Raw genomic sequence first — 111611 nt, forward strand, 5'->3', positions numbered from 1 at the left:
GAAAACCGCGGCATCCTTCCTCTCCGTCATCCTCATCGCGGCTACAGCAGAATATATCAAGGCCTAACAGGCCCTAGAGGGTGTTATGTACTTTCGTGCGTGATTGGTGCTGTAATGAGGGATGACACCTGCACGTAAACCATATCTCTCTGATATATCAGACGAAGAATGGTCTCTGCGTATCCCGTGATGCGTGAAGATGCGGAACAACGGCCTCCTGCATTGCGCGAACGGTTCAATGGGTTGCGCTCCATGATTTTCTACGGAATTATCTGGCGCGCCATGCCGAATGACCTTCCACCGTGGTCGGCGGTCTACCAGCAATTCCGTTGCCGAATGGAGGCAGGCTGTTTTGACGCGCTGGGGCACCTGCTGGCCCTGCATGTCACACCAGCCAGTCGGGATAATCGCGCCGAGATGGGACGTCTTGTGGCCGCTGTTCAGGATGCGACGGACGAGAGCGTTGAACTGGCTTATGTCAATCAGGGATATACCAGCGAGAAGCCTGCCAGAACCGATCGACATTCAGGATTTTCTTTTTGTGGAGATGTTCAATTCAACCATTGTTTGCGCCCATCAGGAGGCTGCTATATCAAGCCTGCCCTGTGATCTGCATAGAAAACCCGTTCGGCTTCGGCGGGAGGCCTGTAGCCGATTGGTGCTAGCAGGCGTCAATTATTATACCAGTCCACCCATCTGAGGGTTTCCCATTCGACCTGCGCCATAGATTTCCATGGCCCCAGATGATGGATAACCTCGGCCTTGTATAAACCGTTGATCGTCTCCGCCAGTGCATTGTCGTAGCTGTCACTGACCGAGGCGTCGATGTCAGCCAGCGCCAGGCGTTCGGTGTATCGGATCGACAGGTCTTGTGGTCCACGGTCCGAATGATGGATCAGCGCCTTGTTTCCTGCGGGCTTTCATTGCCAGATGGCCTGTTCAAGGGAGTCGGGCACGAACGGGGTGGTCATGGAAGTCGAGACTTTCCAGCCCACGATCCTGCGAGCAAACCCGTCAGTGACGAACGCCATATAGACCATGTCATTCCCGGTCTGGACATAGGTGAAGTCCGAGACCCATAGCTGGTTGGGACCTCGGCCCGGAACTGCCGGTTGACCCTGTCATCGGGACAGGAGCGCGCCACCTGCCGCCCTTCACGCCGCAGGTTGCGCCAAACCTCGCGCGCACCGTAAACAGCACGGTTCTCCTGCCAGATCCGACGGATATGCGCCATCAGTTCCCTATCGCGCCGGGCACGTGTGCTAGCCTTGGCTGGGTCTCTCGCCACGGCCCCCTGATGATAAAACGTGGACGGGGCAATCGGTAGAACGCGACAGATTGGCGCGACCCCGTAATCGGCACGGTAGGCTTCAATAAACGCGATCATTTGCGAAACGGGCGGTCGAGCGCTACCTGAGAAAAATAAGCCGAGGCCTTCTTGAGGATCTCATTGGCCTGACGCAGTTCACGGACCTCACGCTCCAACGCCCTGATCCGTGCCGTCTCGGCCGTGGTCGGTCCCGGTTGCGCACCCGCATCCCGACGGGCCTGCTTCCACCAGTCGTGCAGGCTGTCGCCAAGGTTGCCACAAATCTCGCGACAGGTCGCCGAAAGGCTCGGGTAATCCGATCGATATTATTCCAGAAAGCGCACGGCGCGCTCACGGAACTCAGGCGAATAACGCGATATCTTCTGCTTTCTACCATAGGGTCCATCCTCCGAGAGTTTTACTCTTCGGTAAACCCGGGCTGTTCACCCTGAATGTCGAGCGGTTCTTGCCCTTCATTCAGGGCAAGGGAGGAATATCACTCAGTTGGTGGCCATGACAATCTATCGTGTTAGATACATCGTAATCAGGTATGTTCAACCGATAGGCGATAAAACCTTGTTCCAGATAACCGTTGGGATAACGAGCGATTTCTGTTGACTGAGCTTTCAACTCCCGCTTTTGCTCTTCTGAAAAAGTAAATACAGCATACCCGTATGAATATTTTCTATAGTTAACATCTTGAACATTATCCATTATATTAGAAATTATTTTTTCGTTTGGACTATAGTCATTTATAATGAGAACTATAGAAGGAGTATGCGTGCAAATTGAATTCCTTTTTGATTCTTCAATAATATCTTCCATAGAATAATTTAGACGTCCGTTACTGCTATACGGAACAACACGATCAAATTTTCTTTGCATCATGCTGTAAAGGCCATTATTTATATAATAAGGCATGCTTTCAATTATAGCGTCATCTGACGCTATAATTGTAGCATCTGACAAGTCAGGCGTATTTATAACCAATTTGGCAAATTCTCTAGCCCTAGAATTTGGCGTCTGGATTTCATGAAACTCCAAACTTACAGACGGTAAAATTTGCACAAAAAGCATAAATAAAAGAGAAAATACCCCAAATTTATTCAAATAATTTATTGTATTCTTGTTGTTTTTTCGATAAATCCAAAAAATAGAAAAAATAAAGACGATCCATAATGATTGATGACGATATCCCCCAAAATAAACTATTGTGAAAAAAGAAACAAACGCAATATGAGTTACGAACGCAACAGAAAATAGCAATACATCTCCCCAAAGCGAAAAAATACATGAAAAAACAGAAATTATAGAAATATAATTTAATAATATAAAAATTTTATGCGAAATGTAGCCATTTCCAAATATATTATAAAAACATCCCTCAAAAGGAGAAAGTGTTATTCCATCCAGAAAATTTATTTTTGAATAATACTTTATATTGCTTATTGATGGTTGTGCAGCGAGATCATCATACCGGGGAGGATAGATGGTTAACACACAAGCAATAAATCCAGCACAACCCATAGAGGCTGCGGGTAAAATTTTACGAACATTTTCATTAAAGGACCATCTATTTTCCCTCCATACACACAAAGGCCACATGAAAGAAAATAAAATTGAAATAATTGCAGAATGCACATTTGTATTTGCTAGCAAAAAAAGTGTAGGTCCAGTTAATTTATAGCGATAATTTTCTGAGGAAAATACCATTGCTAAAACAATCATTAGCAACATACTTATTCCATAATTTCTTGCCATGACTGTATATTCATACAAAGAAAAGTAACCAAAAATAAACGCTATATTTGTAATAATTCCAAATGGTGAAAAAAACAAAACGAGAAAAACTGCCAAAAAAGATATAATAAACGATGATACTGGAAGCACTTTATAAGTGTGAAAAATTAAATATCCTAACTTTTGAATCAAATATGATACGGCAGGGTGAGCATTACCAATAATATGTATGCTATTTGTTGCATTAATGGCAATCATGAAATTTCTAACTTCATCTCGCCACATAGAATGGTAATTAATCGCACAACATGTAATAATTATCCATATTATCAACACAGTTAATTTAAATAACTTTTTGTTTTTGAAATATTTATCTATAAATTCCATCTGCACCATATCCTAATCTGTAATTTTTTAATGATACCATCATGTTGTAATTCACCAGCTTTCAAAAAAAAGATGGAGTGAATATTGACATGGATTGGCCTTACATGATGCGAACATAGCCGAAAAACACTGCAACATCCATAAGATATGCCAAGTTAGCATTTGAATGACCCCAGAGCGTCAGCTCATAAACACCGGCACCAGCTTCTCGCTGCGACGCTTTACAACGGCGAGATGGTTTTCGGGACGCTTGTCGTATCGGGTAGCGATGCCTCGGGGACTGTCTGATCCTGTTGAAGAAGCGTTCCACGAGGCTCCTTGCGGACAGACCCAGCGTGAGAAGGCAAAGCTTCCCTAGCGATTGGTCTTTGACGGGATGTTGGCCCAAGCCTTTGGGGCCGCTGCCTTGGTGCGACTGGCATTGCTGTCATATTCCCTGTCGGCCAGCAGGATGCCTCCCTATCTTAGGCTATCGGTCAGCGCATCAGCCTCGATGCAACCGGCGACTTGGCTACCTATCAGGAGAAGACTACCGGGACGGTTTCCTGCGTTGACGAGAACATGGATCTTGCTGGTGAGGCCGCCGAGGAAACATCCCATGCCGCGATCATTTCCATCCCTTTTTTCTCATAGCCGCGTGCTGATGAACGCGAACACAGGTTGAATCGATCATGATGATGTCACCATCATAAGCGTCTAAAACGGCTTCACGAAGCCGATCGATCCCAGACGCGTGCTTTTCGCCAACGGACGAAACGGTTGTAGCTGGTGGTCGGCGGCCCACAACATTCGGGGATTTCCGCCCAGGTCAAACCTGCCCGAAAGCACCAAAGAATGCCATTCAGCACACGGCGCTCATCGACGCGGGGAACGAACGCTACGCGGCTTGTTGGGCAGCGATGGCGGCAAGATCGACTATTCGCGGTCAGCGAGTTCGTAGCGGCAGCGCGTCATCAAGGCTCTCTCAGTCCGAAGCCTTCAATCGCGCGAGCCGCTAAACACCAACAATTTTTATGAGTTCGCGACCTAAGATCCGGTTAGGCCATAGCTGTTTATGATAAACCGGCATATGGTCGAAACCCTGTCGACACGGCTCAAGGAATGGTGGACTGTCATACCCGATATGAGAAAACAGCTGCATCCTTCCTCCCCATCATCCTTATCGCTGCTACAGCAGCAGACTACATCAAGGTTTAACAGATCCTAGCGGGATGTCAGATAAGATTGTGGCGTAGTGATATTGATGGAAGCAAAGGGTGCAGTCCACAAGCCACCTGAGCGGTGCCCATGGTTCTGGGCAGATGCTTACCTTGCTACGCGGTATTACGATTTGTATCTCTTCAATAAAAATAAGAAGGAGGAATTTGACTTACGACCGGCATCTTTGTGAGCAGCGACACGGGGCCGAGAACCTCTTCAAGAACATCAGAGACTGGCATCGTATCACAGCATATTATGATCGCAGCACCCACATACTTTTCTCAGCCGCCTGGCTCGCAGCGATTGTTATCTTCTGGAAGATATAAAAAGTCCTGTATCCAGAATATATTAATTATTTTTAAAATAAACTCCTTTTAAACCCTGAATGCCCAAAATTTTGTACCAATGAAATTGATTATAGTTGTCACAATTATAGAAATACAATTTGCTATTCGTGCGTCTATACCTATGTTTTTTACTAAAAATTTTAGCACATACAAATTAACAAGTAAAGATATAAAGTAAATAATTCCATACCTACAAAAATAACATGATTTATTATTAAAATTAACTTTATATGTCCATTTTTTGTTTAATGGAAACCCAACTGCAACCCCAGTCAAAAAACCGCATACTGAAGCCACTTGATATTGCTGCCCACATTTCTCGAACAAAATAAGGAAAACTACATAATTAACTATTGTTGAAATGCCACCCACTAATAAAAAACGAAATAAATGATCTACACTATTTCCAAAATTTTTCATTTAATTCATCTTTCAAAAAAAATTAATAATTTCTACATTATATATTAAATTAGAGAATTAAAAAATACTCTAGGGATTACATAGATAAGAAGGTCAAAGCGAATTTCAATCGAGATGTTTGGGCTGAATAACCTCCAGATTTCTAGACGCCCAGACTCCTGAAAATGAGAACAGAAAACGTTGATGGGGAAGTCCAATTTCAGTCATGCGTTCAAGCGAAACGCAATGGCGCAGATTACCAAACGGGAACCTTCGGTAGCGGAAGTTTCGCAGCGGCTTGGGTCAGCACACACGCGCTGTTTGCGTGGAAGCGGCAATTCGCGAAGATGACATCAGGCGATACCGGCAGGGATGCAAAATGAAATACGCTTTCATTGCCGGACATCGCGATCATTCTGCAATTCGGGCAATATACCTGCCATCATGACGGTCAGGGCGGATATCGTGCAGATGACTGTACCATTTGGAGCATTCAGACGCTTCACATAAGCCTCCATAGCCACAGCAATCTGGCTGATTGGCCCAGCGATGATCCTAGCCATGATAATAGGTGCAAGACATAGGCGCCTCCCCTCCAGGACCCGCAGAGTGATTTCCGGGCGTACCGACATCGCCCGATCTCCCCTGTTCTGGTTGTTCATTTTCTCCTGACCCCCGGCGTAAGTCTTGCCTGCAGGGTCATGGCCGCGATCATGCCGGAACGGCTCTCATGGAATGACCTGTCTTGTCGCTGCGCCCGCAATCCATCTTCTTTCCAAGGCGCAGCGGTTCCATCTTCGCCCATTGGGCATCCGTCAGCGCAAAGCGATCCATCCAGATTTTAACGCATATCAAGAGGTTTTAAAAAAACCAATTCCCAGCAGGCCCTCAAAAAGGCTTCACCAAAACCCTTTATGATCGGGTGGCCTTGCTTTCATTCCAGAAGGCCTGCTGCAGGGCCGCGGCCTCGGCTTCAAGCAGCGGGCCGATCACCTCCACCGGGCGCTGGCCTGCGGCAAACACCGTGCGGCAGGGCAGGTCGAGAGTCGGGTTCTCGGGGTGGTTGCCCGTCATTTCCTTCAGGCTGTGCTCGCTCTGGCCAAAAACCACACGGCCAATGCCGCTCCAGTACACCGCACCCGCACACATCGCACACGGTTCGGCTGATGTGTACATGGTGTGCGACGCCAGCACGGCAGGCGGGAAGCGCTTCGAGGCCCGGGTGGCCAGCAGGCGCTCGGCATGGGCGGTCATGTCACCCCCTTCGGCGGTGTAGCCATTGCCCTGTTCCAGCACCACCTGCCCCTGCGCATCGACCAGAATGCAGCCAAAAGGATGGTCACCCCCCTGCCGTGCCTGCTCGGCCACCGCAAAGGCACGACGCAAAAAATGCGCGTGATCGAGATCGGGCGGCAGGTCGGTCATGGCAAATCCTTCATCATGCAGAATGCGCCTTGCCCGGCTGGCCGGGTTCGGCCCCCGCCGGCCTATTCCGGCAGGGGGTGCGCCATGTGCTGGCGCAGCGTCTGCATCTCGTCATCAAGGTAGCCCACGATGTCGGTGCTGTCATATGCGCCATCAAACCGGGTGGCGGCGAGTTCGGCCCGCATGGCGGCAATCCGCTCAAGCTGGTGGGCCAACTGGGTGGTGTAGCGGGCGACCCATGCGGGCTCATCGGGTGCGAATCGGGCATCGATATTAGCCTGCGTGCACCCAGCGGGCAGATAGGAATTTTGCATCTGTTTTCGTTCCATGTGTGTGAATAAGATACACAAATGGATGGAAGGCGGCGATGCGGACCTAAATGTTCTCATAAAGTTCTTGCTGTATGTGTGTTTTTTCAGCACATACTGTGCGTATGAAAAATATGCACAACATCACCACGGCACCCTCCCCTGCCCCGCCACGCCGCACGCGCCCGCCGCGTGTTGACTGGCCCAGCCTTGCCCCGCGCGTGGCCGCCCTGCGGGCACAGGGCTGCTCCACGCGCGAGACCGCCCGCAGGCTGAACATGAACATCAAGACCCTTGAGGCCCATCTGCGCCGCCACCGCATCCGCCATGCCATACCGATGGACCGCCCCGACCAGGTGCGCCGCACCTGCCTGAACTGCGACACCGCCTTTGTAGCCGATGGCCGCTTCCTGCGGCTGTGCCCGGAATGCCGGGCCATGTTCAGCTAACGGCGCTCACATTCCCGTGATGCTGGAACCGAAGCGGCAATCACTCACTTAAGGATGCAATGACATCGCAACAGGATACCGGGCATGGATAGCGCCTTACGCAACCGCACGCAGACCCCCTCCAGCACGGAGCCAGCCCGCCTCCAGTTCCGCATTGCCCTGCGCCACTGCGCGCCGGCCCCCACCGCATCTGGCGCGCCTGCTGCCCGGCGGCGCCTGCGCTCCGTAGCCGCCCTTGGCCTGGCCCTGATGGTAGCAGGCACGGGACTGAGTGGATGCAAGCGCCACCATGAGACAGCGGGCGAGAAAATCGATCATTTTGGCGACAAGATGCAGGATACCTTCGACCCGCCCAAAGGCCCCGGTGAAAAGGCAGGCCGCACGATCGACCGCACCCTGCATGATGACTGATATTTTCTAGAATAATTTTAAATAATACCATCTTATTATAAATAAGGTGGTATTTTCATTTCCATAAAGTCAAAAGTTTTTGGTGAATATTTTTTCAAAAAGCTTCGTAAAGAACGCATTTTTTGAAAAAAGGCAGAACCCAAAAACTTTTACTTCCTTTCAGCCCGCGCCACCGCATCAAACGACAGATCAAGCACCGGGTATTCCGCCCAGTCCCTAAAGTCGAAATGCCACCATTCCTCCGCCAGGGGCAGGAAGCCACTCGCCTGCATGATCCGTGCAAGCAGGTCACGCCGCTGCCGTGCCGTGGCATCACCACCGGCATAATCAACATGGGCGCGGGGCGTCATTTCATCAAAGCCCGATGGCATAGGCACAACACAGCGCGTTGCCAGATCCCACAGGGTCAGGTCAACCGCGCAGCCCCGGTTATGGCGTGACCCGGTGGCCGGATCCCCCACAAATTCATGCAGGGCCTCCGGCACGGCAGCGCGGAACAGCGCCGTGACATGCCAGGGCCGATATGCATCATACACCAGCAGGCCATAACCATGCTGCCCGGCCAGCCTGCGCGCGTGTGACAGGGCCAGCGCCGCCGGGCGCTGCAAAAACGCCCGCACGGCCGGATAAACCGGAAAGCCCAGAAAATTCCGGCTGCAGGCATAGCGGATATCCAGCGCAATCGCCGGATCAACCCTTGTTATGTCAACAAGGTCCGCAGCCCTGGGTGCTGGCGCAAAGGCGGGCATGACCGCCTGCCCGGCCAGAGCCTGCAATGCACCGGGCGCAAGGCGCGCGGGCACGCGAAACAGGTCGTCAGCCTCCAGCACGGGGCCGGGCGGGCTTATGGATGCAGGCATTACCGCACCCCGATCAGGGGCAGCGCAGGCCCTTCAGTTTGTTGGGGGCGTGTAGGCCTGTACATCTTCCACCGTATGGCTGAGCAGGATCTTGCCGTTATCGGCAGACTGCACCCATGCGGCGGGAATGGTAAAGGCACTTTCTGCCGGACCATCAACGGTAACCTGAATCGTGCCATCCGTATTGACGGCCGTGAGCGTGCCCATGCGGCCCGAGCCCGCAGCGATCACGTCCTGGCCCAGCATGGCCTGCGTTAAATCCGTCATGAATTCCCTTTCCTTGCCGGGCATGCGGGCTGGCACCTGGGTGCCGCCCCATGCCCTGTCTCTTCACATGGCGGGCCCTGTCGGCCGCCTTCCGTGCGCCGGAGCCTTTACGGCAACCGCTCCGGCTTCTTCCCCATGCCCGTTACACCTGGCACAGGCACCCAGGGGCGCATTTGCGAATTCAACGCCCGGCATGGGCCGAAGTTGTCCTGGCCTAGTTCACGCCAAACTGGCTGCGCTGGGCCATGACCTGATTGAGCTGCTCGTTGTAATGGTGATAGGTGCCTTTTGGCACGCAGCCCATTTCCTCAAGATCTTCGAGCTTGATGCTGTCATTGAGCCAGGAATTGACTTCATTGAACTGGATCTTTGCCGGCACCGGGCGCCCGCTGAAGATCACCGGGTCATCCTGTCCCTGCACATAGCCGAATTTCTTGTACACCCCATCGGCGGGCGGATTGTGCTCCGCCATTTCGCCGCACACCACCGATGCGCCATCCACGGCATGCACCGTGGCATTGCGGAAGGTCACGGCATGCGGGTCGGGCAGGGTAGCGGCCACATGGCGCTCGGCCTCGGCGATGACGGCAGCGCCGCCCGCCGCATGCGCCAGCCCGGAATACAGGCAGAGCGACACGCCCAGTATAATGACTCGTTTCATGCTTCCACCGCCTGATCACTCATATTGCCATAGCTTGTTTTTATTGTGATGCGCTGCCCGCCTGCATCGGTCAAGCCGGGGGCGGGATGCAGTTGCCATCAGCAATTATGTCATGGGTGATAATATACAGGCATGACAGAGGGGGCGCACAGACCCGGCCAGCCGGGTTATAACAGGGCACCCTGCGGCCCCGTGGCCGCCCACTGCATCAAAGGCCCGTTCTCCCATGTCACAGCGCCCCGTTCCCGCTCCTGCGGCTGACCCGTCCACACGGCCCGACTTCGTGCATGTGCGCGGCGCGCGCGAGCACAACCTCAAGGATGTCAGCGTGGACATTCCGCGTGACCGGCTGGTCGTGTTCACCGGGGTTTCAGGGTCGGGCAAGTCCTCGCTGGCCTTCGGCACGCTGTATGCGGAGGCACAGCGGCGCTACCTTGAATCGGTCTCGCCCTACGCGCGTCGGCTGTTCCGGCAGATGCCGGTGCCCGATGTCACATCCATCGAGGGGCTGCCGCCTGCCATCGCACTCCAGCAGCAGCGCGGCACGGGCACCGGGCGCTCCACCGTGGGCAGCATCACCACGCTGTCGAACCTGCTGCGCATGCTCTATTCCCGCGCGGGGCATTACCCGGCGGGGATGCAGCGGCTGGAGGCGGAATCGTTTTCCACCAACACGCCCGAAGGCGCGTGCCCGCAATGCCACGGCCAGGGCCGCATCATGGACACGACCACCGACCTGCTGGTGCCTGATGACGGCCTCTCCATCCGCGAGCGCGCGGTCGCGGCATGGCCCACCGCGTGGCAGGGACAGAACCTGCGCGATATCCTGATCACCAAGGGCGTGGACGTGGACTGCCCCTGGCGCGACCTGCCGGAAAAAACCCGCAACTGGATCCTCTACACCGAGGAAACACCCACCTACCCCGTCTATCCCGGCCTCGACCATGCAGCCGTGCAGCGCGCGATACGCGACCACGTGCCCCCTGCCTATAACGGCACCTTTACCGGCGCGCGGCGCTATGTGCTGCACACCTTTGCCACATCGCAGAGCGCCAACATGCGCAGGCGGGCCGAGCGGTTCCTGACCGCAACGCCGTGCCCCACCTGCCATGGCGGCCGCCTCAACCCCGAGGCGCTGCGGGTCACCATCGCGGGGCTGAACATTGCCCAGCTCACCCGCCAGCCACTGGCCACCATTGCCCGCACGCTGGCCCCGCTGGCTGACGGCACGCAGCCACCCGAGCACGCCCCGCAGGCGGGCGATGCCACCGCCATCGCCGCGCGCCGCATAGCCAACGACCTGCTCGGCCGCATTGCGGTGCTGGAGCATCTGGGCCTTGGCTACCTGCAGGCCGACCGCCCGGTTACCACGCTCTCCCTCGGCGAGTACCAACGCCTGCGGCTGGGCACGCAGATCCGCTCCAGCCTGTTTGGCGTGGTGTACGTGCTTGATGAACCCTCCAGCGGGCTGCACCCCGCCGATGCCCATAACCTGCTCGATGCGCTGGAAGGGCTGAAGCGGGCGGGCAACTCGCTGTTCATTGTCGAGCATAACCTCTACCTCATCCGCCGGGCGGACTGGATTGTCGATGTCGGCCCCGATGCGGGCACGCGCGGGGGCGAGGTGCTGTATAGCGGCCTGCCCGAGGGCCTGCGGGGGGTCAAAAACTCCCGCACCGCGCCCTATCTGTTTGCCAGCAATGCGCCGATTGCGGGTACGCCGCGTCCGGCCAAAGCGTGGCTTAAGCTTGCGGGCATTACGTGGAACAACCTGCACGACCTTACGCTCGCAATCCCGCTGGGCACGTTCGTGACCGTGACCGGCCTGTCAGGCTCGGGCAAGTCGAGCCTGGTCAGCCAGGCGCTGCCCGCCATCATGGCGCATGCGCTAGGGCAGAAACTGCCCGATGCGACAGACCCCGACACCATCGAGGACATGCCCGAAGGCACGCCACAGGGGCAGGTTACGGAAGGTGTTAAAAAAATCAGCCGGCTGGTCATGATCGACCAGAAACCCATCGGCCGCACCCCGCGCTCCAACCTTGCCACCTATACCGGCCTGTTCGACACCATCCGCCAGATCTATGCCGCGACCGACCTGGCCAGATCGCGCGGGTATGACGCGGGTCGTTTTTCTTTCAATCTGCCAAAAGGCCGCTGCCCCACCTGCGAGGGTGCGGGCTCGGTGATGGTGGAGCTGCTGTTCCTGCCCAGCGTGTATTCCCCCTGCCCCACCTGCCACGGCACACGCTACCGGCCCGAGGTGCTGGAAGTGACCATAGGCGGCAAGTCCATTGCCGATGTGCTGGCCATGACGGTGGATGACGCCGCTGCCTTCTTTGCCCACAACCCGGCCCTGTCCGCCACGCTCGCCACGTTGCAGCAGGGCGGGCTTGGCTACCTGCGGCTGGGGCAACCCGCCACCGAGCTTTCGGGCGGCGAGGCGCAGCGCATCAAGCTTGCCACCGAGCTGCGCAAGCAGCGCCGGGGCCATACGCTCTACATTCTTGATGAACCCACCACTGGCCTGCACCCTGCCGATGTGGACCGGCTGCAGGCCCACCTGCAGTCACTGGTGGATGGCGGCCACACCGTGGTGGTGGCCGAGCACGACATGCGGGTGGCAGCCAGGAGCGACTGGATCATCGACATGGGGCCGGGCGCGGGCGACGGGGGCGGCACGATCGTGGCTGCGGGCACGCCGCATGACGTGGCCCGTGCGAAAGGCAGCGCTACCGCGCCCTTCCTCCTGCCGCTGACCGGCTGATTTGCAGAGTAAAAGTTTTTGGTGAAGCTTTTTTCAAAAGGCTTTGAAAAGAACGCCGCCTTTTTGATTTGAAAAAAGGCGGCACCCAAAAACTTTTATCTTTTACCCTGCCGAGGTGGGTAATACGCCCCACAGCGCCGCAACACCTGCAAAGACCAGCAGCGACGCCACCAGCGTCATGAGGCTCCAGCTCCGCAGCCCCTCGCGCACGCTCACGCCGCACAGGCGCGTCACGATCCAGAACCCCGCATCGTTCACGTGCGACAGCGCCATGCCCCCCGCCCCCATGGCCAGCGCCATCAGCGCCAGATGGGTCTGGTCAAGGTGCAGGCGACCAATCATGGGGCCAAGGATGCCCGCCGTGGTCATCAGCGCCACCGTGGTCGGCCCCTGGGCTACGCGCAGGATCATGGTCAGCACGAAGGCCAGCACCAGCAGCGGCAGGCCGGTCGCGGCCAGCAGGCCGCCCAGCGCATCGCCCACGCCGCTGCCCACCAGCACCTGCGCAAACGCGCCCCCCGCCCCGGTAATGAGGATGATGATGGCCGTGCCCGGCAGGGCGGCCGCCACGACATCAGACACGGTAGCCAGCGCCATGCCGCGCCGCAGCCCCAGCAGCCACGCGCACAGCAATACGTCCAGCCCCAGCGCCACGAAGGGAATCCCTGCAAAGACCAGCAGGGTGCGCACCCGCCCCGGGGCCATCAGTTCGCCCGCCAGCGTGCCCGCCACCATCAGCACCACCGGCACGGCGATGACGCCCAGGATCTCGCCTACGCTCACCGGGCTGCGCGCGGTGGCCTGCATGAAAATACCCGCCGCGTCATCAGCCGTATCCTGCCCCTGCGCAGGCGCACGGGCCTCATCCACCACGGCGCGGATATCGGGCGCGCAGCCCAGCGGTTGCGCCATGATGGGCCGGGTCAGCACATAGGTCAGCACCGTGGCCACGGCTGCCAGCGGCAGGCCCAGCAGCAGCATGTGCCCCGCCCCCACGCCCAGCGCTGCCGCAACCGCCACGGCACCGGGGTGGGGCGGCAGCAGGGCATGGACGGTGAGCATGGTCACGGCCATGGGAATGCCGAACACGGCGGGCACGCGGCCCGTCTGCCGCGCCATGCCATAGACCAGCGGCATGAGCATGATCACGCCAACCTCGAAAAACACAGGAATGCCCACGCCAAAAGCGGCAATGACCAGCGCCAGCGGCACATGGGCGGAGCCTACGCGGCGCACCAGCGCATTCGCCACGGTGGCCGCCCCGCCCGAGAGGTCAACCATGCGCCCGATCATGGCCCCGAACGCCACGATAATGGCGATATGGCCCATGATGCGGCCCATGCTACCCTGAATGGCATCGGCCAGCCTGGCCACGGGCATGCCGGTAAGCAGGGCCACCGCCACGGCCACCACCAGCAGGGCGACGAAGGGATGCAGCCGGAGTTTGAGGATAAGCAGGAGCAGGACGGCAATGGAGCCTATGCCGGTCAGGATCAGCGCGAGCGGAGTCATGGGGCGGTCCCGTGCGTGAGAGAGGCCAGTCTCGTCCAGCCAAACGCGCCTTTTAAGGGGCAGCCATGCAAGAAAGCAACAACCTTGCACAGAGGCCCCGCACAGCCAGCCCCCGCCACCCCTGCCATGCCGGAACCCTTGCTACCGCCCGCGGCCCTGCCACCGGCCGAACCGGGCACGCAAACACGCTCCCGACGGGCAGGATGTGCCCGGCCGCCACCTGCGGGCAGGAAGGTTACGTGGGCCATGATGCCCGGAACAAAGGGGCTTTTACTTCAACTTTTTTATGACGCCGGATTCATGGACGGTAATTTTTCCAATCCTGTCGCGGCCCCGGGCGTTGCAGACCAGCTCCTGCGTGGCGGGCGAGAGCATGCAGGTGCCTGTTGCCTTCTCATCATGGGACTGGCCATTGGTCACAATCTGAATTCCGTTGATGTTCTGCCCGATCGCATGATTTTCGCTTGCTGCGGCTGAAAAGAAACCAAATATCACGACCTGCGTATTGTTGTTCCCGAATATTTCCGTGCTAACGAAAATTCTGTTATTTATACTATATAAAGATATATTACAGGTATCAGATCGATCGTTTCCATTCTTGTATTCTATACGGAAATTGCATTTTTCATGCGTTGCAATGGAAAGCAGGTTTTTTATGTCCGGGTTGGCAAGGGCTGCCCTGATCTGGGGCACGGCCAGTTCTTCACTTGGCGTTTGCGCATAAACCGGCGACGCAACAGCCAGGCAGGGCGCTGCCATGATCCATTGATGAAAATGCATGAACTGTCCTGTCACCCCATCCATTAGGAACAGCCAGTCCATACGCTGTTCCAGGCAGGCGCAGCCCTGTTGTGCTGGCAATGCTGCCAGCTGCGGCCCGCAGCAGGACAGTTGTCCCCGCGCGAATCACCCCAGGCTGGAACCAGAGGCGCGGGCTGACCCGCCTGCCCCATCCGGCACAGCAGGACCGCCCTGCATGCAAAACATACGGGCGTGAAAAATGGCCTGAAAACCGGGGTTTTTCAGCCCCCCGGGTTGCATGCCCCAAGCGCCGCCGTTTTTCATGCTTGACAGCGTGCCGCCGTGTCTCCATTACGCGCCACCGGTCACGCACCGCAGTCGCTTTTTTGGGCCCTAGCGCCCCGGGACGTCACGCCATGGCAATCATGCTCAATCCATCCCTGTCGCCCGCGCGCAGCCCGGCCACACGCCGCGCCATGACGCATGTGACAACCTTCATCCGCGAGGCCTGGATCGTGCCGATGGTGGTCATGGGCAGCGTGCTGTGCGGGGGCGTGTTCACCCTGCTCTCGCACCTGCTGGGCCACGCGGCGGGATAAAAAACGCCGCCCCGGTGCAGCAGGGCGGCGTCTTTCAAAAATGGCATCGATTTCCGGGCTGAACCAGGGTGCTCAGCGGGCGGCCTGCCGCATGGGGTGGCGGGTGTCACCCTTTTTGGGGGCGGGTTCCGCCAGCCAGTGAATGCGGACCTGACGCAGCTCGAAATTGCGCTGGCCCTGCACGCCCATATCCCCAAACGGGTCATAGACCACGCCGGTCACATCGGCACGGCACTGCTCGTGCTGGCCGGTATCCCCACAGATCTGCTGTGCCTTGCGAAAGGAGGCTTCCTCCATCGTGGGGCCATCGAGCGGTATGGCGCCGTTCCAGTCCACCTTGCCCGGCAGGTCGGCAATACGGAAGGTGGCGCAGTCCGCCCCGCCCGAATTGGCGGAGGTAATGGTGCACCCCTCGATACGCACGGGCTTGCCCACATACTGCGCCGCCTGCGCCTGGAAGGAGGCGACATCAAGCGTGGGTGGCGGTACGGGCGGGACGCCATGCCCCCTGGGCGCGCGGGCCATGGCGGGTGTGGCCGCCACGCCGGTGGCCATGAGAGCCAGCCCGGCCAGCGCACCAAGATGAAAACGTCGCCTCACGTCGTGTCGTCCTTCCGTCAAGAAATCAGCCTGCGGCTTGCATTCGGCAAGGCCATTTTTGCCATAGACACGCGGTTTGTGACCACAACGCAACGTGCGGGCAGCCATGCATGCGCGGCTGGACGGCGACTGGACGGTCGGTCAGACGATCAGAACGGTGAGGATTTCTGCCCCGCACCCTGGCCGAGATCGGCAAAATGCTGGGTTTCAGCACAGCCGCGAAAGCGGTCGAGCACGGGAACGCTGCCCGCGAGATTGACGCTGAGCGGCGGGTGGTCGCCAAAGCGCACCACCGCAAGATGCTGGTGGGCCATGGCGTCGAGCAGGCTGGTCATGTCGGCTGCGGGCATGGTGGCAGCCAGCGTCGTGGCGTCATTGGCCTGCATGTGAAAGACATGCGTATAGGCGCCGACCGTTACCGTCATGTCGCCTTTTTCGCCATTGGCCAGGGTCCAGTGATCATCCGCGCTGCGCACCTGCAGCGAGTCGGCATCGGCGCGGAACATCAGGATCTCGCTTTCCGACCCGGCGATGCACAGGTCGGTATGCACCCCGGCATCGGGCGTGTGATGGATGGCGACCCAGCCGCCACCATGTTCATCAACGAGCATCTGCGATGGGCTGGGGCTGCTGTTTTCATCCTGCGGCTGCATGGCCACCGGCATGGCATGCGCCGTGTTGTCATAGGACTGCGCCCACGCCCCGCCCGGCAGGGCAAGACAGGCCAGGCAACCCAGAAGAACCTTAAATTTCGTGCTCACTTTGCGACAATCCCATTGCAACAAGGACCGACGAATCGGAATGGTGGACGGTTTCGGCATCACCCAGGCGTGATGTTGACATATATTGTCATAATTATGGATAAGGAAAGGGGTTTGCCCAACCCATGCTACAAAGCATGTCTTTCCGCCTGCCCGATGCGTGCCACGCAGGCGCGCATAATAATACTAAAGAAGATTTTCATTTTCGTGCCCGGACACGGCCGCCGTGCGTGCGCGGCATTGGCCTGCGGGCGCGGGGCCGTTATCATGCGGTTCGCCCACACTGTTTTTTCATGGATCTGGAAGGAAAAAGCCGGGATGCGCCTGTTACCTGCTGCCATCCTGGCAATCGGAACCCTTTGCGCCACAACACAGGCTCGCGCCGCCGATCCTGACTGGATCTTTGCCAATAGCGGCCCCGGCGGGCAGCCCATGATCATATCGCACCAGGGCACGCTTGATGTGATGTTCTACCGATCGGCCAGCGGCACGCTGGGCATTGCCTTTCACCAGCGTCATGGCAGGTACCGCAACCCCAAGGGCGTGGAAACCGCCATGGCGATGATCGGCAAGTTCACCGTCGCCCTCCAGACCTTCCTGACCGGCCAGAAATGGGACACGGCGGGCGGCGACCTCAAGCCCGACACCGTGCCCGACATGATCAATGCGCTCAAAAACGCCAGCACCGGCGCGCTCATTCCTTTCGAGCATGATCCCGTTTCGTTTTCGCTCAAGGGTGCCATGCCCGCCCTTGAGGACCTGGCCCATTACGCGATGGCCCATGGCGAGAGCCTGCCGCCCCCGCTGCAACCAGCCGCAGCCGCCCCCCCGACCCAGCCAGGACTGGACATAGAAAAACTGGCCCACCACCCCTATGACACCCAGCACGGGCGCAAGGTGGCGCTGCCGCAATACGATATTGCCGCCAACTGCGACCGTGCCCATGTGGAAATGCTCGATACGGATGGCGAATGCGTCGGCGCCGAGCAGAAAAGCCAGGCCACGCTCGGCGCGCACTGGACCGGCTATGACAGCGACCTGCGCGGGGCATGCCTGTCCTTGGTGAATGATCCGGGCCGGCTGGAAAAATACCAGGCCCTGCTCATGTGCCTCTCGCGCTATCAGGATGACCGGCGGCAGTGGCAGCTCGTATCAGGCTCAAGCGGCAGCGATGACATCCTGCCCGCCAAGAACGCGACCGCCACGCCACAGGCCGCGACAGGACAGATCCCTGACCAGAAACAATAAAAATTTCTTCTGACACTTCTAAAAAAGGCGGCGCCCGGAAACTTTCATGACCTGAAAGCTGCGGCGGTTACAGCCATGCAACCTGCCCGTAGCACAGGCGTTGACCTGTCAGTTCGCCGTATTGTCGCGCCGCAGCGCCTGTATGAAAAAGATCACGCCGCTCAGCAGCAACCCGAACAGAATGACCAGCGGCTGCACGTAAAGCACGACCAGCACCACGAACAGCACAAGAAGGGAGCCGTATTTCAGCTTGCGGTCCTCGTTCGAGAACAGGTCGATAAACCCGTCTGAAATCAGGCGCAGGGCGGAATCACTGCCTGCCGGGGTCACACTCAGGCCCTGCCGCTCCAGCCGCTGCATGAAGGCGCGCGCCTGCTCGCGCGCGGCGGGGGTAAGGGCCGGGGGTGCCGCGTTCCCCTCCAGCGCCGTCGCCACAGCGTCAATCACATGACTATCCACAACCGCCTGATCGCTCATTTTTATCTGTTCCCTAAGCCATGTGGTGCGTAAGCCCGTGGCCCGTCCACCCGTTTATCCACATTATTTACCGTTTTATCCACAGGGATGGAGACTCACTCCCCCTCGCCATGCGTGGCCTTGCCGCAGGCAATGCGGCGTCCGTCGCGCAGGGAGGGGTCGACCGTCATTTCGCCACGCGGCACCGGACCATCGGCAATACGGTGCCCCGTGCCCATGTGCCCCGACCAGGTGGAATAGGCCATTGTGCGATAGGTATCGCCCGCGCAGTTATAGACGACGGAAAACCGCACCGAGGCAAAAGGCAGCCCGTGGCGGATCATGTCCTCGTCAAAATCCTGGATGAACGTGGCAGAGGAATGGGTGCCACGCGCCTGCACCGAGGCAAGGTCGATATATTCGTTCACCTTGTTCTGGTACGGCGGCAGTTTCTGCAGGTTCGCCGCCACGTGCGGGGCGGGGGAGACAGCTTCCTGCGCCAGTGCCGCCCGCGCGCCGCCCGCCAGGCCAGCACAGGCGAGTCCTCCGGCCATCACTGCCAACACTACCCTGTATCCCATTGTCTCCCTTTCATATGCATGTGCGATGTCCATGCATGCCAGACCCCACATCACGAGACTGTTTTGCAGGATCATGCCAGTAGCGGCAAGACAAACCACCCGCAAACACGTCGCATATCGCTTCGCGCTGACAGGAAGCCGCCATGCAGGCCCTTTTTTCACGCATGAACGCCGCCCTGTTCGCGGCCACCCTGCTCTTGGCCAGCCCGGCCCTGGCGCAGCCTTTGCCCGCGCCCACTTTGGTCCGCGCGCCATTTGGCGCAACGCCCGACGGGCAGGAGGTGGAGCGCTTCACCCTGGCCAATGCGCACGGCATGCGCGTGCAGGTGCTGAGCTATGGGGCCATCATTTCCGCCCTTGAGGCGCCAGACCGCACCGGCCATGTCGATGACGTGGTGCTGGGCTTCCCCACGCTGGCGGGCTACACGATGGACAGTGCCCGCGGCGGCCTGTTCTTTGGGGCAACGGTCGGGCGCGTGGCCAACCGCATTGCCCACGGCACCTTCATGCTGGAAGGCCAGCGCTACCATATTCCCCCCACCAAGGGCACGACCGCGCTGCATGGCGGCCGACGGGGGTTTGACAAACAGGTGTGGACCGTGGAGGGCACGGAGCTTGCCGCAGATGCCGCCAGCGTAACCCTGAAGCTCGTCAGCCCCGACGGGCAGGAAGGTTTTCCCGGCACGCTGACCACGCATGTCACCTTCGCGCTCAACACGCGCAATGAGCTTTCGCTGCACTACCGCGCTACGACGGACCGGCCCACGGTCGTCAACCTGACCAACCACAGCTATTTCAACCTGGGCGGCGAAGGCAGCGGCACGGTGGAAAACCATGTGCTCCAGCTCAATGCCGATGCCTACACGCCCACCGATGCCAACGCGCTGCCGCTCGGCACCATCGCTCCCGTGGCGGGCACGGCGCTTGATTTCCGCACGCCACAGCGCATCGGCGCCCGCCTGCGCGACAGCATGCCCCAGATGCTTCATGCCCACGGCTATGACCAGAACTGGGTCATCAACCCCGCCCATGCCGCAACACCGGTGCCTGCGGCCCGGTTGCGCGACCCGGCATCGGGCCGGGTGCTCGAGGTGCTGACCACCCAGCCCGGCATGCAGGTCTATACGGCCAATTCCCTTGATGGCGCCTATGCCGGGCCTTCAGGCCGCACCTACCGGCAGGGCGACGGCATAGCGCTTGAAACCCAGCATTACCCCGACAGCCCCAACCACCCGGACTTCCCTTCGATCGAACTGCGCCCCGGCCAGACATATGATGAAACAACCATCTACCGCCTTGGCGTGGAACCGGTTTCAGCCTCCACCCCTTAAAGATACGGGGAAAGGCTTTGATTCCGGCACCAATATCCTTACATACCTCGCCATATCGTGATCGAAGGACGCAAACCCTCAATGAAAAAAATTACCGTTCTGCTGCTTCTCGCAACGCTGGCAGCCTGCCAGTCCGGCCACCCGCCCAGCGATGCCGACCAGAGTGGCGGCGTGGGCGGCATGACCGGCTCGCCCGGCCAGGACTCGCCCGATGACGGACCGGGCGGCTCAGGTGGCCCCGGCATGGGTAACTGAGGGGCGGCCAGGCCCGGCGCCCTGGCGGGCGCTCAGTCGCGCCCGCCGCTTATGTTGATGATCCCCAGCCCCAGCAGGCCCAGCCCCGCAAGTCCCTCGGCCACCATCCATGAGATGGGGCCAATGCCGTCAGCCGTCATGCCGCGCACCAGCACGCCCACGCTGCCCATCATCAGCAGCAGGGACACGATGGTCCCCCATTTCACAATCTTGCCGCGGTTCATCAAATCTCTTCGCTGTCTGTCAGTCCGGTTCCCGGCGTAGCCGGTTTTCGTACTTCTATCACCATGTGGGCGCAACCGTCCAAACCCGGCATGCGCGGCGGCAATGCGCCTGCCGCGCAACGGCGCATCACTCATGCAGATGTGATACCCGCCCCGACCGCTTTCATGCTTGCATTTCGTTACAGGGATAACGGGCTGGCCCCTTAGGCCCACCTTCCTGTGCAAAAGCATTCAAGGAGCACGGCCATGCAGATACTGACAGCCCCCGCGCCTGGCGCCGAATGGCCTGGCCGCATGATGGATCTGATGCGGACCTGCATGGCCTATCCATACGCCTTCCTGCGCCTGTGGGATGGAGACTGACCGCAGCCCCGTCATTCGTGGCGCAGGTCGCTGGCCGAAAACCAGGCATCATTGCCGGTTTTGTCATTGCGCACGCGCACCTGCCCGTTTTCTATCATCTCCACGATGGCGCCCTTGAAGCCGCGCTGCTCGGGCCTGACCGCAGCATCATCCTTCACCACCACGATATCGCCGTCCTTGAAATCCATCAGCCCTTACTCCTTTCCCTCATGCGCGTTGAAATCCTGACGCGCATCATGCCAGCGCCCCTGCGCGCTGCAAGCCACTGATCCGCCACGGCATACCACATCCGCGCAAAAAACAGGTTGTGCCAGCCCCAATCCATTCCGACATGAACGGAAACCACCTTTTTTTATGGAGCCCGTTCATGTCTGCAGACCATCGCATACCGTCCAACACCGATCTCGAGCGTGAACTCGAGCAGGTACGCCGCGACCACGCCATCGCGCTGAAGGACCGCCCCGAGCATGCCCATGCGCTTGCTGCACGCATGAAAAAGCTTGAAGACGACCTTGCCCGCGCAAAATAAGACCTGAAAAGATAAAAGTTCCTGGTGAAGCCTTTTTCAAAAAGCTTCGTAAAAAACGCCGCCTTTTAAAAAAAGGCGGCACCGAAAAACTTTTATTCTTCTACTCTTCAGGCGTGGTGGGTGCCGTGACACCGGGCGTGGGCGCGCGCACCAGCCAGTAGACAATGCCCAGCGACAGTACGGCGGCCGACAGGGCCAGCAGCTCCATCACATCGACTTCCTTGAGGTCGATGACGATGAACTTGCGCACCGTGGCCAGCATGCCGATCAGCAGCACCGAGCGCATGCGGATCATGCTGTGCGGCTGCGCATCGGGCAGCACCAGAATGGAATGCTTGAACTCAAGGGCAATCAGCACGGTAAAGAACATGCCGAAAATGCCCTGCAGCACCTCCGGGCTGGTCGGGTTCAGCCCCGAGGTCAGCACCATGCGCCCCACCGCCACCACCACATGCACAAGCGAGGTGCCCGCGATCACCACGATCAGCAGGGTCAGGATGAGCATCACCCCCTCCTCGAACAGGTCGAACAGGCGGGCCATCTGAAAGAAACCGGGCAGGCGTTTCATCATATGCGGGGCAGTCTCCTGGCTGGGGGTGCTGACGGCAGTCATGCCGCGCCATGAAAGGCAGCCCTTGTAACAAGCTTACCCCTGGCTGTGCAAAACCGGCGGCAGGACCCCTGTATCAACCGCCGCCATGTCAAGATTGCGTCGCGGCATCCTGCCATGCAGGGACGGGTCTGGATGACGGGCCCGCGCCACCCCATCTATGGTGGAACGGACACCGCCGTGTGTCCCTGATACACACCATGAAGAATAGGATGCCATCATGAGCAAAGCCGTACCGACCGGACCCGACGCACAGGGCAAATTCGCGCTTGAGATCAACATCGGTGGCCTGACCGGCAGCATTGCCGGGTTCAGCTCCAAGATGGAAGCGGAAGACTACGCAACCTCGCTGCTGCGCCGCGTCAAGGAACTCGCCAAGGCCGACGGCCTGAAATAAGCAGGCAGGCCGGGACGGGAAGGCCAGACCTTCTCCTCCCGGCCACCCTCCTTCCACATAGCGGGAAAGGAGGGAAGAAAGTCGTGTTTTCTGAAGATTTTTGAAAAAAACTTCGCCCAGAACCCCTTTCTGTGAAAAAACGGAACCACGGTTTCCCCACGCCCTTGCATGCGCGTGAAAAGACCGGAACAGTCGCCTTAGTGCATTCATAGCGCCCCGCAGGCCCAGACCCTGCCCCCGCAATGACAATAAGGACGATTTGCCCCATGAAAAAACTGACCCGATCACTCTGCGTACTGGCTGTAGCCAGTGGCCTGAGCGCCTGCGTGGACGGCCCGCGCGGCGGCTATTATGGCGGATATGGTGGATATGGCGGCTACGGTTACGGCGGCTACTATAATGGGTATGGCGATTATTATGGCGGCGCGCCGGAATACATAGGGCGCGGTGGCGGGCCCCGTGGGCCCCGTGGCGGCGGCTTTGGCGGTCCGCGCCGGGGTGGTGGCGGTGGCCCCTTCATGGGCGGCGGGCCGCGCGGCGATCATGGCGGCGGGCCGGGCCGTGGTCCTGGCGGTGGTGGTCCGGGTGGCGGCGGGCATGGGGCCGGTGGCCCTGGCGGACCCGGCGGCGGCGGGCATGGCTTTGGTGGAGGTCACCGCCGCTGAGCGTGACATGGGCTGGCTCCCTGCGGAGCCAGCCTTTTTTAACGGACCGCCTTCATCAACGCTTTTTGCAAAAAAGCTGCGCCCCAGGCCCTTATCCGTGCTGCCCTGCCCCTGAAAGCAGGTTCATGACCAGCACGCCACACACGATCAGGGCCATGCCCGCAATGGCGGCCAGATCGAGCTTCTGCCCCAGCACCACGCGGCAGACCAGTGTAATGAGCACCGTGCCAATACCTGACCAGATGGCATAGGCCACGCCGGTGGGAATAACCCGCAATGCCAGCGACAGCGCATAGAACGCCACCCCATACCCCACCACCGTCACGCATGATGGACCCAGCCGCGTAAAGCCGCTGGACAGGGTCAGGCAGAATGTTGCCGTAACCTCCGCCACGATGGCGATGACCAGATAACAATACGCCACCACTCAATCCCCTGCGGGTGGCGTGGCGCGCGGGGGCAGGCCGCGCAGGCGGGCGCGTGGCGCGCGCGGCGGCGGGGGTGTTTCATCGCGAATCGCCACGGCGTCCTGCCCCCTGGCCTGCAGGGCGGCGGCAAAGCGCTGCACGTGCGTCCATTGCGCGCCAGCATAGAGCTCACGCCCGTCCAGCATCACACGATGTCGTCTCAAGCCCTGATCCTGTCCTGTTTCGTTCCTGCCTGTAGATGGGGATGGCCGCCCTGCGGCGCAACCGCGGCACAAAATGGAACCAGTTTCCAGGAAACCTTCGCTTTTACGAAACGATTCATGTATGAAGAGGATAGGAGGTATGATCCATGAGCAACTCTGCACGTATGATCGCCCATCTGCTGATTACGGTCCGGCTGAGCACGCGCAACCGGCCTTCTCCCACAGTTTCCCAGCCTGCAAAGGACTGAGCACCTCACCCGCAGGATGGGGCGCGCGAGCAGGTAGGCGGGCCCGTGTCATGTTATGACACAATATGTCCGTCATGCCTTCTTGCGCGCCCGCGCCAGCCGGGCGGCAAAGGCGGGCAGTTCATCGTGGTGCAGCAGGAACACGTTGTTGGAGCGCGCAAGCTGCCGCGCCGGAATCGTGTAATCCGCATTCGAGACCACGGCCGCCACATCGGCGTGGTAATACAGGCGGGCGGCTGCAATCTGCTGCACGGCCTCGTTGCCCACCGCGTTGCGGTACAGCTTGCACTGCACCACCAGCCTGACAGGACCATGCACGGCAATGACATCCGCTCCCTGGTCACCGCCCGGCGGGGTGGCATGGGCATCCCAGCCACAGCCCCGCAGGCGGGCGGCGCAGTACCGCTCATAGGCGATGGGGTCCATGTCGGGTGAAAAGCCATCGGTGGGTTCGCTGCCCGAAGGGGCCTGACGCGCCACCTGATCGACCAGCGCCAGCACGGGCCGGGCAAGGGCTGGCCACAGACCCGCCAGCTTTCTGCCGCGCAGGGCGGGCTGGATGATTGTCTTGACGAATTCGGCCTGCTCGCGCTCCCACTTCGTGGTGCGCTCCACCCCATAACTGTTGAACTGCACCAGTTGCCTGCGGCGGATGCGCAGGGCCTCGGCATGGCGGCGCACCAGTTGCCCGCACAACTGCCACGCCCGCCTGCGCCGCCACCATCGCGCGCCATAGCGCAGCACGGGCCACAACAGCACCGCCACACCGCCCGCCAGCACAAGCCGCCACACCCCCGATGGCAGTGCTGTGGGCGCGGCACCCGCTACACGCACGGCACTGGCGGCAAAATACAGGGGCGCGCTCCCCCGCCGCACCGGCAGGGCGCGCAACCGCACCACGGCGCCATCATCGCGCGTGCCCAGTAACTGCCATGTTCCCGCCCCGTCAGCGCGCTGGCAATGCAACTGGGCCAGCGCCTGCCCGTAGGCCGCGGCAGGCATGGAAAGCGGCAGTTCCGCTACCCGGCGCAGGCTGGCCGCCTGCGTGCACCCAATGGCATCAGGCGCGACCTGATAGGAGGTGGGGGCTGCCAGCGCGGCTACGGGGGCCAGTAGAAGCCACAAGCCCAACCATGGCGCGATGCCTACCCGCATTTGTATTCCTGCTCCCCTGCATTCGTGGCACAACCAGTCTAAAACGTGAGAACAAAATAAGAAAGTAGAGAAATGCCAGTGCCTTCGCCCAAGGCCCGGGCCTATCATGCCCGCATGCGACTCTGCTTTATCGGTGACAGCTACGTCACGGGAACGGGCGATGAAACCTGCCAGGGCTGGGCCGGTCGGCTTTGCGCATGCGAGCGGCAGGCCGGGCACGACCTCACCCTCTACAACCTTGGCGTAAGGGGCCAGACCAGCCACGACATTGCGCTGCGCTGGCAGGCTGAAGCGCAGGCGCGGCTGCACGGGCGCGATGATGGCGGCATTGTCCTGTCCTTCGGGGCCAATGACGTCATGCCCGATGCCGCAGGCCAACCCCGGCTTGCCCACGCCGACAGCCTGCACGCCACCGAACGGATCCTGCACCAGGCCCGCAGCAGATGGCCAACCCTGATGATCGGCCCCCCGCCCGTGGGGCGGCCCGGCCCCGACCAGCGCACCCGCGTGCTGGAGCAGGCCATGGCGGCATCATGCAGCCGGGCTGGCGTGCCCTTCCTGTCCGTCTGGGCGCCGTTGCTGGGCAGCGCCGCATGGTGTGGCGGGATTGCCCGGGGTGATGGGCTGCACCCCGGCGGGGCAGGCTACGACGTGCTGGCCCGGCTCGTGCGGGACTGGCTTGCCTGGCGGGATCTGATGGCCGCACCGCCATAGAAAACGCATATCCCCATTCCCCTTGGCAGGAACCGGCATTATGGCCACATAAGGCGCGCAGCCCCATGCCGCGCTTTTTCGAATGAAGGCATACAGACATGAACAAGATCATCACCTGTGCCCTGCTGGGCACGCTGGCCGTAGCCTGCGTGCCCGCCGCCCGCGCCGACGTGCCCGAGGCGGAACTGAATTCGCTCTACATCCGCCCCGAGGTGCAGCTTCCCGCCCCCGCGCTGACCTTTCCCGCCTATCCGATAGTGGATGACTGCACCACCGAGTTTGGCGACGAGGTGACCAATGCCTGTGTCACGGCGGAAAAGGAACGCGCCCTGGTGCTGCAACCCGCGTGGGAGGAATACAAGGACAGCGACAAGATCGGCTGCCAGGAGGACGTCACGCACATCCGCCACATCCAGCTCTATCGTGACCTGGCCTACTGCCTGGACAAGCGCCGCTATGACGCATGGCGCAAGGACCACCCCAACGGCAAGTAAAAGGCCTGAAAAAAGTTAAAAGTTTTTGGGTGCCGCCTTTTTTCAAAAAGGCGGCGCTCTCTCGAAGCTTTTTGAAAAACGCTTCACCAAAAACTTCTTTGGTCATAACCGGTTAATCGCGTGTGATATGACAGCTCTGGTCGTCATGGCTGTGGTCGTAATCCACGTTCTGGTTGGCGGCACTATCGCCATGCACGATCCGGCGCGGGCGGGCGGGGTCGGCTGACAGCACCGACAGGCTGCGATCCAGCCCCGCATAGGCCAGCCCCGCCGCCTCAAGCACGCTGGCGGGCATGCTGGCCAGCGTAAACGGCGCATGCACATTGGCGCGCGCGGCCTGCATGGCCGGGGCGTGGGCAGCCTGCCAGCCAGGCGAGGCCCAGAAATAGAGCGGCACCTCATAGGCTGCACGCACATCGCCATGCGCGGGGATGCCGCCTGAGCATTCATTTACCCGCACCCCATGGTCCGGCACGTAGAACAGGGCGGCTTCACCCCCATGCGCCTGCAGGCTGGCCTGCACGCGGGCAAGGATATGGTCGGTATAGGCGATGCTGTTGTCATAGGCGCTGCCCAGATGGGCGAAGCCTGGAGGGGCGCGATCCGCCGCATTCTCGTGGCTGCCAAACAGGTGCAGCACGACCAGCACCGGCCCCTTCGCCCCGGCAATGGCCTGATCGAACACGGGCAGCATCTGTTCATCAAGCACGGGGCGGCCCATCACGCCGCCCCGCACGGTGGTATAGGCGATATGGTGCGCCTGCTCCGAATAGGCGCCGATCACGCTGTCATACGGGCCAAGGCGGGGGTGGTTGCTGATCCACCACGTATCGAACCCCGCCGCATTGAACACCGAGACAAGGTCATGCCCCGGCACGGACCCCGGCCGCAGCCGGTCATAGCCTGACAGGATGACCGGCACGGCACCCACCGTGTAGTCAAAGGGCGTAACCACATTGTCAAAGCGCAGCAGGCCGGGCAGGTGGTCCATTTCAGGCGTGGTGGGCAGGGCGTAGCCAAAGCCGTGATGGTGGTCGCGGCGCGCGCTCTCGCCAATGACCAGCACGATCACCTGCCGCGCACCGGGTGCGGGCGGGGTGAGAAACTCGACCGGCTCATGGCTGATGCGCCGCGCCATGGCGGTTACGCGCCATGTCTCGCGCCTTGCTGCCGCATAGCCGGTCAGCAGGCTCCACGGCCAGGCACGGTCGAAATGGGCATGGATGGCCACCAGCGGGTTCTCCGTGCCCGCACGGGTGGGGGGCAGGCTGTGCCACAGCCGCATCACGGGCACCACCAGCACCGTCACCAGCACCGCCACCGCGCCCAGACGCCACCGGCCCGGCCACGGCACCACCACCCCGCGCGGGCGCGACAGGTAAAGGGCGGCCAGCCCCGACCACAGCACCGCCCACGCACACAGCCATGGCAGCACCGGGGCGACATAGCCCATCACCACCGGCACCGAGCAGTAGAACAGGATCAGCCATAACGGATAACCCGGCGGCACGCCGCTGATATGGATGTAATACACAGCCCCCGGCAGCAGCACGACGGCAGGCAGCAAGGCCGCCAGCAGCACCCGCCTGCTGTTGCAGGCGAGTGCGATCACCCCCCACAGCATGAGCGCGCGCGCAATGCCCTGCAACGCCGTGCAGGCGGGCAGCAGTGCCAGGCCGGCCATCAGCCCCAGCAGCGCATCGGGCCATGCCTGCCGCCATGAGCGCGACCGATGCAGAAACCTGCGCGGAGGGGGGAGCCTGTTCATTGCCCCTTCATGCCACGGGCGCACACAGGCGGGTAGACCCGCGCGCAATGGCGGCAAACGGCCCAGCGCCGCGGGGCTGGCACGTTTGTGAACGAACCGGCATGCGGCAATGCTTTTTATCGTCCGGGCACGCGCCTAATAATGCGGGCCGCCGGGAGGGCCCGCGCAGACGGGCGCCACAAGAAAACACCCTTCAAAAAAACCAGATTCAACAAAGGCACACAGACGTACCATGGCAAAGATCAAGGTCAAAAATCCCGTTGTCGAGATGGATGGCGACGAGATGACCCGCATCATCTGGCATTTCATCCGCGAGCGGCTGATCCTGCCCTATCTCGACATCGACCTGAAATATTATGACCTCGGCATCACCCACCGCGACGAAACCGATGACCGCGTGACCGTGGACGCCGCCGAGGCCGTGCGCCGCTACGGCGTGGGCGTGAAATGCGCCACCATCACCCCCGACGAGGACCGGGTGAAGGAGTTTGGCCTGAAAAAGATGTGGCGCTCGCCCAATGGCACCATCCGCAACATCCTTGATGGCACCATCTTCCGCGAGCCGATCATCTGCACCAACGTGCCGCGCCTCGTGCCGCACTGGACCCAGCCCATCGTGATCGGCCGCCATGCCTATGGCGACATCTACCGCGCGGCCGAAACGCGCATTCCCGGCCCCGGCAAGGTCACGCTGCGCTACACCCCGGCCGATGGCGGCCCCGAGCAGGTGCTGGACGTGCATGACTTCAAGGGGCCTGGCGTGGCCCTTGGCATGCACAACACCCGCGCCTCGATCGAGGGGTTTGCCCGCGCCTCGCTGGCCTATGGGCGCGACCGCAGGCTGCCGGTCTACCTGTCCACCAAGAACACCATCCTCAAGGCCTATGACGGCATGTTCAAGGATGTGTTCCAGGAAGTGTACGAGCGTGAGTTCAAGGCCGAGTTTGAAAAGCTGGGCCTGACCTACGAGCATCGCCTGATCGATGACATGGTGGCCTGCGCGCTGAAGTGGAAGGGCGGCTATGTCTGGGCGTGCAAGAACTATGATGGCGACGTGGAAAGCGACATCGTGGCCCAGGGCTTCGGCAGCCTTGGCCTGATGACCTCGGTGCTGCTCAACCCCACGGGCGACGTGGTGGAGGCGGAAGCGGCCCACGGCACCGTGACCCGCCATTTCCGCGAGCACCAGAAGGGGCGGCCCACCAGCACCAACCCCATCGCCTCGATCTTCGCCTGGACGCGCGGCCTGGCCTATCGCGGCAAATTCGATGACACGCCCGATGTCACCCACTTCGCCCATACGCTCGAGCGCGTATGCATCGAGACGGTGGAGGGCGGCCAGATGACCAAGGATCTCGCCCTGCTGGTGGGCAAGGACACGAAATGGCTTGATACCCAGCCTTTCCTTGACGTGCTGGACGAAAAGCTGCGCGCGGCACTGGCCAAGGCATAAAACAGAAGTTTCCGGGTGCCGCCTTTTTTCAAAAAGGCGGCATTCTTTTTAATCTTTGCCGGGGTTACGCCCCCTCCTCCAGCGCGTGATCGGCCAGTTCGCCTTCCCACCGGGCCGCGACGGCGGCGGCGTAGCCATTGCCCAGCACATTGGTGGCCGTGCGCGCCATGTCGAGAAAGTGGTCAATGCCCAGGATCAGCGCCAGCCCCGCCTCGGGCAGGCCGAACTGCGGCATGACGGCCGCCAGCGTGACAAGGGCGGCACGCGGCACGCCCGCAATGCCCTTGCTGCTCAGCATCATCACCAGCACCATCGCGATCTGCTGGCCTACGGGGATGTGGATGCCATAGGCCTGCGCAATGAACAGCGCGCCGAAGGACTGGAACAGCACCGAGCCATCAAGGTTGAAGCTGTAGCCCAGCGGCAGCACGAAGCCGCTGATGCGGTCGGGCACGCCAAACAGCTCCAGCCGCTCGACCAGCAGCGGGTAGACGGCCTCGCTGCTCGCGGTGGCGAAGCCAAGCAGGATGGGCTGGATCAGCAGCTTCGCCAGTGCGAACACGCGCCTGCCCAGCACGCAGAAGGTCATGGTGGTCAGCAGCACCCACAGCACGCCCAGCGTGCCGTAGAACTTGCACAGGAACACGCCAAACATGCCCAGGATGCCAACGCCGCTATGGGCCACGCTGCCCATGACCGAGCCGAACACGGCCACGGGGGCGGCATACATCACCATATCGGTCATGCGCAGCATGATGCGGGCGAGTTCGGCGGTCCAGGGCAGGATCATGCGCTGCGCCCCCTTGCCGGCCGCGGGCAGGGCCAGGCCAAACAGGACAGAGAACACCACGATCTGCAAAATGTCGTTGCGGCCCATGGCATCAAAAATGCTGGTGGGCACCACATGCAGCACGAACTCGACCGGATCGAAATGCGCATGCGCCAGGCCCGTATCGCCCAGGCCCTGCGGCACGGTAAAGCCTATGCCGGGCTGGAGCAGGTTGGCGGCCAGCAGGCCGGTCACGAGCGACAGGAAGGAGGCGACGATGAACCACAGCAGGATACGCCCGCCAATGCGCATCACCTGCGTGCCATCGCCAAGGCTGCCAATGCCCGACACAAGGGTGGCAAAAACCAGCGGGGCAATGATCATGCGCACAAGCCGCAGGAACAGCCCCGTCAGCAGGGTTGCGCAGCGGGTGGCGGCCTCGGCCGCAGCCGGGCCCGCCGCATGCAGGCCCAGCCCCACGACCACACCCAGCAGCAGCGCGACCACAATGGCGCGCGTGCGCCCGCTGGCATTACGTTTTACGGGCTTGGCCAAATCAACAATCCTGCTGCCATTCATCAGAAGATAACGCCGCAAGTAACGCACGCCCCCCCGGTTTTGCAAGGTAGGCGTGCAACACCCCTCTGGTCGGCGTGCAGGCAGGGCAGCATAAAAAAACTGTTATACCCATACCCCCTACCTTTCTGGACAGAATGCGATTATAGGGATGTTCCTGTGAAATTATGCACCTGATGCATTATCTCCTCCTTGACCCAAGGGCGCACCAGGACGGGAAAGGCGGAATAAGGCGGACGGACATGCGTGCAGGATGGCCAGCCACTGGCCGGGAAGGCTTATGGCCCCCAGGCCAGATGTATCACCACGGATCAGGCGGGATGGTACGCATCAGGCGCGCGCAAAAGTGGTGCGAATCGCATTTCAAGATGCAGATCACATGACAGGCAAGACTACGGGCGTGCAGGAATCCCTGCCACGCGGATGGTGGGGTTCAGCAGTCTGTGCCTGTTTTCTGGTGGTTTTCCTTAGTTTTTTTAATATTATCTCAATGCCGCAGCGCGCATGCGGGTCCCTGCTAGGCCCCGGTCCGGCGCATGGAAACGCACCTCCTGCCACCACTGACGCCGATGCTTATTGCTCACCCTAATCACTCGCATGATGAAATCGTGTGTCAGCCTCCCTCCCTTTTCCCACCCGGGCAGGAAGCGCAACGAGAGACTTAAGCTATTAAGTCATTGAAAATACGATATTAAATTCTGGAAAACAGGGCTTTTTCCATGCTGGCGCACAAACCGGAATCGCTTGTGAGGATAGAGGCAGGATGATGGCGGTTATCTGTTACTTCAATCACATTGTCGTGATACTATAGCACCGAATTTGTCGCCTTTAAGCGCAATCAAGGCCCCAAAACCAAGGGTTGGAGGGGATTTAGCCCATTAATATGCATTCATTATGCAATTTATAGAGGTCTGTTTCTGCTCATTCACGCCATGCTAGCTATCGGTATGCGCCTGACCCTGCACACCGATTATGCCTTACGCACGCTATTATACATGGGATTGCATGCCGACAGGCGTGTCTCGATCCATGAGATCGCCAGCGCGTATGACATTTCCGAGAATCACCTTGTCAAGGTCATCCACCGGCTGTCGCGCCTTGGGCTGGTTGATGCGCGGCGCGGTCGTGGCGGTGGCCTGATCCTTGGCCATCCCCCCGAGGATATCCGCATTGGCGATGTCGTGCGCCAGACCGAGGATGACCTGCAACTGGTCCATTGCGAACCCAGCCACGCCGATGGCAGCTGCTGCATCCTTTCGGAGATGTGCAAGCTGCGCGGCGTGCTCTCTATCGCGCTGGGCGCCTTCATGAGCGTGCTGGACGCAACAACACTGGCCGACCTGCTGCCAGATCATGAACGCCCGCATCTGCTCGCACGCCTGCCCGGCCCGGCCCAGGTGCAACAGACACAGCAGCCATTGGCCAAAAGCGCCTGACCATAACGGTCAGGCGGCCTGTGTTCCGCCCCCCGCATTTTCCGCCTCGGCCTCACGCAGGGCCTGCGCGGTCAGGCGCTGTTCATTGCGGCGCAGGAACACGGCACTCGCCACAAGCCCCACCGCAACCGCAAGGCCAAGCCCGATACTCGCGGGCCCCGATACCTGCGTGACCTTGCGGCCCAGGTAATACGCCCCGGTGGCGTACCCCCCTGCCCAGCACAGCCCACCCAGCGCATTAAAGATCATGAAACGCGGCCAGGGCATGTGGTTGGCGCCGGCCAGCAGCGCCACGAAAACACGCAGCAGGGCGATAAAACGCCCGAAAAACACGATGCCACTGCCATGGTGGCGGAACAGGAAGCGGCCAAGCAGCAGCCTCTGCGGCGTAAGCTTGATGCGGCTGCCATATTTCTGCAGCAGCGGCAGCCCCACCCTGCGCCCGATCATGTAACCGATATTATCGCCAATGACGGCGCCCATCACGGCGGCAAGGGCCACCCAGCGGATATCGAGCCGATGGGTGGCGGCACAATAGACGGAGGCGGAAATGATCAGCGTCTCGGCAGGCAGCGGCAGGCCCATGCTTTCCAGCATGACAATGAACGTAATGACCCCATAGCCATAATGCTGGAACAGGTATTCGAAATGATGCAGCAGCGTTCAGTCCTCCGTGCCGGGCAGGTCATCATGATTTCTTAGCGGAACATAGACAGGGCATGCCCGGACCAGATACGCGATACAAAGCCGCAAGGTGCCTGTACCCCCGGCCTGGAATCCGGTCGGTACAATGGGTGAAACAGGCGCAAGGCAAAACCGGATTTAACGAATATCTGCCACCCGTTTTTTCAACCATCCGTTAAGATGGCCCATAATACCGGCCCCGTGATACGGGCCAGCCCCATGTAACCGCGCCATGAATACACAAGAACCGGCAGCGTTGGCCCTTACCTGGCATGCCTGCCCCTCATGCACGCAAGCAGAGCCGCTCCTTTACAAAGGCGATGTCAGCGCGTGATGCCAGCTCCAGCACCGCATCATCATAACCGGACAGATCTTCGGCCAGCCAGTCGTGGCCAGGGCGGTGCATCTTCCACACAACGGCCTGCCGCGCGCTGCCCGCCACCCGGCTTTTCGAGATCAGGCACACGAGGCCATCACCCCTGCCCTGCTGCTTCTCCCATAACGCAAAAACCGCATCGGAAAACCCAAGGGCGGCCAGCAGCACATGGGTCCGGTACCAGTCTTCCACATGCAGGGAATTGACCCAGCATTCCCGCCCCGTCCCATCAGGGCTGGCCTTGCCCGCGGGCAGGGCCGTGCGTGCGCGGCAATAGGCCAGGTACGTGTATTCCCCTTCGTTTACAATGCCCGCATCCAGCACCGGGGCGAAACGACGCGCCACCCGCAGCGTGGCATGGGCAGGCACCCGGGCCAGGGTGCGCAGCATCCGCTCATTGGCACGCATGGGTAACGCCCCGCCTGCCGCCTAACGCCGGATCCACTGCCGCCGCTCGGGCGCGCGGCGTTCCCAGCCGCGCCGCTCGAGTTCGGGGGTGCTGGCGGGAGCCGCCGGGTAGCCCACGCACAGATAGGCCACGAGTTCGAGTGCGGGGTCCATCTCCAGCACGGCCGCAACCCGCCCGGGGTCGATGATCGAGACCCAGCCCACCCCCACCCCTGCCGCGGTCGCCGCCAGCCAGAACGTATGGATGGCCATGACGGTGGACCAGGTGGTGGTCTGCGGCATGGTCGCCCGCCCCAGTCCGCGCCCCTGGGCGGGATCGGGGTGGGAGAACACGGCCACATGGTGGGGCGCATCATCCAGCCCGGCCAGTTTCAGCCGCGCGTAGCGCAGGGCATCCGGCCCGTCACGGTCGGCCAGGGCAGCTTCGTTGCAGCGGGCAAAATCAGCCCGGACCGCAGCCCGCCGGGCCGGATCATCCACGCGCACGAAGCGCCACGGCTCGCTCAGCCCGACCGAGGGCGCAAGGCAGGCGGTGCGCAGCAGGTCATCGAGCACGGATTCGGGCACCGGGTCGGGGCGGAAATGGCGCACATCACGCCGCCAGCGCAGCAGGTCGCGCAACTGGTCCATGAAGGGCGATGGAAATTCCGGCGGGGTAGTGGTCATGCCTGTTTGTGGTTCATCGCAGCCCGTCTGTCACCCCCGGCCCCTCATCACCCGCACCGGGCAGGCCCGTGGCGGCCGCCGGGGGAATGCCTTCCTCCTGGATTGCGGGCGTGGCGTAGGCGGGGTCTTCACTGAACTGGGCCGAGACTTCCTTGATCTCGTCAAAACTGGCCTTGTACCAGTCCACCTGCGTCATGGTGTGGCTGCGCACGACAAAGCTGAGGAAGGTCGGCTCGGACACGGCATAGCCATACAGCGCATCATCCTGCCCCGCCCGGTTGCGGAACATGAACCGGCACGTCGCCGCATCGGTATAGCGCAGGAAGGTATGGTAGATGATGGTCGGCACGATCTCGTGCATGGCCTGGCCGATATAGTATTCGGGCCGCTTGTTGATGAGGTCGGTCGTGGCGTTATCGAGAATGCCTTCGTTTTCCAGCGCGCCCGCACTCTGGGCAAAACGGGCGGGATTGACGCGCACCGTCACCTCGCAGCGCCGCACATGGTAGGCGGAGGAAACCGTAATGCCGAATTTCTCGTAATCCGGCATCTTGTTGAAGGCCGTTGTCGCCGCCCCGGCAGTGCCCCCATGCGCCAGCATGGCAAGGCCAATTCCCCCCATGCAGTTCAACATGCGCCTGTGCATCGCCCTGTGCCTTCCTGTTCGCCCGCGCCATGCGGCAGTTATGAATATGGCGGCACACCGTGATGCGCCGCCATATACAATATCACAGGACTGGCCTGCCCGCAGGCAGCAGTTTCAGGCCCGGTCCCACCCGCGCAGCGCGAGCAGCGAGGGGCTACCTTCCATGCCGCAATGGCAGCCCGAGGGCACGGCCACGCTGGGCAGCGTGGCGAGCAGCATCATCCCCTGCTTGCGATAGGCCGCACCCACCCACGCACTCACGCGCTGGCGGAAGGAACGGATCGGGAGGGAGGGGGAAGACGGGGAAAATCCCACGGCGGGGACAGGAGAAAAACTACGCATCAAGGCGTTTCCCGTGAGCCTAGCGGGCGATACTGCCGCATGCTGCTCCTGTTGCTCTACTACGCCGCAACCAACGCCTTGCACATCCGATATTTTCGCAGATTTACGGGCCGATCCATGCTGTTTTCGCAAGGCTTATTCCGGCGGGTGTTGCGCGGAAAATACACCCGCCGGAGGCCGCAGCGCTCAGATGCAGCCAACCTGCCAGCCAGCCCGCCATTCCTGCCCCGACTGAAGGTGGAACACACCCGGGCGGGTGGAAAATTCACCACTGAACCCCACCGGGCTTGCAATGCCGTGCCAGGGCTCGATGCACAGGAAATCACCGCCCGGCTTCATCCACAGGCCCAGATAGGGAAAGCCCTCCCATGTCAGCCGCAGGCCCGGCCCATCGGGGATGTGGTAGGTCAGGCCATGGCTGGCCAGCTGGTCGAGAATCAGCGCGTCCGGCGCAAACAGGGCCTCGTCAAGCGCCAGCGTGCGGCCCCTGATCGGGGTTGGCAGGGCTTCGGGCAGCAGCAGGCCGCCTTGCAGGCGGCGGATGGGGGCAGGCTCGGGCGCATCAAAGGTAATGACATGCCGGTTCTTGGGCACATCGGGGGCGAGCGGCCAGATGAAGGCGGGGTGCGCGCCAAGCGAGGCGGGCAGCACGCGCGCGCCATCGGGGTTGGTCACGCAGTAGCGCACCGACAGGGTGCCGTGCTCGATCCGGTATTCGATGACGAGGCTGAAGGCGAAGGGGAACATTTTGCGCGTCTCGTCCGTATCGACGAGTTCGAGGCGGCAGCCGGTCTCGTCACGCGCGAGCCAGCGGAAGGTGCAGTCGCGCGCAAAGCCATGCTGGGTCATGCGGTAGGGCCTGCCCTCCACCCAGGCGGTATCCTCGACCAGCCGCCCCACGATGGGGAACAGCACCGGCGACTGCCGCTGCCACGGCGCGCCGCCGCCCCACAGCAGGTCGCGCCCGCCCGCGCGCAGGGCGCACAGTTCGGCCCCCTTGGCGTGCACGCTGGCAGCAAGGCGGCCATCGCCAAAACTATGGGTATTCTCGGTCATGCTGGCGGCTCCATCAGGTTTCATGATGAAGCTACCATGCACGATCAGGGTGCCGCCTGCCTATTGGCGTGATGCAGGGCTGGTGGCCGGAGCGGGTGCTGCGGCAGGCTGCTGCGCGGGCGGCGTGGTGCCGGGGTTGAGCCGAATGGTCAGGCGCTCGACCGAGAAGGCAAGCCGCGCGCCGCTGCTGGTTGAGGTGAACTTGATATAGATGCCGTTATTGTTTTCCATGACGGCACCGCCCTTGCCCGCCCCCATCGTGGCCTCGCCCTGCACGGACCAGTACGTGCCCTCGATATCGGACACGCGATACAGGTTATAGACGGTGCCCACCGCCCTGGTGCGCGAAAAACCGATGGCAGCCCCCGAGCCACCCCGGATGCGGAAGGGATAGTCATGCCCCTCGAAGGTCAGCACGCCCTTGCCCCATGATACACCTGCCCCGACATCCGCCGCCGAAATGGCAAAGGTGATCGTTCCCGTATGGTCACCAAGCGCATCCGCCGCGCGGGCATGGGCGCACAGCGGACCAAAACCGGACAGGGATATAACAGCCGCGGTAGCGGCCACATATGCTAGGCGCAAAAGCAAACTCCCTGACTTCTGGCGATATGTGTCGCCCGGCTCCATGAAGGATTGGCATGGCTTCCATGCCGTAACGCCAACAGTGCCGCACAAATAGCAGCCATGCAAACCCTATCATGGACTTTATGCCAGGCGGCCCGGCTTTACGGCCTGGCAGGCGGGGTCAGGCGCTCGATCTGGGCGCGGGCCTCGCCATTGGGCAGGGCAGCGGTGTGCAGGTTGACGTAAACCTGCCCGTTCTGCAGCGCCTGCGCCTGCTCGGCCGAGAGCAGCACCGAACCGTGCTGGCCTGGCTTATAGGGGCCGGGAATGGGCACGAGCACGCCCGCTTCCTCGCCTGCCGGGGCGGGGCCATGGAAATGCGCCGCCGTGACCGGGCCGCTCAGGCCGCTCCATGTAATGACATACTTCACGAGGTTGGTGCGCGTGTTCAGCGCGGCCTCGACCTTGCCCTCGGGGTGGGATGTCGCACCATGTTCGCCTGCAAAATGCCCTTCAAGACGCACGACCGACGCCAGCGCGGGCGAGGCGAAGGCAACACTGGCCACGACGAGGGCCGGCAGGGCGGAAAAACGGATCATCTCTCTGACTCCAGTGCGGGGGGGTGGCCCGCATGCCTTGTTTCCGGTTTTTATGGGATATGCGTAACGTGAATGCGTATCACATGCATGAACCCCCGGGCAGCGCAACACAAATCCCTGTAGGGCCATGATGTTGCCAGATACTTAATCCTGATGGCGCTTTTTTTTCAGATATCCAGCGGGCGGGGCCGCTCCATCCAGCGCATGTCGGGGATGAGCCATCCGGCAAGGCGGCGGTAGCACAGGCTGCGGCGGGGCCATAACAGCCCCTTAAGGCCCGGCGTGGTGACATCGTGATCAGTCATCCTGTCATCCCTCTTTTACCATCAGGAGATTGCCTGAAAAGGCAGGCCCGATCATGCCTTGAAATGATGAAAGTTTTTGGGTGCCGCCTTTTTGAAAAAAGCTTCACCAAAAATTTTTATCAAGGCGTTGTTTTAAAATACCCTTTCATGAAGGCGCGTGTCACCACGGATGGGAATCCGATATGAACCGCCCGGCATCGGTAATCATGCCAATGGCGAAGTAACACGCCGCGACACCAAGCAGCATCAGCAGGGCAGGAATGATCATGCGCATGCCTGTGCTGTGCCACCGCGCGCAGCACAGCGCAAGGGTTCAGCCAACCCCCGTGCCGCCCGAGGCCGCATAGACCTGCCCGGTGATGTAGCTGGCCTCAGATGAGGCCAGGAGCACGTAGATCGGCGCGATTTCCGCCGGTTGCCCGGCCCGGCCCATCGGGGTCTCGCCACCGAAATTGTGGATGTTCTCCTCCGTCTGCCCGCCACTGACCTGCAGCGCGGTCCAGAACGGGCCGGGGGCGACAGCGTTGACGCGGATGCCCTTGTGCACCATCTGCTTGGCCAGCGACTTGACGAAGGCGACAATGGCCCCCTTGGTCGCGGAATAGTCCAGCAGGATCTCGGACGGGCTGAACGCATTGACCGAGGCCGTGGCAATGATCGCGGCCCCGCGCGGCATGAGCGGAATGGCAGCCTTGCTCAGGTGGAACAGCGCATAGATATTGGTGCGGAAGGTTTCGTCGAACTGTTCGTCGGTAATATCAAGAATGCTGGCCTGATGGCGCTGGCGGCCCGCGTTGCTGACCAGTATGTCCAGGCCGCCCAGTTCATCATGCGCGCGCTGGACAAGCTGGGCGCAATATCTGCTGTCACGCAGGTCACCGGGGAGGGCCACCGCCTTGCGCCCGGCCTCGCGGATGAGGGCCACGACCTCGCGCGCATCGGGTTCCTCCTGCGGCAGGTAGGCTATGGCCACGTCCGCGCCCTCGCGGGCATAGGCAATGGCGGCGGCACGCCCAAGGCCGGAATCACCGCCGGTGATCAGCGCCTTGCGCCCGGCCAGCCGGCCCGCGCCACGGTAGCTCGTCTCGCCATGGTCGGGGCGGGGGTTCATCTTGCCCGCAAGGCCGGGCCAGGGCTGTGACTGCTCGGGAAAGGGCGGGCGGGGATAGGCGTTTTCCGGGTCGACCAGTGGCGGGCGGGGCGCGGCCATTTCGGCGGCCTGCGCCCGGCTTGAGGCCGCCGCTGCCGTTACAAGCCCCGCCGCTGCTGCCAGCACGGTGCGGCGGGAGGAGGCGATATGGCTGTCATCTGGCATGGGGCAGGCTCCGTATCTGTAACAGGGGCGCTTGTGGCCCCGGGGCTACAGATCAAACAGTGCGCCTGCCGCGCGGTTGCATGCCGGGCGGGTTTTGTGACCGTCCGGTGCCAAAAGGACTTCGTGGAAATCCTATCGGGTCAATATGTTGCACATGGAAAGATGCCGCCTTTTTGAAAAAGGCGGCACTCAAAAACTTTTATCCTTTTCAGGCCAAGGCGGCGATGCCGGTGATCTCGACCTTCCATTTCGGGTTGGCCAGGCGGGCCTCCACCGTGGCGCGGGCGGGCTTGCTGGCGGGATCGAGCCAGGCATCCCATGCACGGTTCATGGCTGCCATGTCATTCATGTCGCTCAGGAAGATCTGCACCGAAATCAGGTTTGCCTTGCTGGTGCCGGCCTCGGCCAGGATGGCGTCAATCTGGCGCAGGATGTCGGCGGTCTGGCCTTCGGCATCAAGGTCGGCATCATCGGCAACCTGCCCGGCAAGATAGACAAGCCCACCATGCACGACAGCCCCGGCGAGGCGTTCTTCAGGTTGCAGGCGTTTGATGGTCATGAAACGAATTCCTTATTATTGCAAGTTTCCAGAAATAACACCTTATCAAAATAATAAAAGTTTTCGAATGTCGCCTTTTTCCAAAAAAGCGATGGTCTTCCGAAGCTTTTGTCCTGGTCTATGCGCGCCCCTTGGCCGCCCCATCAGGCGGCAGGTGAAAGCGGCGCGTCACATCGAAAAACCGGGCATTCATGTGCAGTTCACGCACCAGTATTTCCAGATAGGCCACGCTCCACCCCAGATCGAGGCGGCGCGACAGGTTGACCTCGCCATCCACCGCAGCCCGCATCTGCGCAAGGGCCGCGGCCACGATGCGGGCCAGCTCCACCGGCGGGCCGCCCTTCCATGCGCCAAAGGCCGCAAGCGTGCGCTCGACCGTAGCCACCACGGCGGGCGGCAGGCTGCCGCGGGCCAGCAGGCCGCGCAGGCGGATCAGGTTCAGCCCCACCGTCATGGCCGACAGCACGCCATCCAGATACGCATTGGTCTGCGCATCGGACATGGTGGTCGCGTGCCTTACCAGCCGGGCAAAGCCGGTCGTGAGCCGGTTCACCCACGCGCCGGGGTCAGGTATGGCGGGAGCGAGGGCAATGCGGCGCAGGTCGCGCACGATCTGGCGGCGCATGCGCCACCGCTCGGCATCGGGGTCAAAAGGCAGCACGAGGCGAAACACCAGCACGCTGCACCCGATGCCCAGCACCACCGCGCTGTTGGTGTTGAAAAAGGTCAGTTCATCCAGCCGCGACTGGTTGCCCGGATAGACCATGAACGGCAGGAAGTTGTTATAGGGCGCTGCCGTACCCGCCGTGCGCGCATCGCGCAGCGCAAGGCCGCCCACCATCATGGGCACGAACAGCGAGAGCACCAGCGTCTCCCACACCGCCTGGTCGGGCAGCACCAGGAAGGTGATGATGGCCGCGACCAGCACCGCCCATACTGCCCCGCGCAGGAAGCCGATGCTGTCGCGCACCGGGTTTTCATTGGCGGCAAAGCGGCTGCAGGTCACCACCACGAACATGGCGAAGGTCGCGCCATCGGGCCAGCCGGTGCACTCCCACACCAGCCCGCCCATAAGCACCGCAACCGCCGAACGGATGCCGTTATGCCACGCCGCCGTGCGGTCGCGCCATGGGGGGATGGAGAAGTGAAAGTGGTCATGCGCCGGCGCAACCTGTGTTGCCGCCAGATGCGCCAGCGCCGCATCAAGCCGCACCAGCAGCACGCCAAGCGAGGCATTGAGGATGTAGCCATCAAGATGCTGCTGCCCCGCCGCCCGGCCCGGCGGGGTGGGGCCGGATACGGCAATGATGTCATTGACGAGCTGCTGGCGGCATTCCGCCCCAAGGTCGCGCAACTGCGCGCGCAGGGCGGGAATGGCGGCCAGCGGGTCCGGCCCCGCCAGTGCCGCCTGAATGTTGCCGAACAGCGCCTGCGCGCGTGCAAGCGGGGTAACGAAGGCAGACGGCAGGTCGCCCGTGGCATGCATGCGCGCACTCAGCCCCAGCCCGCGCGACATCACTACCGCAATCGAGGCAAGTGCTGCGCGCGCATGGTCGCCCGCGCGGGTGCGGTGCTGCATCTCCACCTCGCTGAATTCGATCTGGTCCGATACGGAAAAGACCGAGCCCAGCAATGTGCGTGACTTGAGGAACGCCCCCTCGTGCCCCTGCATCATGCTGCCGAGCGCCTGTACTGCCTGGCCTATGGCAGCGCCCACTTTCTGGCCGATCTCGCGCCGGGCCACGTCAATCAGGCTGGGGGCGAACACGGCGGCCAGCGCGCTCTCGCACAATATGCCCACAAAGATGTAGGTCGAGCGCGACAGCGCGATGTCAAACACCTGATGCGGCGCATTGGCGGCGTTCAGCGCAATCAGCCCGCTGGTAAAGGCCATGAGCACCAGCGCATAGGAATGGAAATTGCGCAGGAAGGTGGCCAGCCCGCAGCACACCCCCACCCACAAGGCCAGCACGGGAAACAGCAGCCACGCCGATTGCGGCATGGCGGCAATCAGCGCAACACCGGCCACTGCGCCAAGGCAGGTGCCCAAAAGCCGCCACCGCGCCTTGGACATGCTCTGCCCGCGTGAATTCTGGGCCACGATCCATGTGGTCATGGGGGCCCATTGCGGGTCGTCCATCTCCATCCACAGCGCCAGCACGAGGGCCAGCAGGGCGGCGATGGTCGTGCGCAGCGCAAAGCCGAAATCCGCAAGGCGCGGGGCGTAAAGCCAGCGGAACCGCCGCAGCAAGCCATCCGTCATGCCTGGCGCCGCAGCTCCCTGCCCCACCTGCTGCGGGCTGGCGCAATGCCCCTCTCACGTAATCGTGTCATGCCCCTCCCAATGGCAATAACGGGGGCACAAATCTACATGTTATAACGTAAATAGTTTTTCATGTTTCCCAGCCTTTTCGCCGGGCGTTACGGGCGATGGCGCCGCGTGCGCAGGGGGCTGCAAGGATACAGGCTTCCATGTGCAGCCTTTATTTAAAAAAGGCTGCATTTTCCCTGTAGCTTTAGCGGTGGCGGAACATCTCGTACAGCGCCACGGCGGCAGCGTTGGATACGTTGAGGCTTTCCATGTGGCTGCTCATGGCCAGACCCGCGATTTCATCACAATGCTCGCGCGTCAGCCGCCGCAGGCCCGCGCCCTCCGCGCCGAGCACAAGGGCAACCCGGCGCTGATGGAAGGCCGCACCATCCAGAATGCCGCCGCCCGCATCAAGCCCCACCACCCACAGGCCACGCGCCTTGAGCGCATCAAGCACGCGCGAGAGGTTGACCACGCGGATCAGCGGCACGATCTCGAGCGCGCCCGAGGCCGCGCGTGCGAGCGTGCCGGTCTCGTCAGGGGCGTTGCGGTCCTGCATCACCACCGCCACCGCGCCAAAGGCCGCCGCCGAGCGCAGGATGGCGCCCACGTTGCGCGGGTCGGTCACCTGATCGAGCACCAGCACCGGGCCGGGCTGCTCGAGCACCGTATCAAGGTCGGGCGGGGTCAGCATATCGGCCAGCAGGGCCATGCCCTGATGCACGGCGTCAGGGCCGCACAGCGCATCAAGCTGGGCACGCTCGGCGCGGACGGCCTGGATGGGAAAGCCACCTTCAAGCCTTGCCGCCAGGGTTTCCTGCGCTTCCGCCGTGACCAGGAGCTGGCGCAGCTTGCGGGCCGGGTTTTCAAGCGCGGCCTGAACCGCATGCAGGCCATACAGCCAGCATGTGCCGTGTGGAGCCGATGCGGCCCCACGACCACCCCGCCTGCCGCCCCTTTCAGGTGTGGCGCGGGCGGAAGAAGCGGAATGAGCCCCGGACGAGGCGCCACGGCGGCGGGATGTGCGCATGTTCATGATCGCTCTTTAAGCCCAACGGGCACCGGCGTCATTCCCCCAAACGAAAATTGTCGCAAATTTTTCACCCATACCCTTGACTTACCCCCCGCATACCCCGTATTTACCCGCCCAACCTGGAGGGATGCCCGAGTGGCTAAAGGGGGCGGACTGTAAATCCGCTGGTGTACGCCTACGTTGGTTCGAATCCAACTCCCTCCACCATTTTCCTTTTTTTAAAATGACTGCAATCTGCATCACAACGCTGGCGCGCCGGCGCTTTTTGTGTTTTCCCGCCGTGCGAATTCGTTTGTGTATCGGCCATGACCCGAAGCGATGCAGGGCCTATTAGGAAGTTACACCCCCTTCCGCCATAATGGGCTATCAGGTGCCTGCCCTGTCGTGGCAACCCGGTTCGGTTTTATGGATATGATAGGCAAGATGGCGCGGAGAGGCTGGCATAGAATTATTTTCTGCATCGGCCTTGTCTATGCTGTCTGGGCCTTTGCGGTATTCAATGCTGTTGCGCTGCTGCTGGCCCCTGTCGTGCCGCGCAGGTGGCGGGGCACGGTCGGGCGGCGGTGGGTGTGGGTCATGTCGCGGCTTTCGCTCAACGTGCTGCGCGGGCTGGGCGGAATCCGGTGCGATGCGCGCGACCTCAGGGCACTGGCCCATATCCGCAACACCGTGGTGGTGGCCAACCATCCATCGCTGATGGATGCCATGCTGTTCACCGCCTACCTGCCCGACCTTGTGTGCGTGACCAAGCAGTCCCTGCTCGATCACCCGTTCTGTGGCGCGGCGCTGCGGCTTGCGCAGTATCCCGGCAACGACACGCCGCTGCGCCTGATCCGCAGCACGGTTGCACATGCGCGCGCGGGCCAGCCCATCCTGCTGTTCCCCGAAGGCACGCGCTCGGGCCGGGCACAGGTCAATGACGCCTTTCACCCCGCCTTCGCCGCCATTGCCATGCAGGCGGGCTGCACGGTGCAGATCATGGTCATCACCAGCACTTCGCCCTACCTGCGCAAGGGCGCCTCCCTGCTGCGCAGGCCAGCGCTGCCCATTACCTATACCGTCACGCGCGGCGCGACCCTGCCCCCGCAGGCCACCCACGCCATGACATCACGCGAACTGGCAGGCCAGGTGCAGGCCTGGCTGACCGAGGCCCTTGCCCGGCAGGCACCCCATGGAGGCATGGCATGAACCCGCCCGCCCCGCGCCATCTTGTCGTGATCCCCTCCTACAATACCGGCCCGGTGCTGGCGCGCACGGTGGCCGAAGCCCTGGCCTCCTGGCCCGATGTGCTGGTGGTGGTCGATGGCAGCACCGATGGCAGCGCCGACACCCTGCCCGCCCTTGCCGACACCCACCGGGGCCTGTCGGTCACGCACCTGCCGCGCAACCGGGGCAAGGGGGCGGCCATCCATCATGGGCTGCGCTGGGCGCGCACGCATGGTTACACCCATATCCTGACCATGGATGCCGACGGGCAGCACCCTGCCGAACAGATTGGCCGGTTCATCAAGACTTCACGCAGCGCGCCGGCGGCCATGATCCTGGGGCGGCCGGTCTTTGCCGATGACGCGCCCGCGCTGCGGGTGCAGGGGCGCCGGGTTTCCAACTGGTGGGCACGGCTGGAAACCCCGGGCAGTGACATCGGGGATTCGCTGTTCGGCTTCCGGGTCTATCCGGCGGCCGACCTGCTGGCGGTCATGGACACGGTATCGGGTATGCGCCGCTATGATTTCGACCCCGAGGCCGCCGTGCGCCTGTGCTGGCGCGGGCTGGACTGTGTCAATCTTGATTCACCCGTGCGCTATCTCAGCCACGATGAAGGGGGCATCTCCCACTTCCATTACCTGCGCGACAACCTGCTGCTGATCCGCATGCATGTGCGGCTCATGATCATTTTTCTGGGCCGCCTGCTGCTGCGGCCCCTGCGCAGGCGCGCCGCACGGGCGTGAAAGGGCGGCCCCTCACCCCCGCGCGCGGTTGTTGAAGGCCCTGACGGACTCCATGATCGAGGCATGCTCGAAATTGCGGATGCGCCAGCGCCGCACGCCCGCTTCAACCCCGAACATGACCAGCACCAGCGGCAGGCTCGCCCCATGCAGCACCGCGCGCCACCATCCCGCGGGTCCCGCCAGCGCAAGAAGCGCGGGCAGCAGGAGCTGCACCGCAAAGAAAAGGCTCCATGCCCATGTCAGCTGGCGGGTATAAAGCCGCACATCGGGCCGCAGCGTGCCGTGCACCTGTCGGGCCAGCATGGTGACAAGCGGCTCACGGCCGGGCCGCAGGGTGCGCGCGAACAGCAAAAGCAACACGCCCTGAAGCACGGTGTACAGCACCACGGAATCCGCCAGCAGCACAAAACCGGGGGGCAGCACGTATCCAAGCGCCGCAAGGACTGCAAGGCCCGCCCCCCATGCCACGCGCCAGCGCATGACGGATGCCGCCAGCAGCATGCAGCCCGCCATGGCCTGCCCCGTTACCAGCCAGCGCGCGGCAGGGGCCACAAATCCCATGCCCGAGAGCACATGCGCCCCTACACTCGCCACAAACAGCATGATAATGCCAGTTAAACGCATAGAACCGCCTGACCGTAAGAACCCACCATACCAGCATCACACTGAAGAACGATGCACAAAACCCGGCTTCTGTTACAGAATGATTCAGTATTGTTACAGGCCATGGGGCAGGGTATGCTCCGGACCACAAACCTTCTGATATTAATGTAAATAAATAGGCATAAATTAGTGGCGGAAAACCCTCCATCTCCATCAGAAACCGAAGTAGCGGCCCTTATTGTAGAGACCCTGCAACTGGACATGCCCGTCTCCACAATCGATATGGACGCCCCCCTGTTTGGCGATGGCCTTGGCCTGGACTCCATTGATGCGCTGGAACTCTCGCTGGCCATCAAGCGGCAGTACGGCGTGGAACTCCGTTCGGACACTGCCGATAAAGTGGATATCTTCCGCTCCGTGCGCAGCCTGACCCATTACATAGCAGCGCATCCCCCGTCCTAAGCCATCAGCATGCATGCGTTTCCCCTGCTCGGCCACCCGGCAGCCCCCCTGTTCAGAACACCGGAACGCCTCATAACCGGCAATGGCGTGCTCCATGCAGCCCACGCCCTTGCCGCGACACTGCCGCCGCGGCCCATCATCAACCTGTGCCGCGACAGGCTGTACTTTACCGCCGCCTTCTGCGCCGCCGTGCTGCGCGGGCAGTACAGCGTGCTGCCGGGCAGCAGGGCTGCCGGGCCGCTCGCGCACCTGCTGGCCCGCTACCCCGATGCGGCCATCGTGACCGATGCCGACCTGCCGCCCTGCCCGCTCCCGGCCGCAACGCCTGTCATCCGCCTCTCCACCCTGGCAGCCGATGGCACGGGCACGCCCGTCAACCCGGACATTGCCGCAACACAGGTCGTGGCGCATATCCTGACATCGGGCAGCACCGGCACGCCGGTCGCCCATGCCAAGACATGGGGCGCGCTGAGCCGCCGGGCGCAGGCGAGCATAACGCTGTTCACGCCCGTACCGGGCAAGGTTGCCACCATCGTGGGCACGGTGCCGCCCTACCACATGTACGGTTTCGAGACGACGGTCATCCAGCCCCTCGTCACGGGCTGCCCCAGCACCACGGGGCCTGCCCTGTTCCCCGCCGATATCCGCGCCCGCCTCGGGCAGGGGCCGCAGCCGTGCATCCTGCTCACCACGCCGCTGCACATCCGTACGTTCCTGGCCGACCCCACGCCCCTGCCGCCCATTGCGCGGGTCATATCCGCCACGGCGCCACTCGATACCGCCACCGCCGAGATGGCGGAACGCTGCTGGCATGCCCCCGTTTTCGAGATTTATGGCAGCACCGAAACCGGCTCCATCGCCACGCGCCGCACCACCGCAACGCAGGCATGGCGCCTGCACCCCGGCATCAGCCTGCACCCCCGCCCCGATGGCACCGCCCGCATCGAGGCGCCCGATGCCACGCCCCATGTCGTGGCCGATGCCCTCACGCCCCTCACGCCCGATACCTTCAGGCTGGAAGGCCGCATGACCGACATCATCAAGATCGCGGGGCAGCGCACGTCCCTTGCCGGGCTGAACGCCATCCTGCTGGGCATGCAGGGCGTTGAGGATGGCACCTTCATTGCCCCCGAACCCGATGCCGTGCCCGGCCAGCCCGTGGGGCGCATGGAGGGCGTGGTGGTGGCGCCCACCCGCGCGGCACCCGACATCCTGGCCGCGCTGCGCGCACGCGTGCCGCCTGCCTTCCTGCCGCGCCGGGTCATGCGCGTGGATGCCCTGCCCCGCAATGAAATGGGCAAGCTGACCCGTACCGCCCTGCTCGCCCTTGTGCGTGAACCACGCCCGGCCACCCCTGCCACGGCGGTGCAGGATGCGGGCTGCTTCAGCATAGCAGCAGACCACCCTGCCCTTGCCGGGCATTTTCCCGGCTGCCCCATCGTGCCCGGCGCGGTGGTGCTGAGCGAGACCTTTGGCCTCATGGGGGTCGAGCCCGCCCGGCTTGAACAGATCAAGTTCCTCCACCCCGTGCGGCCGGGCGATACCGTGCGGGTTACGCACACGACGCAGCCGCTGGCATTTACCTGCACGGTGGGCACGCAGGTCGTGGCGAAAGGGCGCCTGCGCAATGGCGCCCATGCGTGAACCCGGACCCGGCTGGGTCAGGCCCGAGCGTGGCACAGCCGCGCTCTCGCGCTTCATGATCTGGCTGACGCTGCGGGTGGGCCGCCCGTTTGGCGAGGCCATCCTGCCATTCATCACGCTGTATTTCCTGCTCACGGCCCGGCAGGCGCGCCGCGCCTCGCGCCAGTACCTGGCCCGCGTGCTCGACCGGCCCGTGCGCATGGTGGATGTGGCGCGGCATTTCCATACCTTCGCCGCGGCCATACTGGACCGGGTCTTTTTCCTGGCAGGGCGTTACAGGGGCTACAAAATCGACACCAGTGGGCTGGACTGCGTGCATGCGGCCATGGCGGGCGGGCGCGGATGCATCCTGCTGGGCGCGCATATCGGCTCGTTCGAGGCATTGCGCAGCGTGGGCCGCATGTCGCCCTTTCCCGTCAAGGTGCTCATGTTCCGCCGCAACGCAGGCGCGCCCACCCGCCTGCTGGAGCAGCTTGCCCCCGAATTCGCCCATGATATCATTGATATCGGCGAGCCTGACGCCATGATCCGCGTGCATGAAAGCCTGGCGCGCAATGAACTGGTAGGCATGCTGGGCGACAGGGCGCCGGGGCATGAAAAATCCGTGCTGACCCCGTTCCTTGGCGGCATGGCGGCCTTTCCCGCCGGGCCGCTGCTCGTGGCCAGCATGCTGGGGGTGCCGGTCATCCTGTTCAGCGGGGTGCGCACGGGCTACAGGCAGTATAGGGTGCACTTCGAGCTGCTGGCGGAACAGATCACCATCCCGCGCAGGCAGCGGGCCGAGGGGCTGGCCACGTGGATGGGGCAGTACGCCCGCTGGATGGAACGGCTGTGCCACGCCCATCCCTATAACTGGTTCAATTTCCACGATGTATGGGTTGCCCCGCAGGTGGGAAAACACGGGGGGAACCATGAAAAACCATAAACGCGCCCTTGCGCCCGCCTTGATGGCACTGGCCCTGCTCCGGGGGGCGGGCAGCGCGCATGCGCAGGACGTGCAGCCGCCGCCCGACCTGGCGGCGGCCATCATCGCCCGCATCGGCATGGTGCCCGCACGGCACAATGCCTTTCATGAAAGCAAGCATATCGCGGCGCTCACGCACGACCTCGACTCATCGGGGGAGCTGATCTATGCCCGCCCGGGCCATGTGCAGAAGATCACGCGCGAACCGAGGCCCGAAACCCTGATCGTGCAGGGCGCGACGCTGAGCCTGGCCCGCGGGCAGGGACCGGCCCGCGTGGTGGACCTGTCGCACCATGCGCAGCTTGCCGCCCTTGTCGAGGCCATCCGCGCACCACTTGATGGCGACATCACCGCCCTGCGCCATGACTATACGCTGGCGGCACAGGGCGATGTTGCGCACTGGACGCTGCAGCTCACCCCCCAGCCCGCCATGGCGCGCTACGTGCGCACGATCACGATCGATGGCCAGAACAACGCCATGACCGTGATCCGCGTGGTGCAGGCCAATGGGGATACGCAGGTCATGCGCATCGACCCGCCCGCATGACGGCACGCCCGCGCTCCATAAAGCCGCTGGCCATCGGCCTGCTGGTCTCGCTGGTGGTGGCGGCGTGCGTGTTTGCGCTCATACCGCTGCGCACGGACATGGCGGGCTTCCTGCCCGCGGGCCGCACGGACAATACGCGCTTCATCATGCGCGAGATCCAGTCCGGCAGTGCCGCCACGGTCATCCTGGCCGGGGTGGAGGGGGCTGCGCCCGATGTGCTGGCCCATGCCAGCCAGGCCATGGCGGACAGCCTCGCCCGCAGCGGGCTGTTCGTGACCGTGACCAATGGCAGCCGCCCGCCCGATGGCGCGGACGAGGCCTTCCTGTTCAGCCACCGCTACCTGCTCGCCCCACAGGATCCGGCGCGCGATTTTTCGGTCAATGCACTGCATGATGACATGCAGGTCGTGCTGGACATGATGGAATCCTCCGCCGAGCCACTGGCCCAGCATTATGGCCTGGCCGACCCGACCGGGGCCTTCATGGCGCTGCTGCGGGCCTGGGCGCCGCACAGCCACGGGCGCAGCATTGATGGCGTCTGGTTCGCTCCCGAGCGCGACCGCGCGCTGCTTTTGCTGCGCACCCGCGCCAACGGCATGGACCTGTATGCGCAAAAGCAGGTGCAGGCGGCGATCAATGCCGCCTACACGGCTGCGGCACGGCCGGGCATGCGCCTGCTCATGTCCGGGCCTGCGGTGTTTGCGCTGAAAGCCTCGCACGCCATGCAGGCGGATGTGGAGTTCCTGTCAACCGCCTCGATGATTCTGGTCACGGCGGTGCTGATCTGGCGTTTCCGCTCGCCATGGGTGCTGGCGGCGCTGGGCATTCCGTTCGCGCTATCGCTCAGCGTGGCGATGATCGTGGTGCGGGTGCTGTTTGGCTACGTGCATGGCATCTCGTTCGGTTTTGGCATGGCCATGCTTGGCGTCTCGCTCGACTATCCCGTGCTGCTGATCGGCCACCGCGACCAGGGCGAGGCGGCAGATGCCCCCCTGCGCCGGATCGGGACCAGCCTGCGGCTTGCGGTGGCCAGCGCGTGCCTCGGCCTGACGGGCATGGTGTTCTGCGGGCTGCCGGGGCTGGCGCAGCTTGGCGTGTTTTCGGTTGCGGGGCTTGTAAGCGCCGCGGCCACGACATTATGGCTCCTGCCACGCCTGATCCAGAAGGCCGACCTTTCCCCCGGTGTCGCCACCCATGCCGACGGCATCCTGCGCATTGAATCCTGGCGGCGTTACCGCCTGTGGTTCCTGATCCTGCCGGTTCTTGGCGCAGGCGTGCTCGTGGCCCATCCCCCCCAGCGCGAGACCGATATCGCCTCCCTCAGCCCCGTGCCGCCCGCGCTGCGTGCGCTCGATGCGGAACTGCGCCACGAAATTGGCGCCCCCGATGCGGGCCAGGCCATTATCGTGCAGGCCCCCACCGTGCAGGGCGTGCTCGAACGCGAGGAGCAGCTCATGCCCGTGCTCGACGCCCTTCAGGCGCGCGGGGTGATGGGCGATGCGGAATACGCCGCCCGCTTCCTGCCCAGCATGGCCCTCCAGCGCGCCCGGATCACGGGCCTGCCCGACACGCCAACGCTGACCCGTAACCTTGATGAAGCCCGTGCCGACCTGCCCTTCCAGCCCGATGCCTTTGCGCCCTTCGTGCATGATGTCGCAGCAGCACGCGCCATGGCGCCGTTACAGCCGGGCGACATGACATCCCCGCTCGTTGCCACCCGGCTGGCCCCGCTGCTATTCGCCCGCCAGGGCCAGTGGTTTGGCATCATCCTGCCCGAAACCGTGCGCGATACGGCAGCCCTTGCCACAGCCTTCGCAACGCAGCCCGGCATCATGGTGCTGAACATGCGCAACGAAACAAACGCCATCGTGGCCGACCATATGCATCAGGCCCTGTGGTGGACGGCGGCTGGCACCCTTATGGCAATAGCCCTGCTGGCACTCGGCCTGCGCAGCGGCGGGCGGCTGGCGCGCGTGTGCGTGGCGGTGGGGAGCGCTGGCATAATCATCCTGGCCGCGATGGGCGTGCTGGGGGTCAGGCTGTCGCTCATCCATGTCATTGCGCTGCAGTTCGTGATGGGGGTGGGGCTGGATTACGCCCTGTTCTTCGCCCGCCCCCAGATCGACCGGGCCGAACGCGCCCGCACCTTACGCACCCTGCTTACCTGCAATACAATGACCCTCCTCACCTTTGGCATCCTGGCATGCTGCCGCACCCCGCTTTTGCGTGATATCGGCTCAACCGTCGCGATAGGAGCGTTCCTGGCCATGCTGTTCAGTTTCATGATGGCGGCACCCCTGGCCGATACCACGCGGCAGGCCCGTTCATGAGTGCTACCATGACCGCCCTGCGCATGACCGCGGGCACCGGCATCAGCGCCATTGGCCGTGGCGTGGGCCAGACGCTGGCCGCCCTGCGCAACCGGCGCACCGGGCTGGAGCCGTGCGATTTTGCCGGCATCACCCACGGCTATGCAGGGCCTGTTGCAGGCGTGCAGGCCCACGCCGTGCCCCCGGCGCTGGCTGCCTATGACTGCCGCAACAACCGCCTGATCGACATGGCCCTGCGCACCGATGGCGTGGCCGAGGCCATCATGGCGGCCCGCGCGCATTATGGCGCGGGGCGCATTGGCGTGGTCATGGGCACCAGCACATCGGGCGTGCTGGCCAGCGAGGACGCCTTCTGCGCCATGGATGCGCAGGGCAGGCTGCCCGCGAACTTTGATTATGAACACACGCAGGACCTGTTCTCGCTCGCGCGGTACGTGCGCGCGGCACTGGAGCTGGGCGGCCCCGCGCTGTGCGTGTCGATGGCGTGTGCATCCTCCTCGCGCGCGTTCATGGATGCGGCCTACCTGATCCGCGCGGGTATCTGCGATGCGGTGGTGGTGGGCGGGGCGGACAGCCTGTGCCGCATGACGCTGCGCGGCTTTGCCGCCCTTGAACTGGTCTCGGCCCGGCGCTGCCGCCCGTGCGATGCGCTGCGCGATGGCATCTCGATCGGGGAGGCGGCGGGCATCGTGCTGCTCGAGCGCCCTGATGGCCGCGCCATCAGCGGCCCCTCCGCCGGGTTTCGCGCCACCCTGCTCGGCTATGGCGCCAGCAGCGACGGGCACCACATGTCCACCCCGCACCCGCAGGGCGCGGGCGCGGCCCTGGCCATGCAGCGCGCGCTGGACAGTGCGCGCCTGCCGGTGGACGCCATTGATTACATCAACCTGCACGGCACCGGCACCCGCGCCAATGACGCGATGGAGGACAGGGCGGTCAGCACCCGGTTTGGCACGCATGTGCCCTGCTCCTCCACCAAGGGCTGGACGGGACATACGCTGGGCGCGTGCGGCGTGCTGGAGGCCATGATCTGCGCCCTGGCCATCGAACACGGGTTCATGCCCGGCTGCCTTGGCGTGGATGAAGTCGACCCCACCTTCAGGGCCAATGTCCTGACCACCAACATGGCCCGGCCCGTGCGCCATGTCATGAGCAACGCCTTTGGCTTTGGCGGGGCGAACTGCAGCCTGATTTTTGGAAAGGCCGCCTGATGCGCGTATGGATTCCGGGCCTGGCCGTGCTGGCCGATGGCATGGCGGGATGGGAGCCCGCCCGCGCCATCCTGCGGGGGGAAGACACATGGCAGCCCACGCCCTGCGCCCTGCCGCCGCCTGCCACCCTCGCCCCCAACGAACGGCGGCGCACCAGCCCCATCGTGCGCCTTGCCATGGCCGTGGCGGCCGAAGCCTGTGCCGCGGCAGGCTGCGACCCGGCCACGGTGCATAACGTGTTTGGCAGCTCCAATGGTGATGGCAGGGTGGTCAATGCCATCCTGCAGGCACTCGCCGACCCGGCAGCAGGCATATCGCCCACGCAGTTCCACAACTGCGTGCATAACGCGGCGGCGGGGTACTGGACCATCGGCAGCCAGTCCCACCAGCCCGTGGCCTGTCTTGGCGGGTATGACTGGAGCTGGGGCTTTTCCCTGCTGCAGGCCGCGGCCGAGGCGGTCGTGGAAGGAAAGACCGTGCTCCTGTGTGTCTATGACATGGCCATGCCAATGCCGCTGGGCCAGAAACGGGCCACGCGGGGCACGTTTGGCGTGGGGCTCGTGCTCTCTCCCCACCCCGTGCCGCACGCGCTGGCCATGCTGGATGTGGACTATGGAGCGGAGGATGCAGCCGACACCGTGCTGACCCTGCCCGATGCGCAGGCCACAACAGCCCTGCGCGCGCTGTGCCACGACAACCCGGCGGCCCGCTGCCTGCCGCTTCTGGCCGCCATCGCCCGGGGCGGCACGCATGAGATCCGCGTTGCGGGCGACGTGGGCCATGTGGCGCTCAGGGTGACGCCATGCTGAGCCGGGCGGATATCGAGGCCCGCATGCCCCATGCCGGGGCCAGCTGCCTGCTCGAGCGCGTGATTGCCCATGACGGGCGCACGATCCACTGCACCACCCGCGCGCATCTCGACCCCGCCAACCCGCTGCGCCGCAACGGGCGGCTCGATATGGTGTGCGGGGTTGAAATCGGCATGCAGGCCGCCGCCCTGCATGGGGGGCTGCACATGCAGGCGGGCGGCCCGCGCATCGGCTACCTCACCACCCTGCGCCAGGTCAGCCTTGCGCCGGGGCGGCTGGACCAGCCGGAAACAGGCACGTTGCAGGTCAGGGCAACATGCGAACAGGCCGATGAGCAGGGCATGCGCTACCACTTCAGCGTGGCGAGCGAAGCGGGGGCCATGCTGGTCACCGGCCATGGTTTTGTCGTGCTGCAACCACAGGAACAACAGCCATGAAACGCGCACTCGTAACCGGGGGCGCCAGCCCGCTGGGGCAGGCCATCTGCCAGCGCCTCGCACAGGACGGGCTGCACGTTATCGTGCATGCGCATAACGCCATCGACAGGGCGCGCGCCATTGCCGCCGGGATTTGCGCCACCGGCGGCTCGGCGCAGGCCTGGCAGTGCGACCTGTCGGACATGGAGGCCACCGCCACCGCCCTCGAAACCCTTCTGGCCGAAGGCGTGGTGCAGGTGGTGGTCCATAATGCGGGCATTCATGATGACGCGCCCATGGCGGGCATGAGTGCCCGGCAATGGCGCTCGGTCGTGTCCGTGTCGCTTGATGGTTTCTTTGCCACCCTCCAGCCACTGCTGCTGCCCATGATCGGCACGCGGTGGGGGCGGATCGTGGGCATTTCCTCGGTCGCGGCCATCATGGGCAACCGGGGGCAGGCCAATTACGCGGCGGCCAAGGCCGGGCTGAGCGGGGCCGCGCGCGCACTCGCGCGTGAGGTGGCCAGCCGGGGCATTACGGTCAATGTGGTGGCCCCCGGCGTCATTGCCTCGCCTGCCATCGACGCGGTCATGACCCCACGCCAGATTGCCGACCTCGTGCCCGCGAAGCGCGCGGGCCAGCCGGAGGAGGTGGCCGACCTTGTCGCCTTCCTCACCTCCGATCGCGCCGCCTACATCAACGGCCAGACCATCTCGATCAATGGTGGCATGGCATGACCCCGGACCCCAGCACGAAAGAACGCCCCATGATGCCCCCCACCGACAGCCGCCCCGTGCAGGAATGCGATGTCCTCGTCATCGGCGGCGGCCCTGCGGGGTCAACCGCCGCCGCCCTGCTTGCCGGGCAGGGGCGCAGGGTGGTCATGGTGGAAAAGGACAGCCATCCGCGTTTCCATATCGGTGAATCCCTGCTGGCATGGAACCTGCCCATTCTCGAGCGCCTTGGCCTGATGGACCGGGTGCGCGCGTTCGGGGTGTTCAAGCCGGGTGCGGAGTTCGTCTCCGACGTGACCGGGCGCAGCGTCGCCTTCCCGTTCGCCTATGGCATCGACAAAAGCTACACCAACAGCTACCAGGTCGTGCGCTCCGAATTCGATGAAATGCTGTTCCGCCACGCGGGCAGGGAAGGCGCGACGCTGCTGGAAAACACCCGCGTGACCGACGTGGCACCGGGGCAGGACGGCGCGCGGGGCCATGTGGAGGCCGTGGGGCCTGATGGCGCGAAACTCGCCTTCGCGCCGCGCTTCATACTCGATGCCTCGGGGCGCGATACCTTCCTCGCCAGCCGGGCGGGCAACAAGACCAGCAACAAATACAATTCCACTGCCGCCCTGTTCGGCCATTTCAGCGGTGTCGAATTCCGCGATGGCGAGAGGGAGGGCTATATTTCCATCCATCTGGTGGATAATGGCTGGTTCTGGATGATCCCCCTGCCCGACGGGCTGATGAGCGTGGGCTTTGTAGGCGACCGCGTGGCGTTTGAAGGCCGCAAGGGCAGCCCGGCCGACCTGTTCTGGAGCAGGGTCAAGGCCAGCCCGAGCGTGAGCGCGCGCATGCGCAACGCAACACCGCTGCGCGAGATCATGGCCACGGGCAACTATTCCTACCATGCCGGGCAGTCATGGGGGGAAGGCTATTACATGATTGGCGATGCCTTCGGCTTTCTTGATCCGGTGTTTTCCTCGGGCGTGTTGCTGGCCATGAGCAGTGCCGAGCGGGGCGTGTCGGTTGCGGATGCGTGGCTCAAGTCACCCAAGGCCGGGCGGCGGGCCGCACACAGGGCGGAGCAGGAAACCCGCGCGGCCATGAAGCGCGTCGCGTGGCTGATCTACCGCATCAACACGCCGGTCATCCGCCACCTGTTCATGAACCCGCGCAATGAGTTCCGCATGCGTGACGGGGTGATCTCGCTGCTCGCGGGCGACTTCCGGGGCAGGCTGAAAACACGCCTGCCCATGGCCGTGTTCAAGGCGGCGTACTATCTTGTCTCGGCGCGGCTGTGGCTGGAGCGCGACAGGCCACAATCCTGCCCCGAGCTTGAGCGGGGGCGCCGGTAATGGGCATGGCACAACACCTTTTGCGCCGCATGTCCTGTGCGGCCCTGCTGGCGGGCACCGCCGTGCTTGCCGCCTGCGCGCCGACCAATTTCAACCATCCCGGCCAGGTGAGCCGGCCCGATGTGTACAACCAGGCCTTCCCGTATTACGCCGAGCTGTGCGCGGTCTCGCAGATCTCGAAAAAACCCGGCTTCGGCGCGGATATCAGCGGGGGGGCTGGCGGGCATGCGGTCATGTTCCTTGGCGGCGTGTGCCTCGACCGCAAGGCGGGCTACCCCGTGCTGACCGAATGCGATGCCACACGTACTGCCGACCGGCCCGATGGCGTGGGCTTCAGCATGAACTCCCATTACAGCAACGCCAACTGGACCGGGGCGGAGGGCAGCGCCTTCTACTTTGATGGCACGCTGGCGCCGGGGCAGGGGCTGACGCGCGCGGGCTACGTGGCAACGCAGGACGAGGCCAAGCGGCGCGGCATCTATGATGGCGTGATCTTCCACAAGGAAGTGTTCAACGGCAAGCCTGCCAACATGTCCGCCGTGGACTGGAAATATGAAATGTCGGTCGGCACCGATTACGCCACCACGCTGGGGCGCGCGCGCTTCTGCGCCCGCCTGCCCGTGACCGGGCCACAGATGCGCAAGATCATGGATTTCCTCAACGCGCGCAACGCCGTCTATCGCAACGGACCCAAAACCTATGACTCCAACGTGTTGCAGGACAACTGCAACCACTTGACCCATAATGCGCTGGCGGCGGCGGGTTTCTGGAGCGAATGGCCGATCAACCGCTTTGTCATGCTGGCGGCGCTGAGCTTTCCCGTGCCCAAGAATGAACTGGTCAACCTGATCCACCGCACCGATGCGGTGCCGGTGGAAAAAATACAGGCCATATTCAACGACAGGCTGACCTACCAGACCTTCATGCAATATGACTGGCTGGCCGATGAGCCGGGCGTGCTGCTGGAATCCGAGCCGGTGCATACCCCCAACGAGGTTTACAACACCTCGCTGTCGCTCATCTTCTACGATGACCCGGTGCTGGGGTCGTATCACCGCAATTTCGCCCACTACCTCAAGAACGCGCATTATTACGACCTGCGCACCAACCTTGAGTATTTTTCCGGCCGCTACGCCCGCATCCTGCAGGAGCGCCAGCCGCTTTCATGGTGGCAGGCGCACCACCCTTCACTGGCGCGGGCCTCTGGGCCGTTCCCGGCGTTCTACCAGCGTTACTATGACTATATTGCAGCCCAGCAGGCCAAGGTGCAGCAGGCCCTGGCCGACCTGCGCAATACCGAGGCCCCGCAAGGGCGCTAAACCCTGCGCCGGGCCAGGGCCACGCACGGGGGCGTGGCCCGCGCGCTCAAAGGCATGTGAGCGCGCCACATGGCAACGCAGCGGGCAACGAAACGCTAGGAACAGGAGCGAACCCTGAGCGGAAAGAGACACATCCATGCCCCTGCACCCTGCCCGCGTAGCCGCCGCCTGCCTCTGCCTTGCCAGCCTTGCCACCACGGCAGCCCATGCCCAGACGGTTGCCTCCGGCCATCGTGATATCCTTTTGCAGGCCGATCATTCATGGAATGGCGTGGCGTATGCGCCCTACCCCACCACACGCCCCGAACTGACCATGATCCGCCTGACCATTCCCGCCCATACCGCGCTGCCGTGGCACACCCACCCCGTGCCCAACGCAGGCTACGTGCTGGAAGGGCAGTTGACGATTCATGATCGTGATAGCGGCAAAACGGAAACTTTCCATCAGGGCGAGGCGTTTGCTGAATCCGTTAATGATACGCATCGCGGGGAAACGGGTGATGCCCGCACCGTCGTGCTGCTGACCTATGCCGGCACGCCGGGCACCCCCACCTCCGTTCCCGCCAGGGGAGAAAAACCGGAATACTGATCCGCCGCAGCAATATGCGCGTGTGGCGGCACAGTAAAGACAATGCGACAGCAGGCCATAAAACTGCCGCAATAGAGTCAAAGATACGCCAATGCCCCTTATCGCCTGAAAAACCGTGCCTTTTATGCTCCTGCATCATGGGCATACAGCGCAGCGGCGGGCCCAGACCTTGTGGAAAGACGCCATCATGCCAGATATCACACAGATTTCTTCCCCGCTGCTGGAGAAACTGCCTCTGGCCCTGATGATGGCGGACAGCGCGGGCCATGTGCTCTATGGCAACGCACGCGCCTGCGCCATGACCGGCTACAGCGCCACGGAACTGGCCGCCACCCGGCTGGGTCGCCTGTTCACCCAATGCCTGCTGCCCGGTGCGGATGCAGCGGCCACGCTGGCGCTACCCGCCAGCGCGGAACGGGGGCCGACACCTTCGCACTGCACCACGCTGCGCCGCAGGGACGGGCTGGGCCTGCCCGTGCGCCTGTACCGTGAAAACCTGGAGTGGGATGGCGTGCCCTATGAGCTGATCGCCCTGCATGACCGCACGCATGAGGAACTGGCGCGCGAGCAGGCCGAGATCAGCGCCATGATCGTGCAGGCGACCGACCGGGGCATCGTGGTGCTTGATGCGCAGTACCGCATCACCCATGCCAATGCCGCCATCGCCACCATGCTGGGCGTGGAGCGCGACGCGCTGCATGGCGCGCCGTTTGGCACGCTGCTGGCCGGGGCGGAAAACGATATCGGCACCCTGCGCCAGTTCCGCGCGCACCTTGCCCGCCGCACCAGCTTCGAGGTGGATGTACAGGCCCGTGGCCCGCAGGGCGTGGCGCTGTGGCTGCGCTGCGCGGTCACGCCGCATTACGCGGATGACGGCACGCTGGACGATCTCATCATCATCATCCACGACATCACGCACGACCGGCAGCTGCGCAACCTGCAGCGAGACGTGGTCGAGGCTCTGACGGACCAGTTCTCGCTGCGCGAGATGCTCGATTTCATGTGCCGCCGCATCGAACTGATCGCGCCGGACTGCCTGGCCGTGGTCATGCTCAGCACCGGCGGCGTGCTGCATGCCGGTGGCCACGGCGCCATGCCCCTGCCCGTGCTGCAGGCGTTCGAGGGGCTGGAGGCCAGCACCGCAGGCGGCGCGTGCGGCACGGCCATCGCCACGGCAAAGGAAGTGGAGGTGCCCGACCTTGCGGCGGAAGACCGCTGGCCCGCCCTGCGCACGGTCGTGGCCGAGCACGCGCTGGCGGCGGAGTGGGCGGTGCCCATCATCCTGCGCAATGGGGATGTGGCGGGCAGCTTCTCGCTCTATTTCCGCACGCCCGGCCAGCCGGGGGCGTGGCACCGGCGCATTGTCAATGCCTGCGTGCACCTGGCCATGCTCGCCATCGAGCAGCAGCGCAGCCGTGAATCCATCATCCGCCTGTCCTATACCGACCGGCTGACCGGCCTGCCCAACCGCCTGTGGCTCAACCGCCGCCTCAACGAACTCGTGGCCCGGCCGCCTGCAACGGTGCTGAGCATCATGGTCATCGACCTCGACCGTTTCCGCAAGATCGTGCAGGCGCTTGGCCAGGGCCGGGCCGACCAGATGCTGCTTGAACTCGCGGGCCGCCTGCGCCACGGCATTGTGGGGCGCGACGTGCTGGTGCGCACCGAGGGCGATGAATTCGTGGTGCTGACCACGCAGGACGCCACCAACATCACGCATCTGGCCGAGCGCATCATCCACACGCTTGAAGAGCCGGTTACGATCGATGGCATTCCCATCAACATTTCGGGCAGCATCGGCATCAGCACCCATCAGGACGGGCAGGCGGTGGAAGAAACCCTGCGCCAGGCCTATACCGCACTCGCACAGGCCAAGAAGGCGGGGCGGTGCTGCTACCGCTTCTTCCACCCCTCCATGAACCGGCAGGCGGAAGATCACATCATCCTCGCCTCCGCCCTGCGCGAGGCCATTGCCGATAACAGGCTGACCCTTGTCTACCAGCCCCAGGTTGACCTCAGCACGGGGGAGCTGCATGGCGTGGAGGCGCTCTCACGCTGGAATGATGCGGTGCTGGGCATGGTCTCGCCGGGGCGGTTCATTCCCGTAGCGGAGGAAACCGGGCAGATCCGCGCCATTGGCGTGTGGTCGCTGCGCGCGGCGTGCGCGCAGATGGCGCAATGGATCGCCCGCGGCATTCCCGTGCCCACCGTATCGGTCAATGTATCGGCCATCCAGTTCCAGGACCCTGAACTCGTGCCGCAGCTTGCCAGTATTCTGCACGAGACCAGCGTGCCGCCCGAGCGCCTGATCGTGGAACTGACCGAGACCGCCATGATCGAGAATTTTGAGCAGACGGTCGCCACCGCCAGGGCCATCCGCGAACTGGGCATCGGGCTGTCGATGGATGATTTCGGCACCGGGTATTCCAGCCTGTCCAACCTTGCCAGCCTGCCCATAAGCGAGGTCAAGATCGACCGCAGCTTCATGAACGGCTTTGGCAGCACCGGCAACGTGCGCCAGGTGGTGACCGCCATCATCCGCATCGGCCACACGCTGGGCATGACCGTGGTGGCCGAAGGGGTGGAGGACGCCGCCCAGTGCGCCCAGCTGCGCAACATCGACTGCGACGTGATACAGGGCTATTACTTTGGCCGCCCGATGGATACCGCAGCCCTTGATACATGGATCAGGGAACGCCGGGCCGAGCCTGTGCCGGCGGCCTGAAACCGGCCTGCAGGCCATGAGAGTGTTTCTGGTGAAGCTTTTTTTTCCAAAAAGCTTCATAAATGGCTGTCTTTTTTAATAAAACCTTTTCTTATCAACATATTAAATCCATCTCCTTCCTGCGGGGCACAAAAAGCCCAGCCGCCGCACGAAACCCCGGCCACGCGCCCATAACCACCCACGCAGCACCGCCCGGCGCTGCGTGGGCGTGCCCCATGGCTGCGCCTGCCATGGTGAAATGGCGATAATGCGCTGATCTTGCGCATTGATCCGCGCGCGGTATAGTCCTGCCCGACAAGTCAATGGTCCCGTGCAAACGGGTGAAAAAGGGAATGCCGTAAGTCCCGGCAGGGTATTCAGGCCCGGGGGCGCAGTCGGCAGCTGTACCCGCAACTGTAGGCGGAGAGTGCTTCATCTGGTGCCATGCCAACGGCGACCACTGGTTCCGGCCGGGAAGGGAGATGATGTGCAATGACCCGCAAGTCAGGAGACCTGCCATTGTCCTTTAACGATATCGCCGGGCGGGCATGACCGGAGATGGATATAAGACCATGCGCCCTCCGAGCTGACATCCCGTATGCCGTAGCAGCGACGGGCCTTTTCATTGGTCCGTCATCTTCTGGCCCTTTGGTGCCAGACCCATCCTGACGGGATGTTTCCACCATGAAACTGCATATTCTCCCCGCACGCCGGCAGCCCCTGTCGCGCCTGCTGCTGCTGTCGGGCGCCCTGGGCGGCGCATATTGCACCGCAGCCCATGCCCAGACCCAGATCGCGCTGGACCGCGCCCGCCTGGGCAACTCCACGCCACTGATCGTGCAGATCGACCCCGCCACGGTGCGCGATTCAGAACGCGCCACCGCTGAAGCGGAGGAAAAAGCCGCGGGCGACGGTGACAGGCTCGACACCAGCGGCAACCTGCTGGGCAATATGTGGGGTGCACGGCCATGGCTGTACAAGCACGGCATCAGCTTCGACATTCAGGAAGTCGATGAAGTATGGGGCAACGGCACCGGCGGCACGCCATCGGGCAATGATGGCGCCAGTGGCTCGGGCACCGGGCCTGCCTATGATGGTGTGACCATGCCCACGCTCACCGTCGATACCGAGAAGCTGTTTGGGCTGAAGGGCGGCCTGTTCAATGTCAGCGCATTGCAGACACGCGGGCGCTCGATCTCGCAGGATCACCTGGCCAATTTCAACCCCGTCAGCGGGTTCGAGGCCGACCGCTCCACCCGCCTGTTCGAGCTGTGGTACCAGCAGTCCTTCCTGAAAGGCAAGCTCGACGTCAAGATCGGCCAGCAGGATCTCGATACCGAATTCCTGATCAGCGATTACGCCTCGCTTTACCTCAACGCCAATTTCGGCTGGCCCATGGCGCCCTCGGTCAACCTGTATGGCGGCGGGCCATCCTGGCCGCTGTCGTCTCCCGCCATCCGCATCCGCTACCGGCCCAGCGAGAAGTTCACCTTCATGTTTGCCGCAGCCGACGACAACCCGCCGGGCAACCGCTACAATTCTACCCCCATCCAGCAGGCCACAGGTTCCACCAGCGGGTACAATTCCGATCCGACCAGCCAGACCTATAATGGATCTAACGGTACCAACTTCAATATGGGAACCGGCGCACTGCTGATCACCGAGCTGCAATACGCGCTCAACCCCCAGCCCGCCGACATGGCGCACGCGACCACGAACCCCGGCCTGCCGGGCGTGTACAAGCTGGGCGGCTATTACGATACCGCGAAGTTTGCCGACTACCGCTACAACAATCTGGGCCAGGCGCTCGGCAGCCCGAATGACACCACCGGCATCCCGCGCTGGGACCGGGGTAACTGGATGGTGTATGGCATCATTGACCAGATGCTCTGGCGGCCTTCCATCACATCGGCCCGGTCGGTGGGCCTGTTCGTGCGCGCCACCGGCAATAGTGGCGACCGCAACCTGATCAGCTTCGCCATTGATGCGGGGCTGAACCTCAAGGCCCCGTTCAAGGGCCGCGACAATGACACGATCGGGCTGGGCTGGGGCATTGGGCGCGCCAGCTCGGGCGAGCGGCAGTTCGACCGCAACACGGCCCTGAGCGCCTATACCCCCGTGCAGGGCAATGAAAACCACCTTGAACTGACCTATCAGGCGCAGGTCACACCATGGATGGTGATGCAGCCTGACTTCCAGTACGTGTGGAACCCCTCGGGCGGCGTACCGGATTATGGCGTGAGCTATAACCGCCGCGTGGGCAACGAGGCCATTTTTGGCCTGCACAGCAGCATTACGTTCTGATGGGCGACCCCGCCACCCCGCGCACGCGGGGCTGGTCGGGCGCGATCGTGCTGCTGCTTATGGTGCTGCTTTTCGCGCCCGGACGGGCCAATGCCCCCAATCCCCGCAACGATACATCCCGGTAAAGGCAAAAGCACAGGGCTACATTGAAAAATTTGTATTCTTGTTACGTCCTCCCCCCGCCCTATAAATAAAAGGGGAGGAATCCATGTCCTACTACGACAGGTTTGATGATGTCCGCACCATCATGCGCACGGTGGCAAACAACCGATGGCTGGAATGTTCCCCCCGCGCCCCCCAAGGCAGGACCACCTTCATCCTGCTCGACATCTGCAACATCATCCAGCTGAAGCTGGAATATGATGGCACGACCCTGTACCAGAACATCGGCGGTGCAGAACGCTATCCGCTCCATGCTTTTGATGATCCCATCCATGAACTGGCGGGCAGGCTTGGCGTAAAGGCCATCACGCATATCATGCAGCCGGACTACATCGTGCTGCATGAGCTTGAGGATTATGAGGTTCTGGGCGCGGGCGCGCCTGCACGCGCCCAGCCGGCCCGGGCCTATAACGTGTGCAGCATGATCCATTGCGCGACATACGACCTGTATGCCCGCCCGCCCACGCCGGTGTGCATCGTCTATGACTATGCCAGCATTACCCTGCACTATAACCCGACCCTTGCACGCAGCCGGCCCCAACGGCGCAAGCGCCGTGGCTTACTCGGGCTGGTGAAATGGTTCTTCACACCGCCCAGGAAATACGCAACGTGATGCGCCGCCTGCCGCACGGGATGCAGCTGCCTTAAAAAAACATCGCAGCCATCAGGCAAAAACAGTTTCACGCCTTCTTTTTGCATTATATGGAGCCTTGATGATCAGGCCCGAACAACCCGCCGCATGACGGGTTTGCGCGCCCCGCCAAAAAGGAAAAAACCGTTGCGCCGTCTTGTTGCTTTATGTCTTCCGCTCGCCATGGCCGCCTGCGCGCAGCATGCACCCCGCCCCATGGTCAATTACTGCAGCCAGCCTGCCATTGGCGCGGCCATCGTGCGCACGGCAAACCAGGGCGCACCCAAAGCCTCGCCCGCCATCCGTTTCGAAGGGGGCACGGTCAAGAGTTCGGTCTATAACGACCATGTTCAGGTGCTCGCCTGCCATGGCAGCCTCGTGCGGGGCGATGGCACGCGCGAGGATGGCGTGGCGATTGCCCGCCTGTCGCACATGCATACGGACTGGAAAGCCCTGTGGAGCACAACGGCTGCAACCCACCAGTGGATGTCGGATGCCGATATCGCGCGCAACCAGCAGGACCGTTACGCCAATTATTACGAACACACGCCGCAGGCCTGCAAGCCCTACGCGCATGACCTGTTCTATGGCACCCCGAAATCGGACAAGGAAACCGACCACCTGCGCGAGACGCTGTATGACTGCCTTGCCGCGCATGACGTCAAGCCGCTGCGCCCCGTCTCGGGCGTGGAGCATACCTACAGCCCGTTTGGCCTGAATTTCTACATTCCCTACTACACCAACCTCAACGCGGATGATAACGGTCCCTTCCTGTACTGAAGCCTGGGAACACCCGCCATGGCCATCGTGCCGATCATCCGCTACCCGCATGCCTGCCTCGAACAGATCGCCCGCCCCGTTGACGCCACCAGCGCCGAAACGGCCCTTTTGGCCCACGACCTGCTCGATACCCTGCGCGCGGCACCGGGCCTGGGGATTACCGCCAGCCACGTGGGCCAGCCCCTGCGGCTGGTGGTGATCGACCTGCATGATGGCGCGGGCGCGCATGTCTATGCCAACCCCGAGATCATCTGGCACTCGGATGATACCGCCACGATGGAGGAAGGCAGCCTGTCCATGCCGGGCATCCACGCGCCCGTCACCCGGCCTGCCCGCGTGCGGGTACGCTACGACCGCCCCGACGGCACCGTGGCCGAAGACGAGGCCTGCGGCCTGCTGGGTGCGTGCCTGCAGCACGAGATCGACCAGACCAATGGCCTGTTCTGGACCCGGCGCCTGTCACGCCTGCGGCGCGAGCGCGCGCTCAGGCGGTATGCCAAGCTGGAGCGGGGATAAGCGTTTCCACGTGGCGTCTTTACGAAGCTTTTTGAAAAAAGCTTCACCAAAAACCTTTATCCGTTTTCTTCAGTCCGCCTGGCCGTCATCGAGCATGTAGCCGCTTGAGCGCACGGTGCGGATCAGGTCCGCCCCGCCCGTGGCGTTGAGTGCGAGGCGCAGGCGGCGGATATGCACATCCACCGTGCGTTCCTCCACATGGATGCGGTCATCCCACGCGGCCGCCAGAATTTCAGCGCGCGAAAACACCCGGCGCGGATGGCGCATGAGATGCAGCAGGATGCGGTATTCGGTCGGCCCCAGCGCAATGGTGCTGCCCGCGCGCGACACGCGGCGGCCGCCATGGTCGATCGTGACATCGGCAAAGGTCAGGACATCCCCCTCCGCCACTGCGGCAGATGTTGCTCCCCGCCCGGCACTACGCCGCATCACCGCGCGCACGCGCGCATGCAGCACGTCCATGCCGCAGGGCTTGACGAGGTAGTCATCCGCCCCGGTATCGAGCGCGTGAATGGAATCCTGCTCCTCGCCGCGCGCGGTGAGCATGATGATGGGCAGGTAGCGCGTGGCCGCCGCCATGCGCAGCCTGCGGCACAGATCGACCCCGGACAGGCCGGGCATCATCCAGTCCAGCAGCACGAGGTCGGGTTTCCAGCTTGTCACCCCGGTCAGGGCATCAAGCCCGTTATCGACCGGCATGACCGTATGCCCCGCCGCCTCGAGGTTGTAGGTGAGCATGACGGACAGGGCGGCGTCGTCCTCCGCAACAAGGATGCGGAGCGGTTGATCAGCCTGCACGGGCCCTAGCTTCCCTGGCCCGAGAACCCGCCGCGTGGCCGCACCACGGGCAGGATCTCGCCGGTGGCGGTGTAGTACACGCGCTCGGCAATGTTGGTGGCATGGTCACCGATGCGCTCAAGGTTCTTGGCAATGAACAAAAGGTGGGTGCATGGCCCGATATTGCGCGGGTCTTCCATCATGTAGGTCACGAGTTCGCGGAACATGGCGTTGTAGAGTTCATCCACCGCCGTGTCGGACTGCCACACCTCGCGCGCGAGGTCGGGGTTGCGCTGGCTCATGGCGTCAATGGCGCGGCGCAGGTTGTCCTGCACCAGGCGGCCCATGCTGCGCAGGCCGCTGAGCGAGATGCGCGAGGCCACCAGTTCGGCCCGCAGCGAACGCCGGGCGATGGAGGCGGCGCAATCGCCAATGCGTTCCATGTCGCCGGTAATCTTGAGTGCCGAGACCACCTCGCGCAGGTCACCCGCCACGGGCGAGCGCAGGGCGAGGATACGGATCACCATCGCCTCCACATCGCGCTCGAGCGCATCGACCTGCGGGTCGAGGTCGGCTGCGATGCCGGCGGCATTCTCGTCACGGTCGGCAATGGCGGCAACGGCCTGCGAGGTCTGGCGTTCCACCAATCCGCCCATGCGCGCCATCATGGAGCGCAACTGCTCGAGTTCCTGCTCGTAACTGCGTACGATATGTGCTGATTCCTGTCCCACCACCCGCAACCTTCTTGCCTGCCTGCCCGCGCCATTCCGCACGATAACGGGGCTTACGATGCCTTGCATGACTATACTATATCGGTCCCCGATTTGTTCAAGACGATGTCATATCCCACCCGGATGAGACAGAATAATGAAATAAAAAGATATTTTTCAGGAACGCCCCCATGCCGCGCCCGCCCTGCCGCCCCGTTGTGTTCCCCGCCACCTCCGCTGGCCGCCTGAATGTGCTCACGGTCGCCCTCAGCACCCTGCTTGGCCTCGGGCCGGGCATGGCGGCGGCTGATGATACCACCGCCACCACGCCTGCTGCCACAAAACCGCCCCGCCCCCCTGCCACGGGCAAGGTGGAGCGGCTGACCGTGACCAGCCAGCGCGTGGTGGGCACCGAGCCCGGTGGCGGGCTGATCCGGGTGGAGGATGCGGCGAAATCGGTCAGCACCATCGGCACGGATTTCATGCGCAAGCAGGCGCCGAGCGCCACGGCGTTCGACATGGTCAGCCTGCTGCCGGGTGCCAATGTCTCCTCATCCGACCCGCTGGGCTTTTCACCCCAGACCAATATCAGCGTGCGGGGCCTTGGCGGGGATTCGCTGGGCTATGTGCTCGAGGGCATGCCGCTCAACGATATCGCCTATTACAACGGCTATCCCGGCCAGTTTGCCGATACCGAGAATTACCAGAGCGTCTCGCTCGCGCAGGGCTCGGCGGATCTCGACTCCCCCGTGCTCAACGCGGCGGGGGGGCTGATGAGCATGACCTTCCGCGATCCGTCCATGCGGGCGGGAGGGTATGCCGATGTATCCTACGGCTCCTACAACACCAACCGCCAGTTCCTGCGGCTTGAAACCGGGCAGATCGGGCATACCGGCCTGCGGGGCTTCGTGTCCTACTCGCATGGCTATACCGATAACTGGCGCGGGCCGGGCCATGACGAGCGCCAGCATATCGACTTCAAGTTCCTGCGCGAGTGGGGTCAGGGCAACCGGGTCTCGCTGATCGGCACATGGAACACGATGGTAGCCAGCTACTACCCGCCGGTCGACAAAACCGACTGGCAGGCCCAGGGCGTACATGGCGCAGCCAACAACCTCGCCGCCACCTACAACCCCAATAACGCAGCAGGCGGCACCGATTACTGGGCGCTGTACCGCCAGCCCGAGCGCATTGCCTACCTTGCCGCCCCCGCGCGCTTCATGCTGGCGCGCGGGCTGCACCTCAAGGTCACGCCCTATGCGCAGTGGAGCTACGGCAACGACCCCGGCGGCACGACGCTGGGCGATGCCGGGCTTTCAGGCGGGGCGGATGCGGCCACGGTGGTGCGCTCGAACTGGACCCAGACCAGTTACCGCTCGGGCTTCAACGCAACCCTCGACTGGCAGCTTGGCAACCATGACCTCGTGTTCGGCTACTGGTACGACTACTCCGATGACAGCGAGCACCAGCCCTTCACCGCCGTGAACGCGCAAGGCTATGCGCCCGACATCTGGGTGGACCGCATCAGCCGCACCCTGCTCGATGCCAGCGGCCAGCAGGTCGACGCGGGCAGCTACCACATGATCTCCCAGACCAACGCGCTCTATATCGGCGATAGGATGCACTTCCTGCATAAGAAGCTGATGGTGGATGTGGGCTTCAAGGAAGTGATGCTCGACCGCACCGGCACCACCACATCAGGTGGCGTGCAGACGGCGGCGGGCAGCAACAGCGCCACACCCCTGCCGCGCATCGCCATCCGCTACCAGATCACGCCGCGCCACATGGTGTTCTTCAACACCACCACCAATTTCCGCACGCCTGATGAAAGCGCGCTGTTTGGGGGCGTAACCGCAAGCGGCACCACAACACAACTTAAAAACGAATATTCCGTGTCGGAGGAACTGGGCTACCGCTACAATGGCGACCTGATCGTGGGCAGCCTGACGCTGTTCAACTACAATTTCACCAACCGCGAAATCCAGACCCTGCTCAACGTGAACGGCGCACAGGTGGATTCCACCATCAATGGCGGCGGCCAGACCTCACGTGGGGTGGATGTGGAGATCGGGCTCAGGCCGTGGCACCACTTCGCCCCCTACCTGTCGGGCGAATACCTGCATGCCACCATTGACAGCGACATCCCGTCCGCCACCGGCATGCTGGCCACGCGGGGCAAGATGGCGGTGGAAAGCCCGACGCTGCAGGCATCGGCGGGGCTGAGTTATGATGACGGGCATTTCTTCGGGCTGGCCTCGGTGCATTATACCGGGCGGCAGTATTCAACCTTCATGAATGACGAGCGCATGCCCGACCACACCACGGGCAACCTCGCCATCGGCTACCGCATGGATGACCACGCGTTTTTCTCGCACCCCGAATTCCGCATGAACTTCATCAACATCACCAACCAGCATTACCTCTCTGGCGTGGCGACACCCACGCTGACCAAAGCCGACGGGCCGCAATATTACGTGGGCGGCGGGCTTGCGGTGCTGTTTACCGCCGCCACGGGGTTCTGAGCCGCAAGCCCGCGCAGCACCACCGTGCCCGCCAGCAGGTACAGCACGGCAGGCACCAGCAGGAAGCCCGCATGGATGCCCGCCTGCGCCTGCACTGTCTGGTGGCCCGCGCCGCTGGCCAGCCCCGCCGCCGCCAGCACGCCCGCCAGCAGGCTGCCACCAATGTCAAACGCCATTTTCGATGCCATGGAATTGAGCGCCCAGCCCAGCCCCACAGTGTGCAGGCCGTCCGCCCCGCCTTCGTGCCGCATGGCCTGCGCCAGCAGGGTAAAGCAGGCCGGGTTGCACACCCCCACGCACAGCCCGAACAGCGCCAGCCCCGCCCCGGTCAGGTCCAGCCGCGCAGGCAGCCCATAGGCCAGCAGCAGGATGCCCCCCGCCGCAACCGTGCCGCGGCGCATGACCATGCCTGTGCCCCACCGTGCGCACAGGGGCAGGGAAAGCCCGCACCCGGCCAGCACCATCAGGCTCATCATGCCCAGCAGCCAGCCCGCCATGTGGTCGCCCGCATGCAGCACGTAGCGCACGTCATAGACCAGCGTGCCGAACAGGAAGGTGCTGCCCAGCATGGTCAGCAGCATGGCCCCGGTCAGCCGCCGCCACGTCCGGTTGGCCAGCAGTGATACAACGAGCTGCCGGGGAGCCACATCGCCCCCATCCGTCGCCACCCGTTCATGGCACAGCCGCGCGGGCAGCCACACCAGAAGCCCCACCACGCAGGCCACCACCATCATGAACAGGGCAAAGCCCGCCTGCCGGTTGCCCTGGCCCAGAAAATCAACGGCAGGCAGGGTGGCCATGCTGACCGCAAGCCCGCCAAGTGTTGCCCCCACCATGCGGCTCGTGGCCAGGCGCAGGCGGATGGCGGGATCGGATGAAATCAGGCTGGTCATGACCCCGTAGGCGGTATTGACCACCCCGTAGCTCACGCACAGCCCCATATAGGCCACGCCCGCGCACACCCCGCGCGCGGCGATGGGCCAGCCCCGGGGCAGCGGCACGAAGGTCAGCACCACCAGCACCATGAACGGCACGAGCCCGCCGCGCAGCAGCGGCAGGGCCTGATGGCCCGCGGGCCTGCGGTCGATCCACAATCCTACGACCGGATCGGTCACGAGGCTTGCCGCGCGCGCGGCAAGCAGCATGAACCCCACCATGCGGGCGGGGAAAAAGCAGATATCGGTATAGAAATACGCCAGGTAGCTGAGCATCAGCCCCCAGATGATGTTGAACCCCGCATCACCCGCGCCAAATGCCACGATCTCCTTCAGCCCCACGCGGAGGGCAGGAGGAGGCGGCACCGGCGCGGGCGGGCGCATCATCCCGGCGTGACCGCGCGGCGGGTGCCAAAACATTCTTCCAGCCCCGGAAAGCGGCGGGTGCGCACATCCTCGGCATAGCGGGCCACCGCGCCGTCAATCACATCCCCCACATCGGCGTAACGGCGCACGAAGCGCGGGGTGTCCGTGCCGAACACGCCCAGCATGTCATCAACCACCAGCACCTGCCCATCGCACGCAGGCGAGGCCCCGATGCCGATCACCGGCACCGGCACGGCGGCCACGATCTCGCGCGATACGGATTCGACCGTGCCCTCGAGCACCACGGCAAAGGCGCCTGCGCCCGCAATGGCATGGGCATCATCACGCACCTTGCGTGCCTGCGCCTCGTCACGCCCCTGGGTGCGAAAGCCGCCCGTGGCGTTGACCGCCTGCGGCATCAGCCCCACATGCCCGCATACGGGAATGCAGCGCTCGGCCAGAAAGCGCACGGTTTCAGCCATTTCCACCCCGCCTTCAAGCTTGACCGCGCCACAGCCGGTCTCGGCCATGAGGCGGGCGGCGTTGCGAAAGGCCTGCTGCGGTGATTCCTGATAGGAGCCAAAGGGCATGTCCACCACCACCAGCGCGCGCTGCGAGGCACGCACCACGGCGGCGCCATGGGCAATCATCATGTCCATGCTCACGGCCAGCGTATCGGGCAGGCCATACACCACCATGCCCAGCGAATCCCCCACCAGCATCACATCGACATGCGCATCGAGCCTGCGGGCCATGGGCGCGGTATAGGCCGTGAGCCATACACCGGGCTCCCCGCCCTTGCGCACATCGCGGATGGTCCGCCGCCGGGGCTGTCCGCCCTTGCCCATGCCTGCCATTTTCCTGCCATATCCATTGCGTTACGATGATATCTGGATATTGCAGGCCATCGGTCTTGGCAAATCCCCTGCCAGCCTGAATGGGCATGCGCACCCAGTTCAGGCGGAACTCCAGCACGCGCCGCGCCGTTGGCTTACAGAACTGAAAGGGACCTATCCATCCGGCCGGGGAGAAACCTGTCCTGGATTTAATATGATATTAATTACTATTATCACATAATATGCCTATGATATACATCAATAGGGCACTCAACGACCCTCCATGCAAGCCTCACCCCCATAACAAGGCGCATGCCCTGCCACCCATGTGACCCGCCCCCATCCCTGTGGCGCATGGTTCCGTGCGATGCAGGGCCTCCCTGCCCGCTCCACCACCAGTACCAACCGTTCTGGCCACAGATACTTCAAGGACCGCCCGATGCGTGAAACACGTACCGCCCTGTCTGCCTGGCATCTGCAGCATTCCCGCCCCGAATGCCTGGTAAGCTATTTCGACCCCTGGCAGCCCGTAGCCCGGCAGCTCGACCTGCTTGCCAACCGCTTCGGGGCCGTGAAAGCCCTGTGCGATGCCGCGCGCGACAGCCTCGCCGCCGAGGATGAGGCGCTGGCGCAGCTGCGTGATTCGCTGGCCTTTCACCTGGTCAAGGCCTGCGTGTGGTGGCAGGTCGATTTCTCGCCCCGCGCCATAACGGGGCTGTCGGCGCCGCATTTCATGGAGCACGCCCACCGCCACACCGCGCGGCACGTGGATGATGACACGCTGCTCGATGTCATGACATGGCAGCACTACATGCACCGCGCCGATAGCGGCCACATCATGGTGGCCGGCACCGACCCGCTCTATCGCGGCAACACCACCATCGTGTACGGCATTGACGGGCATCGGGGCTTCCGCTTCGCCATGCAGCGCCCCGGCCAGCCCTTGGCGTGGAATGACATCACCCACGCGGATTTCGTCGCCGCCAGCCTCAACGCCCGCGCGCTGCACTGCCTGATCGAGACGGAATGCGCCGCCATTGGCGAATGGGATCAGGCGCGTGAGGAGCACATCCAGGCCGCCCGCCATCATGCCCGGCACTTCCACATCGTGGGGCAGGCCGATCCCGTGGTGCGCTATGCCGCGGCCCTTGAGCAGTTCAGCCGGTGCCAGTCGCGTTTCGGGCGCTTTGCGTTCGAGAACATCGTCAACCACATGGCCTTTGCCGTGGCCCATGCAGCCCATGAGCAGGGGGTAAGCCTTGCCGATCTCCTGCGCCAGGGCGACGGGCACCCGGTCAGCCCCAACATGGTCGACAGCCTGAAGCGGCGCGCGCACGCCCATGTCACCACCGGCACCGACCCGCTGCGCCAGGCCGAACTCACGGCCATGCTCAACCGGGTTGAAACCGGTTTCGCCCTCTCGGACGGGCGATAAGAGGCGACAGGACAGGGGGAGGAGAAAACATATTCTCCTCCCCCCACGACATCCGGGCCTGCACTCCCTATATTCAGCAGGAATAGCAGGAGACCCGATATATGGCATTGGCCAAAAGCAGACGACCGGCACCCCGCCGCAGGACGGTACAGCCCCGCTCGCCGCGCGTACGCGGCGAGACGCGCCGCCTGCTGGAAATGCTGTGCGTGCTGCATGGGTCGATCCATCGTGGATCGCGTGATGCCGGCGCCCTCGTGCGCTGCGTTGTGCAGGCCCAGCCCGACCTTGGCCTGCCCGACAAGGACCTGCCCGCCGCCCCCCGCCATGATGGCGAGAACCCGCCCACCGCCACGGAATGGAAGCGCCTGGGCCATGCACTGGAGGAAATCCGTCTCCAGCACATGAACGACCGGGGCTACGTGGATGCCTGGCTTGACGAACTCAGCCACGCCACCGGCCTTGGCAGTGTGGCCAGCGAGGTGCTGGGCCTTGCCATGTGCTACCGCCTGAACGGGCATTTCGAGCAGTTATGGGATGATCTGTGCGAGAACCGCTCGCGCGGGCCGTTCCTGTGCGAGGACATTCCGCTGCTGCACCTGCTGCTCGGCCAGGAGGAGGACGCGATTGCCACCGCCCTCGCCCCCGATGGCCAGCTGCGCATGAGCGGGCTGATGACCGTGGACGAGGATGGCGACATCACGCTCCTGCCCCGGCTGATGGCGCTGATGAACCGCCGCGCCAGCGTGGTGGGCGATATCCGCTCCATGCTGCTCGGCCAGCCGCGCACCGCCACCCTGCCGTGGGAAGCCTTCGCCCATCTGGGCCAGCAGGCCGAGATTGCGGCAAGGCTGCTCAGGGCGGCGGTCGCCACCCATGCCAGCGGCATCAACATCCTGCTTTACGGGCCGCCGGGCACCGGCAAGACCGAGTTTGCCGCCACCCTTGCGCGGCATATCGGGGCCACGCTGTACCCCGTGGGCGAGGCCGACAGCGCGGGCGATGAACCCTCGCGCCATGAGCGCCTGGCCGACCTGCGGTGCAGCACGCGCCTGCTGCGCAACACCGAGTCCATCCTTTTGTTCGATGAGGCGGAGGACCTGTTCACCTCCAGCCTGTTCGACGCGCCGCAATCCTACAGCCGCGTGTTCTTCCACCGCCTGCTCGAGCAGGGGGGCACACCGGTGATCTGGACCGCCAACGACCTCGATACCCTCGGCCCCGCCATTGCCCGGCGCATGGCGCTGTGCATCGAGGTGCGCCAGCCCGGCATCGGCGTGCGCACACGGCTGTGGCAGGACATGGCGCGCGAGGAAAAAGTGGCCCTCGCCCCGCAGGATGCGGCCGACCTTGCGCGCACCATACCGGCAGCCCCTGGCATCTTTCGCAACGCCCTGCGCTCCACCCACCTTGCAGGCGGCGATTCGGCCATGGCCAGCCTGATCGCCACCGGCATTGCACGCGCCGCCGCGGGCGGGCAGATGCCCATGCCCTCACAGCCCGACGTGACGGATTATGACGCAACCCTCATCAACGCCGATTGCGACCTGCAGGCGCTGACAAAACGCCTTGCCCGCCCCGGCGCGCCCCGTGCGGTCTCGCTGCTGCTGTCCGGGCCGCCGGGTTCGGGCAAGAGTGCCTATGCCCGCCACCTTGCCGCCGAGATGGACATGCCGGTGCTGCAAAAGCGCGCCTCCGACCTGCTGGACAAATATGTGGGCCAGAGCGAGCAGCAGATTGCCGCAGCCTTTGCCGAGGCGTGTGACAGCGGGGCCTTCCTGATCATTGACGAGGCCGACAGCCTGCTGGGCGACCGCCGCTCCGCCGAGCGGTCATGGGAGATCAGCCAGGTCAACGAGATGCTGACCTGGATGGAGCAGCACCCGCTGCCATTCGCCTGCACCACCAACCTTGTGGAGAAGCTGGACCCGGCCAGCATGCGGCGTTTCCTGTTCCGCGCGCGTTTTGGCTACCTGAACGCGGTACAGGCGGCGCATGCGTTCTCGCGCTTTTTCGGGCAGGAGGCGCCCGCTGCCCTGCGGCATCTGCACACGCTTGTGCCCTCCGACTTCGCGCTGGTGCTGCGCCGGGCGCGGCTGCTGGATGAAAACCCCACGCCCGCCGAACTGCTCGAGCGCCTGCGCGCGGAAACCGCGGGCCGCGAGGGCAACCGCAAAATCGGTTTCCTTTCCTGAAAAAAGGCGGCGTCCAAAAACTTTTATCGTTTTTTATCGATGAGTGATTTTCAAACAGTCTCCAACCCATGGCCCGGAACCAAACCGTGACACATCCCGTATCGCCTGCAACATGGCGGTGCCGTTTTTCGTTGCGGGTGCACCTCCCTCACAAAGAGTTGGATTCCGGTTCCCCGCGCATGGGTCGAGACTGCATGCCCGTTACATGGCGGGCGGGGGCGGCATCGGGGCAACCGGCCGATGCGTCGCGGTCCCGCCATACGTGCCCATCCGCGACATCGCGCCTCCGTCGAAAAGGAAATCCATCCATGCCCACACGACGTCTCCGCCTTTCTGGCCTGCTTTCCCTCGGCCTGCTTTCCCTTGCCAGCGGCTACGCCGCGTTCGCCACCCCCGCCCGGGCAGCCGATACGGCATCAGGCGCCCTGATGGGCACGGACGGCACGGCGCGGGGGTCGATCCATGTGACGGCGGCGCCGAAGGGGGTGCTGCTGCGTATCGAGGCCACCGGGCTGATCCCTGGCTGGCACGGCGTGCATTTCCATGAAAAAGGCATCTGCGGCCCGCCGAAATTCACCGATGCGGGCGCGCATGTCCATGCCGCGACGCCGGTGGTCCATGGCCTGCTGAACGCCAATGCGAACGATGCGGGAGACCTGCCCAACATCTTCGTTGGACAGGACGGCAACGCGACGGTCGAACTGTATTCGACGCTGGTGACCCTTAACGGCACGGACGGCCACCCGGGGCTGCTCGATTCCGATGGGTCCGCCCTTGTCATCCACGCCAACCCCGACGATTACCGCACGCAGCCGATTGGCGGGGCGGGCGACCGCGTGGCCTGCGCCGTCATTCATCAGGGCGGGTAGCCAATCAGGCCCTGTTGGGGCGCAGCCCACCATAATGAGGCAATGAACACTTCCGGGTGCCGCATCCTTTCAAAAAGGCGGCACCCAAAGACTTCCGGTCACTGGGGCGGATGGGCTGCGGCATCGGCCTCGATGCCACATTCGGCAGCCGGGGGGGCGGCCATGGTGGCATGCAGCGCCACGACCTCCGCCCGCGCGGCATCCATTTCCTGCCTGAAGCCATCATCCTGCTCCATGGCCGAATACAGCACTCCGCCATTGAGCCAACCCGCCGCGACATCACTCTGCCACTGCACGCCACACACCACGCGGCTCTCACCAAACACGCGGGCACGCTGCATGATCGCAGCCGTGCGATCAGGCAGGATATCGGACAGGATCAGCCCCGTTACCCAGCCCAGCGTTGCATGGAGCGAGGGATAAGACGGATCACGCTTGAGGTCGGCGCGGAGCGGAATACAGGTGGGAAGTTCAGCCTCGGTAAAGGGGCGGGGGCGGTTCCACAGCGCTTTCTCGGTATTGACGGCTGGTGTGAGGCGCTTTTCGATCCGCGCCACAAGACCCACGAGTTCGGGCAACTGCTCGGGCGGCAGGGTAAAGCCCGCCGCACACGAAAAGGCCGAGACCATATGCGCGGGCGTATCACGGTTATCGGCCTGCGCGAGTTTCCACCGCGGCGTGCCTTCAAGGGCGCGGGTCGCGGCAAAGATGGAGGCATCGGCCGCGCGCTGCGCCGTGTCCGGCCCGGGCGGCGGCGGCAGGAACACCTGCCCGTCAGGCAAAGGCGGGCCTGCGGGTACATCGGCCTGCGCGGCCGGGTGGTGGTGAACAGGGGCGGCATGATGAGGGGCGTGTGGATGCGCCCGGGCCGCCACAGGCGGCATGGCCAGCAGCCCCATTGCGGCACAGGCGGCCAGCCCGCGCGCCATGGCAGAACGATCGAGACGCATCTTGTTCCTGTCAGTTCACCTTTTGCCGCAGGCCACGGCGACACCCTGCCCATAGCATGAGGCGCAGAAGGGGCAAATGCCGCAACGGCCCCGTACGGGCCGGAGGCATCTTCTGCCCCGGCGGGTTTTATGGCATGCTGCGCCAATAAGCTGGAGGCATGCCCCGATGAACCGCAGAAACCCGATATGGCCCACCACCGTCAGCCCCGTGCGGATCGGGCTGTGCGTGATCGGGCTGACGCTGGTGCTCGTCCAGTTCATTCACGGGCTGAACATCAGCCCCGATGCCATGCCGGGTCAGGTCATGTTCCATATCGCCATGCTGGCCCTTGGCGCCATCTTGTTCGTGGCAGGCATGTGGGGGCCATCACTTTAAAATAAGTTATTGAAAAGTAATAAAAGTTTTTGGTGAAGCTTTTTTCAAAAAGCTTCGGCAGACGCCGCCTTTGCTGAAATAAAGGCGACGCCCATAAGCCCTTATCGCTTCACCGGCCGCCCGATACCGTCATGACGCTACCGGTCATGTACGATGATGCGGGCGAAAGCAGGAACGCCACCGCCTGCGCAATCTCGTCCACATGGCCCACGCGGCCCATGGGCACCACGGTTTCGGCCAGTTTCGCGGTCTCGGGGGGGACCATGTCGGTCGCGGTCAGGCCGGGGGCCACCGCATTGACGCGAATACCCTCGCGCGCGACCTCATTGGCCAGGCCGCGCGTAAAGGTCTCGACCGCCGCCTTGGTGGCGGCATAGGGCACCAGCCCCGGCAGCCCGCCCAGCCGCGCCGCAACGGAAGACAGGTTCACGATCACGCCACCCCTGCCGCCATGGCGGGTGGACATGCGGCGCACCGCCTCGCCCGCCGCCAGCATGGTGGCGCGGATATTGATGTTGAACAGCGCATCGAGCGTCTCGGCGGTCTGTTCATCCACCCGCACCTTGGTGCCGGTCACACCCGCGTTGTTGACCAGCCCCCATAGCGGCCCCAGTTCATGCGCGCGCGTGAACAGGGTGCGGATCTCGCCCGGTCGGGAAAGATCGGCCCTGATGGCCATCGCACGGCCACCGCGTTCGGTAATGGCGCGGGCCAGCGCCTCGGCCGGGGCGGCGTTGGTGGCGTAATTGATGGCTACCGCATGCCCCTCACGCGCCAGCAGGGTGCTGATGGCATGGCCAATGCCCCGGCTGCCCCCCGTTACGATCACGACGCCGGGGGTCTGGGCCGGGGCGGGGGAATGGGCACTGTTCATGGAATCATCCTGCCTGCTGTGGGGTGTCCGATACCAGGGATCATAGGCCCCTGCCCCCGCCTGCAAACAGGAAAACGTGCCCGTTTGCAGGCGGGCGGCGTATATCAGCCATCCAGTCGCGCAAGGTGGGGCAGCAGGTCGCCCAGCCCCTTGATGGTAGCAAGGCGTGACAGCCCCGTTTCATCCGAGAACCGGCCAATGACAGGCTCGGGGATCAGGGTTGTCACCACGCTTTCATCAACCGATGTGTTGGTGGGGTGGTTTTCCCAGTGGGTGACCTGGTCTTCCAGCCCGGCCTTGCGGGCGCGGGCATGCAGGTCCTTGCGGCCAGGGCTGTTGGCATTGCCCATATAGGCAATGACCGCGCTCATCAGGCCCGATGTATCGGTGCGGGCACCGGTCAGCACATCAGCAACCTTGCCTGCGGCCTGTCCGATCTGGTCAGTACGGGTGGTAGCCATGGTGTATGCTCCTTTGTGGTCTGATGGTGTGGTTATGACAGGCCAACGAAGGCAGGGCGGCATTCGTGCCATCACGGATTTATGAAGACTGCCGTGTATTTTTCAGGGAACTTCCGGAGCGTGCCCTTCCCGATCCTGTTATGACAAAAAGGGTTGACAGTTGTAGCAAACTGCAATGCGCTGTGATGCAGCAAGGCCACGCGACCTTAAACACAAAGGAGAAAATGCAATGCGACGCCTGCCCGATGCCCGGCGCTCCACCACGCATGGGCTGCTTGCCCTGGTCTGTGTTGCCACGGGTGTTGCCTGCGCCATGTCGTCCGCCCATGCGGCCGAGCGCGGCGACCAGGCCAGCGCATGCAAGGGCGATGTGTTCAGGCTCTGCTTTCTCGACATTCCGAACGAAAAGCTGATGACGGAATGCCTGGAAAGCAAGCTTGACCAGCTCTCGCCCAAATGCCGCGCCATGTTCGAGGACGATGGTCCATCCGGGCCCACGGGCACGCCCGCGCAGCCCCCGCCGCCCACACCCCCTGCCCCACGCTGAAAGCAGGGCCGGTAGCGGCGATCGGGTGGTTATTTGACAGCCTGCCATTTGTACCCCACACAAACAGCCGGTATTTTCTGGAACGGGGTCGTCATGGCTGATTATGCTCCCACCATCATGTGGTTTCGTGATGACCTGCGGCTGGCAGATAACCCGGCCCTGTCTGCCGCCGTGGCGGCGGGGCCGGTGGTGTGCGTGTATATCCATGACCCCGCGCTGAAGCTGGGCGGGGCCGAGAAATGGTGGCTGCATGGGGCACTTGAGGCCCTTGATGCCGACCTGCGCACGCAAGGCGGGCAGTTATGCCTCATGGCGGGGCCGGAACAGGAAAGCCTTTTGTGGCTTGCGCGGGCTCTGGGCGCACGTGGCGTGGAATGGAACCGCCGTTACGCAGGCCCTGCCCGCACGCGTGATGCCGAGATCAAGACCGCGCTGAAAGCCGGGGGCCTGATGGCCCGGAGCCATCCCGGCAACATGCTACATGAGCCATGGCAGGTGCGCACGAAGCAGGGCGGCCCCTTTCGCGTTTTCACGCCATGGTGGCGGGCTGTGCAGGCCATGGGGCCGCCGCTGCCGCCGCTGCCCGTGCCACAGGGCCTGAATACCGCCCTGGCCGCCGCCCCGGTGCCAGATGCCGTGGCCAGCCGGCTCGTGAAGCTGGCCGCCCTGTCGCTGCGCCCCACCACGCCCGACTGGGCGGCGGGCCTGCGCGCCACATGGCAACCCGGCGAGGCAGCGGCCCACGAGCGGCTTGATACATTTCTGGCGGAACGCCTGCCCGGCTATGCCGCCGCGCGTGACCTGCCCGCCCAACCCGCCACGTCGGGCCTTTCGCCATGCCTGCGCTTTGGCCATGTCTCGCCCCGGCAGGTCTGGCACGCGGTTGACGCACGCGGCGCGGGCGACCGCGACAGCGCGAGCTTCCTGAGCGAGCTGGGGTGGCGTGATTTCGCCCATTCCACCCTGTTCGACTTTCCCGACATGGCCACGCGCAGCCTGCGGCCCGAATTCGACGCCATGCCCTGGCGCACCGACCCCGCCGGGCTGCGGGCCTGGCAGCGCGGGCGCACCGGCTACCCCATCATCGACGCGGGCATGCGCGAATTGTGGCACACGGGCTGCATGCATAACCGCGTGCGCATGATCGTGGCGTCTTTCCTGACCAAGCACCTGCTGCTGAACTGGCGGGTGGGCGAACAATGGTTTGCCGATACGCTGGTGGATGCCGATGCGGCGAGCAACCCGTTCAACTGGCAGTGGGTGGCCGGGTGCGGGCTGGATGCGGCCCCGTATTTCCGTATTTTCAACCCGGTGCTGCAAGGCGAGAAATTCGACCCCGAAGGCACGTATGTGCGGCGCTGGGTGCCCGAACTCGCGCGCCTGCCGGGCCGCGCCATCCACACGCCATGGAAAGCCGACCTGCCAGCAGGCACGCGCTACCCCACCCCCGTGGTGGATCTGGCCGGTGGGCGGGCCCGCGCGCTGGCCGCATGGAAAGCGCTCTAGCCCATATTATTGACCAATTGACCTATAATTGGACAGCCGCTTCATATGGTGCTAGGGATACCCCCCAACGGTAACAGATATTATGTATTAATTATTATATGAAACTGATTTCCGCCATTTCCCGAGCGGAATTTTTTCAGCTGACAGCCATCAAGATCTCAAAAAACGGCAATATTTTAATCATGTCTCCAGTGCTGGCGACATGCAGGTAGCATCTGGAGGCAGGATTTCATGGGTAGCAGGAACTGGCATGGCTCCGTACAGGCGGTGTCCTGTGAACACGGGCAACTGGCCCTTGTATCCGGTCATTTCGATATGGATTCGCTCCACCAGACCATGACCCAGTGCCGCAGGGAGGGCCGCATATCCGCCAGCCGGGGCAATGAATGCCCCATCGTGGCGCGTAGCGGCGCGTGGCTGAGCACGACCCTGACCGAACTCGCCGGCTGGAACGCAGGCATCCTGAACCTCGATGGGGGCACGATCATCGTGGCCCATGCCCAGGGCACGAGCGTGACCATGCTGCCGGTGAACATACGGGCAGGCGGCGGCACCCTGATGTTTGACAGGGGCATGAAAAATGGTGGCAGCCTGCTTGTTGACCTCAAGCGCATGTGCGACTCCCACGCCACGCTGAAGCTGGTCTTTGAAGGCCATGAGCGGCAGTTTGCCGCCTACGACCCCATGATGGACATGACCCTTGTCGGGCTGGCGCCCGCCAGCGACACCATCGAGGGCTGGGTTGCCCTGCGGCTTGATGGCAACCCGTGGCACATCGCCTGCCCCACGGCCATGAAAGGCACGCCCATGCCCCAGCTGCGCCGCGAATGGCAGGCCAACGGGCAGCCGCATGTGACCCTGCACCTGCCGGGCTGAAAAAGGGCGCCAGAACAAATCACGAAAAAAGGAGGACTCTGCATTCCGGTGCCTGATCTCCGCAAGCGTCAACAGACTTATCCACAGGGCTGCGTGAAAGATTCCATCTTGCGAATCCTGTTTCATGTTGCGGCAAAGCGACAATAAATGGCTATTTACCGCCATAATCAGGATTCTTTTTGCACCCTTCTTTACGCCAGCGCTTTCCTGTGCAGGGGACTCGGGCGGATTCCAGTAAAAAAAATCCACACCTGACCGGCCCGTCCTGTCAGGGACTCAGCCATTCAGTCCTGCTTCATCATCATGTTCCCCAAGGGCGGGTGCCACAGGGTCGGGCCGGGCGAAGTGAACCAGAATTTCATGGGGCAGGTCTTCGGTACAGACCCGGTCGAATCGCGCATGCAGCGACCGACGCACCCAGACCTCGAATGGCGTGCCGCCGCCCCGCCTGACGGGGAGGAGCGGCGTATCGTGAAATGCTGGCATGGTATCCCTCCCTGTGATGCCGGGCGTGTCCTGCACGGAAAACGGCCAGGCCAGGCTGACAGTTTCCTGCATCCGCGCCCCGGCGGGGCTGCCATGCGCTTGCGCCGCAATCCCGGCTCAGGCCGCCATGGAGTCGAGCAGGGGGATGCCGGTAGCCTGCGCCATGTGCGTGGCATAGGCCCGCACCGGCGCAGGCCATACAATGCCCGCCACCAGCGTCAGGTTGCGCAGGAAGGGAAAAAGATGGATGTCATCGGTTGAAAGCTGGCCGTTTACTGCGCCAGGGCTACGGATCAGCCCGGCCAGGCGGGGGAGCGCCGCGTTGATGCGGGCGATCAGGGCCGGGCTTTCGGCCAGGCGCTGACAGAACGGGCCGACCATCTCCTCCTTGTTGCGGATGAAATACAGCCGCGCCGCCGTAGTCGCGAATTCCGGCAGGGGCGTTGCCGCCGTGCGCGGCAAGGTCAGGTTCAGATAGGGTTCGTGCATCTCCTTCATCCACGCGGTGATTTCGGGGCGCGTGGGGCCGGTCAGCAGGGGTTTGCCATCCATGGCATCGACATGGGCGACAATATCCATGCTTTCCCCCATGAAATGGCCGTCCTGTTCCAGAATCGGCACCATCTTGCGGCCAATCATGCGGGTGGGGGTCTGCACGTCATCATTGAGCAGCACGATATCGGTCACCGCGATGTGCTTGAGGCCAAAAATCATGCGTGGCTTCACGCAGAAGGGGCAGTGGTCGTATATATAGAGCTTCATGCCGGTCCCGTCAGCGTTTCATGGCCGCGATCTTGCGATCGGTGGTGTACTGGCTCAGCGCATAGACCGACCAGATGGCGGCGGGAATCCAGCCAATGACGGTAACCTGCAATATCAGGCACACAATGCCCGCAAAGGGCCGCCCGATGGTGAAAAACTGTAACCAGGGCAGCAGGAGGGCCAGGATCAGGCGCATGGACAATACCTTTCATGAGGGTCTGGCGGGGCAGCGGGCCTGACACCGCGCACGGATGGACCGCCATCACATTCCTGCCTGTCGGGCGCGACTTGGGCAAGATGGCGCATGCGTGCTGTATCCTCTTCCTTTTGGCGGGGGAGCGCAGTAAAAACATGATGATGGAAAACGCGTCGGACATACAACCCGCCCCGGGGGGGCGCCGGAATTTCCTCGGGCTTGTGACCACTGCCACGGCTGTTGCGGGGGCAGGGGCATGCCTGTGGCCCTTCCTGCAAAGTCTCGCGCCGCGTGACAGTGCCGCCGCCCACCTGCCGGTGGACGTGGACATATCCGCCCTGCCGCCGGGGCAGCAGATTGTCGTGACCTGGCAGGGCAAGCCGGTATTCATCACCCACCGCACGCCCGAGGCGCTGGCCGTGCTGCAGGATGCAGCCCAGACCGCCCGCCTGCGCGATGGGCCATCGCACGACACCCAGCAGCCGCCCTATGCCACGAACTGGCACCGCTCGCTTGACCCGCGCTACGGCGTAGTGGTGGGCATCTGCACCCATCTGGGCTGCGTGCCTGCCTACAAGCCGCTGCCCGAAGGCAAGGGCGAGGCCAGCTGGCCCGGCGGCTATGCCTGCCCGTGCCATGGCTCCAAATTCGACCTTGCGGGGCGTGTGTTCCGTGGCGCACCCGCGCCCTACAACCTGCCCGTGCCGCCGTACAGCATGCCCTCGCCGACCGTTATCCGGCTGGGCGAGAACCCGGTGGGGCAGGATTTTGACTTCTCGAGCATTCTCCAGCTCTGAAAAACCAGTAAACGGCTGTCTGGAAACAGCTCATTGATAAAAGTTTTTGGGTGCCGCCTTTTTTCAAAAAGGCGGCGTTCTTCTAAGCTTTCTGAAAAAAGCTCCACCAAAGACTTCTTTATGATTTCTGGATGTTTGCGGATCGAACTTTTCAAACAGTCTCTAAGGTTCCTGGTAAAGCGTTTATCACATGGCCCTAGCGCACCGGTTTGAGGTGCAGGTCCATGGTGTAGATCGCAACCGGCAGGCGCAGGCGTGATTTTCCATCAGGCTGGAAGCTGGCGGTGCGGTTGAGCTGGACGGCGGGAATCCACAACGTGCCATGGCTGTCGATCCACATGGCATCGGCCCAGACCAGCCGCCTGTCGCGCACCAGCGTGGTGGCCCTGCCCTGCGGGGTCAGGCGCAGGATACGCAGCCGGTTCACATCCGATACATACAGGTTGCCATCGCCATCGATGGCCGTGCCGCCGGTGGTGGGCGTGTTGTAGAACAGCCGCACAGACCGGGCGAGATCGGGCGCGGGCAGGTCCGGATTCTCCAGCGCGGCGGTTGGAGCGACCCAGAGCGGGCCTGAACTGGGCTGGAAATAGAGTTTCGACCCATCTGGCGAGACCTCGAGCTGGTCGGCATGCACGCGGGCGGGGTGGCCGCCGGTGGTCAGCAGCCGGCCCTCGGCATACATCGGGCGTTCATCGGTGGTGGAACGGTCATGGGCCAGCACGCGGCGCTGCCGGCCGGTGCGCTGGCTGACCACGATGAGGGCGGGATCGCCCGCATCGGTGACGAAAATCGTGTCGTTATGAAAGCGGATGTCATCAATATAACTGTGCGGCGTGCTGCTGGCGCGCAACGAGATGATGTGCACGGGCTGGCCGGTCGTGATGTCAAAGGCGAGCAGCCGCGCAGGCGCTCCCCCCATGGGGTTGGGCGGACCGCCGACATTGGCATCGCCCGAATCCACGACCCACAGCAGTCCGTCCGGCCCGATGCGCAGGGCATTGATGCGCACGAAGGGCTGCATGTCGCCTTTCGTGCCATCGGCATGGTTCCAGCGCGCATCGGGGAAGGCATGGGGCACGCCCTGCGCATCGACCTCGGCCACACTCGGGCCACCGCCGCCACCACCCCAATACGGAAACGAGACGAACATGCGCCCGTTATCGGCCACGGCCACGGCATTGGGCACGCGCTGCGAGGTCCAGGCCGTATGCAGCGCCGCACGCGCGCAAGCCTGCCCCGACGGGCTGGCAAGCCCAAGGGTGAACACAATGCCCGCCACGGCCATGCCGCGCAGGGTCAGGGAGAAACCGGGAAAGCGCATGCCCCTACCCTATCACCCCGCGCCGCGCGGATGGTTCACGGCTGCGTGTGAAACAGGGCGTGGATAACCGGGTTGGCATGACCCGAAAATAAACTTCTGATGGCGCTGTTCCCCGCAGGCGCCAAGGCCATACGGGGAACAGATCTTCAGGCGGCAGGGGCGGCTGCGGCCATCTGGCCGAGGGCTGCGCGCAGCTTGCTTTCATTGGCGGGCGAAAGCGAGGTCTGGAGCACGCGGGCATGGCCCTTGAACTGGCTCAGGTCAGCCAGCACCTTGTCGGGCTGCGACTTGCGCACCAGCACGAACAGGGCGGACGTATTGGCGGGAATGGTCGAGCCGAGCGACTTGATGAAATTGTCATCAATGCCGTAATCGGACATCTTGCCCGCAAGGGCACCGGCACCTGCACCCACGATGCTGCCAGCGACAAAACCCGCCAGCGGGTTCAGGCACAGGAGGCCGACCAGCGCCCCCCAGAACCCGCCCGAGAACAGGCCATAGGAGGCACCGACCTTTTCAAGGTTGATGCTCTGCTGCAGGTGCAGCTTGCCATCCGCCCCACGGACCACGACAACCGCGTCCTCGAGGTCAAGCAGGTATTCCTTTTCCAGCTTCTTGCATTCGGTCAGCGCGGCCGTGGCTTCGTCCTGGCTGTCAAAGCCGATAACGATCAGATCGGACATGGGATACTCCGTTGCATGCTACCACCACGATGGTGGCGGATCAGGGTTCTGATATTACATGCAAGCCACCCATCTGCCGTGGTGGTTTTGGGCATGGCCGCCGCCTGCACGATGCAGGTCTATGTCCAGAGTTCTAGGGTTCTAGGGTTCTAGGGTTCTAGGGTTCTAGGGTTCTAGGGTGGGGTGAACACATCGCGCGGCGCATGCGTAAAGGCGTCCTGCACCGGCGCGCCATCGCCCTGCGGGTCATGGCCGGGCGGGTCTGCGGGGGGTGGTGCCTGTGGCGGCGGTGCGCCACCGGGCGGCGCGGGCGGGGCCTCGAGCGCCGGGATCATCAGCGTTTCCGGGGCGGCGGGCCGGGCCGCGCGGGCCAGGAGGCCATCAACATAGCCGTTGCGCAGGCCCCGCGTGGGGCTGCCGGTATTGTAGCAGCTCAGCGCATGGCGCAGCGCAGCCTGGGGGCTGGCCGCACCGGGCAGGGCGGCGCGGTAGCATTCATGCAGGATCAGGCTGGCCACGCGCAGGTTGCGGCATGGCTCGAGCAGGGCTGTGGGGTCCAGCCCCAGCCGCGTGGCGTTGCGGCTGTTGACCTGAAGCAGTCCCGTATCAAAATCATGCCCGTGGGCGGCCAGCCAGCGCACGGTGGCGGTGGCCTCGGCCAGACTCGCGGGTGGGCGGGGCAGGCGGTACGGACCATTGACATGAATGGCCCACGGCATGCCCGCTGATTCCTGGGCGGCCAGCAGCATGAGCGTGCGGGGCGCGGTATCGGGCGCGCAGCTTTGCGCAAGCGTAGCAAGTGGCACAGCGGGCACGCCTGCCCCCGCCGGGTCGATCAGGCCACATGAAAGCCACGCCAGAAGCGCGAGAAGGAACGGGCGCTGCATTTCTTCCTTCCCGGACTTGCCAATAACAGGGGGCTTTTTTATCCTTTTCGCATGCGAACGGTGTCAAGAGACGGATTTGAGCAATCGGTAGCGGTCCGGTTCAGGGTCGGGCTGCCCGGCCTGTGAGCAGGGCCGTCCGTATGTTTTCACGCCTGTGGCCTGTGGGCGCGCAACTTGGCATCGTGGCGACGGGCCTGCTGCTGGCGGGCTGCACGTCCCGGCCGGGCCATGTCACGCAGCCCAGCATGTGGCACCTGGTGCCGGTCAACCGCACCCCGCCGCCTGAACTCTCGGGCCGCGCCATGACCCCCGCGGCAGACTCCTCCACACAGGAAGCCCGCCCATGACCCGCACCCCATGGCGCATGGCAATGGTGGCAGCCCTCATGGCACCGGTCGTGTGCCCCCCGCCTGCCGGGGCAACGGGGCGCAAGAGCGCATCACCCTATGACTACCGCATCAAGTCGGTCATCTATAACCCGCGTGATACGGTGGAAGTCGACGGCGTGGTGGGGATCGCGACCGACATCACCCTTGCCCCCGACGAGCATTACGTCACCCACGCCTTTGGCGAGGAAGGCGGCTGGTCCTTCGCCTGCCGCGAGAACCACTGCTTCATCCGCCCCAAGGCGCAGGAGAGCGACACCAACCTCACCATCGTGACCGACCGCCGCACCTACCATATCCTGCTGCATTACGTGGGCGGCCGGCAGGAAAAGGGGGCGGATGGCCACATGCGCACCGTCTTCGCCCCCACGCCGTGGGCGCTGGCGCAGGCCACGGTGGAGCTGACCTATGTCTACCCCGATGAGGACGGCGGCAAAAAGGCCGCCGCCACGCGCGCACGCCACATCGAGGCCGCACTGGCCGACCCCTATGGCGACGGGCCGCACAATACCGCCTATCGCCGCTCGGATGGCACGCAGGACCGTGCCATAGCCCCCCTGAACGTGTGGGATGACTACCGCTTCACCTATTTCCGCTTCCCTGAAAACGGGGTGCTGCCCACGCTGTATGTCATGAACGAAAGCGGGCAGGAAACGGTGGTCAACGCCGTGGTGCTGGGGCGTGACCACAATATCCTCGCCGCCCAGATGACCGCCCGGCAATGGCGCATCCGCTACGGCAGCCTCGTGATTGGCGTGGTCAATGACGGGTTCAATCCCTCGCTGGGCAGTGCGCCGGGCGGCACCATCTCGCCCATGGTGCGCCGGGTCGTGCGCGACGGGGCATCATGAGGCGCGTGGCCGCCACCTGTGCGCTGGCATTCTGCGCACTCGCCTGCCCCGCCCACGCGCAGGATTCAGCCCACCTTACCCTGAAATGCCCCGGCAGCACCGTCATGGTCGATGGGCAGGGACAGGCTTCCTGCCCGCCCGGCACGGCGCCTGCCCCCGTGGCAGCGCCCGCGGCAACGGTAGAAAGCGTGGAAGACGCCGCCATGAAGCGCAGGCTGGGCCATGATTTCACCTTCGCCACCCCGGTAGCCGATACCACCGCGCCACCGGCAGCAACACCCGCTGCGGCCACGGCGGCAGCCAAGACCGATAACCCGCTCCTGACCCGCCTGCAGCCCGAGGGCACGCCCACCACCCATGCCAGCCTGATGCATGGCCAGAACCTGATCGTGGGCAAGGGCACGCTGATCCCGTGCGGCACGATCAACGAGATCAACACCACCCTGCCCGGGCTGGTCACCTGCCGGGTCAGCCATGATGTCTATTCCATCAACGGCAAGGTGCGCCTGATCGACAAGGGGGCGGTGGCGGAAGGCGAGGTGACATCCGCCCTGCAATATGGCCAGAAGCGTATTTTCGTGAACTGGCTGCGCCTGCGCAACCCCGAGGGCGTGAGCATCGACCTGCTCAGCCCCGGCACCACGCCGCTAGGCGGCAGCGGGGTCAAGGGCAAGGTCGACACGCATTTCTGGGCGCGCTTTGGCGATGCGATCATGGTCTCGATCATCACCAATGTGGGGCAGATGATGGTGCAGGCCATCACCAACCTCGCCTCCAAGCCGGGCACCACCAGCATCACCACCAGCAGCGACAACACCAATTCCGTTGTGAGCGAGGTGGAAAAGGTCATCCTTGCCCAGACCAGCAACGTGCCGCCCAGCCTGTATGTGCAGCAGGGCAACATGGTGCAGATCTATGTGGCGCGCGATCTCGACTTCAGCAGCGTCTATACCCTGGCCGAGCAGTAGCCATGCAGGCCGGGGTGAACCATGACCCCGCCCCGCGTGTTGTCTGCCCATGGGCCACGCGCGGCCCGTAACACGACAGGAAAGGCAGGCCCATGCCACGCTCGATGAATGATGATGACCGCCCTGGTGATGACGGCGGGAACAAGCACGCTACCGCCCGCCATCTGGCCGAGGCGGGCCTGCGCGCCGAACGCGCGGGCGACCAAGCCCGCGCCGACGAGCTGTTTGATGAAGCCGAACGCACCGACCCCGAGGCGCTCGCCACCGTGCTGATGGAAAACCCCGCCCCCCGCCGCCGCGTCGCGGCCAAGGGGTTTGGCGATGATGCCGGTGTTGCCCGCATGAGCCGGACGGTGGCACCGGGCTCGGACGCGCCCTCACGCGCGGGCATTACCGATGAGGGCAGCGGCGCGGATTCAGAACGGCGCTGAAAGGCCGCCCTGGCCCGGGTGGCAGGGCAGGCTGCAGGTGTTCGATATCCCCTCACCTGATCCGCTGCGCATGGTGCGCCCTTACGGCTGCTTTTTGCGAAAAGCCTCGAAAAATGCCGCCTTGTTGAAAAAAGGCGGTACCCAAAAACTTTTATCAGTTTTTTATCAAGGATTTATTTTCAGGCTCTGCCGCACCATGCCCTGCAAGGCGGGTGAAAAGGCGCGCGCCATGCGTTACCCTGCCCCTACGGCGCACCCGCCAGCCGGGGCGCAGGCAGGCTTTCAGAATAGCTTTTGAGGAGAAGCCAGACATGTACATCGCCATGAACCGTTTCCGTATCCCGCCCGAGAACGAGGCCGAATTCCGTGAGCGCTGGCTGGGCCGCGAGGTGCATCTGCGCACCGTGCCCGGTTTTGTCAGCTTCCAGTTTCTCAAGGGCCCCGCGCATGAGGATTACATCCTCTATGCCTCGCACACGGTATGGGAATCCTATGAGGCCTTTGTGGGCTGGACCCAGTCCGAGCAGTTCCGCGCGGCACACGCGCATGCAGGCAACCGCAAGCCGCTCATGGCGGGGCCGCCGGTGTTCGAGGGCTTTGAAGTGCTTCAGGATATCACGAACTGAAAGCCGTCTTTTTTAAAAAAACTTCGCCATAAACTTTCAGGATCAACACTCATCCGGCGTTATCCGGCCCCTTCAGGGGGCCGGGTTGTCCTGTCGTGATCCATCATCATCAAAGGGAGGCCGCCATGCCGCCAGTCATCCATCCGTTCAATCCTGGCCGACGGGCCATGCTTGCCGGAGGGCTGGCCGCAGGCGGATTATGGACCATCGGCCAACGCGCCCGGGCCGCCAGCCCCGATAGCCTGCCCCAGCCGCCCAGCGTGGTCTCGAACCCGCCGCGGCAATGGGGCGCTGATGCGCCGGTCACGCCCCTGCCCGACCCCGATATCCTGGTGCTCGACCCCAGCTTTGGCAATCTGGCCTATGCCAATGCCGGGCTGAAACTGGCATGGCGCGGCGGCGGCTGGCTGGAAGGCCCGGCCTGGTGCAGCGAAGGGCGCTTCCTGCTATTGAGTGATACGATCCGCGCCGTGCAGTACCGCTATCTGTGGGAGAACGGGGCCGTCTCCCTTTTCCGCAGCCCGTCCTATCACAGCAACGGCAACATCTTTGACAATGAAGGCCGCCTGGTCAGTTGCGAGCACGGCCTGCGCCGCGTGGTGCGCTGGGAGCATGACGGCTCATGCCGCGTGCTGGCCGACCACTACAATAACGCCCCGCTCAACTCGCCCAACGACCTTGCCGTCCACCCTGATGGCAGCATCTGGTTTACCGATCCCGGCTATGGCGACACGATCGTGGAAGGCCACCCCGATGCGCCGGGCAACCCCGCCAACCGCGCGGGCGTGGAACGCTGGAACCTTGATGGCGAGGTCATGACCGAGTTTGGCGGCAGCCGGCGGCAGGAGGACCATGTCTTCCGCATCGACCCGGCCACGGGCGAGGTCAAGGCGGTGCTGACCGAAAAGCAGTTGCCCGACCCCAACGGCATTGCGTTCTCGCCCGATGGCAAGATCGTCTATGTCATCTCCGACGGGCCGGGACCGGGGCAGGACGGCCATGGTGGCGACGGGCGCATCCATGCCGCCGACGTGGCAGGCGGCGAGGTGCGCAACCTCCGCCCGTTTGCCGACATGATGCTGAACGGGCACGCGATGATTCCCGATGGCATGCGCACCGACATTTTCGGCAACCTGTGGTGCGGGGCCAACGGGCCGCTGGGGCTGTGCGGCGTGGTGGTGTACAACCCCCACGGCCACATGATCGGGCGCATCCGCCTGCCACGCGGGGTGTCGAACCTGACCTTCGGCGGCCCCAAGCGCGATGTGGTGTTCATGTGCGCGGGCGATACGCTGTTCACGCTGCAGGTCAACACGCAGGGCGCTGCGCCTTCGTAAATGATAAAGGTTAATCCCCACGTGTGCGGGGAAGACTCTTCGCGTAACCTGTTGATTTCACAGCCTTATTTTACTGTCAAAGAAACTACCAACCAAAGCGCAGGCAGGCAGGCATCATCCGGGTGCAGCTTTTTTCAACAGACTTCGAAGAATACCTCCTTTTTGAAAAAGGCGGCACCCGGAAACTTTTATCTTGTCAGGCCCCGCCCACGCCCTTGCCCACCATGTCGAGCGGGCGGACGAGGCGGTCGAAAGTGGCCTCATCGACAAAGCCGGAGGCCAGGGCCGCCTCGCGCAGGCTGATGTCGTGCTCCATGGCCTGATGGGCGATGGCCGATGCCCGGTCGTAACCGATCTCGGGGCTGAGGGCTGTGACCAGCATGACCGAGCCCGCCACGTAAGCATCAATGCGCTTGCGGTTGAGCGTCGTGCCCTCTACCGAAAACACACGGAAGTTGTGGCAGCCATCGGCCAGGATGCGGATGGCATGCAGCACATTGGCCACGATCACCGGGCGCATCACGTTCAGGTCAAGCTGGCCCTGGCTGCCCGCAAACGCCACCGTGGCGTCATTGCCAAGCACCTGCGTGCAGATCATCACCATCGCCTCGCACTGGGTCGGGTTGACCTTGCCGGGCATGATGGAGGAGCCGGGTTCGTTTTCCGGCAGGTGCAGCTCACCCAGCCCGCAGCGCGGGCCGGAGCCGAGCAGGCGCATGTCATTGGCAATCTTGAGCAGGGTCACGGCCACCCCGCGCAGGCCCGCCGAGGCCCGCACCATGGCATCCAGCCCGCCAAGGGCCGCGAATTTGTTGGGTGCAGTGACAAAGGGCTTGCCCGTCAGCGCGGCAATGCGCCCTGCAATGGCCCGGCTGAAGCCCGGCGGGGCGTTCAGCCCGGTGCCCACCGCCGTGCCGCCCGCCGCAAGCTGCAACAGGCCCGGGCGCGCGGCCTCGACCGCCTCAAGCGCATCTTCCAACTGCTGGGCCCAGCCCGACCATTCCTGCCCTACCGTAAGCGGCACGGCATCCTGCAGGTGGGTGCGGCCGATCTTGACCACCTGCATCCATTCCTCCGCCTTGCTGCGCAGGCTCTCGATCAGCTCCCGCACGCGCGGCAGCAGGAGGCTGTCGATTTCAAGCACGGTGGCAACATGCATGGCGGTGGGAAACGAGTCATTGCTCGACTGGCCCATGTTCACGTCATCATTGGGGTGAACGGGGCTTTTTGAGCCAACCACCCCACCAAGGCACTGGATGGCGCGGTTGGCGATGACTTCGTTCACGTTCATGTTCGTCTGGGTGCCCGAGCCGGTCTGCCAGACAAAGAGCGGGAATTCGGAATCGAGTCTGCCCGCGATCACCTCATCAGCCACGCGGCATATCGCGTCGGCCTTCCATTGCGGCATGCGCCCATCGGCGGCGTTGACCTGGGCCGCCGCCTTTTTCACGATGCTATAGGCACGGCAGACTTCGATGGGCATATGGTCGCGCCCGATCGAGAAATGCACGAGGCTGCGCTGCGTCTGGGCACCCCAGTAATGGCTGGCGGGCACATCGATCGCGCCCATCGAGTCCTTCTCGCGCCGGGTGCCGGTGGCATCGAGCCCGATGGGGCAGGCCTTGAATGTCGGGGTCGTGGGTTCGGTCATGGTGGCGTTCCTTCCCTTATGGCTGAAGGGAATATGGGCACACCACCCGCCTTTCGCGCCCCTGCCCGCCATCACAAGCGGGTGCGCGGCACTTTGTAAAAAGAATGCCGCCTTTTTGAAAAAAGGCGGCACCCGGAAACTTTTACTGTTTTTTGAACGATGTTTTCAGAAGTCGGCTTCCAGCGTGAAGTGGAAGGCGCGCGGCATGCCGGCATAGGCGGCGCTGCCACTGTTGAGCGAGGTGGCCGTGGCATCCTTGGTCGTGACACCGGCACTCGACACCGTGCCATTATAGACCGAGGACCAGTACCGCTCATTGGCCACATTCGTCACGCCAAAGCGGGCCATCCACGGGTGCTTTGCCGCACGGAACGGATAACGCACGCCCAGATCAAGGGTTACGTAGGAGCCGGCATAGGTCGAATTCGTAATATCCGCAGCCCGGCGGCCCGTATAATGCACGTTGGCATTGACCGCCAGGCCATTGAGCGCAAAGCCACGCGGGAACGGAATGCGGTAATCCATCAGCGCATTGGCCTGCAGCGGGGCCACACCCACAACTTCCTTGTTGTTGAGAGCGGCAAAGGCTGCGTGCGTCACCTCGGCATCGATCCACGTCATGCCGCCGATAACCGACAGGCGGGGCGTGATGTGGCCCATGGCCTGGAACTCCACGCCATAATTGCGCTGCGTGCCGAAATTGCCATACAGCGTGTTGCTGCCTTCATAGAAGGCATAGCTGCGCGTGGCGCGGAAACCCGCCACGTTGAACTGCATCTGGCGCCACTGCATCTTGTAGCCCACCTCATATTCCTCGCTATGCACGGGAGATGTGAGGCCATTGGCATTGAGCGCATCGGCCGGGGCGGTCGTGCCCGCCTGCAGCGAGCGGCCATAGGTGAAATAGGCGGTCTGGTTGTCGGTCGGCTTGTAGACCAGGCTGGCCATGGGGCTGAAGGCCGCATTGGCGCGGCTGTTGGTGGTGGCACCCTTGGCCAGATGGGTGGTGGTGACGGTATAGCCGTTCTCGATGCTCGTGGTGTTCTTGGCCGCCGTCGTGGTGCTCGTGGCGTCCTGATCCAGCCAGCTCCATGCCAGCGTGCCCATGACCGACCAGTGCTTGTTGAAATGCACCGTGTCACCCAGAATCATCGACTGGTAGCGCACGTACTGCGATTCATACTTGCCACTGTAATAGGGCTGCGGGCCATTGGCCGCCACGGTGGGGTTATTCAGCGAACCCGACTTGATATCGGTATAGCTCTGCCCGCTCAGGGGGTTGTAACCGCCTTCCATGTAGCCATTGGTGCCAATGACCAGGTCATGCCTGATGAAGCCGGTGCGCACATGGCCGTTGATATAGGCCATGTTACTGCCGACCTTGAAGTCATTGACCGTGGTGGCGGCCGAGAGGGACTGTGTATAGCCACCGGAATTGTTGATCAGCGAGTCAGCTGATTCAAACACCTGCCGCCCGGAATCCTGGTACAGCCCGCCGATGACGAAGCTCCAGTTATCATTGATCCGGTGCTTGAGCTTGGCGAGGAAGACGTTGTTCTCGGAATTGTAGCCCGAATAGTCCTGCCCCATATGGGGTTTGCTCAGGTCAGGGGCCGCGGGCAGGTTATAGCCCTTGAGGTTGACGCCCGCGGGCATGCCGCGCTCATCGAAGGTATAATGGCTGGCATCGAGTTCCAGCACGGTATCGCGGTCGAAATGGATATCGAAATCGGCGCTGACCATGTTACGGCGCACCCAGCTGTCCTGCACATAGGACGTGCCATCGCCATGCAGCAGGTTGATGCGGTAGCCAAACCAGCCATTCTTGCCCGCGCGGCCCGATGCATCGACGTTTTCCATCAGCGTGCCAACGGAATCCACACCCACCACAAGGCGGTTGATGCGTTCGTCGGTCGGGCGCTTGAGGCCGTATTCAAACGTGCCCGCCGGGTTCTGGGGTCCATACATGGCGCCTGCAAGGCCGTTGAGCACCTGCACGTTATCGAACTGCTCGGCGGCATATGGCGTGACCGTAAAGGCGTTCAGCCCGTCGATGCGGCTGTTGGAGATCACATCCGCCTCGAACCCGCGCGACTGCGGGCGGCTGGTGCCGGGGTCGGCGCGCGTTTCAAGCTGCACCGAGGGGATGTACTGCATCAGGTCGTTGATGTTGCGCGCCTGCTGGTTGACGATCACGTCATGCGGCACGGTCATGATCGACATGGGCGTATCAAGCGTGCGGCGCGTGCCCAGCGGGCCAAGATTGGCCATCTTCTTGTTATAGTTGGCCGCGGCACCCGCCACCATGCGGTGGTGGCCGATCACGGTCATTTCCTCCGCATTGGCGGAGCCTACGGCGTCATCGGCGGCGGGGGTGGTTTTTGCGGTAGAGAGGGCTTTTCTGCCCTTGTCCGCATCCGTGCCGGTGCCCTGTGCGTAAGCGGAGGGGATGAGCAGTGCGCCAAGACTGGCCGAAAGCATCCACGCCATACCTGCGGTCATTCTGGCCATGCTGATTCCATTTCGTTAGCCATGTTGAACATGCATGGGCGTATATAACCCGCCTGCCACAGCGTCTATATCAGCATAAATATATTAATCACGTAATCGTCACATAGTGCATGACTGTGTCCTTATAGATACAGATGTCTATATATTCCTGTATATAGATATACCTACTTTACCAACCGCACTGATAACCCGGCTTTTGCAGCCAGCCCGGCGCGATACGGCACAACTATATGGAATTGATACTGAAAAACACGTGCCGCCCGTGACGTTTGCAGCGGCCCGCACCGCAATACCGCACGCCGGCGGAACGGGTGCCCCATTTCCGGCCACCATGCCCCTTTGGGCGCAGGCCATGCCCATCCGCCCCAGACACCATCAGCCAGAAAGTTTTTGGTGAAGCTTTTTTTAAAAACTCTTGAAAGGACAATGATCTTTTGAAAAAAGGCGGTACCCGGAAACTCTTATTCCACAAGCTGTTTGACAACAGGTTTCCTAGACGCGCGCCAGCAGCAGCATGGCCCCGAACCCCATGAACACCAGTCCGGTCACGATGCCAAACACCCGCCGCACCACCGGCGTACACAGCCAGGCCGACAGCATGCGCCCGCCGCCCGCGTAAACCAGGTACCAGAACGCCTCCACAAACACGAAGGTGGTCACGAGCAGGACATATTGCGGCATGTGCGGGGCGGCGGGATTGACGAACTGCGGCAGGAAGGCTGCAGCAAACAGCAGCAGCTTGGGGTTGCTGATACCGGTCAGGAATCCATCACGGAACAGCTCACGCCATGGGGCGGCCGGGCACGCATCCGCCGCGTGCGCGCCCTCGCCTTCACTGTCGCGCGCCATCCACACGCGCACGCCCAGAAACACCAGATAGGCCGCCCCCACCACGCGCAGCACCGCAAACAGCCGGGGCGACGTTGCCAGCACGCCCGCCATGCCCGCAAGGGAGGCGCACACCACCAGCACGATGGCCAGCATGCACCCCGCCATGACCCCCGTGCTGCGCAACAGGCCATGGCGCACGCTGATGGACATGACATGCATCATGTTCGGCCCCGGCATGGCCGAGAGCACGAAGGCGGTGGCGGCAAACAGCAGCCATGTATGAAAGCTCACCCGTTCCACCCCGCTCATGCCATGCGCATGGCGTAACAATGCAGCCTTCGCTTGACGGATGGCAAGCCTGTGCTGTAAACGAATGTTATATTATAACACTTTGGGCGTTCCCATGCCATTCCCGTCCCCCTCAGCCGCCCGCCACGCCCCGCAGGACAGCAACACGCCAATGCCCCACCCTGCCCCAAAGGCGGCAACACCCCTGCCGCTTACATGGATGGCCCGCGCGGGGTGGCAGCGTCTGGTGTGCATGGCGCTGCCCTGTGGCCTGTTATGGGGGCTGGTGGCCTGGGCCGTGGCCCAGCCATGAGCCATGGCGCCATCGGGCTGGATGATGCGGGGGTGACGCTGCACGGCACGCCGGTGTGGCAGCATGTGACCGGCAGTTTCGCGCCGGGCAGCATGACGGCCATCGCCGGGGCCAATGGCGCGGGCAAGTCCACCCTGCTGCGCGCCATACTGGGCGAGGTGCCGCTGGCCACGGGCAGGATTACGCTCGGGGGCCTGCGCGCGCAGGATTTTGGCTACCTGCCGCAGGCCCGCATCATTGACCGTGCCTTTCCCATCAGCGTAACCGACATGGTGCTCGGTGGCGCATGGCGCCAGACCGGGGCCTTTGGCGCGGCCAGCCGGGCCGTACGCCAGCGCGCGGCCGATGCGCTGTGCCGCGTGGGGCTGGAGAAGCAGGCCGGGCGCATGATCGATGCGCTCTCGGCAGGGCAGTTCCAGCGCCTCCTGTTCGCGCGCCTGCTCATGACCGATGCCTCCGTCATCATGCTCGATGAACCGTTCACCGCACTTGATGCCCCCACCACGCAGGACCTGCTGGCACTGGTGCGCGAATGGCACGCGCAGGGCCGCACCATCATCGCCGTGCTGCATGACATGCACCAGATCCGCACCTGCTTCCCCCATGTGGTGCTGCTCTCGGGCGGGCAGGCCATCTGGGGCGAGACCGCGCGCATCCTTACGCCGGGCACGCTGCAACGTGCGTATGACACGCCGCAGGCCACCCCGTGGGCAGGTGGCCCGGCATGAGCATGCTGGCCGGGTTATGGGAGCCGTTCGCCACCTTTGGCTTCATGCGCCGCGCGCTGGTCGCCTCCATCACGCTGGGCATGGGCGCGGGGCCGGTGGGCGTGCTGCTGCAACTGCGCCGCATGAGCCTGATTGGCGATGCGATGAGCCACGCCATCCTGCCCGGTGCCGCCATAGGCTTCCTGGCGGCGGGCGGGCTGTCGCTTACGGCCATGGGGCTGGGCGGCATTGCTGCGGGGCTGGGGGTGGCGCTGCTGGCGGGGCTGGTGAGCCGCCGCACGCACCTGGCGGAAGATGCGAGCTTTGCCAGTTTCTACCTCACCTCACTGGCGCTGGGCGTGCTGATCGTCTCGGCGCGGGGGTCCAACATCGACCTGCTGCACGTGCTGTTCGGCACCATCCTCGCCATTGACGGGCCTGCCCTGTACCTGATGGCGGGCATCACCACGCTCAGCGTGTGCCTGCTGTCCTTCATCTGGCGGCCACTGGTCATGGAATGCGTCGATCCCGGCTTCATGCGCATGACCGGCAGCCGGGGCGCGCTGTACCACATGGTGTTCCTGTTCCTTGTGGTCATCAACCTCGTGGCCGGGTTTGAAGCCCTGGGCACGCTCATGTCGGTGGGCATGATGATGGTGCCCGCCGCCACTGCCCGGCTGTGGACGCGGCGCCTCGTGCCGATGATGGCGCTCTCGGCCACGGTGGGCATGCTGGCGGGCTATACGGGGCTGCTCGTGTCCTACCATTTCCGGCTGGCGGCGGGGCCGTGCATCATCCTCACCTGCTCGGCGGCCTACCTGTTCTCCCTTATCACCTCCCCCGCCGGCATCCGCGCGGGGGGTGGTTCATCCCCTTTCCGGAGTCACTGACATGCGCCGCCTCACCTGCCTTCTGGGCTTCTGCGGTTTCCTGTCCATCCTGCCTGCCCGTGCCGCCCCCGCGCCGCATGTGGTGCATGCCGTTGCCAGCTTTACCGTGCTGGCCGATGTGGTGTCGCATGTAGGCGGCGCGCATGTCGCGGTCACATCACTGGTGCCGCCCGATGGCGACCCGCATGAATTCGAACCCGCCCCCGATGATGCCCGCGCCCTGCGGCAGGCCGATGTCGTGTTCATGAGTGGCGAAGGGCTGGAAAGCTGGTTTGCCCGCCTGGCCCACGCGGCGGGCTATCAGGGCAAACCCGTCATCGTCTCGAACGGGATCGACATCCATACCGAACACGATGGCCAGCAGGTGGAAACCGACCCGCATGTGTGGAACAGCGTGCCCAACGTGATTGTATGGACCAACAACATCCGTGATGCGCTGATTGCCGCCGACCCGGCGGATGCCGATGATTTCCGCGCCTCGGCCGCGGCCTATACCACGCAGCTCCAGGCCCTTGACCATGACATCCGCACCGCGATCGACACCATCCCGCCCGCGCGGCGGCGCGTGCTGACCAGCCATGATGCCTTTGGCTATTTTGGCCGCGCCTATGGCGTGACCTTCATGGCGCCGCAGGGCCTCTCGACCGAGACCGAAGCCTCCGCCGCCGATGTGGGCAGGCTGATCGCGCAGATCCGCGAAAGCGGCATGACCACCTATTTCCTTGAAAACGCGACCGACCCGCGCCTTGTGCAGCAGGTCGCCCACGCCACCGGGGCACAGCCCGGCGGCGAGCTTTATGCCGAGGCGCTCTCCACCGCGGGCGGCCCCGCACCCGATTACATCAGCATGATGCGGCATAATACCGAGCTGATGGTCAGGGCGATGCGCCCGCACTGACCACGGCAGTCGCACCCACGGCAAAGGGGGTGAGGTCAATGGCATTTTCATGCATGCCCACCACCGACTGCCGGTGCGTGATCGACACCACCGTCATGCCCGGGCAGGCCTGAGCCAGCAGGGCGTAAAGGGCGGCCTCGGACGCGGCATCAAGGTTCGAGGTCGATTCATCCAAAAAGACCCAGCCCGGCCGCGCCAGCACGATGCGCGCAAAGGCCAGGCGCTGGAGTTCGCCGGGCGAGAGGATCTGCCCCCACGGCTCCTCGTTTTCAAGGCGCGGCACCAGCGCGCCAAGGCCGACCTGCTGCAGCACCTGCGCCACCTGCGTTGCGGCATAGGCCGTGCTGTCCGCCGGGTAGGCCACGGCCCGGCGCAGCGTGCCGGTCGGCATGTAGGGGCGCTGGGGCACGAACATCATCGGCGCGTCAGGGCGCGTGATCGTGCCTTTGGCAAACGGCCAGATGCCCGCCAGCACCCGGAACAGCGTGGACTTGCCGGTGCCCGACGGGCCGGTCACCACCGTCATCTGCCCATGCGGCAGCGTAAAGTTCACCCCCCTGAGCAGCGCCGTGCCATCGGGGCGGAACACGTCCAGCCCGCTGACCTGCATGGCCGCCCCGGCGGGGGCGGCAACGAGGCTGACCTCGCTCTTCATGGCCTGCGCGCGGTCCATCACGCGCTGGAAGGTGGCCAGACGCGCCACCTCGGCATGCCATGTGGTCAGCGCGGCATAGGAGTTGGACAGCCAGCCCAATGCCCCCTGCACGCGCGAGAACGCCATGACCAACTGCATGAGCGTGCCGAAGCTCATCTTGCCCGCGAAATAGCGGATCGAGCCGATCAGCAGCGCAAAGTTGCCCGACACCACATCAAGCCCGGTGGTGAGCAGGCCCAGCCATTTGGTGCGGCGCATGATGGACAGGAAATTGCCATAGACGGAGGCGAATGACCGGTCGAGCCCGGCCTGTTCCTCCGCCTCGCCCCGATAGAGCGCGATGCCCTCGGCATTGTTGCGCACATGAACGAGGCTGTAGCGGAAATCCGCCTCGGCGCGCTGCTGGAAGAACTGCAGCCCCGCCAGTTTATGACCGGCAAGATGCGTGACCCACGTCGCCACCACGGAATAGATCAGCGCGGCCCAGAAGAAGTAGCCCGGTATGGACATGCCCCATATTTCCAGCGGCCCGGACAGCACCCACAAAAGCCCGACATAGCTGAACAGCGTCACGATATTGGACAGCAGGTTGATGAACTGCGTCAGCGTATCGGTCACGAAGCTGTTCAGGTCCTCCTGTATGCGCTGGTCGGGGTTGTCGGCCCCGGCCTCGAGGCCCGACGTGGTGATGGCGATGCGGAAATAGGTCTGGTTTTCCATCCACTGCCGCGTCATGCGCGCGGTCAGCCACCGCCGCCAGCGCAGGCCCAGCATCTGCTGCAGGTAGGTGGCATAGACACTGAACAGGATGGCCGGGATGGTGATGATGAAGAAGCCGGGCACGTACCCGCTCTCGTTATGCACATACCAGAACAGCCCGCGCAGGAAGGTCGTGGCATCACGCTGCTGCAGCGCCGTGTAATACACATTGCGCGAGAAGGACTGGAGCAGGTCCATCCCCACAATGGAGAAGGTCAGCACCAGAACGGCCACGAGCAGGCCCCAGGCCCATTTTTTGTCCTCCGACACGAAATAGGGGCGGGTCAGGTACCAGACATCTTTCAGGAGAAGGCGCAAATGCTGCATGTTGATCCCGTGCAGTGGGGTGAAAGGCAGGAACCCACAGCATTCCCACGAAGTGGGGGCGGACTCAATCATGATTGCGCCGCAGGCCCGTTTTGCGCGAAAAAAGCCGGGGTATTAAGCATTATCACAACTTATTGACCACACGCGCCATTTGCGCGCGTCCGGCACCCGGCAGGCAATACCGGCTGACAACAGGGGTTTATGGCGCACAAAGCGCATGACAAGGGCGCCATATATCGAAAAGACGAATGCCTGACATATCCGCCGCAGGGGTGTGGCGCGCGCGCATCGTGATATGCCTGACACATAGATTCACAATTGAGTGGGCCCTGATGGACCCGCCAGATGAACATGCAAGGAATAATGAATATGGTGTCGTTCGGTCGCGTCCTGTCCGCCAGTGCCTTCGCAACCCTGCTGGCCGCAGCACCGCTTGCGGCCCATGCCGCTGAAGTCTCGCCGCCCACGGGCGCAGGTGTTGCCAACCAGGTCGAGCAGATCAAGCCGGGCTCGCTCTCGGCCGATACGGTGTATTCCGCCGTCGCCTCCGCCAAGCCCGCTGATCTGGGCGGCATCATGAACTACTGCATCCAGTCCAACTACCTGACCGCGTCTGAAGCCTGGCCGGTGCTGGCCGCCTTCAACAAGAAGACCAACGACGTACCGTCCAACCAGAAGGGCAACATGTCCTACGCCGATGGCTCGACCGGCCTGCTGAAGGTGGGCGGCAAGGCCCCCATCTCGCTCGAGGACGCTTCGGCCGACATCCGCAAGCAGGCCTGCGCCAAGGTGGAAGCCCGCGCGAAGTCCATGCTCTGATCAACGCGGCCTATCGCCCCGTTCTACAGGCCCCGCCGGTTATCCGGCGGGGTTTTGTATTTAAGAACACCCACCCGCCCCGCATCGGGGAATGGTCAAAGACGTTTTTGGTGAGGCTTTTTCAAAAAGCTTCATAAGGAACGCCGCCTTTTTTGAAAAAAGGCGGCACCCAAAAACTTTTATTATTTTCTACTGCACCCACACACGTGAAAAGGCCATGTGATACAGGCTGGTCACAAAATAATGGCCCAGCCGGGGCGAGACGAGATCGACATACCGCGTGCTAATCATGGGGGCGGCGGGGGCGAGACGGGTGATGCGGTCATCGACCTGCCCCCACAGTGCCAGGGCTGCCTGCGGGTCAGGTTCGCTACGGATGCGCGCCACAAGCGCCTGCACCACCGGGTCGCACAGGCCGGACATGTTGATGGAACTGTCAGAACCGGGATGGAAGTTCTCGCAGCCAAACAATGTATCGAGAAAATTGGAGGGCGAGGCGTAATCCGCATACCACCCCAGCAGGCTGATCTGCACATGGTTGGTGGTGTTGGCGGCGTAATTGCCCTCCATGGCGGGCGAGAGCGGGTGCAGCCGCGCGTGGTAGCCGATCGCCTCAAGCATGTCGCGCAGATAGGTGCCCATGCTCACATACATGGCGGTGGCGGGCACGATCAGGGTCACGTCCATGCCCTCCGTGCCGCTTTCATGCACAAGCTGGCGGGCGCGTTGCAGGTCCGGGTGTGCCCAAGGCGTGGCCGGATGGTCGGGGTCGGCGCCAAGCGTCCAGGCACAGGCGCCATCGCCGGGCAGCAGCCCCGGCGGCACCATGCGGCACAGCGGGGTTGCAATGCCCGACCCGCCATACAGGATGGTCATGGCGCGCCGGTCAAGCGCGTAGTTTACGGCCTCGCGCGCCTTGGGCTGGTCAAAGGGCGGGATGTTGACGTTCATCGGCAGGAAGATCAGGCCATAGAGTGGCGATACATGCACCTGCGCCGTGTAGCGGCTGCCAATCTCGCCCAGCCGGTCAAGCGGCTTGAGGCCCGCCATCCAGTCATACTGCCCGCGCTCGACGGCGGTGACCGCATCTTCTTCCGACAGGCCGAAATCATAAACGATGCGGTCCACATACCCATCGGGCTGGGCCGTCTCGCTCCATTCATGAAAATAGGGGTTGCGCTCGAGTACCAGCCCGCGCTCGGGGTCGGATGACACGATATGGTATGGCCCGGTGCCGGGGGCGGCCACATTGCCCAGATCATGCGCGGGCGTGGAAGCGGGCAGGATGGCGGCATGGCCGAAGGCGAGTTTTTGCGGGAATTCGGAGTCAGGCTGGGTCAGGCGGATGGTGATGCGGCGGGTGGCGGGGTCGGTCTCCACGCCGCCTTGCAGCGTGCAGTGCGCACTATTACGCAGGCAGGCATCCGCCCCCACTATGGTACCGTAAAACGAACCTGCCGTGGGCGTGCCCACCTTGAAGATGCGCCGCAGGGATGCGGCCACGTCCTCCACCGTAACCGGCGTGCCATCTGAAAAGCGGATGCCATCGCGCAGGGTAAACACCCATGTGCGCCCGTCATCACGCAGCTCGGGCATGGCCTCGGCCAGGTCAGGCACCACCTGGTTGCCTGCCGGCCCCTCCAGCTTGGGATAGGTGAGCAGCCCGTCATAGATGACGGTGGCAAGCTGCATGTACTGGCTGGTGTAGCTGATCTGCGGGTCGAGCGTGCCGGAAGCACTCGCCGCCGTCAGCCGCAGGGTGCCGCCGCGATGGGGATTGCCCTGCGTGCCTTGTGCACAGCCTGTGGCTGGCAGCGCATGCAGCAGGCCGCCAAGCATGAGCGCGACCATGCCCAGCCGCTGGCCTGATGCCCGCATGCGCTGGCCCGCCCGGTTCAGTTATGCGCCGCAGGCGACATGAGTTCGGTCATGCGGGCCGTGATGTCGGCTGCCGTGGCGGTGGCGGGCAGGCTGCCCTCATAGCGCCCGGTGGGCGACATGATCACGATCTGGCTGGCAGGCTCCATGCTGTAATCGCCATTCGCACCATCACGCCGCACGTAAGGGGCATGGTACTCCTTGGCCACGGCCTGGATCATCTTGGGCGAGCCGGTCATGACCGTGACATGCGAGCCATAGCGCAGGGCATAGGTACGCAGCACGTCGGAGTTGTCGCGCATGGGGTCGAGCGTGATGAAGATGGGCACCGCAAGCCGCGCGCGGTCGTGGCCCAGCGCCTCCACGCCCTCGGCCATGGCCTTGACGGTGGCGCCGCATACATCATCGGGGCAGTGGGTATCGCCAAAATAGATCAGCATCCACCGGCCCCTGAAGTCGGTGTCGAGCACCGAGCCATCCGCCCCGTTGATCAGCCTGAACGACCCGCCAACCGGGTTGCCATAGGTGGTCAGCGGCACGGGCGCGCTGTCGGAATAACGGTAGCCGAAATACCCCGCAATCGAGGAGACCACCAGTATGGCAAACCCGACCAGCACGAAAAACCGGTCCCGTTCATTTCGCATTATCAATGTGCATCCGCCCAGTTCGTTCCGGTCCCGGTTTCCACGACCAGGGGCACTGACAGGGCCGCCGCGGATTCCATGACCTGTTTGACGAGGGCTGCCAGACGATCGGCATCATCCTTGCGCACCTCGAACACAAGTTCGTCATGGACCTGAAGGAGCATGCGTCCGTCAAGCCCCGCATCGGACAGGGCAGCCGGAATTCGCACCATGGCGCGCTTGATGATGTCGGCCGCACCGCCCTGCAGCGGCGCGTTGATGGCCTGCCGCTCGGCATAGTTGCGGCGCACGGCACTCTTCTCAGCAATGCCCGGCACAAAGCAGCGGCGGCCAAAGGGTGTTGTGACATAGCCGTTCTTGCGCGCCTCCGCCTTCACCCGCTCCATATAGTCGCGGATGCCGGGATAGCGGGCGAAATAGGCGTCGATGTAACCCCTTGCCTCACCGGGGGAGATGCCAAGCTGGCGACTCAGGCCAAAGGCGCTGATGCCGTAGATGATGCCAAAATTGATGGCCTTGGCGCGCCTGCGCGTGAGCGGGTCCATGCCCTCAAGCGGGATGCCGAACACCTCGGAGGCCGTGCGGGCGTGGATGTCCTGCCGCAGTTCGAACGCCTCACGCAATGCGGGAATATCCGCCACATCGGCCAGAAGCCGCAGCTCGATCTGTGAATAATCCGCCGAGACCAGCACATGACCCGGTTCCGCCACAAAGGCGCGGCGGATGCGCCCGCCCTCTTCCGTGCGGATGGGGATGTTCTGCAGGTTGGGGTCGTTCGATGACAGGCGGCCCGTTGTCGTCACCGCCATCTGGAAGGACGTGTGCACGCGGCCCGTAGCGGGGTTGATCTGGTTGAGCAGCGCATCGGCATAGGTGCTCTTGAGCTTGGCGAGCTGCCGCCAGGCCAGGATCCGCGCAGGCAGGTCGTGGCCCTGGTCGGCCAGGTCCTGCAACACCGCCGAATCCGTGCCCCATGCGCCCGCCTTGGTGCGCTTGCCGCCGGGCAGGCCCATCTCGTCAAACAGGATCTCGCCCAGCTGCTTGGGGGAGCCGACATTGAAGTCACGCCCGGCCAGCGTGTGAATCTCGGCCTCGATCACCCCCATACGCTGCGCGAACTCGGTGGACATGGCGCGCAGGTCATTGGCATCAACCCTGATGCCCGCCCGCTCCATATCCGCCAGGATGGGCACCAGCGGGCGCTCCATTTCCTCATACAGCGCCAGTGCCTTATTGGTGCGCAGCTGGGGTTTGAGCACCTGCCACAGGCGCAGGGTCACATCCGCATCTTCCGCCGCATACGGCGTGGCGCGGTCAATCGCCACCTGCGAGAACACGACCCGCTTGCGGCCCGTGCCGGTCACTTCATCATAGGGGATGGGCGTATGGTCGAGTGTGAGGCGCGAAAGCTCGTCCATCCCCTGCCCGTGCTGCCCCGCGGACTGCGCGTAAGAGATCAGCATGGTGTCATCGATCGGGGCAGGCTGCACGCTGCCCGCCTGTGTCAGCACCAGCAGGTCGAACTTGGCGTTCTGGAAGACCTTGAGCACGGACGGGTCGGCAAAAAGCGGCTCGAGGATTTCCAGCGCGGTCTGCGCCTTCATCTGGGGCGTGCCCGCGCTGTCCATCAGGTCAACCTGATGGCCCAGCGGAATGTAGCATGCCCGCCCGCAGCGTGGCGCAAGCGAGATGCCGACCAGCGGGGCCGTGAGCGGGTCCAGCCCGTCGGTTTCGGTATCGACCGCGCACATGCCGCTCGTGCGGGCCTCACTGACCCATTCCCGCAACACCTCGGGGTCGGTTACGGTGATGTAGGGGCCATAAGGCTCGGCCGGAAAGGGCGGGCGCTGGGCCACCGGGGCCGCGGCCAGCGTGTCATGCGCCGAGATGCGCGGGCGCGGCTTTACCTTGATGCCCATGCGCTGCAGCAGCGATGAAAATCCCATATCCGACAGCCATGCGCCAAGCCGCTCCATGTCCACATCGCAGCAGCCCAGATCGGCCAGCTTCTCGGGGCAGGGCGCGTCCTCGCACAGCGTGACGAGTTTGTAGGACAGGCGGGCCATGTCGGCATGGGCCAGCAGGTTCTCGCGCCGCTTGGAAGGCTTCATGCCCTCCGCACCCGCCAGGATGGCATCGAGCGAGCCATATTCCGCCATCAGGGCCGATGCGGTCTTGGGGCCAATTCCGGGCACGCCGGGCACGTTGTCCACCGGGTCGCCGATCAGGGCCTGCACCTGCGCCACACGGTCCGGGGCTACGCCAAATTTTGCCTCGACTTCCTTCGGTCCGATCGGCCGGTTCTTGATCGGGTCCATCATCATCACGCCGGGGCGGATGAGCTGCATCAGGTCCTTGTCGGATGAATAGATGGTGCACTGGCCGCCCGCATCGGTGGCCTTGCGGGCGTAGGCTGCGATCAGGTCATCGGCTTCCCAGCCCGCCTGCTCGATGGCGGGCACGCCAAAGGCTGCCGTGGCGTCGCGCACGAGGCTGAACTGCGGGCGCAGCTCCTCGGGCGGTTCGGGGCGGTGGGCCTTGTATTCGCCATACAGGTCATTGCGGAAGGTATGGCGCCCCGCATCGAATATGACGGCCAGATGCGTGCCCGCATGCTCGCGCAAAAGCCGCGAGAGCATGTTGGTGAAACCATAGACCGCGTTGACGGGCGTGCCATCGGGGCTGGTCATGGGCGGCAGGGCGTGGAAGGCGCGGAAGATGTACCCCGAGCCATCCACCAGGATCAGGTGAAGCGGCGTGTCGCTGGACATGGATGTAGAGGCTGTCAGTGCGCGTCACCCACCGGTGCATCGGGGTTGAGCACGAACAGGCGGGAGCAGTAGGGGCAGAAGGTCTGGTGATGGGCGATACGCAGGAACACGCGCGGGTGGCCAAGCGCGCCGAGGCCGCCATCACAGGACAGGGTGCGCGAATCGACCACAATGGTTTCAATCGTGCCCAGGCGGGGGTGCGGTGCGGGATCGTGGGACAGGGCTTGCATTCTGATCGGCCTCGGGTTGTTGTCCGGCTTGGATTTGCATGGCGCGCCCGATGGGTGGACCATGCGCTGGCCCATGATGATACGCAGGATTGCCGTGCTTTCAAACATTCGCCTGTCACGCCTGCTTTATCCAGCGCTTTTTGTGATGTTGACCGCCTGCGCCACCCACGAGGCCCCAGCCCCCACGCCGCCCGCGCGGCATGCCGAACTCGCCCGCCTCATACCGCCTGACCGCGTGGTGGATATTGCGGGCGTGGGTGCCGTGCCCCTGCGCATCTGGCCCGCCCATGGGCCGGAACGCGCGGTGATCCTGGCGCTGCACGGCTTCAATGACAGCCGCGATGCATGGGAGCGCCCGGCACCCGCGCTCAATGCCGCCGGGCTGGGCGTGGTCGCCCCCGACCTGCCCGGCTTTGGCCAGACACAGGCACGCGGAGGCTGGGTGGGCACGGATGCGCTGCGCCGCACGGTCAGCACCCTGATCACCACCATTGGCCGTGAACACCCCGGCGTGCCGCTCTACATCATGGGCGAGAGCATGGGCGGCGCACTGGCCGCCGTAATGGCGGCGCGGCCTGACGCCCTGCCGGTAGCAGGCACGATCCTGCTCGCCCCCGCGCTGTGGGACCTGGACGCAGGCGCGCGCCTGACCACCCACCTGATGGCGGCCATGGCCCCGCGCTGGCGGCTGAGCGGGCGCGAACTGCCCGTGCACGTGACCGCAGCCGATGACCAGATGGCCCTTGCCCGCCTGTATTACGACCCGCTGACCCTGCGCGACACATCCACCACAGCACTCGCCGGGCTGACCGACCTCATGCATCAGGCCGCCCATGCCAGTGCCCGCATGCATGGCCCCGTGCTGGTGTTGTATGGCGGGCGCGACCAGATCGTGCCCGCCGCCGCCATGGCGCGGGCGTGGCGGCACATGCCCACGGGCACAAGGCTGGATTACATACCCAACGGCTACCACCTGCTGACCCGCGGGCGGGCGGGCGGCAAGGTGACGGCAGACATGACCAGCTGGATCCTGCACCCCGAGCGCTTCCTGCCCTCGGGCGGGGATGCGGCGACGGCGGCATGGATGGCCGAACCCGCAGGCCACGACGCCCCGCTGCCCATCCTGCCCGGACGGATGGACGCAATCGCGCCGCGATGATTTTTCCCGATTGGGGCTGGCGTTCCGGCCTGTGGCGATGTATGCAGGCGTGAGTGGACTCGTAGCTCAGCTGGATAGAGCGTCGCCCTCCGAAGGCGAAGGTCGAAGGTTCGAATCCTTTCGAGTCCGCCATCATCCCCTAAAATTATCAATAAAATCAGTCTTTTGTGGCGTCACGTCTGGGTTTCATCCACGATTAAACCCATGATGAGCGATGCGCTTTCCGGGGACGTTCTGACACGTCCAGACCGGTTTTGAACGCGGTTTGGCCCTGTTCCAAACCCTCATAATCACTCCCCATCATTTCACATCCCAAGTGGTCCTGCCTGCGGTCACCAGCCTACAGGCGGCAGCTCCCTTGCTCTGGTTGAAAATTGTAAGGAAGCCTTGCTGTGGATGACTGCGCCCTGGTGCATGGGGCCTAATCAGCCAGCCACTTTCCCCAGGCACCGATAGACAGACGTGCGACCAATTCCCAGCCGCCGGGCGATCTCGGTCGGGCTGATCCCCTCCGCATTCATGGCATGGATCTGGTCGCGGTCGATGGATGGTCTGCGCCCCTTATAGACACCGCGCTCCTTGGCCGCCGCGATCCCTTCCATCTGGCGCTCCTTGCGGAGGTTGGTCTCGAACTCCGCGAACACCCCCAGCATATCGAGGAACGCCTTGCCGGCTGCCGTGCCGGTATCGACGGGCTGCTCCGTGCATTGCAGTTGCGCGCCCTTGGCCTTCACCTCCGCGATGATGGTTTGCAGGTCAGCTATGGAACGGGCCAGCCGGTCTATGCGCGTCACCACCAGAACATCACCCTCCCGGAGGAAGGCCAGCAGCGTTTCCAGTTCGGACCGCCCTTCCCTGCTCGTGCCGGATTTCTTCTCGACGCGGATCATGTCGCACCCGGCGTTGGTGAGTGCTTCCTCCTGCGTGGCAGCGTTCTGATCGATGGTCGAGACGCGGGCATATCCGTATCGCATGGCGTGATCCCTAAAAGTGTTCCGTTTGGGTCTAGACCCTCACCCATAATGTTCCATTTGCAATTAGACAACCCTAATGGAACACGGAAAGCCGCCATTCGGGTGTTCCGCTCCGTTGCACCGTATCGGTATACCCTTCTGGAACACGCAGACGCACCGGGAAACACCGGGACATATCATCCGGGTTTCATGCTCGTTCAGGACAGTACCGATCACCCCATGGCAACCAACCAAAGCATTTGCGCTTTCTGATTATGAGATGCCCTGTCCCCCCTCTTCGATCAGAGCCTAAGGACTTCATATGCCTGTCATCCGCATAACGGTTACGGACGAGCAGAAAGCGGCCATTGAAAGCGCAGGTTCTGCTGACCTTGCGGCATATATCCATGCTGCGGTGCTCAGGCAGATCGCTTACGATCAATCCCAAGACCAAATGACAGATATGTTGCAGAGGGTTGAACTTGCTCTCGCGCGCCTGGAGCAGACCTTAGAAAGGGCTGAATCTGCGCCGATTACCCCCACCGCGGCCGTGAGGGAGACAGGACACAGAGGCAAACTTACCTCCCGTGCAGAACTTGCCCGACGGCTTGGCCGATCAGAACGAACGCTCAGGCGATATCTTCCCGCTGTGCCCGGCCTTTCGGGCGTAAAGATCGGTCGCACGGTCTACTTCACCAATGCAGATATCGAACGAATTCAAGACTCCTTCCGTTGCCCTTATCCCGCGGCAAGAGAGGTTTCTGATGCTTCCGGCACACTTCGCTCCGTATCGACCGTAAACCTATCACGGTCAAAAAGCACGGCGCGCGATGCATTGGTCGCACGCATGAAAAAGTTGCTGGATGAGCAGAAAAAGGGAAGATCCAAAAAGCAGCCATAACGGATTGTGGAGAGCATCACCCGGAGTGCGTGGCTTGATGCCAGCAGCGCGAGGTCAATTCTTTAGCCGCCCGCAATTTTTTCACTCCCTAAAAACGCGCGCGCGAGGCTGCCCCATCTACTTAGGGGGTGCAGCGTCCTTGTGGCCCAATAGCCGGTCCACGGCCTGCTGATCCTTCTGAATCATCGCCAGCAAGGTGCGGGCTGCAGGATCAGGCTTCCGGCGTCCTTGCTCCCAGTCGGCCATAGCAGAAGCGGTAAAGCCATACCGCCTGGCAAATGCGGCCTGTGACATTGGGTAGTACCGGCTTTGAGGGTTCCGTGCCCCTTGCCTGATGCTGAACACGTCCACCACCTCCGGCGGTGTCCATTCGGATATGGGTTTGGTGCCTGCCATGCCGCATCATATTACGGGCTGACCTACCCCGGCAATGCCGGGATTAATAGCACAGTACGCGCGCGCGCACGCGAGGGAGCATGTTATTTTTGGCTGTATTCCGCCATTTCCGTGCAAAGTGCCTGCTGGTCAATGCTGGTATTGAGACGCTGGAATCCGTCACTCGGGAAATAGCCCGACTGGGGGCATTGAGCGATGGCTGTGATACACATGAGACAGGTCCACACGCGCGCAATAGCGCTACAGGACCATGACCCGCTGACCGCCTTCACTACGAGATACGCGCACGCGCGCGAGAGGATTGGTTCGCCAGTTCCGGCGGATCAAAATTACCAGACCGACGATTTGTGCGTCCGAATTTCATTCGCACAGAGCCTCCAAAAACCAGAAACGCAAGCGTCCGCAATTCGGACGGATGCAGCCCCGTGTGGCGACGAAATCCGCGGGCACTGATCGTCCGAAATACGGACGAACCATGAGCGAGCTGCACACGCGCAAGGGCGTGCCTGGATGGCCAAATCAGCCACCCAGATC

General features: G+C 63.3%; 115 protein-coding genes, 2 tRNA genes, 3 pseudogenes, 1 riboswitch and 1 other annotated feature. Of the genes and pseudogenes, 59 read left to right on the forward strand and 61 right to left on the reverse strand.

Annotated features, from left to right (window positions below; translation table 11 throughout):
- Nucleotides 1–121: 121 nt before the first annotated feature.
- A pseudogene (locus DV027_RS06915) lies at nt 122–510 on the forward strand (transposase); the annotation flags it as partial.
- A 77-nt stretch (nt 511–587) separates the two neighbouring features.
- Here the strand turns inward: DV027_RS06915 and DV027_RS06920 are convergent.
- The 7 genes and pseudogenes from DV027_RS06920 to DV027_RS06955 form a co-directional block, all read right to left on the reverse strand.
- Nucleotides 588–1689: pseudogene (locus DV027_RS06920) on the reverse strand (IS3 family transposase).
- Nucleotides 1313–1429: a sequence feature (AL1L pseudoknot), on the reverse strand. Its footprint overlaps the pseudogene before it by 117 nt.
- Nucleotides 1690–1786: 97 nt before the next feature.
- A complete protein-coding gene (locus DV027_RS06925; RefSeq protein ID WP_130731151.1) occupies nt 1787–3436 on the reverse strand; it encodes a hypothetical protein in 1650 nt (549 codons plus the stop codon).
- Nucleotides 3437–3621: 185 nt separating this feature from the next.
- Nucleotides 3622–4348: pseudogene (locus DV027_RS06930) on the reverse strand (IS5 family transposase).
- A 662-nt stretch (nt 4349–5010) separates the two neighbouring features.
- Complete coding sequence (locus DV027_RS18170) at nt 5011–5403, reverse strand: GtrA family protein (RefSeq protein ID WP_130731152.1); 393 nt, start codon at nt 5401–5403, stop codon at nt 5011–5013.
- A 371-nt stretch (nt 5404–5774) separates the two neighbouring features.
- Nucleotides 5775–6044 (reverse strand): hypothetical protein, encoded by a 270-nt coding sequence (locus DV027_RS06940; RefSeq protein WP_242621772.1) that lies wholly within the window; start codon nt 6042–6044, stop codon nt 5775–5777.
- A gap of 250 nt (nt 6045–6294) precedes the next feature.
- Nucleotides 6295–6807, reverse strand: coding sequence for a nucleoside deaminase (locus DV027_RS06950; RefSeq protein WP_130731153.1), 513 nt, complete (start codon nt 6805–6807; stop codon nt 6295–6297).
- Between the two features lie 62 nt (nt 6808–6869).
- Nucleotides 6870–7121, reverse strand: a complete 252-nt coding sequence (locus DV027_RS06955; protein ID WP_130731154.1) for a hypothetical protein — start codon at nt 7119–7121, stop codon at nt 6870–6872.
- A gap of 119 nt (nt 7122–7240) precedes the next feature.
- Between DV027_RS06955 and DV027_RS06960 the strand changes: the two genes are divergently transcribed.
- Nucleotides 7241–7564 carry a helix-turn-helix transcriptional regulator gene (locus DV027_RS06960; protein WP_130731155.1) on the forward strand — a complete coding sequence of 108 codons (324 nt, stop codon included), beginning with the start codon at nt 7241–7243 and terminating at the stop codon, nt 7562–7564.
- Nucleotides 7565–7648: 84 nt separating this feature from the next.
- The gene (locus DV027_RS06965; protein ID WP_130731156.1) at nt 7649–7975 is read left to right on the forward strand and encodes a hypothetical protein; all 327 of its coding nucleotides are present in this window, start codon (nt 7649–7651) and stop codon (nt 7973–7975) included.
- A 149-nt stretch (nt 7976–8124) separates the two neighbouring features.
- Here DV027_RS06965 and DV027_RS06970 read toward each other — a convergent pair whose 3' ends face one another.
- The 3 genes from DV027_RS06970 to DV027_RS06980 all read right to left on the reverse strand — a co-directional run bounded on the left by DV027_RS06970 (nt 8125) and on the right by DV027_RS06980 (nt 9763).
- A complete protein-coding gene (locus tag DV027_RS06970; protein WP_130731157.1) occupies nt 8125–8835 on the reverse strand; it encodes a M15 family metallopeptidase in 711 nt (236 codons plus the stop codon).
- A gap of 33 nt (nt 8836–8868) precedes the next feature.
- Nucleotides 8869–9102 carry a DUF2171 domain-containing protein gene (locus tag DV027_RS06975; RefSeq protein WP_130731158.1) on the reverse strand — a complete coding sequence of 78 codons (234 nt, stop codon included), beginning with the start codon at nt 9100–9102 and terminating at the stop codon, nt 8869–8871.
- A 214-nt stretch (nt 9103–9316) separates the two neighbouring features.
- Nucleotides 9317–9763: a hypothetical protein gene (locus DV027_RS06980; protein WP_130731159.1), complete on the reverse strand. Its 447-nt coding sequence runs from the start codon at nt 9761–9763 to the stop codon at nt 9317–9319.
- A 226-nt stretch (nt 9764–9989) separates the two neighbouring features.
- On the opposite strand from DV027_RS06980, the gene DV027_RS06985 reads away from it, so the two are divergent.
- Nucleotides 9990–12530, forward strand: coding sequence for an excinuclease ABC subunit UvrA (locus DV027_RS06985; RefSeq protein ID WP_130731160.1), 2541 nt, complete (start codon nt 9990–9992; stop codon nt 12528–12530).
- 102 nt (nt 12531–12632) lie between these two features.
- Here DV027_RS06985 and DV027_RS06990 read toward each other — a convergent pair whose 3' ends face one another.
- Nucleotides 12633–14042, reverse strand: coding sequence for a GntT/GntP/DsdX family permease (locus DV027_RS06990; protein ID WP_130731161.1), 1410 nt, complete (start codon nt 14040–14042; stop codon nt 12633–12635).
- A gap of 270 nt (nt 14043–14312) precedes the next feature.
- Nucleotides 14313–14864, reverse strand: a complete 552-nt coding sequence (locus DV027_RS06995; RefSeq protein ID WP_130731162.1) for a hypothetical protein — start codon at nt 14862–14864, stop codon at nt 14313–14315.
- A 335-nt stretch (nt 14865–15199) separates the two neighbouring features.
- On the opposite strand from DV027_RS06995, the gene DV027_RS07000 reads away from it, so the two are divergent.
- On the forward strand, nt 15200–15382 hold the full coding sequence (locus DV027_RS07000; RefSeq protein ID WP_130731163.1) for a hypothetical protein: 183 nt from the start codon (nt 15200–15202) through the stop codon (nt 15380–15382).
- A 72-nt stretch (nt 15383–15454) separates the two neighbouring features.
- Here the strand turns inward: DV027_RS07000 and DV027_RS07005 are convergent, their stop codons facing one another.
- Together DV027_RS07005 and DV027_RS07010 are read right to left on the reverse strand one after the other, a co-directional pair.
- The gene (locus tag DV027_RS07005) at nt 15455–15982 is read right to left on the reverse strand and encodes a hypothetical protein (protein WP_130731164.1); all 528 of its coding nucleotides are present in this window, start codon (nt 15980–15982) and stop codon (nt 15455–15457) included.
- Nucleotides 15983–16131: 149 nt separating this feature from the next.
- Entirely contained in the window at nt 16132–16743 is a 612-nt protein-coding gene (locus tag DV027_RS07010) for a hypothetical protein (protein ID WP_242621773.1), read from the reverse strand.
- 318 nt (nt 16744–17061) lie between these two features.
- Here DV027_RS07010 and DV027_RS07015 point away from each other — a divergent pair, with 318 nt between their 5' ends.
- The gene (locus DV027_RS07015) at nt 17062–17991 is read left to right on the forward strand and encodes a hypothetical protein (RefSeq protein WP_130731165.1); all 930 of its coding nucleotides are present in this window, start codon (nt 17062–17064) and stop codon (nt 17989–17991) included.
- A gap of 108 nt (nt 17992–18099) precedes the next feature.
- Here the strand turns inward: DV027_RS07015 and DV027_RS07020 are convergent, their stop codons facing one another.
- Nucleotides 18100–18468 carry a hypothetical protein gene (locus DV027_RS07020; protein ID WP_130731166.1) on the reverse strand — a complete coding sequence of 123 codons (369 nt, stop codon included), beginning with the start codon at nt 18466–18468 and terminating at the stop codon, nt 18100–18102.
- A gap of 95 nt (nt 18469–18563) precedes the next feature.
- The gene (locus DV027_RS07025) at nt 18564–19001 is read right to left on the reverse strand and encodes a surface-adhesin E family protein (protein WP_242621774.1); all 438 of its coding nucleotides are present in this window, start codon (nt 18999–19001) and stop codon (nt 18564–18566) included.
- Between the two features lie 170 nt (nt 19002–19171).
- Between DV027_RS07025 and DV027_RS07030 the strand changes: the two genes are divergently transcribed.
- Entirely contained in the window at nt 19172–20359 is a 1188-nt protein-coding gene (locus DV027_RS07030) for an aldose epimerase family protein (protein ID WP_130731167.1), read from the forward strand.
- Nucleotides 20360–20440: 81 nt separating this feature from the next.
- Nucleotides 20441–20614 (forward strand): hypothetical protein, encoded by a 174-nt coding sequence (locus DV027_RS17435; RefSeq protein WP_165399130.1) that lies wholly within the window; start codon nt 20441–20443, stop codon nt 20612–20614.
- Nucleotides 20615–20646: 32 nt separating this feature from the next.
- Here DV027_RS17435 and DV027_RS07035 read toward each other — a convergent pair whose 3' ends face one another.
- Together DV027_RS07035 and DV027_RS17440 are read right to left on the reverse strand one after the other, a co-directional pair.
- Complete coding sequence (locus DV027_RS07035; RefSeq protein ID WP_061273682.1) at nt 20647–20838, reverse strand: hypothetical protein; 192 nt, start codon at nt 20836–20838, stop codon at nt 20647–20649.
- 374 nt (nt 20839–21212) lie between these two features.
- Nucleotides 21213–21389 carry a hypothetical protein gene (locus DV027_RS17440; protein WP_165399131.1) on the reverse strand — a complete coding sequence of 59 codons (177 nt, stop codon included), beginning with the start codon at nt 21387–21389 and terminating at the stop codon, nt 21213–21215.
- Between the two features lie 179 nt (nt 21390–21568).
- Between DV027_RS17440 and DV027_RS17445 the strand changes: the two genes are divergently transcribed.
- Complete coding sequence (locus tag DV027_RS17445) at nt 21569–21730, forward strand: hypothetical protein (RefSeq protein WP_165399132.1); 162 nt, start codon at nt 21569–21571, stop codon at nt 21728–21730.
- A gap of 100 nt (nt 21731–21830) precedes the next feature.
- Here the strand turns inward: DV027_RS17445 and DV027_RS07040 are convergent, their stop codons facing one another.
- On the reverse strand, nt 21831–22301 hold the full coding sequence (locus DV027_RS07040) for a phosphate-starvation-inducible PsiE family protein (protein ID WP_130731168.1): 471 nt from the start codon (nt 22299–22301) through the stop codon (nt 21831–21833).
- Nucleotides 22302–22560: 259 nt separating this feature from the next.
- Between DV027_RS07040 and DV027_RS17450 the strand changes: the two genes are divergently transcribed.
- On the forward strand, nt 22561–22737 hold the full coding sequence (locus DV027_RS17450; RefSeq protein WP_165399133.1) for a hypothetical protein: 177 nt from the start codon (nt 22561–22563) through the stop codon (nt 22735–22737).
- Between the two features lie 284 nt (nt 22738–23021).
- Here DV027_RS17450 and DV027_RS17455 read toward each other — a convergent pair whose 3' ends face one another.
- From DV027_RS17455 to DV027_RS07055, 4 genes are all read right to left on the reverse strand, one after another.
- Nucleotides 23022–23411: a hypothetical protein gene (locus DV027_RS17455; RefSeq protein WP_165399134.1), complete on the reverse strand. Its 390-nt coding sequence runs from the start codon at nt 23409–23411 to the stop codon at nt 23022–23024.
- Between the two features lie 82 nt (nt 23412–23493).
- Entirely contained in the window at nt 23494–23826 is a 333-nt protein-coding gene (locus tag DV027_RS07045) for a DMT family transporter (protein ID WP_130731169.1), read from the reverse strand.
- 3 nt (nt 23827–23829) lie between these two features.
- The gene (locus DV027_RS07050) at nt 23830–24033 is read right to left on the reverse strand and encodes a hypothetical protein (RefSeq protein WP_242621775.1); all 204 of its coding nucleotides are present in this window, start codon (nt 24031–24033) and stop codon (nt 23830–23832) included.
- Nucleotides 24034–24353: 320 nt separating this feature from the next.
- Nucleotides 24354–25436: a restriction endonuclease gene (locus DV027_RS07055; protein ID WP_130731170.1), complete on the reverse strand. Its 1083-nt coding sequence runs from the start codon at nt 25434–25436 to the stop codon at nt 24354–24356.
- A 72-nt stretch (nt 25437–25508) separates the two neighbouring features.
- Between DV027_RS07055 and DV027_RS07060 the strand changes: the two genes are divergently transcribed.
- Both DV027_RS07060 and DV027_RS07065 read left to right on the forward strand, forming a co-directional pair.
- Entirely contained in the window at nt 25509–26150 is a 642-nt protein-coding gene (locus DV027_RS07060; RefSeq protein ID WP_242621776.1) for a GDSL-type esterase/lipase family protein, read from the forward strand.
- A 98-nt stretch (nt 26151–26248) separates the two neighbouring features.
- The gene (locus DV027_RS07065; protein ID WP_130731171.1) at nt 26249–26644 is read left to right on the forward strand and encodes a hypothetical protein; all 396 of its coding nucleotides are present in this window, start codon (nt 26249–26251) and stop codon (nt 26642–26644) included.
- A gap of 112 nt (nt 26645–26756) precedes the next feature.
- On the opposite strand, the gene DV027_RS07075 is transcribed toward DV027_RS07065, so the two are convergent.
- Nucleotides 26757–28412 carry a phosphoethanolamine transferase gene (locus DV027_RS07075; protein WP_130731173.1) on the reverse strand — a complete coding sequence of 552 codons (1656 nt, stop codon included), beginning with the start codon at nt 28410–28412 and terminating at the stop codon, nt 26757–26759.
- Nucleotides 28413–28644: 232 nt separating this feature from the next.
- On the opposite strand from DV027_RS07075, the gene DV027_RS07080 reads away from it, so the two are divergent.
- Nucleotides 28645–29865: an NADP-dependent isocitrate dehydrogenase gene (locus tag DV027_RS07080; protein WP_130731174.1), complete on the forward strand. Its 1221-nt coding sequence runs from the start codon at nt 28645–28647 to the stop codon at nt 29863–29865.
- Between the two features lie 64 nt (nt 29866–29929).
- Here DV027_RS07080 and DV027_RS07085 read toward each other — a convergent pair whose 3' ends face one another.
- Nucleotides 29930–31189 carry a dicarboxylate/amino acid:cation symporter gene (locus DV027_RS07085; protein ID WP_130731175.1) on the reverse strand — a complete coding sequence of 420 codons (1260 nt, stop codon included), beginning with the start codon at nt 31187–31189 and terminating at the stop codon, nt 29930–29932.
- 968 nt (nt 31190–32157) lie between these two features.
- On the opposite strand from DV027_RS07085, the gene DV027_RS07090 reads away from it, so the two are divergent.
- Nucleotides 32158–32646 (forward strand): Rrf2 family transcriptional regulator, encoded by a 489-nt coding sequence (locus DV027_RS07090; RefSeq protein ID WP_130731257.1) that lies wholly within the window; start codon nt 32158–32160, stop codon nt 32644–32646.
- Nucleotides 32647–32655: 9 nt separating this feature from the next.
- Here DV027_RS07090 and DV027_RS07095 read toward each other — a convergent pair whose 3' ends face one another.
- The 13 genes from DV027_RS07095 to rlmB all read right to left on the reverse strand — a co-directional run bounded on the left by DV027_RS07095 (nt 32656) and on the right by rlmB (nt 43516).
- Nucleotides 32656–33243 (reverse strand): DedA family protein, encoded by a 588-nt coding sequence (locus DV027_RS07095; RefSeq protein ID WP_130731176.1) that lies wholly within the window; start codon nt 33241–33243, stop codon nt 32656–32658.
- Between the two features lie 370 nt (nt 33244–33613).
- Nucleotides 33614–34114 carry a hypothetical protein gene (locus DV027_RS07100; RefSeq protein ID WP_130731177.1) on the reverse strand — a complete coding sequence of 167 codons (501 nt, stop codon included), beginning with the start codon at nt 34112–34114 and terminating at the stop codon, nt 33614–33616.
- 21 nt (nt 34115–34135) lie between these two features.
- On the reverse strand, nt 34136–34780 hold the full coding sequence (gene bluB, locus DV027_RS07105) for a 5,6-dimethylbenzimidazole synthase (protein ID WP_207303440.1): 645 nt from the start codon (nt 34778–34780) through the stop codon (nt 34136–34138).
- A 13-nt stretch (nt 34781–34793) separates the two neighbouring features.
- Entirely contained in the window at nt 34794–35426 is a 633-nt protein-coding gene (locus DV027_RS07110) for a hypothetical protein (protein ID WP_242621777.1), read from the reverse strand.
- Between the two features lie 114 nt (nt 35427–35540).
- Nucleotides 35541–35768, reverse strand: a complete 228-nt coding sequence (locus DV027_RS07115; RefSeq protein WP_207303441.1) for a hypothetical protein — start codon at nt 35766–35768, stop codon at nt 35541–35543.
- Nucleotides 35769–35954: 186 nt separating this feature from the next.
- Nucleotides 35955–36824: an aldose 1-epimerase family protein gene (locus DV027_RS07120; RefSeq protein WP_130731261.1), complete on the reverse strand. Its 870-nt coding sequence runs from the start codon at nt 36822–36824 to the stop codon at nt 35955–35957.
- A 60-nt stretch (nt 36825–36884) separates the two neighbouring features.
- Nucleotides 36885–37409, reverse strand: coding sequence for a hypothetical protein (locus DV027_RS07125; protein WP_408884453.1), 525 nt, complete (start codon nt 37407–37409; stop codon nt 36885–36887).
- A gap of 143 nt (nt 37410–37552) precedes the next feature.
- Entirely contained in the window at nt 37553–37990 is a 438-nt protein-coding gene (locus tag DV027_RS07130) for a CHRD domain-containing protein (protein ID WP_130731178.1), read from the reverse strand.
- A 167-nt stretch (nt 37991–38157) separates the two neighbouring features.
- Complete coding sequence (locus DV027_RS17460; RefSeq protein WP_165399136.1) at nt 38158–38295, reverse strand: hypothetical protein; 138 nt, start codon at nt 38293–38295, stop codon at nt 38158–38160.
- A gap of 313 nt (nt 38296–38608) precedes the next feature.
- A complete protein-coding gene (locus DV027_RS07135; RefSeq protein WP_275100981.1) occupies nt 38609–39610 on the reverse strand; it encodes an SDR family oxidoreductase in 1002 nt (333 codons plus the stop codon).
- 208 nt (nt 39611–39818) lie between these two features.
- Entirely contained in the window at nt 39819–40169 is a 351-nt protein-coding gene (locus DV027_RS07140) for a RidA family protein (protein WP_130731179.1), read from the reverse strand.
- 118 nt (nt 40170–40287) lie between these two features.
- Nucleotides 40288–42432 (reverse strand): FUSC family protein, encoded by a 2145-nt coding sequence (locus DV027_RS07145; protein ID WP_130731180.1) that lies wholly within the window; start codon nt 42430–42432, stop codon nt 40288–40290.
- 253 nt (nt 42433–42685) lie between these two features.
- Nucleotides 42686–43516, reverse strand: coding sequence for a 23S rRNA (guanosine(2251)-2'-O)-methyltransferase RlmB (gene rlmB, locus DV027_RS07150; protein WP_130731181.1), 831 nt, complete (start codon nt 43514–43516; stop codon nt 42686–42688).
- Nucleotides 43517–43634: 118 nt separating this feature from the next.
- Here rlmB and DV027_RS07155 point away from each other — a divergent pair.
- The 3 genes from DV027_RS07155 (at nt 43635) to DV027_RS07165 (ending at nt 45462) form a co-directional block, all read left to right on the forward strand.
- Nucleotides 43635–43720 (forward strand) — tRNA-Tyr (locus tag DV027_RS07155).
- A gap of 216 nt (nt 43721–43936) precedes the next feature.
- On the forward strand, nt 43937–44701 hold the full coding sequence (locus DV027_RS07160; RefSeq protein ID WP_165399137.1) for a lysophospholipid acyltransferase family protein: 765 nt from the start codon (nt 43937–43939) through the stop codon (nt 44699–44701).
- Nucleotides 44698–45462, forward strand: a complete 765-nt coding sequence (locus DV027_RS07165; protein ID WP_130731183.1) for a glycosyltransferase family 2 protein — start codon at nt 44698–44700, stop codon at nt 45460–45462. The genes DV027_RS07160 and DV027_RS07165 overlap by 4 nt, the downstream gene beginning before the upstream one ends.
- Before the next feature lie 12 nt (nt 45463–45474).
- Here the strand turns inward: DV027_RS07165 and DV027_RS07170 are convergent, their stop codons facing one another.
- Complete coding sequence (locus tag DV027_RS07170) at nt 45475–46065, reverse strand: COG4648 family protein (RefSeq protein WP_130731184.1); 591 nt, start codon at nt 46063–46065, stop codon at nt 45475–45477.
- 189 nt (nt 46066–46254) lie between these two features.
- Between DV027_RS07170 and DV027_RS07175 the strand changes: the two genes are divergently transcribed.
- The 18 genes from DV027_RS07175 (at nt 46255) to DV027_RS07255 (ending at nt 65530) form a co-directional block, all read left to right on the forward strand.
- Entirely contained in the window at nt 46255–46527 is a 273-nt protein-coding gene (locus tag DV027_RS07175; RefSeq protein WP_130731185.1) for a phosphopantetheine-binding protein, read from the forward strand.
- A 9-nt stretch (nt 46528–46536) separates the two neighbouring features.
- Nucleotides 46537–48171 (forward strand): AMP-binding protein, encoded by a 1635-nt coding sequence (locus tag DV027_RS07180; protein WP_130731186.1) that lies wholly within the window; start codon nt 46537–46539, stop codon nt 48169–48171.
- Nucleotides 48164–49096, forward strand: coding sequence for an LpxL/LpxP family acyltransferase (locus DV027_RS07185; protein ID WP_130731187.1), 933 nt, complete (start codon nt 48164–48166; stop codon nt 49094–49096). The genes DV027_RS07180 and DV027_RS07185 overlap by 8 nt, the downstream gene beginning before the upstream one ends.
- Nucleotides 49083–49682, forward strand: a complete 600-nt coding sequence (locus DV027_RS07190) for a LolA-related protein (RefSeq protein ID WP_130731188.1) — start codon at nt 49083–49085, stop codon at nt 49680–49682. The genes DV027_RS07185 and DV027_RS07190 overlap by 14 nt, the downstream gene beginning before the upstream one ends.
- Complete coding sequence (locus tag DV027_RS07195; RefSeq protein WP_130731189.1) at nt 49679–52012, forward strand: MMPL family transporter; 2334 nt, start codon at nt 49679–49681, stop codon at nt 52010–52012. Before DV027_RS07190 ends, DV027_RS07195 begins: the two co-directional genes overlap by 4 nt.
- Nucleotides 52009–53223: a beta-ketoacyl-[acyl-carrier-protein] synthase family protein gene (locus DV027_RS07200; protein WP_242621779.1), complete on the forward strand. Its 1215-nt coding sequence runs from the start codon at nt 52009–52011 to the stop codon at nt 53221–53223. The genes DV027_RS07195 and DV027_RS07200 overlap by 4 nt, the downstream gene beginning before the upstream one ends.
- The gene (locus DV027_RS07205) at nt 53223–54032 is read left to right on the forward strand and encodes a beta-ketoacyl synthase chain length factor (protein WP_130731190.1); all 810 of its coding nucleotides are present in this window, start codon (nt 53223–53225) and stop codon (nt 54030–54032) included. Before DV027_RS07200 ends, DV027_RS07205 begins: the two co-directional genes overlap by 1 nt.
- The gene (locus tag DV027_RS07210; protein WP_130731191.1) at nt 54026–54469 is read left to right on the forward strand and encodes a hotdog family protein; all 444 of its coding nucleotides are present in this window, start codon (nt 54026–54028) and stop codon (nt 54467–54469) included. Before DV027_RS07205 ends, DV027_RS07210 begins: the two co-directional genes overlap by 7 nt.
- Entirely contained in the window at nt 54466–55185 is a 720-nt protein-coding gene (gene fabG, locus DV027_RS07215; protein WP_130731192.1) for a 3-oxoacyl-ACP reductase FabG, read from the forward strand. Before DV027_RS07210 ends, fabG begins: the two co-directional genes overlap by 4 nt.
- Nucleotides 55182–56525, forward strand: a complete 1344-nt coding sequence (locus DV027_RS07220; protein ID WP_242621780.1) for an NAD(P)/FAD-dependent oxidoreductase — start codon at nt 55182–55184, stop codon at nt 56523–56525. Before fabG ends, DV027_RS07220 begins: the two co-directional genes overlap by 4 nt.
- Before the next feature lie 5 nt (nt 56526–56530).
- Nucleotides 56531–57844, forward strand: coding sequence for a hypothetical protein (locus tag DV027_RS07225; protein WP_130731193.1), 1314 nt, complete (start codon nt 56531–56533; stop codon nt 57842–57844).
- Nucleotides 57845–57980: 136 nt separating this feature from the next.
- Entirely contained in the window at nt 57981–58433 is a 453-nt protein-coding gene (locus DV027_RS07230; protein ID WP_130731194.1) for a cupin domain-containing protein, read from the forward strand.
- A 187-nt stretch (nt 58434–58620) separates the two neighbouring features.
- Complete coding sequence (locus tag DV027_RS07235) at nt 58621–61158, forward strand: EAL domain-containing protein (protein WP_207303442.1); 2538 nt, start codon at nt 58621–58623, stop codon at nt 61156–61158.
- A 286-nt stretch (nt 61159–61444) separates the two neighbouring features.
- A riboswitch (cobalamin riboswitch) is annotated at nt 61445–61672 on the forward strand.
- Nucleotides 61673–61821: 149 nt separating this feature from the next.
- Nucleotides 61822–63441 carry a carbohydrate porin gene (locus DV027_RS07240; RefSeq protein WP_130731195.1) on the forward strand — a complete coding sequence of 540 codons (1620 nt, stop codon included), beginning with the start codon at nt 61822–61824 and terminating at the stop codon, nt 63439–63441.
- Nucleotides 63441–63566, forward strand: a complete 126-nt coding sequence (locus DV027_RS18050; protein ID WP_275100984.1) for a hypothetical protein — start codon at nt 63441–63443, stop codon at nt 63564–63566. The genes DV027_RS07240 and DV027_RS18050 overlap by 1 nt, the downstream gene beginning before the upstream one ends.
- 83 nt (nt 63567–63649) lie before the next feature.
- Nucleotides 63650–64216, forward strand: a complete 567-nt coding sequence (locus DV027_RS07245) for a hypothetical protein (RefSeq protein ID WP_130731196.1) — start codon at nt 63650–63652, stop codon at nt 64214–64216.
- A 165-nt stretch (nt 64217–64381) separates the two neighbouring features.
- A complete protein-coding gene (locus tag DV027_RS07250; RefSeq protein WP_242621781.1) occupies nt 64382–65014 on the forward strand; it encodes a hypothetical protein in 633 nt (210 codons plus the stop codon).
- An 18-nt stretch (nt 65015–65032) separates the two neighbouring features.
- The gene (locus DV027_RS07255; RefSeq protein ID WP_130731197.1) at nt 65033–65530 is read left to right on the forward strand and encodes a peptide deformylase; all 498 of its coding nucleotides are present in this window, start codon (nt 65033–65035) and stop codon (nt 65528–65530) included.
- 69 nt (nt 65531–65599) lie between these two features.
- Here the strand turns inward: DV027_RS07255 and DV027_RS07260 are convergent, their stop codons facing one another.
- Nucleotides 65600–66328, reverse strand: coding sequence for a response regulator (locus tag DV027_RS07260; RefSeq protein ID WP_130731198.1), 729 nt, complete (start codon nt 66326–66328; stop codon nt 65600–65602).
- Nucleotides 66329–66333: 5 nt separating this feature from the next.
- Nucleotides 66334–67038: a phosphate signaling complex protein PhoU gene (gene phoU / locus DV027_RS07265; RefSeq protein WP_130731267.1), complete on the reverse strand. Its 705-nt coding sequence runs from the start codon at nt 67036–67038 to the stop codon at nt 66334–66336.
- Between the two features lie 275 nt (nt 67039–67313).
- Here phoU and DV027_RS07270 point away from each other — a divergent pair, with 275 nt between their 5' ends.
- Nucleotides 67314–69539 (forward strand): TonB-dependent receptor, encoded by a 2226-nt coding sequence (locus tag DV027_RS07270; protein WP_165399138.1) that lies wholly within the window; start codon nt 67314–67316, stop codon nt 69537–69539.
- Here DV027_RS07270 and DV027_RS07275 read toward each other — a convergent pair.
- Together DV027_RS07275 and panB are read right to left on the reverse strand one after the other, a co-directional pair.
- Nucleotides 69488–70861, reverse strand: coding sequence for an MFS transporter (locus tag DV027_RS07275; RefSeq protein ID WP_130731200.1), 1374 nt, complete (start codon nt 70859–70861; stop codon nt 69488–69490). The genes DV027_RS07270 and DV027_RS07275 overlap by 52 nt on opposite strands.
- Nucleotides 70858–71688 (reverse strand): 3-methyl-2-oxobutanoate hydroxymethyltransferase, encoded by an 831-nt coding sequence (gene panB / locus DV027_RS07280; protein ID WP_130731201.1) that lies wholly within the window; start codon nt 71686–71688, stop codon nt 70858–70860. The genes DV027_RS07275 and panB overlap by 4 nt, the downstream gene beginning before the upstream one ends.
- 427 nt (nt 71689–72115) lie before the next feature.
- Between panB and DV027_RS07285 the strand changes: the two genes are divergently transcribed.
- The 3 genes from DV027_RS07285 to sodC all read left to right on the forward strand — a co-directional run bounded on the left by DV027_RS07285 (nt 72116) and on the right by sodC (nt 76172).
- A complete protein-coding gene (locus DV027_RS07285; protein WP_130731202.1) occupies nt 72116–73111 on the forward strand; it encodes a hypothetical protein in 996 nt (331 codons plus the stop codon).
- A 197-nt stretch (nt 73112–73308) separates the two neighbouring features.
- Nucleotides 73309–75303, forward strand: coding sequence for an AAA family ATPase (locus DV027_RS07290; protein WP_130731268.1), 1995 nt, complete (start codon nt 73309–73311; stop codon nt 75301–75303).
- A 308-nt stretch (nt 75304–75611) separates the two neighbouring features.
- Nucleotides 75612–76172, forward strand: coding sequence for a superoxide dismutase[Cu-Zn] (gene sodC, locus DV027_RS07295; RefSeq protein WP_130731203.1), 561 nt, complete (start codon nt 75612–75614; stop codon nt 76170–76172).
- Nucleotides 76173–76270: 98 nt separating this feature from the next.
- On the opposite strand, the gene DV027_RS07300 is transcribed toward sodC, so the two are convergent.
- Nucleotides 76271–77122 (reverse strand): acid phosphatase, encoded by an 852-nt coding sequence (locus DV027_RS07300; protein ID WP_207303443.1) that lies wholly within the window; start codon nt 77120–77122, stop codon nt 76271–76273.
- 166 nt (nt 77123–77288) lie between these two features.
- On the opposite strand from DV027_RS07300, the gene DV027_RS07305 reads away from it, so the two are divergent.
- Nucleotides 77289–77498: a hypothetical protein gene (locus tag DV027_RS07305; RefSeq protein ID WP_130731204.1), complete on the forward strand. Its 210-nt coding sequence runs from the start codon at nt 77289–77291 to the stop codon at nt 77496–77498.
- A gap of 109 nt (nt 77499–77607) precedes the next feature.
- Here the strand turns inward: DV027_RS07305 and DV027_RS07310 are convergent, their stop codons facing one another.
- Both DV027_RS07310 and DV027_RS07315 read right to left on the reverse strand, forming a co-directional pair.
- Nucleotides 77608–78372: an SDR family NAD(P)-dependent oxidoreductase gene (locus DV027_RS07310; RefSeq protein WP_130731205.1), complete on the reverse strand. Its 765-nt coding sequence runs from the start codon at nt 78370–78372 to the stop codon at nt 77608–77610.
- Between the two features lie 104 nt (nt 78373–78476).
- Nucleotides 78477–78833 (reverse strand): YidB family protein, encoded by a 357-nt coding sequence (locus DV027_RS07315; RefSeq protein WP_130731206.1) that lies wholly within the window; start codon nt 78831–78833, stop codon nt 78477–78479.
- Between the two features lie 229 nt (nt 78834–79062).
- Between DV027_RS07315 and DV027_RS07320 the strand changes: the two genes are divergently transcribed.
- The 3 genes from DV027_RS07320 to DV027_RS07330 all read left to right on the forward strand — a co-directional run bounded on the left by DV027_RS07320 (nt 79063) and on the right by DV027_RS07330 (nt 81762).
- A complete protein-coding gene (locus DV027_RS07320) occupies nt 79063–79380 on the forward strand; it encodes a hypothetical protein (protein ID WP_408884454.1) in 318 nt (105 codons plus the stop codon).
- A gap of 93 nt (nt 79381–79473) precedes the next feature.
- Entirely contained in the window at nt 79474–80886 is a 1413-nt protein-coding gene (locus DV027_RS07325; RefSeq protein WP_130731207.1) for a cryptochrome/photolyase family protein, read from the forward strand.
- A 231-nt stretch (nt 80887–81117) separates the two neighbouring features.
- Entirely contained in the window at nt 81118–81762 is a 645-nt protein-coding gene (locus DV027_RS07330) for a hypothetical protein (protein WP_130731208.1), read from the forward strand.
- Nucleotides 81763–82038: 276 nt separating this feature from the next.
- On the opposite strand, the gene DV027_RS07335 is transcribed toward DV027_RS07330, so the two are convergent.
- The 3 genes from DV027_RS07335 to DV027_RS07345 form a co-directional block, all read right to left on the reverse strand.
- Nucleotides 82039–82248 (reverse strand): hypothetical protein, encoded by a 210-nt coding sequence (locus DV027_RS07335; protein WP_130731209.1) that lies wholly within the window; start codon nt 82246–82248, stop codon nt 82039–82041.
- Nucleotides 82249–82365: 117 nt separating this feature from the next.
- Nucleotides 82366–83010 carry a glutaredoxin 2 gene (grxB, locus tag DV027_RS07340; protein WP_130731210.1) on the reverse strand — a complete coding sequence of 215 codons (645 nt, stop codon included), beginning with the start codon at nt 83008–83010 and terminating at the stop codon, nt 82366–82368.
- 10 nt (nt 83011–83020) lie between these two features.
- Complete coding sequence (locus DV027_RS07345) at nt 83021–83206, reverse strand: YqaE/Pmp3 family membrane protein (RefSeq protein ID WP_130731211.1); 186 nt, start codon at nt 83204–83206, stop codon at nt 83021–83023.
- 161 nt (nt 83207–83367) lie between these two features.
- Between DV027_RS07345 and petA the strand changes: the two genes are divergently transcribed.
- A complete protein-coding gene (petA, locus tag DV027_RS07350; RefSeq protein WP_130731271.1) occupies nt 83368–84003 on the forward strand; it encodes a ubiquinol-cytochrome c reductase iron-sulfur subunit in 636 nt (211 codons plus the stop codon).
- A gap of 196 nt (nt 84004–84199) precedes the next feature.
- On the opposite strand, the gene DV027_RS07360 is transcribed toward petA, so the two are convergent.
- From DV027_RS07360 to DV027_RS07370, 3 genes are all read right to left on the reverse strand, one after another.
- On the reverse strand, nt 84200–85327 hold the full coding sequence (locus DV027_RS07360; RefSeq protein WP_242621783.1) for a major royal jelly family protein: 1128 nt from the start codon (nt 85325–85327) through the stop codon (nt 84200–84202).
- Between the two features lie 146 nt (nt 85328–85473).
- On the reverse strand, nt 85474–86010 hold the full coding sequence (locus tag DV027_RS07365) for a DUF1269 domain-containing protein (protein ID WP_130731213.1): 537 nt from the start codon (nt 86008–86010) through the stop codon (nt 85474–85476).
- A 173-nt stretch (nt 86011–86183) separates the two neighbouring features.
- Entirely contained in the window at nt 86184–86897 is a 714-nt protein-coding gene (locus DV027_RS07370; RefSeq protein ID WP_130731214.1) for a lytic transglycosylase domain-containing protein, read from the reverse strand.
- Between the two features lie 140 nt (nt 86898–87037).
- Here DV027_RS07370 and DV027_RS07375 point away from each other — a divergent pair, with 140 nt between their 5' ends.
- From DV027_RS07375 to DV027_RS07405, 7 genes are all read left to right on the forward strand, one after another.
- Nucleotides 87038–87244 (forward strand): hypothetical protein, encoded by a 207-nt coding sequence (locus DV027_RS07375; protein ID WP_130731215.1) that lies wholly within the window; start codon nt 87038–87040, stop codon nt 87242–87244.
- Nucleotides 87241–88134 carry a TrbG/VirB9 family P-type conjugative transfer protein gene (locus DV027_RS07380; RefSeq protein ID WP_130731216.1) on the forward strand — a complete coding sequence of 298 codons (894 nt, stop codon included), beginning with the start codon at nt 87241–87243 and terminating at the stop codon, nt 88132–88134. The genes DV027_RS07375 and DV027_RS07380 overlap by 4 nt, the downstream gene beginning before the upstream one ends.
- Nucleotides 88131–89102, forward strand: a complete 972-nt coding sequence (locus DV027_RS07385; RefSeq protein ID WP_130731217.1) for a TrbI/VirB10 family protein — start codon at nt 88131–88133, stop codon at nt 89100–89102. The genes DV027_RS07380 and DV027_RS07385 overlap by 4 nt, the downstream gene beginning before the upstream one ends.
- Nucleotides 89103–89194: 92 nt before the next feature.
- Nucleotides 89195–89533, forward strand: coding sequence for a hypothetical protein (locus DV027_RS07390; RefSeq protein WP_130731218.1), 339 nt, complete (start codon nt 89195–89197; stop codon nt 89531–89533).
- Between the two features lie 37 nt (nt 89534–89570).
- Entirely contained in the window at nt 89571–89831 is a 261-nt protein-coding gene (locus DV027_RS07395; RefSeq protein WP_130731219.1) for a hypothetical protein, read from the forward strand.
- A gap of 13 nt (nt 89832–89844) precedes the next feature.
- Nucleotides 89845–90159, forward strand: coding sequence for a heme-degrading protein HmuQ (hmuQ, locus tag DV027_RS07400; protein ID WP_130731220.1), 315 nt, complete (start codon nt 89845–89847; stop codon nt 90157–90159).
- A 125-nt stretch (nt 90160–90284) separates the two neighbouring features.
- On the forward strand, nt 90285–91496 hold the full coding sequence (locus DV027_RS07405) for an SMP-30/gluconolactonase/LRE family protein (protein ID WP_130731221.1): 1212 nt from the start codon (nt 90285–90287) through the stop codon (nt 91494–91496).
- A gap of 196 nt (nt 91497–91692) precedes the next feature.
- Here DV027_RS07405 and fumC read toward each other — a convergent pair whose 3' ends face one another.
- The 3 genes from fumC to DV027_RS07420 form a co-directional block, all read right to left on the reverse strand.
- On the reverse strand, nt 91693–93147 hold the full coding sequence (gene fumC / locus DV027_RS07410) for a class II fumarate hydratase (RefSeq protein ID WP_130731222.1): 1455 nt from the start codon (nt 93145–93147) through the stop codon (nt 91693–91695).
- Between the two features lie 165 nt (nt 93148–93312).
- Nucleotides 93313–95658, reverse strand: a complete 2346-nt coding sequence (locus tag DV027_RS07415; RefSeq protein ID WP_130731223.1) for a TonB-dependent receptor — start codon at nt 95656–95658, stop codon at nt 93313–93315.
- Between the two features lie 492 nt (nt 95659–96150).
- A complete protein-coding gene (locus DV027_RS07420; protein WP_130731273.1) occupies nt 96151–96780 on the reverse strand; it encodes a LysE family translocator in 630 nt (209 codons plus the stop codon).
- 112 nt (nt 96781–96892) lie between these two features.
- Here DV027_RS07420 and DV027_RS07425 point away from each other — a divergent pair, with 112 nt between their 5' ends.
- The 4 genes from DV027_RS07425 to DV027_RS07440 are packed head-to-tail and all read left to right on the forward strand — an operon-like array spanning nt 96893 to nt 99585.
- Nucleotides 96893–97090, forward strand: a complete 198-nt coding sequence (locus tag DV027_RS07425; protein ID WP_130731224.1) for a hypothetical protein — start codon at nt 96893–96895, stop codon at nt 97088–97090.
- Nucleotides 97087–97818, forward strand: coding sequence for a metal ABC transporter ATP-binding protein (locus tag DV027_RS07430; RefSeq protein WP_408884455.1), 732 nt, complete (start codon nt 97087–97089; stop codon nt 97816–97818). The genes DV027_RS07425 and DV027_RS07430 overlap by 4 nt, the downstream gene beginning before the upstream one ends.
- Nucleotides 97815–98687: a metal ABC transporter permease gene (locus DV027_RS07435; RefSeq protein WP_130731226.1), complete on the forward strand. Its 873-nt coding sequence runs from the start codon at nt 97815–97817 to the stop codon at nt 98685–98687. The genes DV027_RS07430 and DV027_RS07435 overlap by 4 nt, the downstream gene beginning before the upstream one ends.
- A 1-nt stretch (nt 98688) precedes the next feature.
- Nucleotides 98689–99585, forward strand: a complete 897-nt coding sequence (locus DV027_RS07440) for a metal ABC transporter solute-binding protein, Zn/Mn family (protein WP_130731227.1) — start codon at nt 98689–98691, stop codon at nt 99583–99585.
- Here the strand turns inward: DV027_RS07440 and DV027_RS07445 are convergent.
- Nucleotides 99563–101326 (reverse strand): ABC transporter ATP-binding protein/permease, encoded by a 1764-nt coding sequence (locus DV027_RS07445; RefSeq protein ID WP_207303444.1) that lies wholly within the window; start codon nt 101324–101326, stop codon nt 99563–99565. The genes DV027_RS07440 and DV027_RS07445 overlap by 23 nt on opposite strands.
- Nucleotides 101327–101695: 369 nt before the next feature.
- On the opposite strand from DV027_RS07445, the gene DV027_RS07450 reads away from it, so the two are divergent.
- Entirely contained in the window at nt 101696–102145 is a 450-nt protein-coding gene (locus tag DV027_RS07450; protein WP_130731228.1) for a DUF2501 domain-containing protein, read from the forward strand.
- 189 nt (nt 102146–102334) lie between these two features.
- Here the strand turns inward: DV027_RS07450 and DV027_RS07455 are convergent, their stop codons facing one another.
- The 4 genes from DV027_RS07455 to DV027_RS07470 are packed head-to-tail and all read right to left on the reverse strand — an operon-like array spanning nt 102335 to nt 107668.
- On the reverse strand, nt 102335–104023 hold the full coding sequence (locus tag DV027_RS07455; RefSeq protein ID WP_130731229.1) for an ABC transporter substrate-binding protein: 1689 nt from the start codon (nt 104021–104023) through the stop codon (nt 102335–102337).
- A 17-nt stretch (nt 104024–104040) separates the two neighbouring features.
- Complete coding sequence (locus DV027_RS07460) at nt 104041–104670, reverse strand: SCO family protein (RefSeq protein ID WP_130731275.1); 630 nt, start codon at nt 104668–104670, stop codon at nt 104041–104043.
- Nucleotides 104670–107438: a DNA polymerase I gene (polA, locus tag DV027_RS07465; RefSeq protein WP_130731230.1), complete on the reverse strand. Its 2769-nt coding sequence runs from the start codon at nt 107436–107438 to the stop codon at nt 104670–104672. The genes DV027_RS07460 and polA overlap by 1 nt, the downstream gene beginning before the upstream one ends.
- Nucleotides 107439–107452: 14 nt before the next feature.
- Complete coding sequence (locus DV027_RS07470; RefSeq protein WP_130731231.1) at nt 107453–107668, reverse strand: zinc-finger domain-containing protein; 216 nt, start codon at nt 107666–107668, stop codon at nt 107453–107455.
- Between the two features lie 76 nt (nt 107669–107744).
- On the opposite strand from DV027_RS07470, the gene DV027_RS07475 reads away from it, so the two are divergent.
- Nucleotides 107745–108827, forward strand: coding sequence for an alpha/beta fold hydrolase (locus DV027_RS07475; RefSeq protein ID WP_165399139.1), 1083 nt, complete (start codon nt 107745–107747; stop codon nt 108825–108827).
- A gap of 55 nt (nt 108828–108882) precedes the next feature.
- Nucleotides 108883–108959: transfer RNA gene (locus DV027_RS07480), tRNA-Arg, on the forward strand.
- 293 nt (nt 108960–109252) lie between these two features.
- Here DV027_RS07480 and DV027_RS07485 read toward each other — a convergent pair.
- Nucleotides 109253–109801 carry a recombinase family protein gene (locus tag DV027_RS07485; protein WP_130731233.1) on the reverse strand — a complete coding sequence of 183 codons (549 nt, stop codon included), beginning with the start codon at nt 109799–109801 and terminating at the stop codon, nt 109253–109255.
- Nucleotides 109802–110102: 301 nt separating this feature from the next.
- Between DV027_RS07485 and DV027_RS07490 the strand changes: the two genes are divergently transcribed.
- A complete protein-coding gene (locus DV027_RS07490) occupies nt 110103–110681 on the forward strand; it encodes a hypothetical protein (RefSeq protein ID WP_130731234.1) in 579 nt (192 codons plus the stop codon).
- The last annotated feature ends 930 nt before the right edge of the window (nt 110682–111611 follow it).

It is taken from the genome of Komagataeibacter xylinus, assembly GCF_004302915.1.
Taxonomy (GTDB): Bacteria; Pseudomonadota; Alphaproteobacteria; order Acetobacterales; family Acetobacteraceae; genus Komagataeibacter; species Komagataeibacter xylinus_C.

Excerpts from the sequence above, each read along its gene's own strand:
- DV027_RS07450 (WP_130731228.1), top strand. The coding sequence starts at position 101,696 with ATGGTGTCGTTCGGTCGCGTCCTGTCCGCCAGTGCCTTCGCAACCCTG.
- DV027_RS07320 (WP_408884454.1), top strand. The coding sequence starts at position 79,063 with ATGCGACGCCTGCCCGATGCCCGGCGCTCCACCACGCATGGGCTGCTT.
- DV027_RS07035 (WP_061273682.1), bottom strand. The coding sequence starts at position 20,838 with ATGAACCGCGGCAAGATTGTGAAATGGGGGACCATCGTGTCCCTGCTG.
- DV027_RS07270 (WP_165399138.1), top strand. The coding sequence starts at position 67,314 with ATGGCGGCGGCTGATGATACCACCGCCACCACGCCTGCTGCCACAAAA.
- DV027_RS07015 (WP_130731165.1), top strand. The coding sequence starts at position 17,062 with ATGCGCCTGTTACCTGCTGCCATCCTGGCAATCGGAACCCTTTGCGCC.
- DV027_RS07360 (WP_242621783.1), bottom strand. The coding sequence starts at position 85,327 with ATGCGCTTTCCCGGTTTCTCCCTGACCCTGCGCGGCATGGCCGTGGCG.
- DV027_RS07435 (WP_130731226.1), top strand. The coding sequence starts at position 97,815 with ATGAGCATGCTGGCCGGGTTATGGGAGCCGTTCGCCACCTTTGGCTTC.
- DV027_RS07470 (WP_130731231.1), bottom strand. The coding sequence starts at position 107,668 with ATGCAAGCCCTGTCCCACGATCCCGCACCGCACCCCCGCCTGGGCACG.
- DV027_RS07310 (WP_130731205.1), bottom strand. The coding sequence starts at position 78,372 with ATGAACAGTGCCCATTCCCCCGCCCCGGCCCAGACCCCCGGCGTCGTG.
- DV027_RS06995 (WP_130731162.1), bottom strand. The coding sequence starts at position 14,864 with ATGGACTGGCTGTTCCTAATGGATGGGGTGACAGGACAGTTCATGCAT.
- DV027_RS07165 (WP_130731183.1), top strand. The coding sequence starts at position 44,698 with ATGAACCCGCCCGCCCCGCGCCATCTTGTCGTGATCCCCTCCTACAAT.
- DV027_RS07210 (WP_130731191.1), top strand. The coding sequence starts at position 54,026 with ATGCTGAGCCGGGCGGATATCGAGGCCCGCATGCCCCATGCCGGGGCC.
- DV027_RS07430 (WP_408884455.1), top strand. The coding sequence starts at position 97,087 with ATGAGCCATGGCGCCATCGGGCTGGATGATGCGGGGGTGACGCTGCAC.
- bluB (WP_207303440.1), bottom strand. The coding sequence starts at position 34,780 with ATGACCACTACCCCGCCGGAATTTCCATCGCCCTTCATGGACCAGTTG.
- DV027_RS07245 (WP_130731196.1), top strand. The coding sequence starts at position 63,650 with ATGTCCTACTACGACAGGTTTGATGATGTCCGCACCATCATGCGCACG.
- DV027_RS17435 (WP_165399130.1), top strand. The coding sequence starts at position 20,441 with ATGAAAAAAATTACCGTTCTGCTGCTTCTCGCAACGCTGGCAGCCTGC.
- DV027_RS07195 (WP_130731189.1), top strand. The coding sequence starts at position 49,679 with ATGACGGCACGCCCGCGCTCCATAAAGCCGCTGGCCATCGGCCTGCTG.
- DV027_RS07255 (WP_130731197.1), top strand. The coding sequence starts at position 65,033 with ATGGCCATCGTGCCGATCATCCGCTACCCGCATGCCTGCCTCGAACAG.
- petA (WP_130731271.1), top strand. The coding sequence starts at position 83,368 with ATGGAAAACGCGTCGGACATACAACCCGCCCCGGGGGGGCGCCGGAAT.
- DV027_RS07240 (WP_130731195.1), top strand. The coding sequence starts at position 61,822 with ATGAAACTGCATATTCTCCCCGCACGCCGGCAGCCCCTGTCGCGCCTG.
- rlmB (WP_130731181.1), bottom strand. The coding sequence starts at position 43,516 with ATGAACATGCGCACATCCCGCCGCCGTGGCGCCTCGTCCGGGGCTCAT.
- DV027_RS07200 (WP_242621779.1), top strand. The coding sequence starts at position 52,009 with ATGAGTGCTACCATGACCGCCCTGCGCATGACCGCGGGCACCGGCATC.
- DV027_RS06980 (WP_130731159.1), bottom strand. The coding sequence starts at position 9,763 with ATGAAACGAGTCATTATACTGGGCGTGTCGCTCTGCCTGTATTCCGGG.
- DV027_RS06970 (WP_130731157.1), bottom strand. The coding sequence starts at position 8,835 with ATGCCTGCATCCATAAGCCCGCCCGGCCCCGTGCTGGAGGCTGACGAC.
- DV027_RS07375 (WP_130731215.1), top strand. The coding sequence starts at position 87,038 with ATGTTTTCACGCCTGTGGCCTGTGGGCGCGCAACTTGGCATCGTGGCG.
- DV027_RS07220 (WP_242621780.1), top strand. The coding sequence starts at position 55,182 with ATGACCCCGGACCCCAGCACGAAAGAACGCCCCATGATGCCCCCCACC.
- DV027_RS07080 (WP_130731174.1), top strand. The coding sequence starts at position 28,645 with ATGGCAAAGATCAAGGTCAAAAATCCCGTTGTCGAGATGGATGGCGAC.
- DV027_RS07130 (WP_130731178.1), bottom strand. The coding sequence starts at position 37,990 with ATGATCCGTTTTTCCGCCCTGCCGGCCCTCGTCGTGGCCAGTGTTGCC.
- DV027_RS06965 (WP_130731156.1), top strand. The coding sequence starts at position 7,649 with ATGGATAGCGCCTTACGCAACCGCACGCAGACCCCCTCCAGCACGGAG.
- DV027_RS07345 (WP_130731211.1), bottom strand. The coding sequence starts at position 83,206 with ATGCGCCTGATCCTGGCCCTCCTGCTGCCCTGGTTACAGTTTTTCACC.
- DV027_RS17450 (WP_165399133.1), top strand. The coding sequence starts at position 22,561 with ATGAGCAAAGCCGTACCGACCGGACCCGACGCACAGGGCAAATTCGCG.
- DV027_RS06940 (WP_242621772.1), bottom strand. The coding sequence starts at position 6,044 with ATGAACAACCAGAACAGGGGAGATCGGGCGATGTCGGTACGCCCGGAA.
- DV027_RS06990 (WP_130731161.1), bottom strand. The coding sequence starts at position 14,042 with ATGACTCCGCTCGCGCTGATCCTGACCGGCATAGGCTCCATTGCCGTC.
- DV027_RS07285 (WP_130731202.1), top strand. The coding sequence starts at position 72,116 with ATGCGTGAAACACGTACCGCCCTGTCTGCCTGGCATCTGCAGCATTCC.
- DV027_RS07330 (WP_130731208.1), top strand. The coding sequence starts at position 81,118 with ATGGGTAGCAGGAACTGGCATGGCTCCGTACAGGCGGTGTCCTGTGAA.
- DV027_RS07180 (WP_130731186.1), top strand. The coding sequence starts at position 46,537 with ATGCATGCGTTTCCCCTGCTCGGCCACCCGGCAGCCCCCCTGTTCAGA.
- DV027_RS07440 (WP_130731227.1), top strand. The coding sequence starts at position 98,689 with ATGCGCCGCCTCACCTGCCTTCTGGGCTTCTGCGGTTTCCTGTCCATC.
- DV027_RS07140 (WP_130731179.1), bottom strand. The coding sequence starts at position 40,169 with ATGACCATCAAACGCCTGCAACCTGAAGAACGCCTCGCCGGGGCTGTC.
- DV027_RS17445 (WP_165399132.1), top strand. The coding sequence starts at position 21,569 with ATGTCTGCAGACCATCGCATACCGTCCAACACCGATCTCGAGCGTGAA.
- DV027_RS07300 (WP_207303443.1), bottom strand. The coding sequence starts at position 77,122 with ATGCGTCTCGATCGTTCTGCCATGGCGCGCGGGCTGGCCGCCTGTGCC.
- DV027_RS07145 (WP_130731180.1), bottom strand. The coding sequence starts at position 42,432 with ATGACGGATGGCTTGCTGCGGCGGTTCCGCTGGCTTTACGCCCCGCGC.
- DV027_RS06955 (WP_130731154.1), bottom strand. The coding sequence starts at position 7,121 with ATGCAAAATTCCTATCTGCCCGCTGGGTGCACGCAGGCTAATATCGAT.
- DV027_RS06975 (WP_130731158.1), bottom strand. The coding sequence starts at position 9,102 with ATGACGGATTTAACGCAGGCCATGCTGGGCCAGGACGTGATCGCTGCG.
- DV027_RS07475 (WP_165399139.1), top strand. The coding sequence starts at position 107,745 with ATGATACGCAGGATTGCCGTGCTTTCAAACATTCGCCTGTCACGCCTG.
- DV027_RS07100 (WP_130731177.1), bottom strand. The coding sequence starts at position 34,114 with ATGCGTGCCAATGAGCGGATGCTGCGCACCCTGGCCCGGGTGCCTGCC.
- DV027_RS07135 (WP_275100981.1), bottom strand. The coding sequence starts at position 39,610 with ATGCCAGATGACAGCCATATCGCCTCCTCCCGCCGCACCGTGCTGGCA.
- DV027_RS07160 (WP_165399137.1), top strand. The coding sequence starts at position 43,937 with ATGGCGCGGAGAGGCTGGCATAGAATTATTTTCTGCATCGGCCTTGTC.
- sodC (WP_130731203.1), top strand. The coding sequence starts at position 75,612 with ATGCCCACACGACGTCTCCGCCTTTCTGGCCTGCTTTCCCTCGGCCTG.
- DV027_RS07485 (WP_130731233.1), bottom strand. The coding sequence starts at position 109,801 with ATGCGATACGGATATGCCCGCGTCTCGACCATCGATCAGAACGCTGCC.
- DV027_RS07000 (WP_130731163.1), top strand. The coding sequence starts at position 15,200 with ATGGCAATCATGCTCAATCCATCCCTGTCGCCCGCGCGCAGCCCGGCC.
- DV027_RS07185 (WP_130731187.1), top strand. The coding sequence starts at position 48,164 with ATGCGTGAACCCGGACCCGGCTGGGTCAGGCCCGAGCGTGGCACAGCC.
- DV027_RS07445 (WP_207303444.1), bottom strand. The coding sequence starts at position 101,326 with ATGCAGCATTTGCGCCTTCTCCTGAAAGATGTCTGGTACCTGACCCGC.
- DV027_RS06985 (WP_130731160.1), top strand. The coding sequence starts at position 9,990 with ATGTCACAGCGCCCCGTTCCCGCTCCTGCGGCTGACCCGTCCACACGG.
- DV027_RS07385 (WP_130731217.1), top strand. The coding sequence starts at position 88,131 with ATGAGGCGCGTGGCCGCCACCTGTGCGCTGGCATTCTGCGCACTCGCC.
- DV027_RS07490 (WP_130731234.1), top strand. The coding sequence starts at position 110,103 with ATGCCTGTCATCCGCATAACGGTTACGGACGAGCAGAAAGCGGCCATT.
- DV027_RS07030 (WP_130731167.1), top strand. The coding sequence starts at position 19,172 with ATGCAGGCCCTTTTTTCACGCATGAACGCCGCCCTGTTCGCGGCCACC.
- panB (WP_130731201.1), bottom strand. The coding sequence starts at position 71,688 with ATGGGCAAGGGCGGACAGCCCCGGCGGCGGACCATCCGCGATGTGCGC.
- DV027_RS07235 (WP_207303442.1), top strand. The coding sequence starts at position 58,621 with ATGCCAGATATCACACAGATTTCTTCCCCGCTGCTGGAGAAACTGCCT.
- fumC (WP_130731222.1), bottom strand. The coding sequence starts at position 93,147 with ATGACCGAACCCACGACCCCGACATTCAAGGCCTGCCCCATCGGGCTC.
- DV027_RS17455 (WP_165399134.1), bottom strand. The coding sequence starts at position 23,411 with ATGTCACGCTCAGCGGCGGTGACCTCCACCAAAGCCATGCCCGCCGCC.
- DV027_RS07115 (WP_207303441.1), bottom strand. The coding sequence starts at position 35,768 with ATGCGTAGTTTTTCTCCTGTCCCCGCCGTGGGATTTTCCCCGTCTTCC.
- DV027_RS07365 (WP_130731213.1), bottom strand. The coding sequence starts at position 86,010 with ATGTCCGATCTGATCGTTATCGGCTTTGACAGCCAGGACGAAGCCACG.
- fabG (WP_130731192.1), top strand. The coding sequence starts at position 54,466 with ATGAAACGCGCACTCGTAACCGGGGGCGCCAGCCCGCTGGGGCAGGCC.
- DV027_RS07120 (WP_130731261.1), bottom strand. The coding sequence starts at position 36,824 with ATGACCGAGAATACCCATAGTTTTGGCGATGGCCGCCTTGCTGCCAGC.
- DV027_RS07305 (WP_130731204.1), top strand. The coding sequence starts at position 77,289 with ATGAACCGCAGAAACCCGATATGGCCCACCACCGTCAGCCCCGTGCGG.
- polA (WP_130731230.1), bottom strand. The coding sequence starts at position 107,438 with ATGTCCAGCGACACGCCGCTTCACCTGATCCTGGTGGATGGCTCGGGG.
- DV027_RS07415 (WP_130731223.1), bottom strand. The coding sequence starts at position 95,658 with ATGGCCAGAATGACCGCAGGTATGGCGTGGATGCTTTCGGCCAGTCTT.
- DV027_RS07315 (WP_130731206.1), bottom strand. The coding sequence starts at position 78,833 with ATGGCTACCACCCGTACTGACCAGATCGGACAGGCCGCAGGCAAGGTT.
- DV027_RS07190 (WP_130731188.1), top strand. The coding sequence starts at position 49,083 with ATGAAAAACCATAAACGCGCCCTTGCGCCCGCCTTGATGGCACTGGCC.
- DV027_RS07060 (WP_242621776.1), top strand. The coding sequence starts at position 25,509 with ATGCCAGTGCCTTCGCCCAAGGCCCGGGCCTATCATGCCCGCATGCGA.
- DV027_RS18050 (WP_275100984.1), top strand. The coding sequence starts at position 63,441 with ATGGGCGACCCCGCCACCCCGCGCACGCGGGGCTGGTCGGGCGCGATC.
- DV027_RS06950 (WP_130731153.1), bottom strand. The coding sequence starts at position 6,807 with ATGACCGACCTGCCGCCCGATCTCGATCACGCGCATTTTTTGCGTCGT.
- DV027_RS07055 (WP_130731170.1), bottom strand. The coding sequence starts at position 25,436 with ATGCGGGTAGGCATCGCGCCATGGTTGGGCTTGTGGCTTCTACTGGCC.
- DV027_RS07325 (WP_130731207.1), top strand. The coding sequence starts at position 79,474 with ATGGCTGATTATGCTCCCACCATCATGTGGTTTCGTGATGACCTGCGG.
- DV027_RS06925 (WP_130731151.1), bottom strand. The coding sequence starts at position 3,436 with ATGGAATTTATAGATAAATATTTCAAAAACAAAAAGTTATTTAAATTA.
- DV027_RS07370 (WP_130731214.1), bottom strand. The coding sequence starts at position 86,897 with ATGCAGCGCCCGTTCCTTCTCGCGCTTCTGGCGTGGCTTTCATGTGGC.
- DV027_RS07425 (WP_130731224.1), top strand. The coding sequence starts at position 96,893 with ATGCCATTCCCGTCCCCCTCAGCCGCCCGCCACGCCCCGCAGGACAGC.
- DV027_RS07040 (WP_130731168.1), bottom strand. The coding sequence starts at position 22,301 with ATGATGAAACGCCTGCCCGGTTTCTTTCAGATGGCCCGCCTGTTCGAC.
- DV027_RS17460 (WP_165399136.1), bottom strand. The coding sequence starts at position 38,295 with ATGACTGATCACGATGTCACCACGCCGGGCCTTAAGGGGCTGTTATGG.
- DV027_RS07275 (WP_130731200.1), bottom strand. The coding sequence starts at position 70,861 with ATGATGCGCCCGCCCGCGCCGGTGCCGCCTCCTCCTGCCCTCCGCGTG.
- DV027_RS07405 (WP_130731221.1), top strand. The coding sequence starts at position 90,285 with ATGCCGCCAGTCATCCATCCGTTCAATCCTGGCCGACGGGCCATGCTT.
- DV027_RS07205 (WP_130731190.1), top strand. The coding sequence starts at position 53,223 with ATGCGCGTATGGATTCCGGGCCTGGCCGTGCTGGCCGATGGCATGGCG.
- grxB (WP_130731210.1), bottom strand. The coding sequence starts at position 83,010 with ATGAAGCTCTATATATACGACCACTGCCCCTTCTGCGTGAAGCCACGC.
- DV027_RS07390 (WP_130731218.1), top strand. The coding sequence starts at position 89,195 with ATGCCACGCTCGATGAATGATGATGACCGCCCTGGTGATGACGGCGGG.
- DV027_RS07110 (WP_242621777.1), bottom strand. The coding sequence starts at position 35,426 with ATGCACAGGCGCATGTTGAACTGCATGGGGGGAATTGGCCTTGCCATG.
- DV027_RS07230 (WP_130731194.1), top strand. The coding sequence starts at position 57,981 with ATGCCCCTGCACCCTGCCCGCGTAGCCGCCGCCTGCCTCTGCCTTGCC.
- DV027_RS07380 (WP_130731216.1), top strand. The coding sequence starts at position 87,241 with ATGACCCGCACCCCATGGCGCATGGCAATGGTGGCAGCCCTCATGGCA.
- hmuQ (WP_130731220.1), top strand. The coding sequence starts at position 89,845 with ATGTACATCGCCATGAACCGTTTCCGTATCCCGCCCGAGAACGAGGCC.
- DV027_RS07335 (WP_130731209.1), bottom strand. The coding sequence starts at position 82,248 with ATGCCAGCATTTCACGATACGCCGCTCCTCCCCGTCAGGCGGGGCGGC.
- DV027_RS07170 (WP_130731184.1), bottom strand. The coding sequence starts at position 46,065 with ATGCTGTTTGTGGCGAGTGTAGGGGCGCATGTGCTCTCGGGCATGGGA.
- DV027_RS07025 (WP_242621774.1), bottom strand. The coding sequence starts at position 19,001 with ATGGCCGGAGGACTCGCCTGTGCTGGCCTGGCGGGCGGCGCGCGGGCG.
- DV027_RS07095 (WP_130731176.1), bottom strand. The coding sequence starts at position 33,243 with ATGCTGGAAAGCATGGGCCTGCCGCTGCCTGCCGAGACGCTGATCATT.
- DV027_RS07075 (WP_130731173.1), bottom strand. The coding sequence starts at position 28,412 with ATGAACAGGCTCCCCCCTCCGCGCAGGTTTCTGCATCGGTCGCGCTCA.
- DV027_RS07455 (WP_130731229.1), bottom strand. The coding sequence starts at position 104,023 with ATGCGGGCATCAGGCCAGCGGCTGGGCATGGTCGCGCTCATGCTTGGC.
- DV027_RS07065 (WP_130731171.1), top strand. The coding sequence starts at position 26,249 with ATGAACAAGATCATCACCTGTGCCCTGCTGGGCACGCTGGCCGTAGCC.
- DV027_RS07290 (WP_130731268.1), top strand. The coding sequence starts at position 73,309 with ATGCTGTGCGTGCTGCATGGGTCGATCCATCGTGGATCGCGTGATGCC.
- DV027_RS18170 (WP_130731152.1), bottom strand. The coding sequence starts at position 5,403 with ATGAAAAATTTTGGAAATAGTGTAGATCATTTATTTCGTTTTTTATTA.
- DV027_RS17440 (WP_165399131.1), bottom strand. The coding sequence starts at position 21,389 with ATGGATTTCAAGGACGGCGATATCGTGGTGGTGAAGGATGATGCTGCG.
- DV027_RS07090 (WP_130731257.1), top strand. The coding sequence starts at position 32,158 with ATGCGCCTGACCCTGCACACCGATTATGCCTTACGCACGCTATTATAC.
- DV027_RS07020 (WP_130731166.1), bottom strand. The coding sequence starts at position 18,468 with ATGAGCGATCAGGCGGTTGTGGATAGTCATGTGATTGACGCTGTGGCG.
- DV027_RS06960 (WP_130731155.1), top strand. The coding sequence starts at position 7,241 with ATGAAAAATATGCACAACATCACCACGGCACCCTCCCCTGCCCCGCCA.
- DV027_RS07225 (WP_130731193.1), top strand. The coding sequence starts at position 56,531 with ATGGCACAACACCTTTTGCGCCGCATGTCCTGTGCGGCCCTGCTGGCG.